General features: G+C 62.3%; 104 protein-coding genes, 1 tRNA gene, 2 pseudogenes and 1 riboswitch (1 of these 108 running past the window's edge). Of the genes and pseudogenes, 68 read left to right on the top strand and 39 right to left on the bottom strand.

From position 1 onward, the window contains the following. The 14 genes from NKI97_RS16765 to trmB all read left to right on the top strand — a co-directional run. On the top strand, window positions 1–236 hold the 3' end of the coding sequence (locus tag NKI97_RS16765; protein WP_352746903.1) for an imelysin family protein. The gene continues 838 nt to the left of window position 1, outside the view; 236 of the gene's 1074 nt are visible here — the last part of the coding sequence; its start codon lies beyond the left edge, outside the window; the stop codon is at window positions 234–236. A 2-nt stretch (window positions 237–238) separates the two neighbouring features. Further along, window positions 239–1345, top strand: a complete 1107-nt coding sequence (locus tag NKI97_RS16760) for a DUF1513 domain-containing protein (RefSeq protein ID WP_352448591.1) — start codon at window positions 239–241, stop codon at window positions 1343–1345. Window positions 1346–1505: 160 nt separating this feature from the next. Beyond that, entirely contained in the window at window positions 1506–2288 is a 783-nt protein-coding gene (tsaB, locus tag NKI97_RS16755) for a tRNA (adenosine(37)-N6)-threonylcarbamoyltransferase complex dimerization subunit type 1 TsaB (RefSeq protein WP_352448592.1), read from the top strand. After that, the gene (gene rimI / locus NKI97_RS16750) at window positions 2288–2782 is read left to right on the top strand and encodes a ribosomal protein S18-alanine N-acetyltransferase (RefSeq protein WP_352448593.1); all 495 of its coding nucleotides are present in this window, start codon (window positions 2288–2290) and stop codon (window positions 2780–2782) included. Before tsaB ends, rimI begins: the two co-directional genes overlap by 1 nt. A gap of 21 nt (window positions 2783–2803) precedes the next feature. Then, entirely contained in the window at window positions 2804–3604 is an 801-nt protein-coding gene (gene olsA / locus NKI97_RS16745; protein ID WP_352448594.1) for a lyso-ornithine lipid O-acyltransferase, read from the top strand. 63 nt (window positions 3605–3667) lie between these two features. Beyond that, complete coding sequence (gene miaB, locus NKI97_RS16740) at window positions 3668–5077, top strand: tRNA (N6-isopentenyl adenosine(37)-C2)-methylthiotransferase MiaB (protein WP_352835353.1); 1410 nt, start codon at window positions 3668–3670, stop codon at window positions 5075–5077. 26 nt (window positions 5078–5103) lie between these two features. Continuing rightward, window positions 5104–6153 (top strand): PhoH family protein, encoded by a 1050-nt coding sequence (locus tag NKI97_RS16735; protein ID WP_023676891.1) that lies wholly within the window; start codon window positions 5104–5106, stop codon window positions 6151–6153. Window positions 6154–6170: 17 nt separating this feature from the next. Continuing rightward, the gene (ybeY, locus tag NKI97_RS16730) at window positions 6171–6668 is read left to right on the top strand and encodes an rRNA maturation RNase YbeY (RefSeq protein WP_352448596.1); all 498 of its coding nucleotides are present in this window, start codon (window positions 6171–6173) and stop codon (window positions 6666–6668) included. A 28-nt stretch (window positions 6669–6696) separates the two neighbouring features. Then, window positions 6697–7770, top strand: coding sequence for a hemolysin family protein (locus NKI97_RS16725; protein ID WP_352835391.1), 1074 nt, complete (start codon window positions 6697–6699; stop codon window positions 7768–7770). Window positions 7771–7787: 17 nt separating this feature from the next. After that, entirely contained in the window at window positions 7788–8258 is a 471-nt protein-coding gene (locus NKI97_RS16720; RefSeq protein WP_352448598.1) for a VOC family protein, read from the top strand. Between the two features lie 87 nt (window positions 8259–8345). After that, the gene (lnt, locus tag NKI97_RS16715; protein ID WP_352746914.1) at window positions 8346–9932 is read left to right on the top strand and encodes an apolipoprotein N-acyltransferase; all 1587 of its coding nucleotides are present in this window, start codon (window positions 8346–8348) and stop codon (window positions 9930–9932) included. Between the two features lie 137 nt (window positions 9933–10069). Next, complete coding sequence (locus NKI97_RS16710; protein WP_023676895.1) at window positions 10070–10489, top strand: helix-turn-helix domain-containing protein; 420 nt, start codon at window positions 10070–10072, stop codon at window positions 10487–10489. Window positions 10490–10819: 330 nt separating this feature from the next. Next, a complete protein-coding gene (metK, locus tag NKI97_RS16705) occupies window positions 10820–12109 on the top strand; it encodes a methionine adenosyltransferase (RefSeq protein ID WP_023676896.1) in 1290 nt (429 codons plus the stop codon). A gap of 11 nt (window positions 12110–12120) precedes the next feature. Further along, the gene (trmB, locus tag NKI97_RS16700; protein WP_352448600.1) at window positions 12121–12822 is read left to right on the top strand and encodes a tRNA (guanine(46)-N(7))-methyltransferase TrmB; all 702 of its coding nucleotides are present in this window, start codon (window positions 12121–12123) and stop codon (window positions 12820–12822) included. 60 nt (window positions 12823–12882) lie between these two features. Here the strand turns inward: trmB and NKI97_RS16695 are convergent, their stop codons facing one another. Then, entirely contained in the window at window positions 12883–13047 is a 165-nt protein-coding gene (locus tag NKI97_RS16695; protein ID WP_352835349.1) for a hypothetical protein, read from the bottom strand. 281 nt (window positions 13048–13328) lie between these two features. Between NKI97_RS16695 and rimP the strand changes: the two genes are divergently transcribed. The 11 genes from rimP (at window position 13329) to NKI97_RS16640 (ending at window position 26280) form a co-directional block, all read left to right on the top strand. Beyond that, window positions 13329–13961, top strand: coding sequence for a ribosome maturation factor RimP (rimP, locus tag NKI97_RS16690; protein WP_023676900.1), 633 nt, complete (start codon window positions 13329–13331; stop codon window positions 13959–13961). A gap of 47 nt (window positions 13962–14008) precedes the next feature. Further along, entirely contained in the window at window positions 14009–15604 is a 1596-nt protein-coding gene (gene nusA / locus NKI97_RS16685) for a transcription termination factor NusA (RefSeq protein ID WP_023676901.1), read from the top strand. Between the two features lie 38 nt (window positions 15605–15642). Beyond that, window positions 15643–16293: an RNA-binding protein gene (locus tag NKI97_RS16680; RefSeq protein WP_352835346.1), complete on the top strand. Its 651-nt coding sequence runs from the start codon at window positions 15643–15645 to the stop codon at window positions 16291–16293. Then, window positions 16290–18857 (top strand): translation initiation factor IF-2, encoded by a 2568-nt coding sequence (gene infB, locus NKI97_RS16675; RefSeq protein ID WP_352835343.1) that lies wholly within the window; start codon window positions 16290–16292, stop codon window positions 18855–18857. Before NKI97_RS16680 ends, infB begins: the two co-directional genes overlap by 4 nt. 16 nt (window positions 18858–18873) lie before the next feature. Beyond that, on the top strand, window positions 18874–19446 hold the full coding sequence (locus NKI97_RS16670; RefSeq protein ID WP_352680484.1) for a hypothetical protein: 573 nt from the start codon (window positions 18874–18876) through the stop codon (window positions 19444–19446). 104 nt (window positions 19447–19550) lie between these two features. Next, window positions 19551–19976: a 30S ribosome-binding factor RbfA gene (rbfA, locus tag NKI97_RS16665; protein WP_352613883.1), complete on the top strand. Its 426-nt coding sequence runs from the start codon at window positions 19551–19553 to the stop codon at window positions 19974–19976. Next, on the top strand, window positions 19976–20929 hold the full coding sequence (truB, locus tag NKI97_RS16660; protein WP_352835339.1) for a tRNA pseudouridine(55) synthase TruB: 954 nt from the start codon (window positions 19976–19978) through the stop codon (window positions 20927–20929). The genes rbfA and truB overlap by 1 nt, the downstream gene beginning before the upstream one ends. 146 nt (window positions 20930–21075) lie before the next feature. Then, entirely contained in the window at window positions 21076–22170 is a 1095-nt protein-coding gene (gene corA / locus NKI97_RS16655; protein WP_352680483.1) for a magnesium/cobalt transporter CorA, read from the top strand. A 140-nt stretch (window positions 22171–22310) separates the two neighbouring features. Further along, the gene (rpsO, locus tag NKI97_RS16650; RefSeq protein WP_280940423.1) at window positions 22311–22622 is read left to right on the top strand and encodes a 30S ribosomal protein S15; all 312 of its coding nucleotides are present in this window, start codon (window positions 22311–22313) and stop codon (window positions 22620–22622) included. Between the two features lie 407 nt (window positions 22623–23029). Next, window positions 23030–25177 carry a polyribonucleotide nucleotidyltransferase gene (pnp, locus tag NKI97_RS16645; protein ID WP_292654001.1) on the top strand — a complete coding sequence of 716 codons (2148 nt, stop codon included), beginning with the start codon at window positions 23030–23032 and terminating at the stop codon, window positions 25175–25177. A gap of 89 nt (window positions 25178–25266) precedes the next feature. Further along, on the top strand, window positions 25267–26280 hold the full coding sequence (locus tag NKI97_RS16640; RefSeq protein WP_352746935.1) for a class I SAM-dependent methyltransferase: 1014 nt from the start codon (window positions 25267–25269) through the stop codon (window positions 26278–26280). A 36-nt stretch (window positions 26281–26316) separates the two neighbouring features. Here NKI97_RS16640 and fabI read toward each other — a convergent pair whose 3' ends face one another. The 3 genes from fabI to fabA form a co-directional block, all read right to left on the bottom strand. Then, a complete protein-coding gene (fabI, locus tag NKI97_RS16635) occupies window positions 26317–27129 on the bottom strand; it encodes an enoyl-ACP reductase FabI (RefSeq protein WP_023676910.1) in 813 nt (270 codons plus the stop codon). 13 nt (window positions 27130–27142) lie between these two features. Then, on the bottom strand, window positions 27143–28363 hold the full coding sequence (gene fabB / locus NKI97_RS16630) for a beta-ketoacyl-ACP synthase I (protein ID WP_352448609.1): 1221 nt from the start codon (window positions 28361–28363) through the stop codon (window positions 27143–27145). 123 nt (window positions 28364–28486) lie between these two features. Beyond that, window positions 28487–29005, bottom strand: a complete 519-nt coding sequence (fabA, locus tag NKI97_RS16625; protein WP_023676912.1) for a 3-hydroxyacyl-[acyl-carrier-protein] dehydratase FabA — start codon at window positions 29003–29005, stop codon at window positions 28487–28489. A gap of 240 nt (window positions 29006–29245) precedes the next feature. Here fabA and irrA point away from each other — a divergent pair, with 240 nt between their 5' ends. Beyond that, entirely contained in the window at window positions 29246–29677 is a 432-nt protein-coding gene (gene irrA, locus NKI97_RS16620; RefSeq protein ID WP_023676913.1) for an iron response transcriptional regulator IrrA, read from the top strand. A gap of 10 nt (window positions 29678–29687) precedes the next feature. Beyond that, window positions 29688–30046 (top strand): annotated as a pseudogene (locus NKI97_RS16615) (DUF4260 domain-containing protein). Between the two features lie 81 nt (window positions 30047–30127). Here NKI97_RS16615 and NKI97_RS16610 read toward each other — a convergent pair. Then, window positions 30128–30685, bottom strand: a complete 558-nt coding sequence (locus NKI97_RS16610) for an SH3 domain-containing protein (RefSeq protein WP_352746938.1) — start codon at window positions 30683–30685, stop codon at window positions 30128–30130. 157 nt (window positions 30686–30842) lie between these two features. Here NKI97_RS16610 and NKI97_RS16605 point away from each other — a divergent pair, with 157 nt between their 5' ends. Continuing rightward, on the top strand, window positions 30843–31844 hold the full coding sequence (locus NKI97_RS16605; protein WP_352448610.1) for a 2-hydroxyacid dehydrogenase: 1002 nt from the start codon (window positions 30843–30845) through the stop codon (window positions 31842–31844). Window positions 31845–31900: 56 nt separating this feature from the next. On the opposite strand, the gene NKI97_RS16600 is transcribed toward NKI97_RS16605, so the two are convergent. The 9 genes from NKI97_RS16600 to NKI97_RS16560 all read right to left on the bottom strand — a co-directional run bounded on the left by NKI97_RS16600 (window position 31901) and on the right by NKI97_RS16560 (window position 41454). Then, complete coding sequence (locus NKI97_RS16600) at window positions 31901–32389, bottom strand: GNAT family N-acetyltransferase (protein WP_352746941.1); 489 nt, start codon at window positions 32387–32389, stop codon at window positions 31901–31903. Next, window positions 32386–33147 carry a molybdopterin-synthase adenylyltransferase MoeB gene (locus NKI97_RS16595; RefSeq protein WP_352746944.1) on the bottom strand — a complete coding sequence of 254 codons (762 nt, stop codon included), beginning with the start codon at window positions 33145–33147 and terminating at the stop codon, window positions 32386–32388. Before NKI97_RS16595 ends, NKI97_RS16600 begins: the two co-directional genes overlap by 4 nt. 76 nt (window positions 33148–33223) lie before the next feature. After that, window positions 33224–34345, bottom strand: a complete 1122-nt coding sequence (gene recF, locus NKI97_RS16590) for a DNA replication/repair protein RecF (protein ID WP_352746994.1) — start codon at window positions 34343–34345, stop codon at window positions 33224–33226. Between the two features lie 53 nt (window positions 34346–34398). Beyond that, window positions 34399–35517: a DNA polymerase III subunit beta gene (dnaN, locus tag NKI97_RS16585; RefSeq protein ID WP_023676920.1), complete on the bottom strand. Its 1119-nt coding sequence runs from the start codon at window positions 35515–35517 to the stop codon at window positions 34399–34401. Between the two features lie 199 nt (window positions 35518–35716). Continuing rightward, window positions 35717–37189 (bottom strand): chromosomal replication initiator protein DnaA, encoded by a 1473-nt coding sequence (gene dnaA, locus NKI97_RS16580; protein WP_023676921.1) that lies wholly within the window; start codon window positions 37187–37189, stop codon window positions 35717–35719. 915 nt (window positions 37190–38104) lie between these two features. Then, on the bottom strand, window positions 38105–38371 hold the full coding sequence (rpsT, locus tag NKI97_RS16575; RefSeq protein WP_023676922.1) for a 30S ribosomal protein S20: 267 nt from the start codon (window positions 38369–38371) through the stop codon (window positions 38105–38107). Between the two features lie 160 nt (window positions 38372–38531). Continuing rightward, complete coding sequence (locus tag NKI97_RS16570; protein WP_352448613.1) at window positions 38532–39305, bottom strand: enoyl-CoA hydratase; 774 nt, start codon at window positions 39303–39305, stop codon at window positions 38532–38534. 24 nt (window positions 39306–39329) lie between these two features. Further along, window positions 39330–40220 carry a bifunctional DNA-formamidopyrimidine glycosylase/DNA-(apurinic or apyrimidinic site) lyase gene (gene mutM, locus NKI97_RS16565; RefSeq protein ID WP_352448614.1) on the bottom strand — a complete coding sequence of 297 codons (891 nt, stop codon included), beginning with the start codon at window positions 40218–40220 and terminating at the stop codon, window positions 39330–39332. Further along, on the bottom strand, window positions 40213–41454 hold the full coding sequence (locus NKI97_RS16560) for a phosphopentomutase (RefSeq protein ID WP_352744430.1): 1242 nt from the start codon (window positions 41452–41454) through the stop codon (window positions 40213–40215). Before NKI97_RS16560 ends, mutM begins: the two co-directional genes overlap by 8 nt. 159 nt (window positions 41455–41613) lie before the next feature. Here NKI97_RS16560 and NKI97_RS35490 point away from each other — a divergent pair. After that, window positions 41614–41742, top strand: a pseudogene (locus tag NKI97_RS35490) (phosphate/phosphite/phosphonate ABC transporter substrate-binding protein); the annotation flags it as partial. 102 nt (window positions 41743–41844) lie between these two features. Here the strand turns inward: NKI97_RS35490 and NKI97_RS16555 are convergent. The 3 genes from NKI97_RS16555 to NKI97_RS16545 form a co-directional block, all read right to left on the bottom strand. After that, window positions 41845–42465, bottom strand: a complete 621-nt coding sequence (locus NKI97_RS16555; protein ID WP_023676926.1) for a TadE/TadG family type IV pilus assembly protein — start codon at window positions 42463–42465, stop codon at window positions 41845–41847. Between the two features lie 30 nt (window positions 42466–42495). Beyond that, window positions 42496–43056 carry a TadE/TadG family type IV pilus assembly protein gene (locus NKI97_RS16550; RefSeq protein ID WP_023676927.1) on the bottom strand — a complete coding sequence of 187 codons (561 nt, stop codon included), beginning with the start codon at window positions 43054–43056 and terminating at the stop codon, window positions 42496–42498. A 151-nt stretch (window positions 43057–43207) separates the two neighbouring features. Then, window positions 43208–43630: a pilus assembly protein N-terminal domain-containing protein gene (locus NKI97_RS16545; RefSeq protein WP_352448617.1), complete on the bottom strand. Its 423-nt coding sequence runs from the start codon at window positions 43628–43630 to the stop codon at window positions 43208–43210. Between the two features lie 342 nt (window positions 43631–43972). Between NKI97_RS16545 and NKI97_RS16540 the strand changes: the two genes are divergently transcribed. The 9 genes from NKI97_RS16540 (at window position 43973) to NKI97_RS16500 (ending at window position 53033) form a co-directional block, all read left to right on the top strand. After that, complete coding sequence (locus tag NKI97_RS16540) at window positions 43973–44143, top strand: Flp family type IVb pilin (RefSeq protein ID WP_023676929.1); 171 nt, start codon at window positions 43973–43975, stop codon at window positions 44141–44143. 148 nt (window positions 44144–44291) lie between these two features. Beyond that, on the top strand, window positions 44292–44810 hold the full coding sequence (locus NKI97_RS16535; RefSeq protein WP_352448618.1) for an A24 family peptidase: 519 nt from the start codon (window positions 44292–44294) through the stop codon (window positions 44808–44810). 189 nt (window positions 44811–44999) lie between these two features. Then, window positions 45000–45815: a Flp pilus assembly protein CpaB gene (cpaB, locus tag NKI97_RS16530; protein ID WP_023676931.1), complete on the top strand. Its 816-nt coding sequence runs from the start codon at window positions 45000–45002 to the stop codon at window positions 45813–45815. Continuing rightward, window positions 45812–47338 carry a type II and III secretion system protein family protein gene (locus tag NKI97_RS16525; RefSeq protein WP_352448619.1) on the top strand — a complete coding sequence of 509 codons (1527 nt, stop codon included), beginning with the start codon at window positions 45812–45814 and terminating at the stop codon, window positions 47336–47338. The genes cpaB and NKI97_RS16525 overlap by 4 nt, the downstream gene beginning before the upstream one ends. A gap of 14 nt (window positions 47339–47352) precedes the next feature. Continuing rightward, on the top strand, window positions 47353–48087 hold the full coding sequence (locus tag NKI97_RS16520) for a CpaD family pilus assembly protein (RefSeq protein ID WP_352448620.1): 735 nt from the start codon (window positions 47353–47355) through the stop codon (window positions 48085–48087). Between the two features lie 55 nt (window positions 48088–48142). Next, window positions 48143–49426: a CpaE/TadZ family protein gene (locus NKI97_RS16515; RefSeq protein WP_352448621.1), complete on the top strand. Its 1284-nt coding sequence runs from the start codon at window positions 48143–48145 to the stop codon at window positions 49424–49426. Window positions 49427–49455: 29 nt separating this feature from the next. After that, window positions 49456–50964: a TadA family conjugal transfer-associated ATPase gene (locus tag NKI97_RS16510; RefSeq protein WP_352448622.1), complete on the top strand. Its 1509-nt coding sequence runs from the start codon at window positions 49456–49458 to the stop codon at window positions 50962–50964. A 29-nt stretch (window positions 50965–50993) separates the two neighbouring features. Further along, a complete protein-coding gene (locus NKI97_RS16505; RefSeq protein ID WP_023676935.1) occupies window positions 50994–52007 on the top strand; it encodes a type II secretion system F family protein in 1014 nt (337 codons plus the stop codon). 9 nt (window positions 52008–52016) lie between these two features. Continuing rightward, the gene (locus tag NKI97_RS16500) at window positions 52017–53033 is read left to right on the top strand and encodes a type II secretion system F family protein (protein WP_023676936.1); all 1017 of its coding nucleotides are present in this window, start codon (window positions 52017–52019) and stop codon (window positions 53031–53033) included. Window positions 53034–53145: 112 nt separating this feature from the next. Here the strand turns inward: NKI97_RS16500 and NKI97_RS16495 are convergent, their stop codons facing one another. After that, window positions 53146–53967: a tetratricopeptide repeat protein gene (locus tag NKI97_RS16495; RefSeq protein ID WP_352448681.1), complete on the bottom strand. Its 822-nt coding sequence runs from the start codon at window positions 53965–53967 to the stop codon at window positions 53146–53148. 123 nt (window positions 53968–54090) lie between these two features. On the opposite strand from NKI97_RS16495, the gene NKI97_RS16490 reads away from it, so the two are divergent. From NKI97_RS16490 to pdeM, 5 genes are all read left to right on the top strand, one after another. Continuing rightward, on the top strand, window positions 54091–55455 hold the full coding sequence (locus NKI97_RS16490) for a leucyl aminopeptidase family protein (protein ID WP_352448623.1): 1365 nt from the start codon (window positions 54091–54093) through the stop codon (window positions 55453–55455). Window positions 55456–55524: 69 nt separating this feature from the next. Further along, window positions 55525–55875 (top strand): MarR family winged helix-turn-helix transcriptional regulator, encoded by a 351-nt coding sequence (locus NKI97_RS16485; RefSeq protein WP_023676939.1) that lies wholly within the window; start codon window positions 55525–55527, stop codon window positions 55873–55875. 13 nt (window positions 55876–55888) lie between these two features. Further along, window positions 55889–56749 (top strand): C40 family peptidase, encoded by an 861-nt coding sequence (locus NKI97_RS16480; RefSeq protein ID WP_352448624.1) that lies wholly within the window; start codon window positions 55889–55891, stop codon window positions 56747–56749. Between the two features lie 67 nt (window positions 56750–56816). Next, window positions 56817–59339: a ligase-associated DNA damage response DEXH box helicase gene (locus NKI97_RS16475; protein ID WP_352835389.1), complete on the top strand. Its 2523-nt coding sequence runs from the start codon at window positions 56817–56819 to the stop codon at window positions 59337–59339. Then, window positions 59336–60052: a ligase-associated DNA damage response endonuclease PdeM gene (gene pdeM / locus NKI97_RS16470; RefSeq protein WP_352448625.1), complete on the top strand. Its 717-nt coding sequence runs from the start codon at window positions 59336–59338 to the stop codon at window positions 60050–60052. The genes NKI97_RS16475 and pdeM overlap by 4 nt, the downstream gene beginning before the upstream one ends. A 2-nt stretch (window positions 60053–60054) precedes the next feature. On the opposite strand, the gene NKI97_RS16465 is transcribed toward pdeM, so the two are convergent. From NKI97_RS16465 to NKI97_RS16455, 3 genes are read right to left on the bottom strand one after another with little or no spacing between them, the layout of a single operon-like run. Next, window positions 60055–60990, bottom strand: coding sequence for a dimethyl sulfoxide reductase anchor subunit family protein (locus NKI97_RS16465; protein ID WP_352835331.1), 936 nt, complete (start codon window positions 60988–60990; stop codon window positions 60055–60057). Window positions 60991–61001: 11 nt separating this feature from the next. Further along, window positions 61002–61736 (bottom strand): 4Fe-4S dicluster domain-containing protein, encoded by a 735-nt coding sequence (locus tag NKI97_RS16460; RefSeq protein ID WP_352621895.1) that lies wholly within the window; start codon window positions 61734–61736, stop codon window positions 61002–61004. Next, on the bottom strand, window positions 61733–64663 hold the full coding sequence (locus NKI97_RS16455; RefSeq protein ID WP_352746969.1) for a molybdopterin oxidoreductase family protein: 2931 nt from the start codon (window positions 64661–64663) through the stop codon (window positions 61733–61735). The genes NKI97_RS16460 and NKI97_RS16455 overlap by 4 nt, the downstream gene beginning before the upstream one ends. Before the next feature lie 278 nt (window positions 64664–64941). On the opposite strand from NKI97_RS16455, the gene NKI97_RS16450 reads away from it, so the two are divergent. Next, on the top strand, window positions 64942–65844 hold the full coding sequence (locus NKI97_RS16450; RefSeq protein ID WP_352448629.1) for a LysR substrate-binding domain-containing protein: 903 nt from the start codon (window positions 64942–64944) through the stop codon (window positions 65842–65844). A gap of 5 nt (window positions 65845–65849) precedes the next feature. On the opposite strand, the gene NKI97_RS16445 is transcribed toward NKI97_RS16450, so the two are convergent. The 4 genes from NKI97_RS16445 to NKI97_RS16430 all read right to left on the bottom strand — a co-directional run bounded on the left by NKI97_RS16445 (window position 65850) and on the right by NKI97_RS16430 (window position 72981). Then, complete coding sequence (locus NKI97_RS16445; protein WP_352448630.1) at window positions 65850–67106, bottom strand: Hsp70 family protein; 1257 nt, start codon at window positions 67104–67106, stop codon at window positions 65850–65852. A gap of 108 nt (window positions 67107–67214) precedes the next feature. Further along, window positions 67215–68006 (bottom strand): TIGR02186 family protein, encoded by a 792-nt coding sequence (locus tag NKI97_RS16440; RefSeq protein ID WP_352448631.1) that lies wholly within the window; start codon window positions 68004–68006, stop codon window positions 67215–67217. Next, entirely contained in the window at window positions 68006–68929 is a 924-nt protein-coding gene (locus NKI97_RS16435; RefSeq protein WP_023676949.1) for a sulfite exporter TauE/SafE family protein, read from the bottom strand. The genes NKI97_RS16440 and NKI97_RS16435 overlap by 1 nt, the downstream gene beginning before the upstream one ends. Window positions 68930–69120: 191 nt before the next feature. Next, on the bottom strand, window positions 69121–72981 hold the full coding sequence (locus NKI97_RS16430) for a peptidoglycan-binding protein (RefSeq protein ID WP_352835326.1): 3861 nt from the start codon (window positions 72979–72981) through the stop codon (window positions 69121–69123). Window positions 72982–73533: 552 nt separating this feature from the next. Between NKI97_RS16430 and NKI97_RS16425 the strand changes: the two genes are divergently transcribed. The 7 genes from NKI97_RS16425 to NKI97_RS16395 all read left to right on the top strand — a co-directional run bounded on the left by NKI97_RS16425 (window position 73534) and on the right by NKI97_RS16395 (window position 82488). Next, window positions 73534–73995 (top strand): MerR family transcriptional regulator, encoded by a 462-nt coding sequence (locus NKI97_RS16425; RefSeq protein ID WP_023677331.1) that lies wholly within the window; start codon window positions 73534–73536, stop codon window positions 73993–73995. 237 nt (window positions 73996–74232) lie between these two features. Continuing rightward, window positions 74233–76029: an acyl-CoA dehydrogenase gene (locus NKI97_RS16420; RefSeq protein ID WP_352448633.1), complete on the top strand. Its 1797-nt coding sequence runs from the start codon at window positions 74233–74235 to the stop codon at window positions 76027–76029. 239 nt (window positions 76030–76268) lie between these two features. After that, window positions 76269–77438, top strand: a complete 1170-nt coding sequence (locus NKI97_RS16415) for an acyl-CoA dehydrogenase family protein (RefSeq protein WP_352744459.1) — start codon at window positions 76269–76271, stop codon at window positions 77436–77438. A gap of 31 nt (window positions 77439–77469) precedes the next feature. Beyond that, on the top strand, window positions 77470–78678 hold the full coding sequence (locus tag NKI97_RS16410; RefSeq protein ID WP_352448635.1) for an acetyl-CoA C-acetyltransferase: 1209 nt from the start codon (window positions 77470–77472) through the stop codon (window positions 78676–78678). A 12-nt stretch (window positions 78679–78690) separates the two neighbouring features. Next, on the top strand, window positions 78691–80910 hold the full coding sequence (locus NKI97_RS16405) for a 3-hydroxyacyl-CoA dehydrogenase NAD-binding domain-containing protein (protein ID WP_352835386.1): 2220 nt from the start codon (window positions 78691–78693) through the stop codon (window positions 80908–80910). Between the two features lie 82 nt (window positions 80911–80992). Further along, entirely contained in the window at window positions 80993–81637 is a 645-nt protein-coding gene (locus tag NKI97_RS16400) for a S24 family peptidase (RefSeq protein ID WP_352448637.1), read from the top strand. 11 nt (window positions 81638–81648) lie between these two features. Then, the gene (locus NKI97_RS16395; RefSeq protein ID WP_352448638.1) at window positions 81649–82488 is read left to right on the top strand and encodes a thermonuclease family protein; all 840 of its coding nucleotides are present in this window, start codon (window positions 81649–81651) and stop codon (window positions 82486–82488) included. On the opposite strand, the gene NKI97_RS16390 is transcribed toward NKI97_RS16395, so the two are convergent. Continuing rightward, a complete protein-coding gene (locus NKI97_RS16390; RefSeq protein WP_352835322.1) occupies window positions 82451–84106 on the bottom strand; it encodes a lysine--tRNA ligase in 1656 nt (551 codons plus the stop codon). The genes NKI97_RS16395 and NKI97_RS16390 overlap by 38 nt on opposite strands. 246 nt (window positions 84107–84352) lie before the next feature. Here NKI97_RS16390 and NKI97_RS16385 point away from each other — a divergent pair, with 246 nt between their 5' ends. Next, entirely contained in the window at window positions 84353–84763 is a 411-nt protein-coding gene (locus NKI97_RS16385; RefSeq protein WP_352448640.1) for a tellurite resistance TerB family protein, read from the top strand. A 14-nt stretch (window positions 84764–84777) separates the two neighbouring features. On the opposite strand, the gene NKI97_RS16380 is transcribed toward NKI97_RS16385, so the two are convergent. Next, a complete protein-coding gene (locus NKI97_RS16380) occupies window positions 84778–85629 on the bottom strand; it encodes an ABC transporter substrate-binding protein (protein WP_352448641.1) in 852 nt (283 codons plus the stop codon). A gap of 269 nt (window positions 85630–85898) precedes the next feature. On the opposite strand from NKI97_RS16380, the gene NKI97_RS16375 reads away from it, so the two are divergent. The 3 genes from NKI97_RS16375 to NKI97_RS16365 all read left to right on the top strand — a co-directional run bounded on the left by NKI97_RS16375 (window position 85899) and on the right by NKI97_RS16365 (window position 88131). Then, complete coding sequence (locus NKI97_RS16375; protein WP_023677341.1) at window positions 85899–86630, top strand: helix-turn-helix transcriptional regulator; 732 nt, start codon at window positions 85899–85901, stop codon at window positions 86628–86630. Between the two features lie 97 nt (window positions 86631–86727). Next, a complete protein-coding gene (locus NKI97_RS16370; protein WP_023677342.1) occupies window positions 86728–87366 on the top strand; it encodes an acyl-homoserine-lactone synthase in 639 nt (212 codons plus the stop codon). A gap of 15 nt (window positions 87367–87381) precedes the next feature. Beyond that, window positions 87382–88131, top strand: a complete 750-nt coding sequence (locus NKI97_RS16365) for an enoyl-CoA hydratase-related protein (RefSeq protein WP_023677343.1) — start codon at window positions 87382–87384, stop codon at window positions 88129–88131. Window positions 88132–88155: 24 nt separating this feature from the next. Here the strand turns inward: NKI97_RS16365 and ppk2 are convergent, their stop codons facing one another. Next, window positions 88156–89058, bottom strand: a complete 903-nt coding sequence (gene ppk2 / locus NKI97_RS16360) for a polyphosphate kinase 2 (protein WP_352448642.1) — start codon at window positions 89056–89058, stop codon at window positions 88156–88158. A 197-nt stretch (window positions 89059–89255) separates the two neighbouring features. Here ppk2 and NKI97_RS16355 point away from each other — a divergent pair, with 197 nt between their 5' ends. The 3 genes from NKI97_RS16355 to NKI97_RS16345 all read left to right on the top strand — a co-directional run bounded on the left by NKI97_RS16355 (window position 89256) and on the right by NKI97_RS16345 (window position 92485). Beyond that, window positions 89256–90518: a sensor histidine kinase gene (locus NKI97_RS16355; protein WP_352455149.1), complete on the top strand. Its 1263-nt coding sequence runs from the start codon at window positions 89256–89258 to the stop codon at window positions 90516–90518. A 117-nt stretch (window positions 90519–90635) separates the two neighbouring features. Further along, the gene (gene phoU, locus NKI97_RS16350; RefSeq protein ID WP_023677346.1) at window positions 90636–91361 is read left to right on the top strand and encodes a phosphate signaling complex protein PhoU; all 726 of its coding nucleotides are present in this window, start codon (window positions 90636–90638) and stop codon (window positions 91359–91361) included. A gap of 116 nt (window positions 91362–91477) precedes the next feature. Further along, window positions 91478–92485, top strand: coding sequence for a magnesium and cobalt transport protein CorA (locus NKI97_RS16345; RefSeq protein ID WP_352680454.1), 1008 nt, complete (start codon window positions 91478–91480; stop codon window positions 92483–92485). 158 nt (window positions 92486–92643) lie between these two features. Here the strand turns inward: NKI97_RS16345 and NKI97_RS16340 are convergent, their stop codons facing one another. Continuing rightward, window positions 92644–93168, bottom strand: a complete 525-nt coding sequence (locus NKI97_RS16340; protein ID WP_023677348.1) for a GcrA family cell cycle regulator — start codon at window positions 93166–93168, stop codon at window positions 92644–92646. A 355-nt stretch (window positions 93169–93523) separates the two neighbouring features. Between NKI97_RS16340 and NKI97_RS16335 the strand changes: the two genes are divergently transcribed. The 3 genes from NKI97_RS16335 (at window position 93524) to NKI97_RS16325 (ending at window position 96822) form a co-directional block, all read left to right on the top strand. Further along, entirely contained in the window at window positions 93524–94723 is a 1200-nt protein-coding gene (locus tag NKI97_RS16335) for an aspartate aminotransferase family protein (protein WP_352835319.1), read from the top strand. A 14-nt stretch (window positions 94724–94737) separates the two neighbouring features. Continuing rightward, entirely contained in the window at window positions 94738–95649 is a 912-nt protein-coding gene (gene argF / locus NKI97_RS16330; RefSeq protein WP_254816329.1) for an ornithine carbamoyltransferase, read from the top strand. Between the two features lie 162 nt (window positions 95650–95811). After that, a complete protein-coding gene (locus tag NKI97_RS16325) occupies window positions 95812–96822 on the top strand; it encodes an Hsp33 family molecular chaperone (RefSeq protein WP_352457729.1) in 1011 nt (336 codons plus the stop codon). Between the two features lie 6 nt (window positions 96823–96828). Here the strand turns inward: NKI97_RS16325 and apaG are convergent, their stop codons facing one another. Further along, window positions 96829–97221, bottom strand: coding sequence for a Co2+/Mg2+ efflux facilitator ApaG/CorD (apaG, locus tag NKI97_RS16320; protein ID WP_352457752.1), 393 nt, complete (start codon window positions 97219–97221; stop codon window positions 96829–96831). 227 nt (window positions 97222–97448) lie between these two features. Between apaG and NKI97_RS16315 the strand changes: the two genes are divergently transcribed. After that, window positions 97449–98603: a glycosyltransferase gene (locus NKI97_RS16315; protein ID WP_352835315.1), complete on the top strand. Its 1155-nt coding sequence runs from the start codon at window positions 97449–97451 to the stop codon at window positions 98601–98603. Window positions 98604–98639: 36 nt separating this feature from the next. Here the strand turns inward: NKI97_RS16315 and NKI97_RS16310 are convergent, their stop codons facing one another. Further along, complete coding sequence (locus NKI97_RS16310) at window positions 98640–99830, bottom strand: O-succinylhomoserine sulfhydrylase (protein WP_352835312.1); 1191 nt, start codon at window positions 99828–99830, stop codon at window positions 98640–98642. A 70-nt stretch (window positions 99831–99900) separates the two neighbouring features. Then, a riboswitch (SAM riboswitch) is annotated at window positions 99901–99978 on the bottom strand. Window positions 99979–100113: 135 nt separating this feature from the next. Between NKI97_RS16310 and NKI97_RS16305 the strand changes: the two genes are divergently transcribed. Beyond that, window positions 100114–101208 (top strand): 2'-deoxycytidine 5'-triphosphate deaminase, encoded by a 1095-nt coding sequence (locus NKI97_RS16305; RefSeq protein WP_352457732.1) that lies wholly within the window; start codon window positions 100114–100116, stop codon window positions 101206–101208. A 30-nt stretch (window positions 101209–101238) separates the two neighbouring features. On the opposite strand, the gene araD1 is transcribed toward NKI97_RS16305, so the two are convergent. The 4 genes from araD1 to chvE all read right to left on the bottom strand — a co-directional run bounded on the left by araD1 (window position 101239) and on the right by chvE (window position 106407). Next, a complete protein-coding gene (gene araD1 / locus NKI97_RS16300; protein WP_352835309.1) occupies window positions 101239–102231 on the bottom strand; it encodes an AraD1 family protein in 993 nt (330 codons plus the stop codon). Between the two features lie 190 nt (window positions 102232–102421). Further along, window positions 102422–103714, bottom strand: a complete 1293-nt coding sequence (mmsB, locus tag NKI97_RS16295; protein WP_292659525.1) for a multiple monosaccharide ABC transporter permease — start codon at window positions 103712–103714, stop codon at window positions 102422–102424. After that, window positions 103711–105243, bottom strand: a complete 1533-nt coding sequence (gene mmsA / locus NKI97_RS16290) for a multiple monosaccharide ABC transporter ATP-binding protein (protein ID WP_352835306.1) — start codon at window positions 105241–105243, stop codon at window positions 103711–103713. The genes mmsB and mmsA overlap by 4 nt, the downstream gene beginning before the upstream one ends. Before the next feature lie 99 nt (window positions 105244–105342). Continuing rightward, the gene (gene chvE, locus NKI97_RS16285; protein WP_254816339.1) at window positions 105343–106407 is read right to left on the bottom strand and encodes a multiple monosaccharide ABC transporter substrate-binding protein; all 1065 of its coding nucleotides are present in this window, start codon (window positions 106405–106407) and stop codon (window positions 105343–105345) included. A gap of 318 nt (window positions 106408–106725) precedes the next feature. On the opposite strand from chvE, the gene NKI97_RS16280 reads away from it, so the two are divergent. Then, a complete protein-coding gene (locus NKI97_RS16280) occupies window positions 106726–107715 on the top strand; it encodes a LysR family transcriptional regulator (RefSeq protein WP_352448650.1) in 990 nt (329 codons plus the stop codon). Window positions 107716–108029: 314 nt separating this feature from the next. Here NKI97_RS16280 and NKI97_RS16275 read toward each other — a convergent pair. Further along, a tRNA-Gly gene (locus NKI97_RS16275) sits at window positions 108030–108103 on the bottom strand. 131 nt (window positions 108104–108234) lie between these two features. Here NKI97_RS16275 and NKI97_RS16270 point away from each other — a divergent pair. Continuing rightward, the gene (locus tag NKI97_RS16270; RefSeq protein WP_023677362.1) at window positions 108235–108498 is read left to right on the top strand and encodes a DUF6460 domain-containing protein; all 264 of its coding nucleotides are present in this window, start codon (window positions 108235–108237) and stop codon (window positions 108496–108498) included. Between the two features lie 4 nt (window positions 108499–108502). On the opposite strand, the gene NKI97_RS16265 is transcribed toward NKI97_RS16270, so the two are convergent. Further along, window positions 108503–109405 (bottom strand): histone deacetylase family protein, encoded by a 903-nt coding sequence (locus tag NKI97_RS16265; protein WP_352835303.1) that lies wholly within the window; start codon window positions 109403–109405, stop codon window positions 108503–108505. A 50-nt stretch (window positions 109406–109455) separates the two neighbouring features. Here NKI97_RS16265 and NKI97_RS16260 point away from each other — a divergent pair, with 50 nt between their 5' ends. Beyond that, complete coding sequence (locus NKI97_RS16260; RefSeq protein ID WP_352835383.1) at window positions 109456–110880, top strand: MATE family efflux transporter; 1425 nt, start codon at window positions 109456–109458, stop codon at window positions 110878–110880. Window positions 110881–110883: 3 nt separating this feature from the next. On the opposite strand, the gene NKI97_RS16255 is transcribed toward NKI97_RS16260, so the two are convergent. Together NKI97_RS16255 and NKI97_RS16250 are read right to left on the bottom strand one after the other, a co-directional pair. Then, a complete protein-coding gene (locus NKI97_RS16255; RefSeq protein WP_352835301.1) occupies window positions 110884–111960 on the bottom strand; it encodes a quinone-dependent dihydroorotate dehydrogenase in 1077 nt (358 codons plus the stop codon). Continuing rightward, the gene (locus NKI97_RS16250) at window positions 111957–112307 is read right to left on the bottom strand and encodes a DUF952 domain-containing protein (protein WP_352613924.1); all 351 of its coding nucleotides are present in this window, start codon (window positions 112305–112307) and stop codon (window positions 111957–111959) included. Before NKI97_RS16250 ends, NKI97_RS16255 begins: the two co-directional genes overlap by 4 nt. 126 nt (window positions 112308–112433) lie before the next feature. Between NKI97_RS16250 and NKI97_RS16245 the strand changes: the two genes are divergently transcribed. Both NKI97_RS16245 and NKI97_RS16240 read left to right on the top strand, forming a co-directional pair. Next, window positions 112434–112865: a hypothetical protein gene (locus NKI97_RS16245; protein WP_352448652.1), complete on the top strand. Its 432-nt coding sequence runs from the start codon at window positions 112434–112436 to the stop codon at window positions 112863–112865. A gap of 118 nt (window positions 112866–112983) precedes the next feature. Next, entirely contained in the window at window positions 112984–113646 is a 663-nt protein-coding gene (locus NKI97_RS16240) for a response regulator (RefSeq protein ID WP_473556440.1), read from the top strand. Window positions 113647–113738: the final 92 nt, after the last annotated feature.

The raw sequence follows: 113738 nt of genomic DNA, 5'->3' as shown, positions 1-113738 counted from the left end.
CGCTGCCGGCCGATGCGCGCTGGATGGCAGAATCGGTCCACATCCAGCTCACCAACGGGATCGAGGCGGCCAAGGCGATCAGGGGACCGATCGACAAGGCACTTGCCGATCCGGCGCTGCGCCAGAAGCTCGACTATTTCTCGCTGGTGACATCCAGCCTGACGACCCTGATCGGCACCAGGCTGACCGCCGAATTCGGCCTGACCGCCGGGTTCTCGTCATTGGATGGCGACTGATCATGAGGACGCCGCTGATCGATCGGCGCGATTTCCTGAGGGCCGCAGGCGCTGGTTTCGTAGCGGCGATGGCGCCGTCGGCCTGGGCAAAGACACTCGACGCCGACTCGGTCTTCGCCACCGCTTTCGTCAAGCGCGACGGCAGCTATGGCGCGGCCGTCCTGTCCGAGGCCGGCAAGTTGTTGCACACGATCGATCTGCCCGATCGGGGCCACGACGTTACCTTCGACCCGGTGTCCAAGCGTTCGGTGGTGTTTGCCAGGCAGCCGGGCACCTTTGCTGTCGTCTTCGACCATACCGGCCGCGATGAACCGCAGACCGTTGCCAGCGTTGCCGGCCGGCATTTCTTCGGCCACGGCGTGTTCTCGGCCGACGGTACGCTGCTCTACGCCACCGAGAACGATTTCGACAATGCCGCCGGCGTCGTCGGCGTCTATGACGCGCATGCGAAATTCAAGCGCATCGGCGAGTTCCCGACCTACGGCATAGGCCCACACGAGCTTTTGCTGCTTTCCGACGGCAGGACGATTGCTGTGGCTAATGGCGGCATCGAGACGCATCCGGATTATGGCCGCGCCGAGCTCAACATCGCAACGATGCGGCCATCCTACGTGCTGGTCGACCGTCTCACGGGCGATCTCACCGAAAAGCACGAATTGCCGCCGGCGCTGCACCAATTGTCGATCCGCCATATGGATGCCGACCGGTCCGGCACCGTCTGGTTCGGCTGCCAGTACAGGGGGCCGGGCACCGATCGTCCCCCGCTGCTCGGCCGCGCGCCGCCGGGCAAGGACTTGAAATTGCTCGACATGTCGCAGGACGTGCTCTCGGCCTTCAGGAACTATATCGGCTCGGTCGCCGCCAACCCTGCCGCCGGCACTATCGCCGTGTCTTCGCCTGAGGGCAATTCGCTCGCCGTGATCGACACGGCCAGCGGCCGCATCGTCGCCACCAAGGCGCTGGTCGAGGTTTGCGGCGTTGCAGCCGATGGGGAAAGCTTCATGGCGACGACCGGCGCCGGCGAAATCATCGAAGCCGGTGGTGCGACCCGTTCCGAGCCGGACTATGTCTGGGATAATCACGTGCTGCGTATCGAGCAGATCGGCTAGTCCTGGCACCGATTTGTGGCAGTTACGTTCGTCGAAACTTACCGTCTTGAACCTGAGCCGAAGCAAAGTCGCCTGACGATTTATCCATTATGCCCTTGCGGTGATGAGCCCTGGCGGGCAGAGGGAAGCTGTTTTCGAAACTGTCTCAACCGGCCGCTTCATGAATTTACTTGCCATCGACTGTGCCGCCAATCTCTGCGCCGCCTGCGTCTACGACGCGGCGGCTGGGAAGGAACTCGGCCGTTCGGTGATCGATCTTGGCAAGGGCCATGCGGAACATTTGATGGCCGTGATCGAGGGAGCATTGAAGGCGGCTGGAACCGATTATGCCAGCCTCGGCGCCATTGCCGTTTCCACCGGTCCGGGCTCCTTCACCGGTCTGCGCGTCGGCGTCTCGGCGGCGCGCGGCCTTGCGCTGGCGCTGAAAATCCCGGCGATCGGCGTGACGACTCTGGAGGCCCTGGCGGCGCAAGCGAGAGCGGCATTTCCCGGTCGCGCCGTGCTCGCCGCGCTCGATGCAGGGCGCGAGGAAATCCATGCGGCACTCTACGATGAAGCATCCGTTTTGATTTACGGTCCCTCGGTGACCACGCTCTCGCAAGCCGCCGCCATCGCGGTTGACAGCTCCGCGGTTCTCGCCGGTACGGCGGCAACGCAAATTGCCGCCTCGGCCGGGCGCGCCTTCGACGTCGGCGCGACAGCGGCCACCGCCGACATCGCCGTCTATGCCCGGCTGGCCGCCGCCCAACGTGCCGGTAAAAAGGGCAAGGGCGAAAAGCCGAAACCGCTCTATCTGCGCGGCGCCGACGCAAAGCCTCAGGGACTGCGCGGCGCCGACGCAAAGCCTCAGGGAGGCTTTATTCTATCGAGGCAAGACCATGATCCCAAAAAGTGGAAACCGGTTTTGGGAAAAGATCATGGTCCAAACGGAAACAAGTCCTGATGCGCATTCCCTTCCTCCAGTCGCGCCGCAGGGACTATGCGCTCGAGCCGTTGACGGTTGCCGATAGCGCGGCCATGTCGGTGCTGCATCGCGAGGATTTCGCGCGGCCGTGGACCGACGACGAATTCGCCGCGCTGCTCGAGCAGGACACGGTGTTCGGCTATGCCGCGCGCGAGACCGGACAGGGTGCCAAGCCGCCGGTCGGCTTCGTGCTGGCGCGGCTGGCGGCCGGCGAGGGGGAGATCCTGACGGTCGCGGTGGCACGCTCGCATCGGCGCCGGGGGCTCGGCTGGCAATTGATGGATGCGGTGCTGCGTGAACTGCACGCACAGCGCGCCGAGGCGCTTTTCCTGGAGGTCGACGAGACCAATGTCGCCGCGACCGCGCTCTACCGGCGGTTCGGCTTCCGCGAAGTCGGCAAGCGTGCCAACTATTACAAGTCGCCGGAGCACGGCCCGACCGGCGCGCTTGTCATGCGCCGCGATCTTCGTTAGCCAAACGCCGGGGTGGTGCGGATGATCGGAAAAATCAGGATTTTCCTGGCGCTGGGGCTGGTTGTCGTCGGCTCGCTGGTGCTTGTGCCGCTGCAGATCTTGTCGATGCGGACCGGGCTCTGGCGCGAGACCTTCATCCTGAAAATCTGGCACAGGATGATTGTCAGGACGCTGGGGCTGCGCATCCATGTCAAGGGAGCGCTGTCCGGCCAGCGCCCATTGCTGATTGCTGCCAACCACATCTCCTGGACCGACATCATGGTGCTGGGGTCGATGGTCGACGTGACGTTCATCGCCAGGGCCGATATGGCCGGCTGGCCGTTGATCGGCATGCTGTCGAAGCTGCAGCGCACGGTATTCATCGAACGTGAGCGCAAGCGTTCGTCGGGCGACCAGGCCAGCGAGATCGCCGACCGCATGGCCAAGGGCGACGCCATGGTGCTGTTCGCCGAAGGCTCGACCGGCGACGGCAACATGATCCTGCCGTTCAAGAGCACGCTGTTCGGCGCCGCCACAATGGCGATTGCGGAAGGGGCGGCCGAACAGGTCTTCATCCAGCCGGTGGCGATCGTCTATACGCGCCTGCATGGCGTGCCGCTCGGCCGCCGGCATCGGCCGGTTGCCGCCTGGATCGGCGACGAGGAGCTGATGCCGCACCTCAAGGTGCTGATGGCCGAGGGCGCCCTCGACGTCGAGGTGCATTTTGGCGAGGCGATTGCTTTCTCCAAGGGCTCAAGCCGCAAGGAGACGGCAAAGCAGATGGAACGCCAGGTGCGCGAGATGGTGCAGGCGGCGCTCGCCGAACCGCGTCCGAGCCGGTAGGCTGCGCAGGTCCCGGCCAGATTCGTCTGTTTTTTGTCGGGGAAAGGCGCTAGAAGCCGCGAAATGGAATTGAACACGATAGAACGCGACGACATCGGCGCTGCCGCCGAAAACCTGGTCGTTCCGCCTGCCGCGACCAGAAAGGTCTTCGTCAAGACCTATGGCTGCCAGATGAACGTTTACGATTCGCAGCGCATGACCGATGCGCTGGCGGCCGACGGCTATGCCGCGACAGACGCTATCGGCGAGGCCGATCTGGTGCTGCTCAACACCTGCCACATCCGCGAGAAAGCGGCGGAAAAGGTCTATTCCGAACTTGGGCGCATCCGTGAGTTGAAGGCCGAGCGTGCAAAGGCCGGGCGCGAAATGCTGGTCGGCGTCGCCGGCTGCGTGGCGCAGGCCGAGGGTGCCGAGATCATCCGCCGCTCGCCGGCCGTCGACCTGGTCATCGGCCCGCAGACCTACCACCGGCTGCCCGGTGTGCTGGCGAGGGCGCGTGGCGGCGAAAAGATCGTCGAGACCGACTATGCCGTCGAGGACAAGTTCGAGTATCTGCCGCAGCCGAAGCGCGCCGAACTGATCAGGCGCGGCGTGACGGCGTTCTTGACCGTTCAGGAAGGCTGCGACAAGTTCTGCACCTTCTGTGTCGTGCCCTATACGCGCGGCTCGGAAGTCTCGCGGCCGGTCGCACAGATCGTCGCCGAGGCCGAGCGCCTGGCAGATGCCGGCGTGCGCGAGGTGACGCTGCTCGGCCAGAACGTCAATGCCTGGCATGGAAGAGGCGAAAACGGCGAGGAATGGGGCCTTGGCCGGCTGCTGTTCAGGCTGGCCGAGATTCCAGGCCTGGCGCGGCTGCGCTACACAACCAGTCATCCGCGCGACATGGACGATGAATTGATCGCCGCCCATCGTGATTTGCCGACGCTGATGCCCTATCTACATTTACCGGTGCAGTCCGGCTCCGACCACATACTCAAGGCGATGAACCGCAGGCATATGGCCAAAGACTATCTGACGTTGATCGACCGCATCCGTGCCGCACGGAACGATATTGCACTGTCGGGCGATTTTATTGTCGGCTTTCCCGGCGAGACGGAAGACGATTTCGAGGCGACCATGCAGTTGGTCGAAGACGTCAACTATGCCTCGGCCTTTTCGTTCAAATATTCGCCGCGCCCCGGCACGCCGGGCGCCGAGATGAGCGATCACGTGCCGGAGGCCGTCAAGGACGAGCGCCTGCAGCGGCTGCAGGCGCTGCTGCTGAAACAGCAGCAGGATTTCGGCACCAGCCTGATCGGCAGGACCATCGACACGCTGATCGAAAAGCCGGGCCGCCAGGCCGGCCAGAAGGTTGGCCGCTCGCCGTGGCTGCAGCCGGTTATTGTTGATGAAAAGGCCGGCGAAATCGGTGACATTATCCAGGTACGAATCACGAAGACGGGCTACAACAGCCTGTTCGCCGAATTGGCCTGAAGGTCTCGGCAGATGAGGAGAGACGGTTGAGCGCTGCTGAAGTGAAGAACCTGCCCCAGAACCTACCCTCGGGGGCCTCGGATATCGCGCACATCGTACTGACTTTCGACAACAACAAGCTTGCCAGCGCCCTTTACGGCCAGTTCGACGAGAATCTGGCCCGACTCGAGCAGAAGCTCGGCGTCGATATTCGCTCGCGCGGCAATCAATTGACCATCAAGGGCTCTTCCTCGGCCGCCGAGCAGGCACGCCGCGCCTTGGACAATCTTTACGGCATTCTGCAGAAAGGCACCGACATCGGCCAGTCCGATGTCGACGGCGCCGTGCGCATGGCGATCGCCAGCGACGACCAGCTGACGCTGCCGACGCTGGAGCGCAAGGGCAAGGTGTCCGCCGCCCAGATATCGACGCGCAAGAAGACGATCTATGCCCGCTCGCTCAACCAAGACGCCTACATGCGCGCGCTGGAGCGGTCGGAACTCGTCTTCGGCATCGGCCCGGCCGGCACCGGAAAGACCTATCTGGCGGTGGCGCATGCGGCAATGCTGCTCGAACGCGGCATGGTCGAACGCATCGTGCTGTCGCGCCCCGCGGTCGAGGCCGGTGAACGGCTTGGCTTTCTGCCGGGTGATATGAAGGAGAAGGTCGATCCCTATCTGCGGCCGCTCTATGACGCGCTCTACGACATGATGCCGGCCGACAAGGTCGAGCGGGCGATTGCCGCTGAGGTCATCGAGATCGCGCCGCTGGCGTTCATGCGCGGCCGTACGCTGGCGCACGCTGCCGTCATACTCGACGAGGCGCAGAACACCACGCCGATGCAGATGAAGATGTTCCTGACCCGGCTCGGCGAGAACTCGCGCATGATCGTCACCGGTGATCCGACCCAGATCGATCTGCCGCCAAACACCAAGTCCGGCCTGGTCGAGGCGCTGAGAATCCTCGACGGCGTCACCGGCATGGTGACGGTCCGCTTCAACGAAGGCGACGTCGTCAGGCATCCGCTGGTCGCCGAGATCGTCAAGGCCTATGACCGCGACGGCAAGCTAGCCAGGGGCCTGGGTGTCGAAAGCTGATATGATTATGCGGCCGCATGGCTGAGGAGCAAAAGGCGGGGGGGCCGCTTCCCGTCGAGATCGATATCGCGATCGAGGCGGGCGACTGGCCCGACGAGACGACGCTGACGCGGCTGGTCGACCACGCCGTCTCGGCCGCCTTTGCCGAAACCGGTGCCGACGGGCGTTCCGAGCTCAGCATCGTCTTTTCCGACGATGCCCGTATCCGCACGCTCAATGCCGGCTGGCGCGGCAAGGACAAGCCGACCAACGTCCTGTCTTTTCCCGCTTTTCCGTTTGCCAGGGGCGGGCCTCTGCCGCCGATGCTCGGCGACATCGTGCTGGCCGCCGAGACTGTCGCGCGCGAGGCGGCACTGGAAGACAAGCCCATCGAGGACCATATCTCCCATCTCGTCATCCATGGCCTGCTGCATTTGCTGGGCTATGATCACGAAACCGATGCCGAAGCGGAACTGATGGAAGCGACAGAGCGCGCAGCACTTGCGAGGCTTGCCATTCCCGATCCCTACACGTAATTACAAAAGACCAATTGACCGGACGATGATGAACGACAAACCAGAGACTGCCGCCCGCTCCGACGCCGGCAGTGTGATCAAGCCTTCCGAAACGACGGAAGAGGGCTCGAGTCCGAGTACCACGACCGGCAGCTTCGCCAGCGAGGCATCGCCTGCCGGTCCTTCCCTGTTCGATCGCGTGCTCGGGCTTTTCAGGCACCGCAACGGCACCAGCCTGCGCGAGGAGATTGCCGGTGCGCTTGCCGAAACGGCGAGCGATGCAGAATCCTTCTCGCCCGGCGAACGCGCCATGCTTAACAACATCCTGCGCCTGCGCGAAGTGCGCGTCGAGGACGTCATGGTGCCGCGCGCCGACATCGAGGCGGTCGAGATCACCACGAAGCTGGGTGATCTTCTGGGGCTGTTCGAGCAGTCCGGCCATTCCCGCATGCCGGTCTATTCGGAGACGCTCGACGATCCGCGCGGCATGGTTCATATCCGCGACGTGCTGGCGCACATCACCAAGGTCGCCCGCGTCAGAAAGGGCAGGACGACCAGGAAAACTCCGGTCGCGACGGTTCTCGATCTCGCCCAGGTCGATCTGACGCGCACCATCGGCGATCTCAACCTGATCCGACCGGTGCTGTTCGTGCCGCCGTCGATGCTCGCCTCCGACCTGATGGGGCGGATGCAGACGACGCGGACCCAGATGGCTTTGGTCATCGACGAATATGGCGGTACTGACGGTCTCGTCTCGCTCGAGGACATCGTCGAGATGGTGGTCGGCGACATCGAGGACGAGCATGACGAGGACGAGCCGATGATCACCCAGGCCGGTGAAGGCGTCTTCATCGTCGACGGCAAGGCCGAGATCGACGATGTCGCCAAGATGATCGGCGAGGATTTCGCCGCCGGCGAGCACGGCGAATATGTCGACACGATCGGCGGCATGATCTTCAACACGCTTGGCCGGGTGCCGGCGCGCGGCGAAGTGGTGCAGGCCATACCCGGCTTCGAGTTCCATGTGCTCGACGCCGATCCGCGCCGCGTCAAGCGCGTGCGCATCGTCGAGACCCTGAAGGGCGAGCGCCGCCGCCGCGCCGTCCGCACCGAGCAGGCTTGAAGGACGCGGCTTGCCCGATGCCGGTTGAGGACCCGTTCAAGCACTCAACCTTGGGCTCGGGTGTCTTCTACCAGAATCCGCGGGCCGCATTGACATGGCTTGAAAAGGCTTTCGGCTTCGAGCCGAGCATGGTGGTCAGCGATGCTAATGGCAGGCTCGTCCATTCCGAGATGCGGTTCGGCGACGACTATATCATCGTCGATTCCGAATGGGCCGACCATATAGCCAGCCCGGCTTCAGTTGCAGGCAAGAACACGCAGTCGGTCTATGTACGCCTGAAGGACGGGATAGATGCCCACTGCGATCGTGCAAGGGCGGCGGGAGCCGAGATCGTCGAGGAGCCTGCCGACCAGCTCTACGGTGAACGGCAGTACAGGGCGCGCGATCCTGAAGGCCATGTCTGGACCTTTTCCCAGACTGTCCGCTCCGTCCCGCGCGAAGAGGCTGAGCGGCTGGGCGGGCTGAAGATACAAGGCTGGCATCGATAGCTATGAGCGGACTAGGTCGCCCGGTTTGGAGCCAAGCCCGCAGCCTGATAAATCTTGCTTCCTGATTCGCACGACTCGGAAGCATAGATGGAGCGCCAGGCCGGCCGGATAATTCTGCTTTGGGGCTGGCGGCGCGCGCTGGTGGCGTTTCTTGCCGGCGCGCTGGCGGTTCTTGCCCAGGCGCCGTACGATTTCTTCGCCGTCTGTTTCGTTTCGTTTCCCCTGCTGGTGTGGCTACTCGACGGCGCGACCGGCGAAGCCTCGGACGGTTTTCTGCGACGCTTGCTGCCGGCTTTCGCCATCGGCTGGTGGTTCGGTTTCGGCTACTTTCTTGCCGGTCTCTGGTGGGTCGGCTCGGCGCTTCTGGTCGAGGCCGACAGCTTCGCCTGGGCCTTGCCGTTCGCGGTGGTCGGCATCCCCCTCGCGCTCGCCTTCTTCTATGGCTTCGCCGCCGTGGTCGCCCGGCTGTTGTGGAGCAATGACATCGGCCGCATCGCGGCACTTGCCTTCGGCTTTGCCTTGGCGGAATGGCTGCGCGGCTTCCTGTTCACCGGCTTTCCCTGGAATGCCGTCGGCTATGCGGCGATGCCGGTGCCTTTGCTGATGCAGAGCGTATCGGTGACCGGCATGGTCGGCATGAACGCGCTTGCGGTCTTCGTCTTTGCGCTGCCGGCGCTGCTTGCGGCGCGCCGGCATCTCCGCCTCGGCGCGGCATTGCTTGTCGTTCTCGTCGCCGCCCATGCCGGCTTCGGCTATATCCGGCTCGCCGCCCCCGAAAAGCCGGCCGCCCGCAGCCTTGACGTCCGTATAGTGCAGCCTGCCGTCGACCTTACGGAAAAATGGGATACCTCGGTGCGTGACCGCATCTTCGCCACCATGATGGGGCTTTCGGCCAAGGCGCCGGAACCCGGCCATGACAGGCCGCAATTGATCCTGTGGCCGGAGACGTCCGTGCCGTTTCTATTCACCGAACGTCCGGATGCCCTGCCTGCGATCGGAGAGATGCTTGGCGATGGCCAGATGCTGGTCGCCGGCGTCGTTCGCGAGGAAGGCGGCTCGGCGGCCGGCAGCCGTTACTACAACTCTGTGGTGGCGATCGACGAAAGGGGCGAAATCGTCGATGCCGTCGACAAGGTCCACCTGGTACCCTTCGGCGAATACCTGCCTTTCGCCGATCTGCTCGGCCGCTTCGGGCTTGAGCAGCTTGTTGCCGGTCCAATGACCTTCGCGGCGGGCAATGAGCGGCATCCGATCGCGCTGCCCGGCGGTATCCGGGCGCTGCCGTTTATTTGCTATGAGGTCATCTTTCCCGATCTGGTCGCAGTTGACGCAACGTCAGCCGAGCTTATTGTGAACGTCACCAATGACGCCTGGTTCGGCGACACGCCGGGGCCGTACCAGCACTTCAGGCAGGCGCAGATCCGGGCGGTGGAGAATGGGGTGCCCCTGTTGCGCGCGGCTAATAACGGCATTTCGGCCGTTGTCGACCCGCGCGGTCGCATCGTTGACGCGCTGGCAATCGATGCACGCGGCGCGATCGATGTGCGTGTGCCGATCTCCAACACAGCCATCGTTTCCTCCGGCCAACGACGCATTAACGGAATGCTGATCATGTTTTTGCTTGCCGTTGCGGCATGCATTTTGAACGTAAGGCAAAGGCTACGGGCGAATTGACAGCCGACACATTAGAAACTCATACTGTAAGCGCCTGAAAATTTTCGAAGTCGATAAGGTCGTTCTGTTGGGGCACGGGCCGCGGCGTCGTTTGGGCAGCAAAATAGAAAAAGCCGGAAAAATTCGGCGAGGAAAAAATGACAGAAGAAAACAAGAAAAAGCCGAATCCGATCGACATCCACGTCGGAAGCCGCATCCGGCTTCGCCGCAATATGCTGGGAATGAGCCAGGAAAAACTGGGTGAAAACCTCGGCATAACGTTCCAGCAGATCCAAAAGTACGAAAAGGGCACCAATCGCGTCGGCGCCAGCCGTTTGCAGGCAATCGCCTCCATACTCGGCGTCCCCGTCGCCTTCTTTTTCGAGGATGCGCCCGGTCAGGAGCCCGTGGGCAACCGTGGATTTGCCGAGGATGCTTCGATGACCTCCGCCGTCGAATTCTGCGGCAGCCCGGAAGGCCTCCAGCTGAATCGCGCCTTCGTCAAGATCGCTGACGTGAAAGTGCGCCGCAAGATCATCGAGCTGGTGAAGTCGCTTTCCACCGACGAAGTCGATTGACTGGCCCCTGAAGAGTTCAACAAGGAAGGGGTCGTCGTAGCTGGGCATGCAATTTCTCGCGGCTGCGCGCATTGAGGGATGTTCATTCCGCAGATGCGCTAAAGCGCAGATCGATTTCGCTCGACACGCTTCCTCGAAGCCGGTTTCCTCAGTCTGTTGGTGCCAGGGCTGATCGCAGTGCGCGCTGCGGCCGTCTCGGGATGCAAAGATAATAACGTCAAAATTCATGCCGGAACGGCTGCATGGCTTGACGAGCGACGCCCGGCACCGTTAACAACTGGCGCGCCAAAATCGGCGGCCTGCCGATATTTTTTTCAAGAGGGGACACCCGTGACGCGGCACAATTACTTCTTCACCTCGGAATCCGTTGCCGAGGGCCATCCCGACAAGGTCTGCGACCGCATCTCCGACGAGATTGTCGATCTCGTCTATCGCGAAGCCAGAAAGACCGGCATGGACCCGTGGAAGGTCCGCGTTGCCTGCGAGACGCTTGCGACGACCAATCGCGTTGTCATCGCCGGCGAGGTGCGCGTCCCCGAGACGCTGCTCAAGAAGGACAAGGAGGGCAACGTCCTGAAGGATGCGGCCGGCCATCCGATTGTCAACCCGGCCAAGTTCAAGTCGGTCGCTCGCAAGGCGATCCGCGAAATCGGCTACGAGCAGGCCGGCTTCCACTGGAAGACAGCCAAGATCGAGGTCCTGCTGCACGGCCAGTCGCCGGATATCGGCCAAGGCGTCGACAACGCCTCCGACCGGCAAGGCGAGGAGGGAGCCGGCGACCAGGGGATCATGTTTGGCTATGCCTGCCGCGAAACCCCGGACCTGATGCCGGCGCCGATCTATTACAGCCACAAGATCCTCGAATTGCTGGCGGCTGCGCGCCATGAAGGCAGCGGTGATGCCGGCAGGCTCGGGCCGGATGCCAAGAGCCAGGTCACCGTCCGCTATGTCGACGGCAAAGCGGCGGAAGTGACGCAGATCGTGCTGTCGACCCAGCATCTCGATGAGACGTGGGATTCGAAGAAGGTGCGCAACGTCGTCGAGCCCTATATTCGCGAAGCACTGGGCGACCTGAAGATTGCCGACAATTGCAACTGGTACATCAATCCGACCGGCAAGTTCGTCATCGGCGGGCCTGATGGCGACGCCGGCCTGACCGGCCGCAAGATCATCGTCGACACTTATGGTGGAGCTGCGCCTCATGGCGGCGGCGCTTTTTCTGGCAAGGACACCACCAAGGTCGACCGCTCGGCGGCCTATGCGGCGCGTTATCTCGCCAAGAACGTGGTTGCCGCAAAGCTCGCCGATCGCTGCACCATCCAGCTTTCCTATGCGATCGGTGTCGCCCAGCCGCTGTCGATCTACGTCGACCTGCACGGCACCGGCAAGGTCGACGAGGCAAAACTCGAGCGTGCCCTGCGCGCCGTGATGGACCTGTCGCCGTCCGGCATCCGCCGCCACCTCGATCTCAACAAGCCGATCTATGCCAAGACGTCGTCCTACGGCCATTTTGGCCGCAAGGCCGGCCGCGACGGATCCTTCTCCTGGGAGAAGACCGATCTCGCCAAGGCGCTCAAGGACGCTCTCGCCGAACCGGTCGCCGAAGCAGTCGCCGCCTAACCGCGGCGCCTATGGATCCGAAGGACCGGCCAAGCCGTGCGACCGAGGCCTTTTTCGGTCGCCGGCGCGGCAAGGCCATTCGACCACAACAGGCAGCGGCGCTGGAGAGCGGCTTCGCCGCCTACAGGCTCGATCTGACGGTTGAACCGCCGGCCGACTTGCGGAGCCTTTTCGAAGCCGAAGTTTCGGCTGTCCAGCTCGAAATCGGTTTTGGCGGCGGCGAACATCTTCTGCACCGTGCTACGGCCAGCCAGGCGACCGGCTTTATCGGCGTCGAGCCTTTCGTCAACGGCATGGCCAAGATGATGATGGCGGTCCGAGAGCGGCCGCTTGCCAATCTGCGCGTCTACGACGACGACGCCACACGTCTGCTGGACTGGCTGCCGCAGGCTTCGCTTGACGGCATTGACCTTCTCTATCCGGATCCGTGGCCGAAGAAGAAGCACTGGAAGCGGCGCTTCGTCAGCCCGGTCAATCTCAACCGCTTCGCGCGCGTCCTGAAGCACGGCGGAAAGTTCCACTTTGCGTCCGATATCGATAGCTATGTGAACTGGACGCTCCTGCATTGCCGGGCGCACGACGCCTTCACGTGGCAGGCAAGCGAAGCAGCCGACTGGCACCGGCCCTATGATGGCTGGCCGGGGACGCGCTATGAGGCCAAGGCCATTCGCGAAGGCCGACGGCCCGCCTATCTCACCTTCGTGCGGAAATAAGCGGGAAATTAGAGCTGAGCACAAGGCGAGCGGGCCGAAGGCTCTCGGCGCTCACTTGGCTCAGAAGCGACGGATCTTGTCGAAGGCTGCCGGCTCCATGCCGAGATTGCGCAGATCATGCGCACGCGGCTTGCGACCGCTTTCCACAGCCCGCGACGCGGCTACGGCGCTGCCGAACACGCTAAAGACATCGCCTATGGCTGAAAAAAGTCCACGATTGTTCATGATGGTACCCTTTTGAGCGCAGTGAGCGCTCCAATTGTGCAATGCAACATAGATAGTCGTGCGTGGCCGGTGCTCAAAGGGGGATCACTGCATGGGCGCCATGCATTTGGCGCAGCGCTGCGGACTCGGAGCCTTGCCGTCATGCAGGACGGGCTTGAAATGAGGACCACGATCGTCTATATCAGCTTCAAATTCTTGGTCGCTATGACGAAGAGTGGGTCCACCCGGTCCCGCTCTTTTTTATTACCTGCCGACCAACAGAAATCGAGTGACAGGACCGAATGACAGTGACGGCAAGCGAAGGCGACGACCGCATCATCCGCGAAAGCGGCATCGATGCGCGCATCGCGCTGATCGTTCAGCCGGTACTGCGCGCCATTGGTTTCCGCTTGGTACGTGTGCACCTGTCGGGCCAGAACGGGCTGACGCTGCAGATCATGGCCGAGCGCGAGGACGGCACCATGACGGTCGAGGATTGTGAAGAGGTCAGCCGCGCGGTGTCGCCGGCGCTCGATGTCGATGATCCGATCGAGAAGGCTTATCATCTCGAAGTGTCGTCGCCGGGCATCGACCGGCCGCTGGTCCGCAAATCGGACTTTGCAGCCTGGACCGGCCATCTGGTGAAGATGGAAACGTCGGTTCTCGTCGCCGACCGTAAGCGCTTCAAGGGCAAGATCGCCGAAAGCGACGCGGACGGTGTGCTGATCGAGCGTGACAAGGCCGCTTACGGCGAGGAGCCGACGGTACGTGTTCCCTACGATGCGATTGCCGAAGCGCGGCTGATTCTGACCGACGACCTTATCCGCGATGCGCTGTCGAAGGACAATCGGGCGCGCAAGGAAGCCAGGAAACGCCGCGGCGAACCCGAAGACGCACCAGAGGGTGCGGAAGACGAAACCGAACAGGAAATGTGATTGGGCTGCCGGCCGTAAAGGTCGGCAACAAGCTCGGGAGAAAGAAGATGGTTGTAAGCGCCAACAGGCTTGAACTGCTGCAGATCGCCGATGCGGTCGCGCGTGAAAAGTCGATCGACAAGTCGATCGTCATCGCCGCCATGGCCGATGCGATCCAGAAGGCCGCGCGCTCGCGCTACGGCCAGGAAACCAATATCCGCGCCGACATCAATGCCAACACCGGCGAGATGAAGCTGCAGCGGCTGATGGAAGTGGTCGAGAAGGTCGATGACTACGCGACGCAGATTGCCATTTCCTCGGCGCGCGAGCGCAATCCGGACGCCCAGCTCGGCGATTTCATTGCCGAACAGCTACCGCCGATGGATTTTGGCCGCATCGCCGCCCAGTCCGCCAAGCAGGTCATCGTGCAGAAGGTGCGCGAGGCCGAGCGCGACCGGCAATATGACGAATACAAGGACCGTATCGGCGAGATCGTCAACGGTACCGTCAAGCGCGTCGAATACGGCAACGTCATCGTCGATCTCGGCCGCGGCGAAGCGATCATCCGCCGCGACGAGCTGATTCCGCGCGAAAACTACAAGTATGGCGATCGCGTCCGTGCCTATGTCTATGACGTGCGCCGCGAACAGCGCGGCCCGCAGATCTTCCTGTCGCGCACCCATCCGCAGTTCATGGCGAAGCTGTTCACCATGGAAGTGCCGGAAATCTACGACGGCATCATCGAGATCAAGTCAGTCGCCCGCGATCCGGGTTCGCGCGCCAAGATCGCTGTCATCTCGCGCGACAGCTCCATCGATCCGGTCGGTGCCTGCGTCGGTATGCGCGGCAGCCGCGTCCAGGCGGTCGTCGGTGAATTGCAGGGCGAGAAGATCGACATCATTCCATGGTCGCCTTCGGCGGCGTCCTTCATTGTCAATGCATTGCAGCCGGCGGAAGTCGCCAAGGTCGTGCTCGACGAGGATGCCGAGCGCATCGAGGTCGTCGTTCCCGACGATCAGCTGTCGCTGGCCATCGGCCGCCGCGGCCAGAACGTCCGTCTTGCCTCGCAGCTCACCGGCTGGGATATCGACATCCTGACCGAGCAGGAAGAGAGCGAACGCCGCCAGAAGGAATTCGTCGAACGGTCGTCGCTGTTCATGGAAGCCCTCGACGTCGACGAGATGGTCGGCCAGGTGCTCGCTTCCGAAGGCTTCACCAGCGTCGAGGAGGTCGCGTATGTCGACTCCGGCGAAATCGCGTCGATCGACGGCTTCGACGAGGACACGGCTTCGGAAATCCAGACCCGCGCCCGCGAATATCTGGAGAAGATCGAAGCCGAGCATGACGAGAAGCGCAAGGCGCTCGGCGTCAAGGACGAGCTGCGCGAGATTCCCGGCATCACCACCGCCATGATGGTGACGCTCGGCGAGGACGGCGTGAAGACGATCGAGGATTTCGCCGGCTACGCCGCCGACGACCTGACCGGTTGGAAGGAACGCAAGGACGGCGAGACGAAGGTATTCCCGGGTGTGCTCGCCAACCACGGCGTATCACGCGCCGATGCCGAGCAGATGGTCCTGGCCGCTCGCCTGAAGGCTGGCTGGATCACCGAAGACGAGCTTGCCGCCGAGGGCGTGCCGGCTGACGAAACCGTCGGTGCGTGAGGTGAAACCGCATCGCACCGAACCCGCCCTTGGACGAGATGAACGATCGCACCTGCATCGTCACCCGCAGGCAAGCCGAACCGGATGAACTGATCCGTTTCGTCGTCGGCCCGGATTCGGCCGTCGTTCCGGACATCAAGAGAAACCTGCCCGGCCGCGGTTGCTGGGTGACGGCCGACCGCCTACATATAGAAAAGGCAGCGGCCAAAAACCTGTTTGCCCGTGCTTTTAAGGCGCAGGTGAGCGTGCCGGCCGATTTTGGCGGCATGGTCGACGCGCTGCTTTCCAGGTCCGCTCTGGGCATGCTTGGCCTGGCCCGCAAGGCGGGCGCCATAGCGCTCGGAGCGACCAAGGTCGAGAGCGCCGTGCGCGGCGGACTTGCACTTTTCGTGCTCCACGCGACCGAGGCTTCCGACGATGGCGTCCGCAAGATAAGCCAGGCGCGACGGGCAACCGTCCACGTCGGCGGGCCTGCGATCCGCGCCTACAAACTTTTCTCCGAGGCCGAGTTGAGCTTGGCATTGGGGGGTACAAATGTGATACATGCTGCCGTTCTCGCGGGAGACGCGGGCAGGGCGGTCCAGAAGCGCATGGTTGCGCTCGACCGATATCGGGGCGGTTCCCCGGACGATCTGGCAATGCTTGCGGCCGTTGCTGACGAAGATGATGCCGCAGAGGATATGGAATGAGCGATACGAAATCGGGCGACGACAAGACGCTGAGTGTTACGCCGAAGAAGACCTTGACGCTGAAGCGCCCCGGTATGGAACAGGGCACGGTGCGCCAGAACTTCTCACACGGCCGCACCAAGTCGGTGGTCGTCGAGACCAAGAAGCGCAAGTTCTCGCTGCCCGGCGACAAGCCGGAGCCGGCGGCAGCGCCTGTGTCCGTCTTCACGCCGAAGCCGGTCGCGGCAGCGCCCGCCGTGCAGGAAGCTCCCAAGGCGCCTCCCCCTCCGCCGCCGGTCGAACGCGGCGGCATGGTGCTGAACGAGTTGTCGCGCCAGGAAATGGAAGCACGCCGCCGGGCTCTCGAGGGCTCGAAGGTCCGCGATGTCGAGGATCGCCAGCGCGCCATCGAGGAAGCCAAGCGCCGCAGCGAGGACGAAGAGCGCCGCCGCCGCGAGCGCGAGGAATCGGCTCGCCGTCAGGCCGAGGAAGAGGCACGGCTGCAAGCCGAGGCCGAATCCCGCCGCCGTGCCGAGGAAGAGGCGCGCCGCCGTGCGCCGCTCGCCGCCGAACTGGCAACAGTCGATGACGAGGAAGAGGTCAAACCGAAGCGGACCGGTGCCGGCGCACCAGTGCGGCGTCTGGTCACGCCGGAAGTGGCGCGTCCGGCCAAACCGACCAAGGGCGAGGAAGACCGCCGCCGCGGCAAGCTGACGCTGAATTCGGCGCTTTCCGACGAGGATGCGCGCGCCCGCTCGCTCTCGTCGATGCGCCGCCGTCAGGAGAAATTCAAGCGCGCGTTGCATAACGAGCCACGCGAGAAAGTCATGCGTGAAGTGATCCTGCCCGAAACCATCACCATCCAGGAGCTGGCGCAGCGCATGTCCGAGCGCGCTGTCGACGTGGTCAAGTTCTTCATGAAGCAGGGCCAGATCCTGAAGCCTGGTGACGTCATCGACGCCGACACGGCCGAACTCGTCGCCACCGAATTTGGCCACACGGTCCGCCGCGTCGCCGAGTCCGACATCGAAGAGGGCTTGTTCAACATCGCCGATCGTCCCGAGGACCTGCAGCCGCGTCCGCCGGTGGTAACGATCATGGGCCATGTCGATCACGGCAAGACCTCGTTGCTCGATGCCATCCGCAATGCCAACGTCGTCTCCGGCGAGGCCGGCGGCATTACCCAGCATATCGGCGCCTATCAGGTCGAGAAGAACGGTCACAAGGTTACCTTCATCGACACGCCCGGCCACGCCGCCTTCACGGCGATGCGTGCCCGCGGTGCCCAGGCGACCGATATCGCCATCCTCGTGGTGGCAGCTGACGACAGCGTCATGCCGCAGACGATCGAATCGATCAATCACGCCAAGGCGGCCGGCGTTCCGATCATTGTAGCGATCAACAAGATCGACAAGCATGACGCCGACCCGCAGAAGGTGCGTTCGGAACTGCTGCGCCACGAGGTGTTCGTCGAATCCATGGGCGGCGAGGTGCTGGATGTCGAGGTGTCGGCGACCAAGGGCATCAATCTCGACAAGTTGCTCGAAGCGATCCTGCTGCAGGCCGAAATCCTCGACCTGAAGGCCAATCCGGATCGCACCGCCGAAGGCGTGGTCATCGAAGCCCAGCTCGACAAGGGCCGCGGCCCAGTCGCTACCGTGCTGGTGCAGACCGGCACGTTGATGCCGGGCGACATTCTCGTCGCCGGCAACGAATGGGGCCGGGTACGCGCGATCGTCAATGATCGCGGCGAGCAGGTCAAGGAAGCGCCGCCGGCAATGCCGGTGGAAGTCCTCGGTCTGCAAGGTACGCCGCTGGCCGGCGACCGCTTCGCCGTTGTCAACAACGAAGCCCGCGCCCGCGAGATCACCGAATATCGCCAGCGTCTGGCGCGTGAGAAGGCGGTGGCCAGGCATGCCGGCCAGCGCGGCTCGCTTGAACAGATGATGTCGCAGTTGCAGACCAGCGGATTGAAGGAATTCCCGCTGGTCATCAAGGGCGACGTGCAGGGCTCGATCGAGGCGATCAACGCCGCGCTGGACAATCTCGGCACCGACGAGGTGCGCGCCCGCATCGTCCATGCGGGGGCTGGCGGCATTACCGAAAGCGACGTGTCGCTGGCGGAAACTTCGGGGGCTGCGATCATCGGCTTCAACGTTCGCGCCAATGCGCAGGCCCGCGCAGCCGCGGCTGCGGCAGGCATCGAGATCCGCTACTATTCGATCATCTACAATCTGGTCGATGATGTGAAAGCGGCGCTCTCCGGCCTGCTCTCGCCGGAGCGTCGCGAGACCTTCATCGGCAATGCCGAGATCCTCGAGATCTTCGACATCACCAAGGTCGGCAAGATCGCCGGCTGCCGTGTCACCGAAGGCAAGGTCGAGCGTGGTGCGGGCGTGCGCCTGATCCGCGACAACGTCGTCATCCACGAAGGCACGCTGAAGACCCTGAAGCGCTTCAAGGACGAGGTTTCGGAAGTTCCGGGCGGCCAGGAATGCGGCATGGCCTTCCAGAACTACGAGGACATGCGCGTCGGTGACGTCATCGAGTGCTTCCGCGTCGAGATGGTGACCAGGACACTATAAAGCGCTTGGCACCGATATGGGCCAGGACGTTCCAAATTTGGAAGGTATGTTCCCTCTATGGGAGTATACCTTCCAGACAAATGATACGCAGCTTAAACGTGCTGCGCGTTCGTTTTCCGATCTGAGGTATGGTCGATCCAGGCGTTGGATTCTTACAGGGCTTGCTTGGCTGATTTTGATAGCCGCAATTCTTTTGATTATCTGGACATCTGCGTTGGCCGTCGCTCTGCTGGAGTACCTTGCAAAGGGCGTGGTTTCCAGTGAGACAATTTACGTTCTGGCCCCAATTGCTATGGGGACAATATATATAATAATAGCTCGTAGTTTTTTGGTTCCTTTAAAAAGGAAGGCACATAATAAGAAGCTTGGCAATATCGCTGAATCGGTTAAGATTTTCGACGGGTATATTATCCAGTTTTTGGACGAGAGCTCGATAAAGAATCGAAAGATAGAACGGATGCATCTCAGCAACGATTATTTATTCTTCGTTATTGACGACGGCACCCGTTTCGTTTTTGTCCCGAGAGATGTCGTTACCGCCGATGCGCTTGCGAAAATAAAAATCTGGGTAGCTGACGCTCGGTCATAGAATGAGGACCAATTAACGCAGGTTCCCAAGGGTAGCCAAGCCAGTTCAACAGCGCTAAGTGGGCGGCTTGAGGCGGTTCGAACCCGCGCGAAGGAAGAATTTTCATGCCTAGACCATCAACGGCTGGCCCATCCCAGCGCATGCTGCGCGTCGGCGAGCAGGTGCGCCATGCGCTGTCCGAGACCTTGCAGCGCGGCGAGATCCTCGATCCGCTGATCGAGAACACGGTGGTTTCGGTCTCGGAAGTGCGCATGTCGCCCGATCTCAAGATCGCCACCGCCTTCGTTTCGCCGCTCGGCGCCAAGGATGCCGGGGCGGTGATCGAGGCGCTCAATAAGCATGCGAAGTTCGTGCGCGGCCGCGTCTCCGGCGCGCTGCGCCAGATGAAGTACATGCCGGAATTCCGCTTCCGGCTCGACACCAGCTACGACAATTTCCAGAAGATAAACGAGTTGCTGCACTCGCCCGAGGTGGCGCGCGATCTCAGCGCCGACGACAAAGACAAAGACGACCGGAAGGACAGCGAATAGTGGCGCGTCGCGGCAAGAAGAAGGGCCGGCCGATCTCGGGCTGGCTGGTACTGGACAAGCCGGTCGGCATGGGCTCGACTGAAGCCGTCTCCAAGATCAAATGGCTGTTCCAGGCGGAAAAGGCCGGCCATGCCGGCACGCTCGACCCGCTGGCGTCCGGCATGCTGCCGATCGCGCTCGGCGAAGCGACCAAGACCGTGCCATACGTCCAGGACGGCGCCAAGGTCTACCGCTTCACGGTTGCCTGGGGCGAGGAGCGTTCGACCGACGACCTCGAAGGCCCGGCGACCAAAAGCTCGGACCGCCGTCCGGCGGAAGCCGACGTACGGGCGCTGCTTTTGAAATATACCGGCGTCATCATGCAGACGCCGCCGCAATTTTCGGCGATCAAGATCGCCGGCGAGCGCGCCTACGACCTTGCCCGCGATGGCGAGACGATCGACATTCCGGCACGCGAGGTCGAGATCGGCCGGCTCGATCTGGTCGAGCACATGGCCGATCGCACCATCTTCGAGGTCGAATGCGGCAAGGGCACCTATGTCCGCTCGCTGGCGCGCGACATGGGCCGCGACCTTGGCTGCTTTGGTCACATCGCCGAGCTGCGGCGGGTCGAGGTCGAGCCGTTCACGCAGGAAGATTTCGTTACCCTGGCCGAGCTGGAAGCCGCCCGCTTCGGCGAGCAGGGCGAGCCGCAAGCAGCAGACGCCCCGATCGACTTCGGTGCCATCGATGCACTTCTGGTCGACACCGCCGCCGCGCTCGAATGCCTGCCGCAGGTCGCGATCAGCGATGATGCGGCAACCAAAATCCGCCTCGGCAATCCGGTCATCATTCGCGGCCGTGACGCGCCGGTAGAAGCGGAGGAGGCCTGCGCCACCGCGCGCGGCAAGCTGGTCGCCATCGGCGCCATCGAGCAAGGCATGTTCAAGCCAAAGCGGGTCTTTGTCGGGTAACAGCTGTCGCCCGGCGCATGATCTCCAAACCGGATTCTATTTTGGGAAAGGATCATGCGCTAAATCAACAGGCCTACGGCGTCGTTTGCCGTCCGAAAGGATGCGCTGCGCTGTAGTGCCGTTCGACGCTGCACTCGAGGGGGCACATGGCAAAGGCTGACACGGTCAACAAACGAGCGGCGCTCAAAACACGGAGGCCGCCGGTCGGGGCCTCGCCCGGCACGCTGATCGCCGACCCGGCGGCACGCCGTTCCGAGCTCAGGCTGACATTGATCTCGCCCGAAAAGTTCAAGACCATCGACAATGCCAGCATCGACGACGTCAACACCCATTGCCACAATTGGCCGGTTATCTGGCTCGATTGCACAGGCCTCGCCAACATCCAGCTGATCGAGGAGATCGGCCGGATCTTCAACCTGCATCCGTTGGCGCTGGAAGATGTCGTCAACACCGGCCAGCGGCCGAAGGTGGATTTCTTCGAGGACCATGCCTTTGTCGTCGTCAGGATGATCGACGATGTCACCGCGCATCGCTACGAACAGATCGCCGTCTTCTTCGGCAGGAACTTCGTCGTCACCTTCCAGGAGCGCGAAGGCGACCCGTTCGATCCCGTGCGCAAGCGGATCGCAAGCTCGGTGCCCAACCGCTTGCGCTCGCGCGGCGCCGACTATCTCGCCTATGCTTTGATCGACGCCATCGTCGACAGCTATTTCCCGCCGATCGAGGCTGCCGGCGAATTGGTCGACAGCATTGAGGACCAGATGCTGAACCAGGCGCACAAGCATCAGATGCGGCAGCTTCACGAATTGCGGCGCGATGCCAATGTGCTGAAGGGCGTGCTTTGGCCGATGCGCGACGCGCTGGCGACCATGATCCGCAACGACGTCTCTTATGTGAAGGCCGAAACCAAGATATTTCTGAACGACACGCTCGATCATTCGCTGCGATTGATCGAACTGGTCGAAACCCAGCGCGACATGCTGACCGGCCTGATCGAGATGCACTTGTCGCTCAGCCAGGCGCGCACCAACGACGTCATCAGCTATCTGACGATCGTCTCGGTGATCTTCATGCCGCTTACCTTTCTCGTCGGCGTATGGGGCATGAATTTCGACCCCGACACCTCGCCCTGGAACATGCCGGAGCTGAAAGCCTATTACGGCTATCCCCTGTCGCTCGTCTTCATGGCGCTTGTTGCGGTCGGGCTCTTTGCGTACTTCAAATGGAAGAAATGGCTCTGACTAGGCGGAAGTGCCCGTTTATGCAGCAAAAAGCCGGCTTGTGAATTAGGCTGGCCTTTTTGTCGGAATTGCACTATATGCGCCGCAGCCTCGCGCTTTGACGCGTTGCTTGCACCGGCCCCTGCTGGACGACATCCCGGCTGAGGGCGTCCCGTTTCCTCAAACAGACAAGGAAAAACACGATGTCGATTACTGCCGAACGCAAGAAGGAATTGATGGGCGAATTCGCTACCGCCAAAGGCGATACCGGGTCTCCGGAAGTCCAGGTGGCCATCCTTTCGGAGCGCATCAAGAACCTGACCGACCATTTCAAGGACCACAAGAAGGATAACCATTCCCGCCGTGGTCTGCTCGCTCTCGTTTCCCAGCGCCGCAGCCTGCTTGATTATCTCAAGCGCAAGGACGACGCGCGCTATCAGACGCTGATCGAGAAGCTCGGTCTGCGCCGTTGACGAATTGACCGGCGGGTTCTTTCGAGAGCCCGCCGGTCGCGCATTGGAGCATCGGGTCATCCAAGGCTCCATGAAGGAAGTAGAGCGCCGCGCATCGGTTTGGATGCGCAAAGGACGCTCTGAAGTTTAGATTTGCGCAGGATATTTTCCGAAAACCTGGTTTTCGGGTTCACGCGCAAGGCCACTCGGATCGATTGGCCAACCCGGTTTCGAAACAGCAGAGGGCCGCTCGAAACCGCCCATGGACGGTCATGGGGCAGGATTGCAGGACGCTCGTGCGGCACCGCGCCGAATAAACCGAGCCTCCCGTTGTCTTGCCCGTGGCTGCCCGAGAAAGGAAGCCAAGGGAAAGGGGCATCCGCGCACGCTGAAACGGCGCGGCCCTTTCCGCATATGAAGGACAAGACATGTTCAATTACCACAAAGTGGAAATCGAATGGGGCGGCCGTCCGCTCATTCTCGAAACCGGCAAGATCGCACGTCAGGCTGATGGCGCGGTGCTGGCCACCTACGGCGAAACCAAGGTTCTCGCCACCGTCGTCTCGATGAAAGAGCCGAAACCCGGCCTCGATTTCTTCCCGCTGACGGTCAACTACCAGGAGAAGACTTACGCGGCCGGCAAGATCCCGGGTGGCTATTTCAAGCGTGAAGGCCGTCCGAGCGAGAAGGAAACGCTGGTTTCCCGCCTGATCGACCGCCCGATCCGGCCGCTCTTCGCCGAAGGCTACAAGAACGACACCCAGATCGTCGTCACCGTCGTCCAGCACGATCTCGAAAATGACCCGGACATCCTGTCGATCGTCGCCACCTCCGCCGCCCTGACCTTGTCCGGCGTGCCGTTCATGGGTCCGGTTGGCGGCGCCCGCGTCGGCTACATCAACGGCGAATACGTGCTCAACCCGCATGTCGACGAGATGCAGGAATCGAAGCTCGACCTAGTCGTCGCCGGCACCGCCGACGCCGTGCTGATGGTCGAGTCCGAAGCCAAGGAACTCGGCGAGGACCTTATGCTCGGCGCCGTCATGTTCGGCCACAGGGGCTTCCAGCCGGTGATCGACGCGATCATCAAGCTGGCTGAAGTCGCGGCCAAGGACCCGCGCGACTTCACCGCGCCGGACTATTCCGCACTTGAAGCCGAGATGCTCAAGATCGTCGAAGGCGAGCTTCGCGACGCCTACAAGATCACCGACAAGCAGAAGCGCTATGCCGCCGTCGACGCCGTCAAGGCGAAGGTCAAGGCCGCGTTCGCGCCGGCAGAAGGCGAAGAGGCCAAATACACGTCCGAACAGATCGGCACCGTGTTCAAGGAGCTCCAGGCCAAGGTCGTGCGCTGGAACATCCTCGACACCGGCTCGCGCATCGACGGCCGCGACCTGAAGACGGTCCGCAAGATCGTCTCGGAAGTCGGCGTCCTGCCGCGCACGCACGGCTCGGCGCTGTTCACTCGCGGCGAGACCCAGGCACTGGTTGTCGCCACGCTCGGCACCGGCGAGGACGAGCAGTATGTCGATTCGTTGACCGGCATGTACAAGGAGAAGTTCCTCCTGCACTACAACTTCCCTCCCTATTCGGTCGGTGAAACCGGCCGCATGGGTTCGCCGGGCCGCCGCGAAATCGGCCATGGCAAGCTCGCCTGGCGCGCCATCCGGCCGATGCTTCCGACCGCCGACCAGTTCCCCTATACGTTGCGCGTCGTTTCGGAGATCACCGAGTCCAACGGCTCGTCGTCAATGGCTACCGTCTGCGGCACCTCGCTGGCTCTGATGGATGCCGGCGTGCCGCTTGCCAAGCCGGTCGCCGGCATTGCGATGGGCCTGATCAAGGAAGGCGAGCGCTTCGCCGTGCTCTCCGACATCCTTGGCGACGAGGACCACCTCGGCGACATGGACTTCAAGGTTGCCGGCACCGCCTACGGCATCACCTCGCTGCAGATGGACATCAAGATCGAGGGCATCACCGAGGAGATCATGAAGATCGCCCTCGACCAGGCCAAGGATGGCCGTCAGCACATTCTCGGCGAAATGGCCCACGCGCTGTCCGGCGCACGTGCCGAGCTCGGCGAGTTCGCGCCGCGCATCGAGGTCATGCACATCCCGACCGACAAGATCCGCGACGTGATCGGCTCGGGCGGCAAGGTCATCCGCGAGATCGTCGAAAAGACCGGCGCCAAGATCAACATCGAGGACGACGGCACCGTCAAGATCGCCTCGGCCAATGCCAAGGAGATCGAGGCGGCGAAGAAGTGGATACACACCATCGTCGCCGAACCGGAAGTCGGTGAAATCTACGAAGGCACGGTCGTCAAGACCGCCGACTTCGGCGCTTTCGTCAATTTCTTCGGTCCGCGTGACGGCCTCGTCCACATCTCGCAACTCGCCAATGATCGTGTCGCCAAGACCTCCGATGTGGTCAAGGAAGGCGACAAGGTCTGGGTCAAGCTGATGGGCTTCGATGAGCGCGGCAAGGTCCGCCTGTCGATGAAGGTCGTCGACCAGGCCACCGGCAAGGAAATCGTGCGCGACAAGAAGAGCGAAGGCGAAGAAAACGCCGCCTAAGCTGATCTAACTATGCAATCGAAGCGGGCGCGCCGGAAGGTCGCGCCCGTTTGCGTTTCAACAACAGCCTTGCAGTTCAAGAGTCGTGAATGTTCGCCGAGCCGCTGAAAACGCTTTTCCATCCGTTCGAGGCCGGTGCTGTTTCCCTGCCACGAAAGGATGAACGCACACTCTTTCTCGGTGCCGAGCCCGGCTTTCGCTTGCCGGAAGGGTCTGATGCCAAGCTTCATCTTGTCCAAGGCTTCAGGCCGCACTTTCGCGCCTTGCAGGCGTCCGGCTTCGCGGTCACGCCGCAGGTCGAAGGCGAGGCTTTCGACGCGGCATTTGTGCTCGCTGGCCGCCATCGCGGCCAAAACGAGTTGCGCGTTGCCGAAGCGGTCGAACGCGCAGCACCAGGCGGGTTGATCGTCGTCGCCGGCAGCAAGGACGATGGAATCGCCAGCCTGCGCAAGCATGTCGGCGCCCTTGTGCCGCTCGAAGGCCACCTGCCGAAGCATCACGGCATTGCCTTCTGGTTTCGCCGGCCGGCCGATACCGTTGCCGCGGCAACGCTTCGCGCCGCCAATCCGGACTTGGTGGTCGAGGACCGCTTCCGCACGGCCCCAGGCATGTTTTCCTTCGACAAGATCGATGCCGGATCGAAGCTGCTGGTCGAAAATCTGCCCAACGATCTGCGTGGCAGCGTTGCGGATTTCTGTGCCGGTTGGGGCTATGTCGCCGCCGAAGTCGCCGCCCGCTCACCCGGCATATCGGCGCTTGACCTTTACGAAGCGGATTTCGAGGCGCTGGAGGCGGCCAAGGCCAATGTCGGCAACACAGGCGTGGAGCCACATTTCTTCTGGATAGATCTTTTGAGCGAACCGGTCGAGCGCCGCTACGACGTGGTCGTCATGAACCCGCCCTTTCACCGCAGCCGGGCGACTGAGCCGGAAATCGGTGCCGGCATGATCCGCGCGGCAGGCAAGGCGCTGAAGCCCGGCGGCCGGCTGTTCATGGTGGCAAACCGTCAGCTTCCCTACGAACCGGTGCTGGCGGCCGCCTTCTCCAGCCATGCGGAGCTCGCCCGCGACGGCATGTTCAAGGTCTTATCGGCGCGACGCTGAAATCCTGCGGGGCAAGCCCGCGATACGTCGCTCGCGCTATTCCCGCCCGCCGTCGGTCTGCTTCAATTCGTCAAGCGTCGGCATGGAAACGATGTGATAGCCGGAATCGACATAGTGGATTTCGCCGGTGACGCCGGAGGACAGGTCGGACAGCAAATAGAGCGCGGAGCCGCCGACTTCGTCGATCGTCACTGTACGGCGTAGCGGCGAGTTGCGCTGCTGGTAGGAGAACATGTGGCGTGCGTCGGAAATCCCGGCGCCCGCAAGCGTCCGTACCGGTCCCGCCGATATGCCGTTCACCCTGATGCCGCGCGGGCCGTAGTCGTTGGCGAGATAGCGGACGCTGGCCTCCAGCCCCGCCTTAGCGACACCCATAACGTTGTAGTTCGGCATGACGCGGACCGAGCCGGCATAGGTCAGCGTGATCATCGAACCGCTATCCTTCATCAATGTGGCGGCGTGACGGGCGATCTCGGTGAAGGAGTAGCAGGAGATCACCATGGTGCGGATGAAGTTGTCGCGGCTCGTGTCGGCGTAGAGGCCTTTCAGCTCGTTCTTGTCGGAAAAGCCGATGGCATGGACGACGAAATCCAGCCCGCCCCACGCCTTCCCCAAAGTCTCGAAAGTCGCGGCGACCGACACGCTGTCCTCGACGTCGCAAGGCACCACCAGGGATGCGCCCAATTTCTCGGCGAGCGGCTTGACCCGGCGCCCGAAGGCCTCGCCCTGATAGGTGAAGGCGAGGTCCGCGCCATGTTCGGACAGTTTGCGGGCGATACCCCAGGCGATCGAATGATCGTTGGCAACACCCATGACAAGCCCGCGCTTGCCCTTCATCAATCCGTCCATGGTCGGCAAATCCTTATGCGGAATAGCGCTGGAAAATCAGCGTTGCGTTGGTGCCACCGAAACCGAACGAATTGGACAAAACGGTGTCGATCCTTGCATCGTCGATGCGCTTGCGCACGATCGGCATGCCCTCGAATTCCGGATCGAGGTTCTCAATGTGGGCGCTCTCGCCGATGAAGCCGCCTTGCATCATCAGGATCGAGTAGATCGATTCCTGCACGCCGGCGGCGCCCAGAGAATGGCCGGTTAGCGATTTGGTCGACGTGATGAAAGGCATCTTCTCGCCGAACACCTCGCGGATGGCGCCCATTTCCTTGGAGTCGCCGACCGGCGTCGAGGTGCCGTGCGTATTGATGTAGTCGACCGGCGAGGACACCGTTGCGAGCGCCTGCTTCATGCAGCGCGCCGCGCCTTCGCCCGACGGCGCCACCATGTCGTAGCCGTCCGATGTCGCGCCATAGCCGACGATCTCGGCATAGATCTTGGCGCCGCGTGCCTTGGCATGCTCAAGCTCTTCAAGAATCAGCACGCCGGCGCCGCCGGCAATGACGAAACCGTCGCGATCGACGTCGTAGGCGCGTGAGGCGACCGATGCCCTGTCGTTGAACTTGGACGACATGGCGCCCATGGCATCGAAGAGATCCGACATCGTCCAGTCGAGATCCTCATGGCCGCCGGCGAAGACGATGTCCTGCTTGCCCCACTGGATCAGCTCGTAGCCATTGCCGATGCAATGCGCAGACGTCGAGCAGGCCGATGAGATCGAATAGTTGACGCCGTGGATCTTGAACCAGGTGGCAAGCGTCGCCGACGCGGTCGACGACATCGCTTTTGGCACTGCGAACGGCCCGATCCGCTTGGGGCTGCCGTTTTTGACCGTGGTCTCGGCCGCCTCGACGATTGCACGGGTCGACGGTCCGCCGGAGCCCATCACGATACCGGTGCGCTCGTTGGTGATGTCGGCCTCGTCGAGGCCGGCGTCTGCGATCGCCTGGTCCATTGCGACATGGTTCCAGGCAGCACCCTGCGACAGGAAGCGCATGGCGCGACGGTCGATCATGCCCGATGGGTCCAGCGTCGGCGCACCCCACACCCGGCAACGGAAGCCATGCTCAGCGAAAGAGTCGGAGAAGCTGATGCCGGATCTGGCATCGTGCAGCGAGGTCTGCACCTCGTTGGCATTGTTGCCTATCGACGACACGATGCCGAGACCTGTGACTACGACCCGTCTCATTCGCAACTCCTTCCAGCGCGGACCCCGAACCTGAAATCAATTTCCGGAATGGAACCATGCGCAAAATTAAAAGTGCTACAGCGTTCATCAGACGTCCAAGACGTCGTACTGTAGGGTCTTCGTTCAGACGGCGGCCGATTGCTTGGACAGACCGACCTTCAGATCCGTTGCCGCGTATATGGGCTCGCCATCTGCCTTCAGCCAGCCATCGGCGATGCCAAGCACAAGCCGACCGCGCATCACTCGCTTGAAGTCGACGCCATACTCCACCTTCTTGACCGAAGGCGTGACCATGCCTTTGAACCTCACCTCACCGGTCGACAGCGCCATCCCCTTGCCGGGTTCACCGAGCCATCCGAGATAGAACCCCGTCAACTGCCACATGGCGTCCAGGCCTAGGCATCCTGGCATGATCGGATTACCGATGAAATGGCAGGCGAAAAACCACAAATCCGGCTTGATATCGAATTCCGCGCGGATGAAACCCTTGTCGAACGCACCGCCGGTCTCGCTGATCTCGGTGATGCGGTCGAACATCAGCATCGGCGGATAGGGCAGCTGCGCATTTCCCGGTCCGAACAGCTCGCCGCGGGCGCAGGCAAGCAATTCCTCGTAACCGTAGCTGGATTTCGAACCCGCCATCAATCTCGTCCCCGTGATCGTCCCGGGCGATAGGCGCCCTTGTCGGTGGTTTCCTAACACAATCTGTTTCAGGCCGGAAACCGGCGCTTGCGCTTAACCTGCCCGTCTGCCCGGGTCAATGCGCGCTATTGATCGCATTCGGTCGACAGAATATATGTCAGGACACGTCCGGTTTCGGCAGATGCTCAATTTCTGCCATTTTGGACCTGTCTGAGGCGGAACTGTGAGCGCGACGGATAGATGGATCTGGGTTGCCGGAAGGATAATGTCGCTGTGGACAAGCGCGTTCGCGAGGCCGGTCTGAGGCCGACACGCCAGCGCATCGCGCTGGCCGATCTGCTTTTCGCCAAGGGCGACCGCCATCTTTCGGCCGAGGAACTGCACGAGGAGGCGCTTGCCGCCGGCGTGCCGGTGTCTCTGGCCACCGTCTACAATGCTCTGCACCAGTTTACCCAGGCCGGTCTTCTCCGCATCCTTGCCGTCGAGGGATCGAAGACTTATTTCGACACCAACACCTCCGATCACCATCATTTCTATATCGAGGGCGAAAACAGGATCTTCGATATCGACAGCGGCCCGGTGACGGTTTCCAACCTGCCGGAACCGCCGGAGGGCATGGAGATCGCCAATGTCGATATCGTGGTGAGACTGCGTCCGAAACGCTGCGACTGACCGGCGCCTTATGAAATTCCTGGATTTGACGCTCCGGCTCAAATGGGTCGCCGTCGCGGTGGCGGCTATTGTCTTCTATGCAATCGCCGGTGTTTCCTGGTGGCTGTTTGCCGTGCTCATTCTGGCGCCCGACCTGTCGATGCTGGGTTACATGGCCGGGCCGCGCGTCGGGCCGTCGCCTACAACGCCTTGCACATACTGATCTTGCCCGTTCTGCTGGCGCTTGTCGGCAGCGTCTTTGACAATGCAATGGCGATAGCTGTCGCACTGATCTGGATCGCCCACATCGCCATCGACCGCGCTCTGGGCTATGGTTTGAAGCTGTCGAGCAGTTTCCAGGATACCCATCTCGGCCGCATCGGCCGCTAAACCATCCCCGAACCGAAGATCAGCGAAACAAATGCCGGATCCGGTGCTTGCAGCGCTGGCCTGACCTCCGGTTCGGAAAGGTCAGTTCTTGACCTTTTCGCCGGGATAGGCACCCCAGACGAGCGACTGTGCGAGCCAGCCGGTATGGCCGTCGAAGGTCATTTCGCACCATTGGCCATCGCAGGACTTGATTGTGCCCATCACCCCCGGTTCGAGGATCGCAATGACGCCTGCATCTTTTGCCGGGTCGTCAAGGAGGTTGACGCGAGCGTCCTTGCCGCGCTGCCAGGGGGCGACAATCGCCGTGCGACGGCCCGAAAGCAGCGACTGATTGATCCAGCCTTCCGAGCCGTCGGCATCACGCACACGGCGCCACGTATCGAACTCCTGGATGATCTCCATCGGCAGGCCTGGCTTCATATACATCCAGTCGACGGAATAATTGACGCCCGGCCCAACGCGCGAGTTGACGCGGCCGGATTTCAGGCTGACGAAGCGCGGCAGCGGCAAGCCGCTTGGTCCGAGCGTGACGCGCTGGGCGGGTGCGGCGGCACTTTGCGCCATCACCAGTGGGCTGTGGATGAGAGCGCCGAGGAATGCTGCACTGAGGGTCAGGCGGAGCGACGCGAAACCAGACACTTTCGTTCCTTTCGGCGCCCGCCCATCGGCCTTCGCGCCCATTTTTCTTTGTCTTCGGCGGAACCGCTTGTTACATGGATGACCGGTACCGCGATCGGCTCTCAGTTTCGCCGTTCTTGGTTAAAGAGGTCTCAACGAGATCGGGTTCGAGGAAACAATGACAGGCAAAAAGAAGCCCCTCGTCGTCATCACGCGCAAGTTGCCCGACGTAGTCGAGACCCGCATGCGCGAGTTGTTCGACGCCCGCTTGAATGTGGAGGACAGGCCGATGACGCAGCCGGAACTGGTGGCGGCGGTCAAGGAGGCCGACGTGCTGGTGCCGACTGTGACCGACAATATCGACGCGGCGCTGATTGCCCAGGCCGGCGACAACCTCAAGCTGATCGCCAACTTCGGTAATGGCGTCGACAAGATCGACGTTGCGGCAGCGGCCAAGAAAGGCATCACCGTCACCAACACGCCGAACGTGTTGACCGAAGATACGGCCGACATGACCATGGCGCTGATGCTGGCCGTACCGCGGCGGCTGGCTGAAGGCGCCAACGTGCTGACCGGCGATAAGAAATGGGCGGGCTGGTCGCCGACCTGGATGCTCGGCCGGCGCATCTGGGGCAAACGGCTCGGCATTGTCGGCATGGGTCGCATCGGCACCGCTGTCGCCAGGCGCGCCAAGGCGTTTGGCCTCTCGATCCACTACCACAACCGCCACCGCGTACTGCCGGCAATCGAGGACGAGTTGGAAGCCACGTATTGGGAAAGCCTTGACCAGATGCTCGCCCGCATGGACATTATCTCGGTCAATTGTCCATCGACACCGGCAACCTTCCACCTGCTTTCGGCGCGGCGGCTGGCGCTTCTGCAACCGTCAGCTTACATAGTCAATACCGCGCGCGGCGATATCATCGATGAGGAATCGCTGGTCAAGCTCATCCATGACGGCAAGATCGCCGGCGCCGGCCTCGACGTCTACGAGCACGAGCCGGCGCTGAACAGCAAGCTGCTGAAACTTGCCCACAAAGGCAAGGTCGTGCTGTTGCCGCATATGGGCTCGGCGACGCTCGAAGGCCGTATCGACATGGGCGAGAAGGTAATCATCAACATCCGCGCCTTCTTCGATGGTCATCGCCCGCCCGACCGCGTGCTGCCGCTGCGGGCGTGACCGGCCAGCGAATTCTGGTCGGGGCAGCTGCCGGCTCGCTTTTGGTTAGCGTTTGCTTACAAAAGCACCTTGCGCATGGTGATTGAGGTCGGCCGGTCGTAACCTTTGTGCGCTGTCCGTTCGGTTTCGCGAAAGCCGAGGCGGGCGAAGGCAGCGTGGTTTCCAGTCAGTTCGACCCGGGTCTGGAGCTCGATGGCGGTCCTGTTGCGGCTGCGGGCAAGATCTTCGACGGCCTGCATCAGCTGTTTTCCGACGCCTTGTCCCTGAAGCGTCGGCTCGACCGCGAGCTTTCCAATATAGAGGTCGTCTGCGCGCTTCAGGACGAAGACGCAACCGACGATCTCGTTTCCCTTCAGTGCCAGGAATGCTGTCTCCTCCAGCGCTCTAGCCCTGAGATTTTCAACGGTGAGCCGATGCGCCGAGGACGGCGGGTCAATAACCTCGTCCATAAAGGCGAAGGCGCGCATGACCAGCGCCAGCACCTCGTCCCAACGGTCGAAATCGGCCGCAAGCTGCACGATGGAAACGTCGGCAGGCAGGCTCACGGGCTGGTTCGCTTGTAGCGGATCGTGTCGAAGCGTGCCGCCAGCGCATCGTAGAGCAGCAGTCGTCCGACCAGCGGCTCGCCAATCCCGGTGATCAGCTTGATCGCTTCCATGGCTTGCAGCGTGCCGATGACCCCGGTCAACGCGCCGACAATGCCGGCCACCGCGCAGGATGGCACCAGTCCCGGCGGCGGCGCCTCGGGAAAGAGATCGCGGTAGCTTGGGTTCAACTTGCCGTCCGGGCCGGTTTCGAATGGCTTCAGTACGGTGACCGAGCCGTCGAAGCGGCCAACGGCGGCATGCACGAGCGGCCGGCTTTCCGCGGCGCAGGCGTCGGCCACCGCGTAGCGTGTCTCGAAATTGTCGGAGCCGTCAACGACGATGTCATAACGGGCAATGAGGGTAGGGGCGTTGTCCACGGTCAGCCTGAAATTGTGCTCTTCCACGACGACGTTTGGATTGATGCGGATGATCGCCGCTCTGGCGCTGTCGGTTTTCGCCACCCCGACATCGCCCGTGGCGTGGATCACTTGTCGTTGCAGGTTGGAAAGCGAAACGATGTCGTCGTCGACGACACCGAGAGTGCCAATCCCTGCGGCGGCGAGATATTCGAGCACCGGCGCTCCCAATCCGCCGGCGCCAATGACGAGCACCCGCGCCCGCTTCAGCCGCTGCTGGCCGGCGCCGCCGATCTCGGGCAGCACGATGTGGCGGGCGTAGCGTTCGAGCTCTTCATCGGTGAGGGCGGCTGTGATCATCGCCGGACCATATAGCGGAGGAAAAAGCTTGTCAGGTATCAATGCATGCCGCTCAGAAGTGCGCCATGAACCAAGTTCAAATGGTCGGCCTGACCGTGCCGTGATCGACGGTCAGGAATTGCGCGCGTCCCTTGAGGCTGTCAAACAACGCGGCATCGGTCCCGGTCATGAAGGCCTGGCAGTTTAGTTCCTCCAGGATCGAGAACAAGGCCGCCCGTCGACCGCCGTCGAGATGGGCGGCGATCTCGTCGAGCAGCAGGATCGGTGTCATGCCCGACATCTCGCCGGTTAGCCGCGCATGCGACAAGACAAGGCCGACCAGCAGCGCCTTCTGCTCGCCGGTCGAACAGAGCTCGGCCGGCATCGCCTTGGGCCGGTGGCGCACCACGAGGTCGGAACGGTGCGGGCCGTCGAGCGTGCGTCCGGCGGTGCGGTCGCGGTCGCGCCCCTGGGCAAGCGCACGACGGAACCGTTCCTCTACGTCGACGGCCGGCAAAATACCGAGTTCGCCTTCCAGTTCGCCAGAGATGCCGATGTCGGCTTGCGGAAACGGTCCGTCGCCGGGCAGCCGGTCGATCATGGCGGCGAGCAGGCGCACCAGTTCGGCACGCGCCGCGGCAATCGCCACGCCGGTCTCGGCCATTTGCATCTCGATCGCATCGAACCAGGCACCGTCGCGTGAACCGTCGGCGAGCAGTCTGTTGCGGCCGCGCATTGCCTTTTCGTAGTCAAGCGCGCGCTGGCCGTGGCCAGGATCGATCGCCAGCACCAGCCGGTCTAGGAAGCGCCGGCGGTCGGCAGCCGGCCCGGGGAACAGGCCGTCCATGGCCGGTGTCAGCCAGACCACGCGCAGCCATTCCAGCATGTCTTCGGCTGAGCGTGCCGTCGCGCCGTTGATCCGCACCCGGCGGCCGGCTTCGCCGTCGCTGCTCGATATTCCGGTACCGATCTCGACCTGGCCTTCCGGTCCGTCAAGCCGGGCATGCAGCGCAAAGCCACCGTCGCCACCTTCGCGCGCCACCTCGGAATAGGGTGCGCGGCGCAGGCCGCGGCCCGGCGTGAGCAGCGAGATCGCTTCAAGCAGATTGGTCTTGCCGGCGCCATTGTCGCCGGAGAAAACCACAGCGCCGGGATCAAGGTCGATTGCCAACGCCGCATAGTTGCGGAAATTCGTAAGTGTGAGCTTACTTATGTACATCTGCTGCGGTTTTGCAGATCTGGTCACGACAGCAAGATGGTCCCGTTCGGGCCCTACACCCGCATCGGCATCAGCACGTAGAGCGCGGTCTCGTCGGCCATGTCGTGGATCAGCGTCGGGGAACCGGCATCCGCCAGCATGAACTTCGCCTCCGTGCCGGTCAGTTGCGCGGCAACGTCGAGCAGGTATTTGGCGTTGAAGCCGATTTCGATCGGATCGGACGAATAGTCGGCCGCCAGTTCCTCGGTGGCACTGCCCGAATCCGGGTTGTTGACCGCAAGCGTGACCTGCCCTTCGGCGATCGAAAGCTTCACCGCCCGGCCGCGTTCGGACGAAATGGTCGAAACGCGATCGACGGCAGCGGCGAAACTCTGGCGATCGATAATCAGCTTCTTGTCGTTGCCGGTCGGAATGACGCGCTGGTAGTCCGGGAAAGTGCCGTCGATCAGCTTGGAGGTCAAGATAACGCTGCCGATGGTGAAACGGATCTTGGTGTCGGACAACTCGGTGGTGACTGCAACATCGGGATCGTCGACCAGCTTTTGCAGCTCGCTGACCGTCTTTCGCGGGATTATGACGCCAGGCATGCCCTCAGAGCCTGCCGGCGCATCGATCTCGGCGCGCGCCAGCCGGTGGCCGTCGGTCGCGACAGAGCGCAGCTTCAGCTTGCCGCCGGCCTCGTGCGTGTGCAGATAAATGCCGTTCAGATAATAGCGCGTCTCCTCGGTCGAGATGGCGAACTGGGTCTTTTCGATGAGGCCTTTTAGTCCGACGGAATCGAGCCGGAAAATATGCGAGAACGACCCGGCTGAAAGCTCGGGAAAGTCGGACTGCGGCAGGCATTGCAGGCGGAAGCTCGAGCGCCCCGACGTCACCGTCATGGCGTTGCCGTCTTCGTCGGTCTTCAGCGCCACCTCCGCGCCGTCGGCAAGCTTGCGCACGATGTCGTAGAGCAGATGTGCCGGGACCGTCGTCGCCCCGCCACGTTCGACCTTTGCCGGCGTTGCTTCGGTCACCTCCAGGTCGAGGTCGGTCGCCTTCATTTCAAGGCTGGCCCCCTCGGCGCTAAGCAGCACGTTCGACAGGATCGGAATGGTATTGCGCCGCTCGACCACGCGGTGAACATGGTTGAGCGACTTCAGGAGATTTGACCGTTCCAGGATAACACGCATGACGAAACAGGCTCGCTTGAATGAATGAACGGGTCTCCGGCAAGCGGCGCCCCGCGAAAGGTCTGAACAGGCTCAGAATCTGCGTAAACTGACAGGAAAAACCCGGCAAACGCAAGCCCGCGCCACCGGTTCGGACCGGCTGCACGGGCTTTCTGGGGATAAAAAGGCCGGAGTCCGCGAGCCGGCGTTTTTCGGGCCGTCAGGCCTGGTCGTTGATCAGCCTTCTCAGCAATTCGAGTTCCTGCGCCAGTGTGTTGTCGGCACCGGAAAGATCCTCGATCTTGCGCACCGCATGCAGCACGGTCGTATGGTCACGACCGCCGAACCGCCGCCCGATCTCCGGCAGCGAGCGCGGCGTCATCACCTTCGACAGATACATGGCGACCTGCCGTGGCTTGACGATGGTGCGTGTGCGCCGGTTGGACAGAAGTTCGGTCTTCGACACGTTGTAGTGGCGCGCGACGATGCGCTGGATGTCCTCGATACGCACCCGCTTGGGTTCGCCCGAACGATAGATGTGGCCAAGGATCTCGTCGATGCGGTCGATGGTGATCTGCGGTTCGAAGGATTGACGAAACAAAAGCTGGTTGAAGGCACCTTCGAGCTCGCGTCCGCTGCCGGTCACAGTGCGGGCGACGTGGTTGAGGATCTCTTCGGAAATATCGAGCGACGCATCATCGAGCTTGGCGGTGGCAAGCCTGAGCTTGAGCATACCGATACGCATGGCGAAATCCGGGGCTGACATTTCCAGCGCGACGCCGCCGTTGAGGCGCGAGCGGACGCGTGGCTCCAGCGACTCCAATTCCGACGGCGGCCGGTCGGCAGCGACCACCACTTGCTTGGCGCTGTCGAGCAGCATGTTGATCAAATGGCAGAATTCGTGCTGGATCGACTTGCCCTGCAGGAACTGCATGTCGTCGATGATGAGGAGGTCGATGTCGCGCAGCTGTTCTTTCAGCGTCAGTGCGTTGTTGTCGCGGATCGCGGTGGCGAACCGCCACATGAAATACTCAGCCGTCAGATAGACGACCCGCGATTTCGGATTCTGCTTCAGCGATTCTGCGGCGATCGCCTGCAACAGGTGCGTTTTGCCCAGCCCGACCGTCGCGTGAAGAAAGAGCGGATTGAAACGCACCGCGCTCGACTGCGATTCCGCGACCGCCTTGGCGGCGGCAAAAGCCACTCGGTTCGATGGTCCTTCGATGAAGGAGGTGAAAGTATAGCGTGGATCGAGTGGCGAACCGAGAACATTGTGCCGGAACTCGGTTTCTGCCGGCATCCCCGGGCGGGGTACCGGGACCCGTTCGACCCTGCTGGGGCTCGCCGTGCCCGCAGAGAGCGCGGTTTGCGTCTGCCTGGTCATCTTGCGCGCCGGGGCCACTTCTGGCTCGACGCTGTTGCGGCCCTGCCGTGTGGCGGTGCGAACCACGATCTCGATCTTGAGGATCTCCGGATCCTCGTGCTTCCACAACTCGGTGATGAGATCGAGATAGTGGCCGTTGATCCATGAACGCAGGAATGCGGTTGGCACTGAGATGCGGACAATGCCCTTAGAGGATTCAGCGACCTTCATGCGCCCGAACCAGCTCGAATAGACCTCGGTTCCCAGACGCGCCTTCAACTGGGCCTTGACCCGATCGAACTTCTGTTCAGCTTCATTGGAAGCCGCCATGTCGTTCCTTCCGATTAACGTTCCAGGAAATGGGAGGTCGCCTGTAAGCTCCCTTTCGATGCCGCCGCTCTGCATGATCGAGTTCCTTGTCTCTTGTACCTGTTTTCCGCCGGGGATGCGCCTCCTGCATCCATGTTTCCGGCGACCGTGTCTTCGCTGCGACACCATCGCCGCCGCCGGCTGATGAATCGCCTCGTTGTCGGTCCGGCGCCGAAGAGCCGATCCGCTTTGGTCATGTCAGGGCAACAAAATGCCGTCCGGCGAAAAACCGCCGGCGCACCGTCGACCTGCCATGTACAATTACGCCAGTCCCCTACCGTATCGAAAAGACAAACCAACCCCGTCCGCGGAGTTGAATCCGCGGTGTAAACTCTGCCAATTTGAGCTGGCCGGTTTCAGGCTGGTCAAGGGCCAAGGGCCCGTCCCTTCGATGGACAGACATTACCGAAATCGCTGTGGATAGGGCAAGGCCACCCCTAACGGATTTTTAAGGAATCTGACTAGCAAGGGACGTTTCGAACGCCATGCTGCAACAGTAGATTTTGACAAAGCCATTGTGATTCAAACCCTTTTCCGGCGAATATGAAAAAGGCCACACAACGCGAAATTTTCTGAAATAATTCACTTGACAGCCAATTGTCGCCTATCGGCCGCAGCTGATGTGAACAAGCTGTGGATCACCATCGGTAAGCTTCTGAAAAGAAAAGGTAATCTGTGACGCTCGGAAATTTTCGCATTGGCAGTTTCGAAGGCTCCGAATATCAGCGGGCATGTATATGCCGGCAAAGCATTTCGAACTTTGAAATGCACCCGGAGCGCCATTTTGCGGGCTTTCTTTTAAGTACTTGCCGGCAAACGAAAAAAACCCGGCGCGATTGGCCGGGTTTGAAGAAGCGCAGTTCAGGAAAAGGTATATTAGGCCGACAGCACCTTGACCCGTTGGGCCAACCGCGACACCTTGCGCGATGCCGTGTTCTTGTGCACCACGCCCTTGGTCGCGGCGCGCATCAATTCCGGCTCGGCCACCTTGAAGGCAGCCTGTGCGGCCGCCTTGTCGCCAGCCGCGAGCGCCTCTTCGACCTGGCGGATGTAGGTCCGGACGCGGGAGCGGCGGTTCTTGTTGATCGCTGCGCGACGGGCGATCTTGCGCGTTGCCTTTTTGGCCGAGGAGGTATTGGCCATGGTGCCTCTCTTCTGATCTGGTGGGCGCTTGCGGGATACCGCAGGGCGCAAAAAACAAACGGGCAGCCACAGGGCCGCCTCGGTTGGTGCGGCTTATAGTTCAGCTTTTCCGGCGCGTCAACGCTGCAGCGATTTCTTTTTGACCGGCGCCTTCGTCATCTCATCGGTTCGTGAAATTCGGCTTCCGCTTGCCGCTGAAGGCCGCCATGCCTTCCTTCTGGTCATCCAGCGCAAACAGCGAATGAAATAGCCGGCGCTCGAACCGCAGACCCTCGGTGAGCGTCGTCTCATAGGCGCGGTTGACGGCCTCCTTTGCCATCATCACCGACGGCAAGGAAAAACCAGCGATCTTGGACGCTGCCTTAAGCGCTTCCTCGATCAACTCGCCGGCTGGCACCACGCGCGAGACAAGGCCGGAACGCTCGGCCTCGGCTGCGTCCATCATTCGACCCGTCAGGCACATATCCATCGCCTTCGACTTGCCGACAAAGCGGGTCAGGCGCTGCGATCCGCCCATGCCGGGCATGACGCCCAGCGTGATCTCGGGTTGGCCAAACTTGGCGGTGTCGGCGGCGATGATGAAGTCGCACATCATCGCCAGTTCGCAGCCGCCCCCCAGCGCATAGCCCGCCACCGCCGCGATGATCGGCTTTCGTGCCCGCGTAAATTCTTCCCAGCCGACGAAGAAATCCTGCAGATAGGCATCCACATAGGAGATGGACTGCATTTCCTTGATATCGGCACCTGCCGCGAAAGCCTTTTCCGAACCAGTGATGACCATGGCGCCGATGTCGGCATTGGCGCCCATGCTATTCACCGACGCGACCAGTTCCGCCAGCACTTGTGAATTCAGCGCGTTGAGCGCCTGCGGCCGGTTCAGCGTAATCAGCCCGACCTTGCCGCGGGTTTCGACGATGATGGTTTCATAGCCCATGCTTTGCTCCTCCTCGCTTCTGGTTCAAGCCTGACAGGCCCGGCAGTGGAAAGTCGAACGACCGCTTTGCACGATACGCTCGATGTGGCCGCCACAACCAGGCTTGGAGCAGGCTTCCCCCTCGCGATCGTAAACCGCGAAGGAATGCTGGAAGTAGCCCAGCGATCCATCGGTCTGCATATAATCGCGCAACGACGAGCCGCCGGCGGCGATCGCATCGGCGACGACCGAGCGGATTGCTTCGGCCAGGCGTTCGCTCTGCTCTTTGGCTTTCTTGCCGGCTCTCGCGAGGGTGCCCGCTTCGCGCAGCGGCGACAGGCCGGCCCGCCAAAGCGCTTCCGAGACGTAGATATTGCCTAGCCCGGCAATCAGCCTCTGGTCCAGAAGTGCCGCTTTCAGCGGTGACTTGCGACCTTTCAGCAACGAAGCGAGCAGCGCGCCGTCCAGTGCGTTGCCTGTAGGCTCGACGCCTAATCCCGCCAGCATCGGATGCATGTCGGGCTCGCCTTCCGAAAACAGCATGAACCCGAAGCGGCGCGGGTCGTTGAAGATCACGCGAGAGCGGACGCCGGCAGGGGATGCGATGTCGAAGACGACGTGATCGTGAGCAGTGTTTTTCGAACGTTCGTGGTGGAACGCGCCGGGCGTTGCGCTCTCGTCGGCCGTTTCGATGCGAAACGAACCCGACATGCCGAGATGGCAGATCAGAACCGGGCCGTTGTCCATGTGCATTGTCAGATATTTGGCACGGCGGCCGAGCGCCGCAATCGTCTTGCCGGTCAGCCGCTCCGAAAATCTCTCGGGGAACGGAAACCGCAAATCCGGCCGGCGTGCCTCGACACCGACAATGCGGGCACCTTCAAGGGCCGGCTGCAGACCGCGCCTGACTGTCTCTACCTCCGGCAGCTCAGGCATGGCCACCTATCGTGGCATGGAAGGAGGTGCCGTAACGGCCGCGCGCCAGCCCGAGATGTTCGGCCACGGTTTCGCCGATGTCGGCAAATGTTGTCCTCAGTCCGATGTCTGCGCCTTTGAAACCCGGCCGTGTCCCGATAATCGGAATACGCTCGCGCGTGTGGTCGGTGCCGCGCCACGTCGGATCGTTGCCGTGATCGGCGGTCAAAATGAGCAGATCGCCTGGCCTCAGCCGTGCGAATGCCTCGGGCAGGCGCCGGTCGAAAGCTTCGAGTGCGGCGGCATATCCCGCAACGTCGCGCCGATGCCCGAACTCGGTGTCGAAGTCGACAAAGTTCGCGAAGACGAGGTCGCTGTCGCGGGCGTCTTCCATGGCACCAAGCGTTTTGTCGAACATCGCCATGTTGCCGGCAGCCTTGCGGACTTCCGAGATCCCCCGATGGGCGAAAATGTCGCCGATCTTGCCGATCGCGATAACCCGGCTGCCGCGCGCCGTCAGCCGATCGAGCAGCGTCGGTTCCGGCGGCGGTACGGCATAGTCGCGACGATTATGCGTTCGCTCGAACGTGGCGGCGGTTTCACCGATAAACGGCCTCGCGATGACGCGGCCGATATTCAGCGGATCGACGAGCCTGCGCACCACTTTGCAGAACTCGTAAAGCCGTTGCAGGCCGAAATGAACCTCATGCGCGGCGATCTGCAGGACGGAGTCGATCGAGGTGTAGCAGATCGGCTTGCCGGTGCGGATGTGGTCTTCGCCGAACCGTTCGATAATCTCGGTGCCCGGAGCATGGCAATTGCCGAGGATGCCAGGCACCTTCCCTTCACGCACCATTGCTTCGGTCAACTCGGCCGGAAAGGCGGGAATCTTGTCTGGGAAGTAACCCCAGTCGAAACGGACCGGCAGGCCGGCTATTTCCCAATGGCCCGATGGCGTGTCCTTGCCGCTCGAAACCTCTTGGGCCGCGCCGTGAAAGGCGGCGGCAAGCGGCGCACTGCCGGCATTCTCGAACCTGAAACCCGTCGCCGTTGCCGCGGCCTGGCCGAGGCCGAGCGCGAGCATGTTTGGTACAAGAAGGGGTCCGGCACGCAGGCCTTCGCGATCGGCGCGGCCTTCTGCGCAGGCCCGCGCGATGTGTGCGAACGTATTGGAGCCGGTGTCGCCATAACGTTCGGCATCGGCCGCGCCGCCGATGCCGAAGGAGTCGAGGACAAAAAGGAAGGCGCGTGCCATCGAAAGGTTCATCATTGCCTGTGCGTTGGCTCAGACATAGGGTTCCGCGCCGCCATTGGCAATTCGGAAACCCAACGGCACGGCTTGGCGTGCTGGTCCCGGAGAGACGAATCGCGGCATGGTCGATCCGCGGATGGAAATGCGCGGCGCGGAGCTCGCATGAGGCTTGCCCTGACAGCATTCGCCGCCGTACTGGCTTTGCTGCTGGATGCGTCTTGCACAAACCTGGCGCGAGCCGATTGGCGCGATGTTATCGGAACGTTCCGTATCGGTATCGTCGCCGAACCGTTGCCGGTCCGAGGGACTATGTGCTGGCTGCAGCCATCGTGCGTCTAGTCTCGGCCCGTGGTCGCAAGCAATAGCAACAGACCGGTTAGCGGGCTTCAGGCGTCAGCAATCGCTGCACGGAATGGTCGGGCTCCTGCGCGGCCGCAGATAATAAGTCTCCGCCATCGATATCGAATTGAAGACCGAGCTCAACCCGAACCGGCTTTGGCCGTCCGCCGACCAGGTGATGATTGGCTTGTAGGCGAGATCGCTTTCGACCCGAATGAGGAACGTGCCTTTGATCTTGAGCGCGCTCGGGACCGTTGTGGTGGAATCCTTGACCGCGTCGACGCTAGAGACGCCATCGACCAGTTTGCGCGACCACACGACCAGGACTTTCGGCGTCGTCTCGTTCGTCACCTGTATCGCCGTGATAATGATCTTCGGTTTCGAGCGGTTGTAGGGCTGGAGCGTGGAACTGCCGATCGCCATGATGGCATCGACATCGGCCGCCTTGACGGTCTGCTGCTGCGTGACGAGGTCCGCTACCATGCTGCCGATGCGGCTGACCTTCTTGCTGGTCTCGATGGCTTGCGAGGCCTCCATTGTCATAAAGTACATGATCAACAGGACAGGCACGATGAGGGCAAACTCGACAGCCGCAATACCGCGGCGGTCCGAGCAAAGCCGGACTGCTCTTGTACAAATCCCTGCGATGCCCAGCTGTGCCCCCGCACGAATCATGGCTTTGCCCTTTTCAAGCGACTACGTGGTTCAGTTGTCGAACGGCTCGTTCTGCCAAGTGATCGAAGCAAAATGCAGCGTTTTGCCGTCCTTCAGGTTGGCCATCGATTTGGCCATGAAGTCGGTCATCACCGGCCATTTGTAAAAAACACGCAGCATGTTTCTCGACTCCGCCAGGCCAGGTGCGACGGTGAAGGTCTGTGTGCTCGTGCCCTTGGTCAGCACGACGTCGCCATCCTGGATCTTGAAACCGGCCAGCGCCGCATCGGCGAAGGTCGGATATTCGCGCAAGTCCACCAGCAATCCGGGACAGGTCTTGGCGACCATGATCTCCAATTTGGTGCAGATCATATCCCGCAGCTTGGTCCCGGACACATCGGCCGGTCTTAGTTGGCCGGTACGCAGCTGGCGCGCGATGTCGTCGGTTGCGTTTGCCATCACTTCCTGTGCGGCAAAAGAAATGCAGCTCTCCAGGATGGCGAAGACAAGAAGCGCGAAAGGAATTGCAAGCATGGCGAATTCGATCGCCGTGCTTCCGCGGCGGTCGCCCAAAAACCGTCTTGGAGAACCTGCTCGTCCTGCCTTGCTCATGTCCTCTGCCCGCCGATGCCGCTTCTGTATCGGTCCCACCCTTAGTCGGAACCGATTGAAGTCCGGTTGGAATGACCGTTAAATTCAACGGGAAGGCCTTAACCCGGCGATAACCGAAGCACGTACTCGCCAAAGACGGAGACGTCGGCTACTAATGCGCGGCGCTCATTTCGGCTTCAGAGGCCTTCTCGGCATCGCTCTTATACGAGCTTTCGCAATATGGCGCGCAGGACATGGTCTGTACTTCGGAACGCCGATAGATGCGCACCGACGACGCTGCCTGGCGCACGACGGTTATTTGCTCATCGACGATCGGGTTGCCCTCCTGGTCGAGGACGACGAGATTGGTGACGCCAAATCCCTTGCCGGTCAGTACGATCGTCGATGCGTCCTGCACGGAGGCGTCGGCGATCGCCGGATTGCCGACGACAATCGTATCGGCGGCGCGCGACAATTTGATGATCTTTGCCTGGTTCATCGTCACCTCGATGCCGGCGCCGGCCTTGGCTGGAAAGGCGAAAGCCGCTGCGGCAAAAAGCACGGCAACTGGAAATGATGATCTCGGCCCGGCCATTGAGGCGCCCCCTGGCAAACTGTTCAACAGAACATGAACGAGATTGGTGAACCAACCGTTAAGCGGCTGGAGTTCAGGATCAAACCGGAACCGGCATTGGGCCTAGCCGGCACGGCTGGAACGTCTTTGCCGAATTGCGCCTTTTGCGCCTTTGTCAGCCCGGTGGCCTGGCGGCGGGTATTTTAGTTCTGGGTTAACCACGCAATGTCGTCGAAGCGGGAAAGGAATCGGTAAGCCTGTTTATTAAGCCGATTGAAACAGCTTCTCCTTAGATTCGCAGTATCCGATCAGCCACCAAGAGAAGTTGACGGAAGTGCTGTAACAATTGGAGTAGGAGCTCGAATGTCTAACCTCATCGCACGTTTTGTGAAGGACGAATCCGGCGCGACCGCTATCGAATACGGTCTGATCGCCGCTCTTATCGCACTCGCCATCATGGTCGGCGCCGGCCAGCTCGGCAACTCGCTGAACGCCAAGTTCACCGCCATCTCCACCAAGGTGAACGGTAGCTGACCGTAACGGGTTCGGTTGTTCTGAAATAAGGGCCGCCGCTCTGGCGGCCCTTATTTAGTCCTGGTATGATTTGAAACTTAGGCCTCATCAGTCGTTAATCGAATAGGATTAGGTTGGGGCCAGATGCAATTGGGTCATAGGCGCGCCGATGCTTGAAGCCTTGATCTTCGTCGTGTTTCCGTTTTGCATGCTTTTTGCCGCGATCTCCGACATGCTTTCGATGACGATCGCCAATCGCGTGCCGGTGTTGCTTGTGGTTGTCTTCGCCTTGGTTGCGCCTTTGACCGGTATGGACTGGGCCACCTATGGCTGGCATTTCGCCGCCGCCGGCCTGGTTCTCGCGGTGACGTTCGGCCTGTTCGCGCTGGGCGGCATGGGCGGCGGCGACGCCAAGCTTCTGGCTGCCACTGCCATGTGGATGGGACTGAACATCCATCTCATCGAATACCTCGTCGCCTCGACATTCATCGGCGGCCTGCTGACGCTAGCCATCCTCGCCTATCGAAAATCGCCGCTTGCCGCCGTCACAAGCCACAATCCGTTCCTGCGCCATTTCGCCGATGAGGCGACCGGCGTTCCGTACGGCATCGCGCTTGGCATTGGCGGTCTGCTCACCTATTCCGACTCGCCATTGATGGCCTGGGCACTTACCAGGCTGGCGGGCTGAATTTCGCTTTACGCCTTTGGCGCCGAGCAGGCGAGTTGACCACGTTTTCCTTCGGGCCGGGCTTGTCGGTCCAATTTATATAAACGTTAAATTAATCACGATCGTAAGTATAACATTAACCTTGTTTTGACGATTGCCGCTGCAAAGTCCCGCTTGGCTACGTGGTTTGCCAAGGCGAGGTTCGGACAGATGCCAGCATCCCGATTGATTATTCTGAGCGTGGCGATAGCCGCGGCCGGTGGTGCAGGCTATGTCGCGAAGAACATGGTCGTGGCTCCGCCGCCTCCGGTTGTCGATTCCGGTCCTCAGGCGCCGGCGATCGCGCTGCAGGATGTGCTTGTCCTTTCCGGCGACGTTCCGATGGGCAGTCCGCTTGAAAACAACATTTCCTGGGAGTCATGGCCGTCCGCCGGCATCAACGCAAATTTCATCACCCGCGCCGCCGAGCCTGAAGCGCTGGACAAGCTGAAGGGCGCCGTCGCTCGCGTGGCGCTCTACGCCGGCGAGCCGCTGCGGCGCTCGAAGCTGATCGGTGAAGGGCAAAGCTTCATGTCGTCGATCCTGCCCTCCGGCATGCGGGCCGTTGCCACAAGCATCTCGGCCGACACCTCGGCCGGTGGCTTTATTCTTCCCAACGATTTCGTCGACGTCATCATGACCCGCAGAGCCGATCCCGCCAATGGCGGTGGTCCGGGCTTCACGACCGAAACTATCCTGAAGAACATTCGCGTCCTGGCGATCGACCAGACCATTCAGGAGGACGAGGAAGGTAAGAAGACCAGGGTTGGCCAGACCGCCACCCTGGAACTGACGCCGCAGCAGTCCGAGATCATCACCGTCGCACAGCAGATGGCGGATCGCCTGACATTGGCGCTGCGCTCGATCAAGGACAGTCAGGACAAGAATGTGGGCGAAGCCGATTACCTGGTTTCCGGCAATGGCCGGCGCGGAACCGTGCGGCTGATCAAGTCGGGCGAAGTTTCCGAAGTGGGGGCAAGGAAATGAGGCTAAAAACCAAACTGCCGCTCATCCTGGCTGCGGCGATCGGCCTGTTTCTCCTTGGAACGAATGCATATGGCATTGTCGATGCCAGTGCGGCGGGCAATGCCAGGGTGACGGCTTCGACCGCCACCCAGCGGGTCAAGCTCGGACTGAACAAGTCGGTGGTCATCGACCTCCCGAGCGATGCCTACGACATTCTCGTCGCCAACCCCGCTGTAGCCGACGCGGTGACCCGCACTGCTAGGCGCATCTATCTGTTTGGAAAGGCGGTCGGCGAGACAAATATCTTCGTCTTTGGCCCGAATGGCGAGCAGATCGTCAGCCTTGACCTAGCGGTCGAACGTGACGTTGCCGGGCTGGAGGATTATATCAAACGCTTCATCCCGTCATCGGAGGTTAAGGTCGAGTTGCTGAACGACAACGTCGTTCTGACCGGAACCGTGGACACTCCTCTGGACGCCAAGCGCGCGGCCGATCTGGCAACCATTTTCGTGTCCGGCGGCGAGGCAACCACGGGTCAATATTCGCAGACCGCTGCCGGCGGTTCGGCTGAAGCCGGCGTCGCGATCGATAACCCGGATGCCGAGCGCCGCGTCAGCAAGATCGTCAACTTGCTGCAGATCATCGGCGACGACCAGGTGACGCTGAAGGTGACGGTCGCGGAAGTCAGCCGCTCGGTGATGAAGCAGCTCGGCGTCAACATGGTGGGCAACGGCAGCAGCAACGGCATCAGCTGGGGCGCGGTAAGCGACAATTTCACTGGTTTGGGCAAGTCGCTGTCGAACTCGGGCCTCTCTATCGGCAGCTCGACGCTGCAGGCCTACATCAATGCCATGGAACAGTCCGGTGTCATGAAAACCCTCGCCGAACCAACATTGACGGCCGTATCCGGCGAGAAAGCGACCTTCAAGGTTGGCGGCGAATACAATATGGTGACCAGCGTTTCCCAAGCCGTATCAAATGATAACCAGACCGGTCTGAAGACGTATTCTGTCGAGAAGATCGAATACGGCATTGGCCTGGAATTTCAGCCGGTGGTGCTGTCTCCCGGCCGTATCAGCCTGAAAGTCAGAACCTCGGTTTCCGAGCCGACAACGGAGGGGTCTGTGTCTTTGTCCGAAGGTGTAACGAGCCCGGGCATGAATGCCCTGTCTCTCCGCAAGCGCTTGGCCGACACAACGGTGGAACTGCCTTCGGGCGGCTCGATGATGATTGCCGGCCTTGTCCGCGATGATCTCAGGCAAGCTGTTAACGGCTTGCCCGGTCTGACAAAGATTCCAGTGCTTGGCGCGCTGTTCCGCAGCAGGGATTTCGTTCGCAACGAGACCGAGCTCGTCATCATCATTACGCCCTATCTGGTGAAGCCGGTGGCGCGCAATGATCTTGCCAAGCCGGATGACAATTTCAACGCCGCCAGCGATGGCGCCGGCATTTTCCTTGGCCGCGTCAACCGTGTCTACGGCACCATGCAGACCGACAAGCCCAACGGCCGTTACCACGGCGTTGTCGGCTTTATCTACAAGTAAGCGGGGAAGCGGTCATGTCTAAGGCAACATCGAAGGCACGGGCGATCACCGCGACGCGGTCAGTCCATTCGCGAATCTGGCGGCCGGCCGTTCCCATTATGGCGATCGCGGTGGCGGCATTGCTGGCCGGCTGCGCCAATCGCGACAGCGTCACGGTGGGTGCCATACCGGACGATTATCGCACCACCCATCCGATCGTCATAGCCGAGAAGATACAGAAGATCGACCTTCCGGTCGGCGCCGGCGACCGTGGCATGACCAGATCCCAGCGTGACACGCTCCTGGGCTTTCTGGACGGATACGACAGGAGCGCGGCTCCGGTGCTGACGATCGAGATTCCGAGCGGCTCAGCCAACGAAATCGCAGCGGCCGCGGCCGGCCGCGATTTCGCCAGGCTGGCCATAGCCAGCGGCATCAGCCGGAAGCGGATCGACATGCGGTCCTACCAGTCTGTTTCGGCCGAAGCGTCGGCACCGGTCCGTGTTGCCTACGTCTCGGTGAAGGCTCAGACGGATAAATGCGGTCGCTGGCCCGAAGACCTGCTGCAGACTTCGGAAAACAAGCACTATGCCGATTTCGGCTGTTCGTATCAGAACAACCTGGCTGCCCAGATGGCCAATCCGTCCGATCTGATCGGGCCACGCAAGCCGACGCCGATCGACGCGGAAAATCGCGGTGCTGTGATCGACGTCTATCGTGACAGAGGTATTTCGGACGAATTCCTCGGCAATTCGGAAGTCGAATATTAACGAGTGTTGAGGCTCAACAAACCCTAAGCCGCGCAAGTCACGGAAAGTGATGACAATGAGCAATCTTGCCTATGACACAGAGGTACCGGGCGGCGAAACCTCGGAGCAGGATCTTGCCGCGATGCAGGCGTTGCGGCCGATCCCGCGCATTTCGATCCAGGCATTTTGCGAGACCGAAGGCGTAGCCAATCCGGTCGAGCGCGCCGGCGAGGATCGCCGCATGGCCAAGGCCCATTTGAAGGTGCATATGGGGGGCATCCCCACCGCTATCGAATTCTATCAGTCGGCGCCGACGCCGAACCTGATCCTGCTTGAATCGCGCAGCGAGCCGAAGCTGTTGCTGGAACAACTCGCCCAGCTCTCCGAGCATTGCGACCCGACCTCCAAGGTGGTGGTTGTCGGCCACTACAACGACGTCGGCCTGTACCGCGAACTCATCCGTTCGGGCATTTCCGAGTATGTCATCGCGCCCGTATCGATGGCCGACATCGTCAGCGTGGTGTCTTCGATCTTCGTTGATCCGGAAGCTGAGCCGATCGGCCGCTCGATTGCCTTCATCGGCGCCAAAGGCGGCGTCGGCTCGTCGACCATAGCCCATAATGTGGCCTGGGCCATGTCGTCCCTTTTCAAATCCGAAGTGGTTGTCGCCGATCTCGACCTCGCCTTCGGAACGGCCAATATCAATTTCGACCAGGATCCGGCGCAAGGCATTGCCGAGGCAGTCTTCTCGCCGGAACGCGTCGACGAGGTCTATCTCGACCGGCTGCTCGCCCAATGCGCCGAGCACCTGTCGCTGCTTGCGGCCCCTTCGACCCTGGAGCGGGTCTACGATTTCGATCCCGACGCCTTCACCCAGCTTATCGACATAGCCCAGCGTAGCGCGCCGCTCCTCGTGCTCGATGTTCCCCACGTGTGGGCCGGCTGGACCAAGAACACGCTGGTCAAGGCCGACGAGATCGTCATCACGGCGACGCCCGAACTGGCCAATCTGCGCAACACGAAGAACCTGGTCGACATGCTGAAGCGGCTTCGTCCGAACGACCCCGCGCCAAAGCTTGTGATCAACCAGGCCGGTGTGCCGAAACGTCCTGAGATTACGCCGTCCGACTTCTCCGAATCGCTCGGCCTTTCGCCGATGTCGGTCGTCCCGTTCGAGCCGCTTTTGTTCGGAAATGCTGCGAACAACGGACGTATGCTCGGTGAGATGGATGCCAAGAGTCCGGTTGTCGCCACGATCAACGAGATCGCCCATGTGCTGACAGGGCGCAGCGAAATCAAGGTGAAGAAAAAGGCTGGCCTCGGCAATCTGATCGGCAAGCTTTCGCGCAACAAGAAGTGATGCCTCAGCGGTGGAATTGGTAAGCGATCATGTTTGGTAAAAGAGGCAGCGACGACGGCAACCGGACCATTCCGGAATTCCGTCAGCCAGCACCCGCACCTGCTGCGCCGGCGGCCGCGAACCCTGTGGAAGCGGCTGTAACTGCCAGGCCGGCGGCGCTGCCGCCATCCGGCGCGCCTGCCGCGCCGGCGGTTCGCCGTGCGGTCGAGCCGCCGCCATTGGCCCCGGAGCCGAAAAGTATCCAGCGCCAAAAGAGCGAAACCTACTACGACACCAAAAGCCAGGTCTTCGCCGCACTCATCGATACGATAGATCTGTCGCAGCTCGCCAAACTCGATCCCGAAAGCGCGCGCGAGGAAATCCGCGACATTGTCAACGACATCATCGCGATCAAGAATTTCGCGATGTCCATCGCCGAGCAGGAAGAGCTTCTCGAGGATATCTGCAACGACGTTTTGGGCTACGGGCCGCTGGAGCCACTGCTTGCCCGCGACGATATTGCCGACATCATGGTCAATGGCTCCAAGAACGTCTACATCGAAGTCAACGGCAAGGTCGAGCAGACCGGCATCCGTTTCCGCGACAACCAGCAGCTCCTCAACATCTGCCAGCGTATCGTCAGCCAGGTTGGCCGCCGCGTCGATGAATCAAGCCCGATCTGCGATGCGCGTCTTCCTGATGGCTCCCGTGTCAACGTCATCGCACCGCCCCTGGCTATCGACGGCACCGCACTTACCATCCGCAAGTTCAAGAAGGACAAGCTGACGCTCGACCAGCTGGTCAAGTTCGGCTCGATTTCTCCGCAAGGAGCCGAGATTCTCAAGATCATCGGGCGTGTCCGCTGCAACATTGTCATCTCGGGCGGTACCGGCTCAGGCAAGACGACGCTGCTCAATTGCCTGACCAACTATATTGACCGCGAAGAACGCGTCATCACCTGCGAGGACTCAGCTGAGCTGCAATTGCAGCAGCCGCATGTGGTGCGTCTCGAAACCCGTCCGCCCAACCTCGAAGGCGAGGGCGAAGTGACCATGCGCGACCTGGTCAAGAACTGTCTGCGCATGCGCCCCGAACGTATTATCGTCGGCGAAGTGCGCGGACCCGAAGTGTTCGACCTGCTGCAGGCGATGAACACCGGCCATGACGGCTCGATGGGAACGATCCACTCGAACAGCCCGCGCGAATGCCTCAACCGCATAGAGTCGATGATCGCCATGGGCGGCTACACGCTGCCGCAAAAAACCGTGCGCGAAATCGTCGTCGGCTCCGTCGACGTGATCATACAGGCTGCACGCCTGCGCGACGGATCGCGGCGTATCACCCACATCACCGAGGTGATCGGCATGGAAGGCGACGTCATCATCACCCAGGACATCGTTCTCTATAACATCAAGGGCGAGGACGCGAACGGCCGGCTGCTGGGCGAGCACGTGTCGACTGGCATCGGCCGTCCGCATTTCTGGGAGCGCGCCCGCTACTACGGTGAGGAGCAGCGCCTCGCGGTTGCGCTCGAGGCGATGGAGAAACGCGCTGATTGATCCGTCTGGAAGCGTGGGGGCCAGGGTCGATGTTCGGAATTGACGGCACCGTATTGGCATTCGTCGTGCTCGCCGGCTTCAGCGCCGGCGCGGTGGCCTATGCTTTCCTGTTCAACCGGATCAGCACCGAGAAGCAGGTCGGCAAGCGGCTTGAATCGATCAAGACCGCCGAGACGGATCGTTCCGTCGTCAAGGCGTCGCGCGATCGCGTGGCGGAAGCGGCCAAGCGTCGCAAGTCCGTCCAGGATTCGCTGAAGGATCTCGATCAAAAGCAAAAGTCCAATCAGAGCCTGGTCAAGAAACCACCGCTGAAGATCCAAATCCGTCAGGCCGGCATGAAGATCTCGCTTGAGCGCTTCTATGTCTACTCGGCGGTCTGCGGCGTCGTCTTGACGGCTCTTGTCTATTTCATCGGCGCACCGTTGCTGGTCTTGCCGGCTGCGCTGCTGGTCGGCGTCTTGGGTCTGCCCCGCTGGTTCGTCTCGTTTCGCCGCGCGCACCGCGTCAAGGCGTTCCTCAACGAATTTCCGAACGCGCTCGACATCATCGTGCGTGCGGTAAAATCCGGCCTGCCGCTGAACGACGCCGTGCGTCTGATCGCCAACGAATCCCCCGAGCCGGTCAAGACCGAGTTCCGCCGCATAGTCGATTCGCAGCAAATGGGTTTGTCGATCCCTGACGCGGCCATGCGCATGCCAGAAACGATGCCGTGCACCGAGGCGAGCTTCTTCGGCATCGTCATCCAGATCCAGTCTCAGGCCGGCGGCAATCTTTCCGAAGCGCTGGGCAATCTTTCGCGCGTGCTTCGCGACCGCAAGAAAATGAAAGCCAAGGTCCAGGCATTGTCCATGGAAGCCAAGGCATCCGCCGTGATCATCGGCGCGTTGCCTTTCGTCGTCGCCTTTCTCGTCTATTTGACGAGCCCGAACTACATCATGCCCCTCTTCATCACCAGCACCGGCCATCTGATCCTCGGTTGTTCCGGCATCTGGATGTCGATGGGCGTCCTGGTAATGCGCAAGATGATGAATTTCGAAGTCTAGGACTCGCGTATGACCGATCACGTCATCAGAACTCTCACCGACCCGTCCCTGCTGATCGCACTGCTGGTCGGCATCGCGGTGTTTGCGACCGTCTTCACGCTGCTGCCCGCTTTTGGCGGGAACCAGCTCAAGGCGCGCATGAAATCCGTAGCGCTGGAGCGCGATGAGCTGCGCGCCAAGCAGCGCGCGCGGCTGGCAGTCGAAGCCGACCGCCGCCGCAAGGGCCTGCGCGAAGAACAGTCGGTCGGCATGCGCAATATTGTCGATCGCCTGGATCTCAGGCGTGCGCTGGCGGATGAAGGTACCTTGCAGAAATTGAAAGTGGCGGGTTTTCGCGGGCAAAATCCGCTGACGCGCTTCCTTTTCTTCCGTCTCGTCCTGCCCTTCATCGGCTTTGCATTGGCGGCGATGTATCTGTTCGTGCTCGGCGGATTGCCCGAGCAGCCGCTTTTCGTGAAGCTGTTCGTGTGCATCGTGGTAGCCTATGCGGGATTCTACGCGCCGGTGCTCTACGTCAACAACCGCGCTACCAAGCGCAAGCAATCGATTCAGATGGCGTGGCCGGACGCGCTCGACCTGTTGCTGATATGCGTCGAGTCCGGCATGTCGGTGGAAGCGGCGCTTCGCAAGGTCGCCGATGAGATCGGCGCGCAATCGGTGGCATTGGCGGAAGAATTCATCCTGACAAACGCCGAGCTTTCCTATCTGCAGGAGCGCAAGCAGGCCTACGAGAACCTTGCAAGCCGAACTGGCCTGGAATCCGTCAGGTCGGTGTCCCAGGCGTTGGTTCAGGCCGAGCGCTACGGCACGCCCGTGGCGCATGCGTTGCGGGTGCTTGCCAGTGAGAGCCGCGACATGCGCATGAATGCCGCCGAGAAGAAGGCGGCCGCGCTGCCGCCGAAGCTCACCGTGCCGATGATCCTGTTCTTCCTGCCGGTGCTGTTCGCCATCATTCTGGGTCCCGCCGGCATCCAGGTGAGCCAGCGCGGCATCTTTGGCGACCAGCCGAAATCCAGCAGCGAGTAGCGCCAGCGGCGTTGCCAGAAACGCTGATACGATTCAGGGCCACGCTGCCGGTGCAGCGCGGCTCTGCTAGACATGTTGCGGAATTCGCGCGCCGGTTCGGCGCTCGAAGCGGTCAGTTGGTGGCGGGCTTTGCCTTGTCCTGGTCCTTGAGCTGGCTCCAGGCATTCTGCTGCGCCAGCATCTGGCGAAGGTAAGCGACGTTAGCCTGCGCCTGATCCGGCGACAGCTCTTGCGAGGCGATCTTCTCGGCCTCGTCGAAACGGCCTTGCAGACCGACGACCAGCGCAAGGTTCTGGCGGACGCGGCTATCTGCATTCGGCTGCTGGGCGGCTGAGCGCATATAGGTTTCGGCCGTGCGCAAATCACCTTCCAGCACGTACGACATGCCGAGATTGGAAAGGATCGACGGTTCGTTCGGCCTGAGATCCAACGCCTTGCGATAGCCTTGGCGCGCCTCGTCCTTTTGGCCGAGCTGGTCGAGAATGGCAGCTTCCGCCGACACCAGTTTCCAATCAGGATATTCAGGGGTCTGCGCGCGGCGCACGGCATCGAGAGCCGGTTCGAACTGTCCGTTGGCGGCAAGCGCCTTGCCATAGGCGGCGAGCACGTCGCGGTCCTTCGGCAGGGCGATCGCCAGCTTGCGCATCACCGCAAGCGATTGGTCTGCGTCGCCGTCCATCTGCAGCGCCGCGGCATAATTTGTCGCGATCCGCTTGTCGCTGGGGTTTTTCGAATAGGACTGGCCGAGCGCCATCGTAGCGTTGTGCAGTTCGCCCGCCGACATTGTTTCCAGCGGCTTGCCGCTTGGACGAGAAATCGAGCCAGTCGTCAATTTGCTGGTTCCGCAGCCAGCGACGCCTGCGGCAAGCGCCATCATCAACGCCGTGCTGATCAGCCTATTTGCGCTGGCGTTCATCCTGCGGTTGGTCGGCATCGGCACCAGGGCTCCGTTCATGCGCGTGACCATTTGCGAGGTCATCTTTCCTCCCGCAGAAATATTCTGTTAACCCTAACGGAGAGTTAAGAAACGCCGACTCGGAAGCCGGAGGCCAGCGAAATGCCTGTCGAACTCGTCGAGAAAGAATTGAGCAATGCGCTGCCGGTCCATCTGGTGGCGAAGGATGCTCTGGCGGCGGCGGGCCTTGCGCCATCGTCGGTCGCCTGGGCCAAGGCCAACGGCTTTTCCGGCGAGGCCGGCCGGACGCTGATCGTGCCTGGCGACAACGGCGCGATTGCCGGAGCCCTGTTCGGCACCGGTGATGGCGAGGGCGCACTGGCCATCGGCGCACTAGCGAGAGCCTTGCCCGCAGGCGAGTGGCATTTTGCGTCCGCACCGGCCAAGCCGGAGCTTACGGCACTCGCCGTGGCGCTCGGCGGCTATGTCTTCACCCGCTACGGCAAGAAGCCAGGCAAGACGCTTCGCCTCGCGCTGCCGGCAGGCACCGACGCCGCCCGCATCCGCCGCCTCGCCGATGGCATTTTCCTGGCGCGCGATCTGGTTAACACGCCGACCAGCGATATGGGCCCCGGGCAGTTGGAGAAGGCCGCCCGGACCTTGGCCGCGACGCACAAGGCCGAAATATCGGTGACCAAAGGCGACGATCTTCTTACCGCCAACTTTCCGATGATCCACGCCGTCGGTCGGGCTTCTGCCGACGCGCCACGCCTGATCGACATGATTTGGGGGCCGAACAATGCCCCCAAGATAACGCTGGTCGGCAAGGGCGTCTGCTTCGATACAGGCGGTCTCGACATCAAGCCGTCCTCGGGCATGCTTTTGATGAAGAAGGACATGGGTGGCGCTGCCAACGTGCTGGGTCTCGCTTCCATGATTATGGCCACCGGGTTGAAGGTTCGGCTGCGCGTGCTCATCCCGGCTGTCGAGAATTCGATAGCCGGCAACGCCTTCCGGCCAGGCGACGTGCTGGTGAGCCGCAAGGGCATTACCGTCGAAATCGGCAACACCGACGCCGAAGGACGGCTGGTGCTCGCCGATGCCCTGGCCTTGGCCGATGACGAAGAGCCGCAGATGCTGGTCGATATGGCAACGCTGACAGGCGCTGCCCGTGTTGCGCTCGGTCCTGACTTGCCGCCGTTCTATACCGGTGACGAGACGCTTGCATCCGAGCTGGCGGACGCGTCCGTTGCGGTCGAGGATCCGCTATGGCGGATGCCGCTGTGGAAGCCCTATGACGCCAAGCTGGCGTCGAAGGTGGCCGACGTCAACAACGTCACGCCGGACGGTTTTGCCGGCTCGATCACCGCGGCGCTTTTCCTGAAGCGCTTCGTGGAAAAGACCGCCGGCTGGGCGCATGTCGACATCTTCGCCTGGAACCCGTTCGACCGCCCGCACGGCCTTGCCGGTGGCGAAGCGCAAGGCATCCGGGCGCTGGAGCAGGTCATTTCGAACCGCTACGGCTGATTCTCGGGCATAGCCGACGAAGGTATTGACTGAAACGGAACCGAAACAATTTTCCGTCATGCTGGACGGATGTCGATTATCATGCGTCCAAGCCAGGCCTTGCGACTATGGCAACAGGTGGTGTTATCCGAGGTGCGTGACGACGCGCCCGATCTCACTATGCGCCAGACGGCGATCCTGTTCACCATCTATCTCGATCCGCCGCCACATACGGTGCGGGGGTTAGCCGCCCGCCTCAACGTCACCAAGCCGGTGATCACCCGTGCGCTCGATACGATGGGGGCGCTGAAACTGGTGTCGCGCCACCGCGACGAGCTCGACAAGCGCAACGTGCTGGTCAGGCGTACAGTCGAAGGCGCGCTCTTTGTCGAGCGCTTTGGCGATGTTATCATTGCCAGAGCCCAAGAGTTGCCCATTTGAACGAGTTGCCGATTTGACCGCCAGGGATGCCCGCCTCCATGCCTTCCGCTCCGATCTCGCCGACGCCAGGCTGAAAGGCGAGGTTTCCGCCGACCGTTTCGTCGCCGGCCGGCCGGCTCGCATATCAGCCTCCGTCGCCGATGTCCGCAAGGCTCCGCGCCCGGATGCCGGCGTCGATACCCAGCTTCTGTTCGGCGAAGACGTCCTCGTCTTCGAGGACGTTGAGGGCTGGGCCTGGATACAGGCCGAGCGCGACGGCTATGTCGGCTATGTCGCCGACACTGTGCTGGGCGGTCGGGACCATGCGCCCACGCATGTTGTCTCGGTGCCGCGCACTTTCCTCTATCCGGGACCGGATTTGCGGTTCCCGATCAGCGGGCAACTCTCGATGGGATCGGCGGTAACAGTGAAAGGCGCGACTGAAACACGCCGCACGTACTATGCTCTGCTGCCATCCGGCGAGGCGGTCATATCTGACCATCTCAGGCCTGTCGCCGAGGTTGCCCCCGACTACGTCGCGGTCGCCGAGGCGTTTCTCGGCACGCCCTATCTGTGGGGCGGCGTCTCCGGATTCGGCATCGATTGTTCCGGTCTCGTGCAACTTGCAATGCACATGGCTGGCAGGCAAGTGCTGCGCGACACCGACATGCAGGCGGCGACCGTCGGTGAACCGCTCGACCTCGGGCCGGATTTTGCCGGGTTGCGGCGCGGCGACCTGGTCTTCTGGAAAGGCCACGTCGCGATCATGACGGACCCGGAGACCATGATCCACGCCAACGGCCACACCATGCTGGTGTCGCGTGAAGGACTGGGGGAGGCGATCGCCCGTATCGGTTATCTCTATGGCGGCCCGACCGGGTTTCGCCGGCCGTAACGCGAATCGATCACCTTTTGTTCTGATTCTGCTTGGCGATTGCGCGTTGCCGCGCTACCTCTGGCGCGTGACAGAGCAGCCGCGCCTTGCCCAACAGAATGCCGCCGTCGTCCTGCCCCAGCCATTCGTCAAATGGTTTGCGGAAAAGGGCTGGTCGCCGCGCGCCCACCAGATCGATTTGCTGGCCAAAGCCCAGGGTGGGCAGTCGGTATTGCTGATCGCCCCGACCGGCGCCGGCAAGACGCTGGCCGGGTTCTTGCCATCGCTGACCGAACTGGCCGGCCGGCCGAGGAGAAGGCCGGGGCAGGCGCATCGAGGCATCCACACACTCTACATCTCGCCGCTGAAGGCGCTGGCCGTCGACATCGAGCGCAATCTCGGCAAACCCGTCGAAGAAATCGGGCTGCCGGTCACCGTCGAGACGCGCACCGGCGACACGCCCGCACACAAGCGCCAGCGGCAGAAGCTGGCGCCGCCCGACATTCTCCTGACCACGCCCGAGCAATTGGCGCTGCTGATTGCTGCGCCCGATGCCAAGCGCTTCTTCGAGGACCTGCGCTATGTCGTGCTCGACGAATTGCATTCGCTGGTGACCTCGAAGCGCGGGCATCTCCTGTCGCTCGGGCTGGCCCGGCTGCGCTCGTTTGTGCCCGCCCTGCAGACGATAGGCCTGTCGGCGACGGTCGCCGAGCCTGACGAATTGCGGCGCTGGCTGGTCAGCCAGAATCCACCGGGGCCGATGGCCGAACTGATCGTCGTCACCGGCGGCGCCAAGCCCGACATCTCCATTCTCGATTCGGAGGAGCGCGTGCCGTGGGCGGGACATTCGGCCCGCTACGCAACGCCGGAAATCTACAACGAGATCAAGCGCCACAAGACAACCCTGCTGTTCGTCAACACGCGCAGCCAGGCGGAGTTGCTGTTCCAGGAGTTGTGGCGGGTCAACGAGGAGACCTTGCCGATCGCGCTGCATCACGGCTCGCTCGACGTCGCGCAGCGCCGGCGTGTCGAAAAGGCAATGGGCGAGAACACCCTGCGCGCCATCGTCGCCACGTCGACGCTCGACCTCGGCATCGACTGGGGCGATGTCGACCTGGTCGTCCATGTCGGCGCGCCGAAAGGTGCCAGCCGGTTGGCGCAGCGCATCGGCCGCGCCAACCACCGTATGGACGAGCCGTCCAAGGCGATCCTGATACCGGCCAACCGCTTCGAGGTGCTGGAATGCAGGGCGGCGCTCGACGCCAATTATCTCGGTGCCCAGGATACGCCGCCGCTGGTCGATGGCGGGCTCGACGTCCTGGCGCAGCACGTGCTGGGCTGTGCCTGCGGTGCGCCGTTCCATGCTGATGCGCTGTTCGAGGAGGTGCGGACGGCAGCACCCTATGCCGATCTCGATCGCCCGACATTCGATCGCGTCATCGATTTCGTCGCCACTGGCGGCTATGCGCTAAAGAACTACGAGCGCTATGCCCGCATCCGGTTGAACAAGGACGGACTGTGGCGGGTCTCAAATCCTCGCGTCGCCCAGCAATACCGGCTCAACGTCGGCACCATCATCGAAGTGCCGGCGCTCAACGTCCGCTACGTCCAGGCCGGCAGCAGAGGCGCGGCTTCGCGTGGCGGCCGGGTTCTGGGCAAGATCGAGGAGGCGTTCCTCGAAACGCTGACGCATGGCGACACCTTCATGTTCGCCGGCAAGGTGCTGCGCTTCGAAGGTATCCGCGAGAATGAGTGCTTTGTCTCGAATGCACCCGGCAGCGACGCCAAGGTGCCGTATTACGGTGGTGGCAAATTCCCGCTTTCGACGTACCTGGCCGAACAGGTCCGCGCCATGCTGGACGATCCGCAGCGCTGGAAGAAGCTGCCGGAGCAGGTCGCCAACTGGCTACGCTTCCAGGCCGACAAGTCGGTGCTGCCGAAACGCGACGATCTGCTGATCGAGACCTTTCCGCGCGGCAACCGCTACTATCTGGTGGCCTATCCGTTCGACGGCAGGCTGGCGCACCAGACGCTCGGCATGCTGCTCACCCGCCGCCTCGACAGGGCGGGAGCCAAGCCGCTCGGCTTCGTCGCCACCGACTATGCGCTTGCCATATGGTCGCTGGCCGATATGGGCCATATGTTCAGGGCGAAGAAACCGTCGCTGGCTGCGCTATTCGATCAGGACATGCTGGGCGACGACCTCGAAGCCTGGCTCGCCGGCAGTTGGTTGTTGAAGCGCACCTTTCGCAATTGCGCGCTGATCTCGGGATTGATCGAGAAACGCCACCCGGGGCAGGAGAAGAGCGGCCGCCAGGTAACCGTGTCGACGGATCTCATCTACGACGTGCTGCGCAGCCACGAGCCCGACCATATCCTTTTGCAGGCGACGCGTGCCGATGCCGCGACCGGTCTCTTGGATGTCAGCAGACTTGCCGAGATGCTCTCGCGCGTCCAAGGTCGAATCATGCATAAGAACCTCGAGCAGATATCGCCGCTCGCCGTGCCGATCATGCTCGAGATCGGCAAAATGCCGGTGCATGGCGAGGCCGATGACACGCTGCTGATGGATGCAGCCACGCTGGTCGAGGAGGCCATGGGGACGAAATGACTGTCGCGCTCGCCATGGCTGCGCCTCTGGCGGATGCGGGCGCTGTCCGTATCGCCGGCGAACGCGCGATCTGCGACCGTCGCGGCGTGCTCTATTTTCCCGAATTCCGGCTTCTGACCGTATCCGACCTGCATCTGGAAAAAGGCTCATCACTGGCCAGGCGCGGCACGCTGGTCCCACCTTACGACACCGGTGCGACGTTGCTCCGGCTGCAGGCGGTGATCGCCGATTATCAGCCTGCGATCGTTATCAGCCTGGGCGACAGTTTTCACGATGGCGGCGCCGCCGCACGTATGCACGCGAGCTTTCGCCAAAGGCTGGAAGGGCTGATGGTCGGGCGCGACTGGTTCTGGGTCGCCGGCAATCATGATCCTGAAGCGCCGGCCGACTTGCCAGGCGAGACCGTGCACGAGCTGGCCATAGGCTCGCTACTCTTCCGGCACGAGCCTTCGGCGGTGAGAGTGGAAGGCGAGATATCAGGCCACCTGCATCCTTGCGCCCGCATCGTGCAGCAAGGCCGTTCGGTGCGGCGTCGTTGCTTTGCCGGCGATGGCGGCCGCATGATCATGCCGGCTTTCGGCGCCTATACCGGCTCGCTCAACGTGCTCGATCGCGCCTATGCCGGGCTGTTCCGCCGCGAAACGCTGATGGCCTATATGCTTGGCACAGAGCGCATTTTCGCGATTTCCCACACGATGCTCAGGCCGGGCTAAACCTACCTGCCGTAGTACAAAGCGACCGTGTGCTTGGCCTCGGCGAAGAACAGCCAGCGCTCGACCAGCATTCCGGCGAGTTGGGCGATTGCGGCGAGTATCGACAGTGCTGCCGCATAGGGCCACGGCAAGGCGAACGCCGCGACCAGCAGCAACGCGGGCAAAGCAAAGGCCAGCACCTGCGTGATCTGGCGGAGTTTAGCGCTGTGCTTGCGCGCAATGCGAAAACCCATCTCCTTGAGCAGATAGTTTTCCTCGGTATGCGGCCATTCCAGCGACCGCACCGTGCCGCCGGAAAGCCCGGTTGCGGTGTTGGCGTTGGTCGGGATCTCCAGCCTGTCATTGTATCGCCAGGTCGCCAGCTTCAAACCCCAGCCGAGCGCGGTCAGCAACAGGGCACCCGCCAGAAGCATATTCGAGCCTGCGGCAAATCCCTGCAGCAGGGCGTTGAGCAGTACGCTGCCGGTCATCGCCGAAAAGACCAGGTAGGCGGGCAGGGTGAAGCGGCTGTGCCACTGGGCAATCGGCTTCAACGACGCGTAGATCATGCCGGTGGTGCAGACGGTTGCGACCGCGCCGATGGCAGCGAGCAGCCCGGCGACAGCCGCCCAGCCGCTCGTACGGCCGAGGACCACCCAGCCAATAGCGAACAACCCCGCCGGCACGAAGGTGGCGACCGAGGCAACACCTTCGCGCGACAGCCATGAGCTACGCCATTGCGAGAAGGCACGCCAGGCGCGTTCGGGCCGGCCGAGATGGCCGGCCGACGACAGCAGGCCTGTCGAGATCAGGCCAAGCGCCAGCCCCATGCCGGTGAGGCCAAGCCAGAAATCGGGCGGGATAAAGCCCTGTCCGGCGAGCACGCCAAGCAGCGCGAGCAGGCCGTAACCGGCGCCCGTGGCCGTGGTGAAAAAGACGACGGAGAAGGCTGGATGCATGAAGGCACGGGTCAGTTCGAAAGCATGCGGTCGACCCAGCCGAGGAAGCCGCCTTCAGCCTGCACCGCTTCAAGCGCTGGCGCCGGCACCGATGCGGCGCGGGTGGTGTGGGCACGTGGCGGCAGATATTTGTTGGTCGGCTTATAGCCCATTTCCGGCATCAGATCGACACCGCCGCGCTCGGCCACCAGTTGCGAGATAGCGGATGCCGGATCGCCCAGATCGCCAAAATGCCGCGCGCTGGTCGGGCAAGCAGCGACGCAGGCGGGCACGCGATCTTCCTCCGCCAGATTGTCGTTGTAGATGCGGTCGACGCACAACGTGCATTTCTTCATCACGCCGACATCGGTGTCGAATTCGCGTGCGCCATAGGGACAGGCCCAACTGCATAATTTACAGCCGATGCATTTGTCCTCGTCGACCAGCACGATGCCGTCCGACGCCCGCTTGTAGGAGGCGCCGGTCGGGCAGACGGTGACGCAGGCCGGTGTCTCGCAATGCAGGCAGGAGCGTGGGAAATTGACCGTGCGCCCACCCATCTCCGTGATGTGCTCATAACTGTGCACCCGATTGAACCAGACGCCGTCGACATTGCCGCCATAGGGGTCGATGTCGGTCAGCGGCGCCATGTGGCCGCCGGTGTTCCATTCCTTGCAGGCGGTAACGCAGGCCTGGCAGCCGACGCAGGTGTCGAGGTCAATGACCAGGCCGAGCTTTTTGTCGGTGTGGGTGGGAAGGCAAGTCATTTGGCAGCTTCTCTTTCCCGACGGAATTCGGCGCCGAAACTAAGCTTATCGGGCGGGGGCTCAAAATGCGGTGGCTGTCGGAACCGCTCGAACTGCGGTTCGGTGAAGCCTGCTTCCTCGTCTGCGCATTTGACGATGCGCACGCGCAGGTCGAACCATGCCGCCTGGCCGGTGACAGGATCGGAATTCGAATAGTGTTTGCCATTCGCATCGGCAGAGGTCTGGTCGCCGATGATGTGGTTGAGCAGGAAGCCGCGATTGGATTCGGCCGCATCATCCTTCAGCCCCCAGCTGCCGCGACGCTTGCCGATCGCATTCCAGGTCCACACCGTATTGGCGTTGACGCCGTCGACCAGCTTGATCTGTCCTTTGACCTTGCCGTTGATGCTCTCGATCCACACCCAGTCGTCATCGGCAAGCCCGAGGCTGGCGGCGGTCCGATTGTGCACGAACAGCCGGTTCTGGCTGGTGATCTGCCTTAGCCACGCATTCTGCCCGCCCCAGGAATGGTACATGTGCATCGGCCGCTGCGTCAGCGCGTGCAGCGGATAGGCTTGGCTGTCGACCGCAGCCTCTTCGAAGGGCGCGTACCAGAACGGCAGCGGATCCATATAGGTCTCGATACGGCTGCGCTCCGCCTCCGGCGGCAGCACCCCGCCATGGCCGCGCGCCGCAAGGCGAAAGCGCTGCATCGGCTCCGAATAGAGTTGGAAGACGATCGGCTCGGCCTTCGGCATGAAGCCCATGCTCTCAGCGAATTCGAGATACGAGCGGTTGGCCATCTTGTAGTAGCGCTGATCGGCGGCGAAGTCCTGGTGCCAGAAGCCGCCATTATCTATGTAGCGTTGCAACTGGTCGGGATTGACCTCGCCCTTGCCGACCGAGGCCCCGTCCTTGCCGCGCCAGCCGGCGAGCGGACCGACACCTGGCGTGCGCTCGTGATTGACGATGTAGTCGGCATAGTCGCGGTATTTGGCGGAGCCGTCGTCGTCAACGAAGCCGGGCAGGCTGAGCCGCGCGCCGAGTTCGATCAGCACCGTCTGGAACGGCCTGACGTCGCGGTCCGGCTCGACGACGGGATGGCGGATCGCGTCGCCCGGCCCGTCGGCATGGCTGATCGGCCGGTCGAGCAGACTGATACAGTCATGACGCTCGAGATAGGTCGTGTCCGGCAGCACCAGATCGGCAAAAGGTACGGTCTCGGAATAATAAGCGTCGGAATAGATGATGAACGGAATCTTGTACTCGCCCGACGCATCGATATCGGTCAGCATCGCCATCGTCTCGACCGTATTCATCGACGAGTTCCAGGCCATGTTGGACATGTACATGAACAGAGTGTCGATCTTGTAGGGATCGCCCGCCCAGGCGTTACGAATGACCGTGTGCATGAGCCCATGGGCGGCCAGCGGCGCGTCCCAGGAGTATGCCTTGTCGATACGAACAGGCTTGCCGCCTTCATCGATCAGCAGGTCCTCCGGTCCGCAGACGAAGCCGAGCGGCATGCCTTCGAGCGGTGTCATCGGCTTCACATTCTTGCCGGCGGGCTTTGGAGCCGGCGGCGCGGGCCGCGGATAAGGCGGTTTGAAGCGGAAGCCGCCCGGCGCGTCCACCGTGCCGAGAAGCACCTGAAGCAGATGAATGGCGCGGCAAGTGTGAAATCCGTTCGAATGGGCCGAGATGCCGCGCATCGCATGCATCGACACCGGCCGACCCTTGATCGTCTCGTGCCGGCGGCCGGCCCAGTCCGTCCAGGCCACCGGCAATTCGATTTGCTGTTCGAAGGCGACATGGGCGAGTTCTGCGGCAATGCGTCGGATGGTGTCGGCGGAGATGCCGCACCGGTCAGCGACGGCGTCCGGTGAATAGCTCTCGTCCAGATAACGGTCGGCGACGAGTTGGAAGACTGGCACGCAGCGGCGGCCGTCGACGAGAACGCTGCCGGTCAATGCGGGCTTCGCGTCGGCATCGCTGGCATTGACAGGCATCTTCGCCACCCTGTCCCAAGCCAGCGGATTGCCGTCGCCATTGCGCATGAACAGCCCGTCATCGACAGCTCCAGGCTCCTGAACGACCAGGATGTGGGCATTGGTGTAGCGCAAGAGGTACTCGAGATCGATGCGGCCAGCCTTCAGCAATTCGTGGATGAGGGCGAACACGAACAGGCCGTCGGTGCCGGGCCGGATGCCGATCCAGTCGTCGGCAATCGCGTTGTAGCCGGTGCGGCAGGGATTGATTGAAACCACCTTGGCGCCGCGCGCTTTGAGCTTGCCGAGGCCGATCTTGATCGGATTGGAATCATGGTCTTCGGCAACCCCGAACAGCATGAAATACTTGGTGTTGTCCCAGTCGGGCTCGCCGAACTCCCAGAACGAGCCGCCAATCGTGTAGAGGCCGCCGGCTGCCATGTTCACCGAGCAGAAACCGCCATGGGCCGCGAAGTTCGGCGTGCCGAACTGGCTCGCCCACCAACCGGTCAGCGATTGCGACTGGTCGCGGCCGGTGAAGAAGGCGAGTTTCTTCGGATCGGTCTGGCGGATGTTGGAAAGCCGTTCTGTCGCGATCGACAAAGCTTCCTCCCACTCGATCTCGCGGAACTCGCCCGAGCCGCGCAGTCCGGTGCGCAGCAATGGTTTCGTCAGCCGCGCCGGGCTGTAATGCTGCATGATGCCGGCGCTGCCTTTGCCGCACAGCACGCCGCGATTGACCGGATGATCCTTGTTGCCGTTGATATACCGAACCTTGCCGTTTTTGATATGGACGTCGATGCCGCAGCGGCAGGCGCACATATAGCAGGTGGTCTTGGCGATGCTGTCGGAGACATCAGGCGAAGTATCGACGCCGTCGCGTTCAGCGGGCGCGCGCGTATCGGCAAGCGGCCGTTGTGATGGTGCCGAATTGGCTCCGCGCAGCAGGTTGTTGGTCATGATCCGGTGATGCTCTTGCGCTCCGCGACCTTGGCTCTCGTCTTCGGGCCGGGGCCGCGCATGTAATGCTCTTCCGGCCGATAGCGTTCACCCAAGAGCCGCCGCCGCAGGCTGCGGGTCCAGTGCGCAAACACGGATTTGAACCGCCCCACCAATTCTACCCTCGACTGCTAGGCGCGACTTTTTTCCAATTTCGGGTCAAAATTTAGAACAAAGCGACCGATCCGTCTAACAACTTGCTCTTGTAATTCCAATCGGATTTGCTTCTTAGTGCCGGAATGACCCTGGACCAGTTGCGGATCTTCGTCGCCGTCGCCGAACGGGCGCACATGACCAAAGCGGCCGAGTTGCTGGGCATCTCACAGTCGGCCGCGTCGGCCGCCATCCGCTCGCTCGAACAGCAGCACGGCGTCCAGTTGTTCAACCGAGTGGGCCGCAATATCGAGCTCGCCGAGACCGGACGCCGATTCTTGCCCGAGGCCAAGGCGGTCCTCGAGCGGACTGCGGCCGCCCACAATGTGCTGGAGCATGTCGCGCAGACGATATCAGGCAGTCTCTCGATCGCTGCCAGCCAGACCATCGCCAGTTATTGGCTGCCGCGCCGGCTCGCCTCTTTCCACGAAGCCTATCCTGCCGTCAGGCTGAGCGTGAGCATTGGCAACACCAGGCAGGTCGAGACCAATGTACTTGATGGCGCAGCCGATTTTGGCCTGGTCGAGGGGCGCACCGAATCCGACATTTTGCGCCGTGCCAAGGTCGATATCGATCGCATGATGCTGGTCGTGGCGCGCTCGCACCCTGAGATCGCAGAAGTTTCGCCTGGACATCCCGACCTTGGCGGGCTTCGCTGGATCATTCGCGAAGGCGGGTCGGGCACGCGCGAGGCGCTGGAGGACCTTGCCCGACGCGACGGGATTTCGTTCGCGGACCTGCAGATATTCCTGGTATTGCCGAGCAATGAGGCTATTCGCCAGGCGGTCGAGGCCGGCGCCGGCGCCAGCATCATTTCGGAACTCGTCGTCGCGCGCGCGGTCGCCGAAGGCAGTCTGCGTTCCGTGCCGATCGATCTGCCGAAGCGCGAATTTGCCATGATCACGCATCGCGACCGGCAGCCAAGCCTGGCCCAGATGGCGCTCAAGGCGCATCTTGGCGGCAAAGCTGAGAGATCCGCGCCGCTTTAAGCCGATCAGCCGAACTTCCGCTGCGCGTCGAGCGCCAGCCCAAGCCCGACCGAGCCGAACACATCGCCTTCGATTACCGACGCCTGCGGCACCAGCGCCAGGATCTGCTGCCTGGCCAGCGGGATCGCGGTCGATCCGCCGGTCAAGAACACCGCGGTGATATCCGAGGCCTTCACCTGTGCGTCGCGGATGGTCTGCTCGACCGTAGCCGCAACACGCTCAATGTCCCTGGCTATGGTGGCTTCGAGACTCTTGCGCGTGATTTCTGCCGTGAACCTCACCTCCGGCAGCGCGACCTCGACATCGGCCGACGATCGGTCCGTCAGCTCAATCTTGGCCTTTTCGACCAGTGCCGCCAGCGCGTGGCCGTAACGATGCTCGACGATGTGGATGAACCGGTCGACCAGGTCTGCGCGTTCCGCCTCATAGCGGATCTGGCGCAGATGCGTCATCGCCCTTGCGGTATAGACCAGGTTTATGCGCTGCCACGTCGCCAGGTCGATGAAGTAGCTCGCCGGCAGATTACGTTTGCCATCCTTGGTCGGTGAGAGATGGCCGAGCTGCGGCATCACATGGGCGATGCTCAACAGCCGGTCGAAGTCGGTGCCGCCGATGTGGATGCCGCGGCTGGCCAGGATGTCGCCCTTGCGGTCAAGCGAGCGGGCGCGCTCGGGCGAGACCCGCACGATTGAGAAGTCGGACGTGCCGCCGCCCATGTCGACGATCAGCGCCAGTTCCTCGCGCGTCACCTTTTGTTCGTAGTCGAGTGCCGCGGCAATCGGTTCGAACTGGAAAGCGATGTGCTTGAAGCCGTGGGCACGAGCGGCATTTTCGAGTTCGTGCTCCGCCTTGGCGTCGGCCTCGGCATCGTCGTCGACGAACTGCACGGGCCGTCCCAGCACGACGCTGTCGACCGCGTCATGGGCTTCTTCTTCCAGCTTCTTTTTCAGATAGCCGACGAACAGGCCGACAATCTCCATGAAGCCGATCGAGCGCGCCTTGATGCGCGTCTTTTCGTGGGCGAGCGAGCTGCCGAGCACACTCTTCAACGAGCGCATCAGGCGGCCTTCGATACTGTCCGTATAGTTGGCAAGGGCGCGTCGCCCGAAATAGGTGCGGTTGTCCTCGAAATTGAAGAATACCGCACTGGGCAGCGTGACCTGGCCGTCTTCCAACGCCACCAGCCGCGGCTGCCCGTTCCTGACCACGCTCACGGTGGAATTCGAAGTGCCGAAGTCAATACCGGCAAATGCTGGTCGCATCGTGCGTTCCTGTAGTTCTGATTTGGGGAGCAGCAGCTCGTATCCGGTCGGGCCGGGGGTCGCGGTCTAACCCATACCCTCGGAAAGGGAAACCACTTTTACGAGAGTTCAGTCTTTCCTGAACACCAGTCTTCCGAGCCAGCCGGTCAGCATGGCCAGCGATACGGCAAAGACACCGTAGAGGAAGGAATAGTCGTGCGCGACGCGGAAGATCGACTGTTCGAAACCGGACTTGCGGATTTCGAGCTGGGCGGAGCTTTCCTTGATGAACAGGCCGCTCTTGAACAGGAACGCGCGGGCCTTATGGGTGCCGACCGGAACGTTTGGGGCGAGCCTGACGGTGGCGCGGAACAGGTTCTGCGACAGGAACTGCACACCGCCGACATTCTCGCTGTAGAGGCCGGTCGCCGCCTTGCGTTCGCGCAGCGCGGCGGTGAACTCCTCGATTGTCGCCGGGCTGTCCTCCGCGTCGGCCGGCTGCAAATAGAGGTTGGAGGCGCCAAGCGACAGCTGCTTGTAGCTGTTCGGATCGGTGACGTCCTGCAGCGGCCGCGTCGTCGCCACCGAATAGGAGACAGGTACGTTTTTGAAGGTCTCCGACTCCAGATTGACCCAGACGCCGAGCACCCGGTCCTTGCGGCGCACGACGACCGGCCGAGCCGGGCCTTCCAGCACGACGATCACGTCGTAGCGCCCTTGCCGCGCGACAAGCGGATCGGCATTTTCCAGTGAGCCGAAAATGGTCAGGTCGGCGCCGGAAAAGCCGGCGGTAATCGAGACATTGTCGGTGGAAAGGCCGATCTGGATGTTTTCGGTTAGTGGCGCCTGCGCCTTCGCCGGTGGCGCAGCAGCCAGCAGCGACAGCAAGACGGCGGCCGCGAGCGTCCTTAGGCCGGCCATCAGCTCAGGCCCACGCCGGACAGAGAATAGAGATTGGGCGGCGTGACGAAAAGATCGATGGCAAGCCGGATGGCTACCGCCAGCACGAGCAGCGCCAGCAGCGCCCTGAGTTGCTCGCCCCGCAGCCTCTGACCAGCCTTGGCGCCATATTGCGCGCCGGCGACGCCGCCTGCCATCAACAGGAAGGCGAGCATGACGTCGACCGTCTGGTTGGTGGTGGCGTGGACCAGCGTGGTGTAAGCCGAGGTGAAGATGATCTGGAACAGCGAGGTGCCTATGACGACGTTGGTCGGCACTTTCAAAAGGTAGATCAGGGCCGGCACCATGATGAAGCCGCCGCCGACGCCCATGATCGAGGACAGGAAGCCAATCGCCGCGCCCAGCCCAAGCACCGGAATGACGCTGACGAAGAGCTTCGAGGCCCTGAACCGCATCTTCAGCGGCAGGCGGTGGATCCAATTATGCTGGCCGGATTTCTTCAACACCGGTGCGGCGCCGCTGCGAGTGGCGCGCAGCGCATTGACGCTCTCGACCAGCATCAGTCCGCCGACGGTGCCGAGCAGCACGACGTAGAGCAGCGAGATGAACAGGTCGAGCTGGCCGAGCCGGCGCAGGAGCGCAAAGACATAGATGCCACCGGTCGAGCCGACGATGCCGCCGGCTAAAAGCACGCCGCCGAGCTTGAAGTCGAGCGTGCCGCGCTTCATGTGCGACAGGGCGCCGGAGAAGGAGGAAGCGATGACCTGGTTGGCGCCGGTGGCGACCGCAATTGCCGGCGGTATGTTGTAGAAGATCAGCAGCGGCGTAATGAGAAAGCCGCCGCCCACGCCGAACATGCCCGACAGGAAACCCACCGCCGCACCCATGGCCAGCAGCACGAAGATGTTGACGGAAATTTCCGCGATCGGGAGATAGATGCCCACCCGTCAGTCTCGATCAGTTTGCCTCCTGGCGAATGCAACCGTTGCGGGCATTTTGCGTCAGAAGGCTATCTCGTTCTTGCGCCGGCCGGGCCGTGAAGTCAAACTTCGCCGCACCGCCGAAACAAAAAACAACTCAATCAGTTAACAGGCAAATCTGTGGCAAGGGCGTCGCGGAAACGACGCATCCGCCGTTATTTACGCGCAAGCAGCGCCTTGACCAGCTTTTCGTCGATCGCGCCGGTTGCCTTCATATCGTTGTCGGCCTGGAAGGCCATGATCGCGTTCTTGGTTTTCTGGCCCATCATGCCGTCGGGATTGCCGGCCTCGTAGCCGTTCTTGTTGAGAATGCGCTGGATGTTCTGGACCGCTTTCTTCGTGTCGATGCCGGCGGTCGTCTGCGGTGTGCCGTCCTGCCACGATTCAGGAACGTCGGCCGAATTGGCGGCTGGATCGAGCGGCTTGGCCTTCCACAGTTCAGCCGCGGCCCGCGCACGCTCCAGCTGCTCGGGCCTCAGCGCCTTGGCGATCTCGTCGCGCTTGGCCGCCGCATCCTTGTCGCCGGTCTTGGCGACGAGTGCGAACCATTTGTAGCTCTCCTCGAGGTTCTGCTTCATGCCGACGCCCTTCGCCGCGAGGATGCCGAGATTGAACTGGCTATCCTTGACACCGAGATCCGCCGCCGCCTGGAACCAGCGCGCTGCCGATTCATTGTCGGTCACGCCATCCGCCGCCATCGCAAACAGCACGGCAAGATTGTGCATCGCGCTGGCATTGCCCTGCGCTGCGGCAAGCTGGTACCAGGTTTTCGCTTTCTTGATGTCGCGTGCGACGCCGATGCCCTTCTCGTAAAAATTGCCGATGCGGTATTCTGCCGGTGCGAAACCGAGTTCGGCAGCTTTCTCATACCATTTGGCCGCCGCCGCCATGTCTTCTTTGACGCCGCGAGACTCGGCGTAGCGCGAGCCGATCTCGAACAGCGCCTTGGCGTCGCCGCCGGCCGCTGCATCGCGCAGGGCGGCCGGACCGGCATCGGCCGGAACGTCGATCTTGGCAACGCCTGCCGCGGCAGCATCCGCCGGCGGCACCGTGCCGGTCGTGTCCTGCATCGCAGCGGTGGCTATAGCAGGCGCGGCAGCCATTGGCTCGGCGTCGCTGGCCGTCGCCGCTGCCGGCGCGGGCACTGCGGCCGCGGTGTCTTGCGCCGCCAGGTCAGCGGGCGCCGCGGAAGCCGAGGGCGCCGTCGATGTCTCGGCTGCCGGTGTAGCGGGGCCGGTTTGCGCCGCCGTGTCGTCCTTGGTCATCGATGCGGATGGCTCTGCCTGCCTGACGGTGGGCGACGGCGCTCTCTCCTGTGTTGTCGTCTGCGCGTCCGCCTTCGGCTCGCTGGCAACGCTGGCCAAAGCGGTTTCCACCGGCTGTACGGCCACGGCCGGTGCCGCCTCATTGTTGGTGACTTCGACCGGGTCGGAGAAGAAGGCTTTGCCCAGTTGCAGGCCGGCAAGCGCCAGCATGATGGCGATTGCCCCCATCAGGATCGGCTTGCGCCGCGCCTTGAGCAGGTCGCCGATCCTGAGTGCCTTGACCGGGCCTTTCATCGTCGACTGGCGCTTGAGGGCGTCCGCCTCGGCGGCCGCCGCCTGCGCAGCCCGTCTGGCTGCCGCGATGAAGTCCGATTTCGCCGCCTCAGCGCCGCCTTCCCGGGTCGGCTGCCCGCGCTCGTCGCGCACGCGCTTCATGATGGCGCTGAGGTCGGGTGCGCCGGAGCCGGGTTCCAGTGGTCGGTTGGCGAGCTTGGGGTCGAGGGGCTCGTCGAGATCGACGCTGGGTATCTCGGCGCTCTGCGCCGAGCCTGCAAGCGGCGGCATCTCGGCGTCCTTCTTGCCCTTCAAGGCGCGCGCCAGCCCGCCTAACATCGATTTCCTGCCGCCGCCTTGCTCGGTTTTTTCACGCGTCGTGTCTGAACCGAGAGCCGCCAGGGCTGCTGCGGCGGCGGCCTCGGCTGGCGTACGCGGACCTGGCTCGTCGCGCACGAGCGCCGCGGCGCGGCCGTCGAGATCGGCCATGCTGCCCGTCAACGGCAGCGGCTGGTCGAGGTCCATCGACGGTGCGTCCTGCACCGAGATCTTGGATGGCCGGCCGAAACGCTTGCTCAACTCCGCGCTTGCCGGTTCACCCGTCTCCAATGAACCAAGCCTGTCAACGATCTTGAGCAGCGTATCGTGGATAGCCTCGAACGTTCTCGAATTGCGCTCGTCCGAACGGCGCGTCAGTGCCTCGAGCGTCTTCAGGTCCTGGGCGAGGCCGGTAACGGCCGCCGTGTTGGCGCTTGATCCGGCCAGTGAGCGGACGGCGCTCTCAGCCGCCTCGCGCGCCGCGCCGAGGACGGAATCGCGGGTTCCGGCCAGCGACTTCTCGATTTCGTTGAGACGCGGGCTGATGTCGTCGAATTCCGGCAGCGGCGTGCCGGGCTTGGAAAGATGCGCCGTCAGGCCGGCGACCTGCGCCTCAAGGCTGCGGATCAACGCCGGGTCGATGCTGGCGACCTGTGCCGCGGACGAATCCAGCCGGCTTGAGATGTCTTCGAGCCGGCTCTCCAGGCCACGGATCGCCGCCTCGTTGGCGGGATCTGGAACGCGCGTCTCAATCCGCTTGGCCAGCGCGGTGAAGCGGGCGTCGATGGCATCCATGATGCCAGCGCTATCGACCTGCGGCATGCGCTGGTCCAGCCTGTCGGCGACCTCGTCCAACCGGCGCTCAAGGTCGCGAAACAGCATGTTGCCTTGTTCGATTGCGTCGCCCTGGCGACGTTCCATCATGCTGGACAGCACGTCGAAGCGCTGCTCGAGCCCCTGGAAGATGTAGTCGGCGTCGGGCATGGCAGGTGCGTGGTCGATCTTGTCGGCAATAAGCGCGACTTGCCTGGCAAGGCGCTCCATCGCCTGTTCCGGCAGATTGGCTCGGCCGGCCAGTTCATCCACGCGGCTCGACAATGTGTTGAGACGGTCAATGACCTCCCGACCCGGACGATCCTGCGACACTTCTTCGATTTGCTGGGCCAGTGAATCGATCCGCTTCTCGATGCGTTCGAAGGGCTCGGGGTCGAACGAATTGGCTTGCGCGGCAACCGTCGAGGCGACGATCGCGCGGGAAATCTCGTCGAGCCGCTCGTCGATCTGACTGAATGTGTCGCCGCCGCGATTGTCCTGCTGGCGGGCGAAATGGTCGACCGCTCCGGCAAGCGTGCGGACCTTTTCCTCGAGCGAGCGCAGCGACAGCGATTCCGGCAGATTGCTGACGGCATTGCTGATCTGTTCGAGCCGCTCCGTCAGCGCCGACAGGCCGGGTGCATCGGAACGCTTGCGCTGATCGGCCTCGACGCGATCCTCGAAAGCGTTCCAGCGGCGGTCGAAATCGTCCCAGCGGCGTCCGACCGCCTGCACGCTCTCCTCGCGCGCCAGCGTATCGAGCGCGGCTTTGACCTGCTCAAGCTCGAGCCGCAGCATATTGACGCTTCTGTCGTCGCTTTTTTCGGCCAGTGTCTGGATGGCGCCGGAAAGCCGCTCGAATTCGACGCTGAGTTCGGCGCTGCCTTTGCCGCCGCCATTTGACTGGAAGGCTCGCCCAATATTCTTGCGCAGTACCTCGAACTCGCGTTGCAGGCCGGAGGTCATCTGCTGGCGCAAGTCTTCGCGCAGGCCGCGCAATTCCCCGGCGATCTTGCCGGCTAGGGCGACGCTGTCCTCCTGGCCGCGCACCCGGTCGATATCGCGGGCGATCGCCTGGTAATTCTGGTCGAAAGCCGCTGCTGGACCTTTCGGCCGCTGCGCGCGTGGATCCTCATACCGGCGCTGCTGGCCATAGGGTTGGGCGCTGGGATAGCGTGGTTCTGCCGCTGGTCGGCGCGGATCGGGGTGGCTTGCCGTCTCCTCGCGCGTCCGCTCCAGCCGCTGCTCCAGAGTTTCCAGGGAGCGGTTGAGCTCTTCAAGCGTCGTGTGCGGCCGGCGTTGCCTGCCGGCGTTGAGTGTATCGAGGTAGGACCGCTTGCTGTTCATCAATGCGCCCGTTTCAGAATTGCTGGCTTTCACCAGGTTCCCAAAGTCCTGCCGGGACGAACGCGACTGCCTGGCTTGTTGCAGTGGAAGACGAGCTTCCCGGGTCTCATCCGCGCTCCGAAAAACCGTGAAAAATTCAGTACAGGATAGACACGGGTAACCGACATGCGCACATTTCGCCCCAACGTGGTAAACAACGCGTTAACCAAGCTTAAGAAGTTGCAACTTTGTCGGCTGGCTGCCGACGGCGCCGGGTGTCTTTTTTGGACGCGCAAAAGACGTTGTAGAATTTTGATCAGCCGCATGATCGCTCCCGAAATCGGCAACGACCTTTTAGGTTGTCCGCTGGTGCTGCGGCATAAAGTTGCAAGACCAGAACGCTCTTGCGTGGTGAGGCGGCTATCGATATAGAATTGACGTAAACGTAAATGAGCGGATTACGCCGTTTGCGATTTGTTTGTTGAAACCACGAGTGGAAGCACGCCCCCGCTTTCACTCAGGCGACGCAAGGTCCGCGACCGCGACGCCACCAGACGGGGAAAGCCAGTGACCATGAAACTTATTTCGCCCGGCCAAGCCGCGGCCAACACCAACGATATGTCGAGCGAAGCCGGTGAAGAGCTTGTCCGCATCGGCGAAATGGCCAAGAAATATGGAGTGACGCTGCGTACGCTGCGTTTCTATGAGGACAAGGGTCTGCTCAACCCGCAGCGCGACGGCTCGACCCGTCTCTATACACGCCGCGACAGGGCCCGGCTGAAGCTGATCCTGCTTGGCCGCAAGGTCGGGTTCTCGCTGCGTGACGTCAAGCAGATGATGGACCTCTACGATCCGAACGGCTCCAACACCAAGCAATTGCGGCTGGCGCTCGACAAGTCGGAGAAGCAGCTTGCCCGTCTGCAGAAGCAGCGGGCGCTGATCGACGACGCCATCAGCGAACTGAGTGCTTCGATGTCGACCGTCCGGCAAATGCTGATCGAGCGCTCGACGCCGCAGGCCAGCGTAGCGAGCTAAACTAAGCTTTCGATTTGTGACGAATAAGAGCCGCGTGGCTTTCGCTGCGCGGTTCTTCGTCGTTTGCCGTGCTTTGTCGTTTGTCGTCCTGGCGCGCGGGAGAAAATTTACCGCAGCGCAGAATTGACGTTTACGCAAACGTCAATATTTGTTATCTCGACCACAACGTTGGTCCGTCTGCCATCCTCATATGCTGGGGCTGATTTCGGGGCCAAGACCGCATGGTGGAGGAAACGCATGCCGATCTACAGAGCGCCGGTCCGGGACACGCTGTTCGTGCTGAACGAAGTGCTGGGATATCAGCGTTATTCCAATCTTCCCGGATTTTCCGACGCGACGCCGGATGTGCTCGAGGCCATCCTTGCCGAGGGCGCGAAGCTCGCCGAAAACGTGATGCAGCCGCTGAACCGCGTTGGCGACGTGGAAGGCTGCATGCGCCATGACGACGGTTCGGTAACGACGCCGAAAGGCTTCAAGGAAGCTTTCGACCAGTATCGCGAAGGCGGCTGGATGGGGCTCGCGGCACCTGTCGAGTTTGGCGGGCAAGGGTTGCCCTACGCGGTGCACACTGCGGTTGCCGAATACATGGTGTCGGCCAATATGTCGCTGATGATGTATGCCGGCCTGACGCAAGGCGCGATCGCTGCGATCATCACCCATGGCACCAAAGAGCAGAAGGCAACATGGTTGCCGAAGCTAGTCGAGGGCGCCTGGACCGGCACCATGAACCTGACCGAGCCACACTGCGGAACCGATCTTGGCTTGCTGCGCACCAAGGCCGTCCCCAATGGCGACGGCACCTACAGGATCTCCGGTCAGAAGATCTTCATCTCGGCCGGCGAGCATGACATGTCGGACAATATCGTCCACCTGGTGCTGGCCCGTATCGAGGGCGCGCCGGATGGCGTGAAGGGCATCTCGCTGTTCATCGTGCCGAAGCTCAAGCTCGATGCCTCAGGCAATCCGGGCGAGAAGAACACCGTCTCCTGTGGCTCGATCGAGGAGAAGATGGGTATCCATGGCAACTCGACCTGCGTCATGAATTACGACGACGCTGAAGGCACGCTGCTCGGCGAGGCCAATGGCGGGCTGAAAGCAATGTTCACCATGATGAATGAGGCGCGGCTTGGCGTCGCCCTGCAGGGACTTTCGCTATCTGAGGTTGCCTACCAGAATGCGGTTTCCTACGCCAAGGATCGTCTGCAGGGCCGCTCGCTGTCAGGGCCGAAGGCGCCGGACAGGAAGGCCGATCCGATCATCGTCCATCCGGACATCCGCCGCAGCCTGATGACCATGAAGGCTTTCAACGAGGCCGGCCGCGCGCTGGCGCTGTGGACGGCGATCAAGTCCGACATCGCTCACCGCTCCGGTGACGACAAAGATCGCCAGGTCGCAGACGACTACACCGGCCTGATGACGCCGGTGGTCAAAGGCGTGCTCACCGACAAGGGGTTCGATCATGCGGTAATGGCGCAGCAGGTCTTCGGCGGCCACGGCTATATAGAAGAGCACGGCATGAGCCAGTTCGTCCGCGATGCGCGCATCGCCATGATCTATGAGGGTGCCAACGGCATCCAGGCGCTCGACCTCGTCGGCCGCAAGCTGGCCTTGAATGGCGGCCGCGCGGTCCAGGCTTTCTTTAAGGAAGTCGGAGAGTTCTGCGAGGAAAACCGCACCGACGAGACGATGGCGCCCTTCACCAAGGCGCTGAAGAAGGGCCTCAACGATCTGCAGACGGCGACGATGTGGCTGGTGCAGAACGGCATGGCCAAGCCCGATAACGCCGGTGCCGCCTCGACCGATTACATGCATCTCTTCGGCCTGGTGGCGCTGGGCTATATGTGGGCGCAGATGGCCAGGGTGGCCGCAGCGAAATTGGCGAATGGCGCCGACGGCGCTTCGTCTTTCTACGACCACAAGCTGGTGACGGCGCGCTTCTTCATAGAGCGGATCATGCCGGAGACGTCGGCGCATCTTGCCCGCATCTCCAGCGGTGCCGACACATTGATGACACTGCCGGCGGAAGCGTTCTAGCTTCGGCGTTCCCCTCCCCCTCGAGGGGAGGGTGGCCCGAAGGGCCGGGAGGGGGTCCTGCGTGCAGTGCGCCGACCTCCATTCTGGTGCATGCCTTGGAGGAAAATGATCGCAATGCCGTGGCACATGGCGCAGGTTGTAATAGATAAGGTCAAGCAAGTCATCGGCGACCCCACCCGGCCGCTTCGCGGCCACCCTCCCCTCGAGGGGGAGGGGAACGTCGGCGCGAGGGAGAAACCATGACCCACCCCGCCGAAATCCTTGGCCTTCCCAAGCCCGCCTGGGCGGCGGACGAGGTCGGCATGCTTTACGACATGGCGCACCGCTTCATGTCGGAAGAGATCGCGCCGCGTTACGACGAGTTCGAGAAGAACGAAATGGTCGACCGCGAGAGCTGGCTGAAGGCGGGTGCTGCCGGCCTGCTCTGCGCCTCTATGCCGGAGGAATATGGCGGATCGGGCGGCACCTTCGCGCATGAGAGCGCCATCATCGAGGCGATCGGCCATGTCGGCGTCGACGGGTTCGGCATTGGCCTGCACAATTCGATCGTTGCCCCCTACATCCTCCATTACGGCTCGGACGAGCAGAAGAAGAAATGGCTGCCGAGGCTGGCGACCGGCGAGCTGATCGGCGCCATCGCCATGACCGAGCCCGGTGCGGGCTCCGACCTTCAGAGCGTCAAGACGCGCGCCGAAAAGGACGGCAACCAGTACAAGCTCAACGGCTCGAAGACCTTTATCACCAACGGCCAGCTCGCCAATTTCATCATCGTCGTTGCCAAGACCGATCCTGAGAAGGGCGCCAAGGGCATCTCGCTGATCGTCGTCGAGACTGACGAGGTGGAAGGTTTCGAGCGCGGCCGCAACCTCGACAAGATCGGCCTCAAGGCCAACGACACGTCGGAACTGTTCTTCAACGACGTGCGTGTGCCGACCTCGAACCTGCTCGGCAACGAGGAAGGCCAGGGCTTTGTCCAGTTGATGCAGCAATTACCGCAGGAGCGGCTGCAGATCGGCACCACTGCTATTGCCATGGTCGAGCGGGCGCTGGCGCTTACCATCGACTACGTCAAGGAGCGCAAGGCCTTCGGCAAGGCCATCATCGAATTCCAGAACACCCAGTTCAAACTTGCCGAATTGAAGACCGAGGCGACCATCGGCCGCGTCTTCTATAATGACTGCGTTGCCCGCCACATCAACGGCGGCCTCGACCCGGTGACCGCGTCTATGGCCAAATACTGGCTGTCGGACCTGCAAGGAAAAGTCGTCGACGAATGCCTTCAATTGCATGGCGGCTATGGCTACATGAATGAATATCCGATTGCGCGCATGTTCCGCGACGCCCGCGTCCAGCGCATCTACGGCGGCACCAACGAGATCATGAAATTGCTGATCGGGCGCTCGCTCTGAGCGAGTTTCAGCAAACCCAAGGAGCAGGAAAATGGCCGAAGCTTATGTCTATGATGCCGTGCGCACGCCGCGCGGCAGGGGCAAGAAGGATGGCTCGCTGCACGAAGTGCCGGCGGTGCGGCTCGGCGCCAAGGTGCTCGAGGCCATCCGCGACCGCAACGGGCTGGACACCGGCACCGTCGACGACATCATCTTCGGTTGTGTCGATCCGGTTGGCGAGGCGGGTGCGGTCATTCCACGTGCCGCCGCTTTCGAGGCCGGCTACGACACCAAGGCGCCTGGCATGCAGATATCGCGCTTCTGCGCCTCGGGCCTCGACGCCATCAATTTCGGCGCCGCCAAGATCGCACAGGGCGCCGACGAGATCGTCATTGCCGGTGGCATCGAATCGATGTCGCGCGTCGGCATGGGCGCCTCCGGCGGCGCCTGGTTCATGGACCCATCGGTCGGCCTGCCCGGCTGGTTCGTGCCGCAAGGAATCTCGGCCGACCTGATCGCCACCAAATACGGCTTTTCGCGCGACGACGTCGATGCCTACGCGGTCGAAAGCCAGAAGCGTGCCGCCAAGGCGTGGGGCGAGGGCCGCTTCAAGAATTCGGTGATCTCGGTCAAGGACCAGAACGGCCTGACCATCCTCGACCATGACGAACATATGCGGCCCTCGACCGACATGCAGTCGCTGGCCGCGCTCAACCCGTCCTTCGTCATGCCCGGCGAAATGGGCGGCTTCGACGCCGTCGCCGTGCAGAAGCATCCCGAGGTGGAACAGGTCAACCACGTCCACCATGCCGGCAATTCCTCCGGCATCGTCGATGGCGCGGCGGCCGTGCTGCTCGGCTCGAAAAAGGCGGGAAAGACGCTCGGCCTCAAGCCGCGCGCACGCATCCGTGCGTTCGCCAACATCGGCTCCGAACCGGTGCTGATGCTGACCGGCCCCGTCGACGTCACCGAGAAGCTGTTGAAGCGGGCGAAGATGAAGCTGTCGGACATCGACCTGTTCGAGCTCAACGAGGCCTTCGCTTCGGTGGTGCTGCGCTACATGCAGGCTTTCGACATTCCGCATGACCGGATCAACGTCAATGGTGGGGCCATCGCCATGGGCCATCCGCTCGGCGCCACCGGTGCGATGATCTTCGGTACGGTGCTGGACGAATTGGAACGCCGCGACCTCAACACCGCGCTGGTGACGCTTTGCATCGGCGCCGGCATGGGCACTGCAACGATCATCGAACGCGTCTGACGGAGAGAGATGATGAGCTACACCAATTTCACCCTCGACATCGGCGCCGACGGCATTGCGCTGGTCACCTGGGACATGCCGGACCGTTCGATGAACGTCTTCACCGAGGAGGTGATGCTCGAACTGAATACCATCGTCGACAAAGTGGCGAGCGATGCAGCGATAAAGGGCGCGGTGATCACCTCCGGCAAGGATACGTTCTCGGGCGGCGCCGACATCACCATGCTGCAGAAGATGCTGGCGACCTTCGCCGCCGACAAGGCGAAGGACCCGGAGAAGGCGACCAAGGCGCTGTTCGACAATGCGGGCACCATGAACGGCCTGTTCCGTAAGCTGGAAACTTCGGGAAAGCCATGGGTTTCGGCGATCAACGGCACATGCATGGGTGGCGCGTTCGAATTGTCGCTCGCCTGCCATGGCCGTGTCGCGGCCGATTCAGACAAAGTGAGGATGGCGCTTCCCGAAGTGAAGATCGGCATTTTTCCGGGCGCCGGCGGCACCCAGCGCGTGCCACGGCTGACCGACCAGCAGCAGGCGCTGCAAATGCTGACGTCCGGCCAGACGCTGTCGCCTCAGAAGGCCAAGTCGATGGGCCTGATCCATGAGATTGCCGAGCCGGACAAGCTGGTCGAAACCGCCAAGGCGATGATCAGGAACGGCTTGAAGCCGGTGGCGCCATGGGATGAAAAGGGCTTCAAGCTGCCCGGCGCCCCGATCTATTCGGTGGCCGGTGCCAATCTGTGGCCCCCGGCCATCGCCATTCTGCGCCGAGAGACCTATGGCAATTATCCCGCCGCTGCCGCCATCCTGAAATGCGTCTATGAGGGCCTGTTGGTGCCGTTCGACACCGCCTTGCGGATCGAGCAACGCTATTTCACCGAGATCATGCAGACAAGGGAAGCGGCAGCGATGATCCGTTCGTTGTTCGTGTCGCTGCAGGAACTGAACAAGGGCGCGCGCCGCCCGGCCGATGTGCCGGAAACGAAGTTCAAGAAGATCGGCGTACTCGGCGCCGGCTTCATGGGCGCCGGCATCGCCTATGTGACGGCCAGGGCCGGCATCCCGGTGGTGCTGCTCGACCGCGACATGGAGTCCGCCGCCAAGGGCAAAGCGCATTCCGAGACCCTTATCTCGGATCAGGTGAAGAAGGGCCGTGCCAAGCCGCAGGACAAGGATCGGTTGCTGTCGCTGATCACGCCGACGGCCGATTACGCCGATCTTGCCGGCTGTGATCTTGTGGTCGAGGCGGTGTTCGAGGATTCGGCCGTCAAGAAGGATGCCACCGAACAGGCCGAGGCTGTGCTCAAGCCGTCGGCGATCTTCGCGTCGAACACGTCGACCATCCCAATCACATCGCTGGCTAGGAATTCGGCGCGCCCGAAGAATTTCATCGGCATTCATTTCTTCTCGCCGGTCGACAAGATGATGCTGGTCGAGATCATCCTCGGCAAGAAGACCGGCGACAAGGCGCTGGCCACCGCGATCGACTTCGTCCGCGCCATCAAGAAGACGCCGATCGTCGTCAACGATACGCGCGGCTTCTATGTCAATCGCTGCGTGCTGCGCTACATGTCGGAAGCCTACAAGATGCTGATCGAAGGTGTTCCGGCGCCGATGATCGAAAACGCGGCCAAGGCCGCCGGCATGCCGGTCGGTCCTCTGGCGTTGACCGACGAGACTGCGATCGACCTTGCCCAGAAGATCATGAAGCAGACCATGCGCGACCTCGGCGACAAGGCGGTCGACCCGAAGCAGATGGCGCTGATCAACACGATGGTCGACACGCATGGTCGCTTGGGCCGCAAGAACGGCAAGGGCTTCTATGACTATCCGGCAAAACCGGCCAAGAAGAAGCTGTGGCCAGGCCTCAGGGACCTCTACCCGCAGCTGTCGCCGGAGCAGGTCGATTATGAGGAACTGAAGCAGCGGCTGCTGGTCACCATCGCGCTTGAGGCGGTACGGGTGATGGAAGAGGGCATCGTTACCGACCCACGCGAGGCCGATGTCGGCTCGATCCTGGCCTTCGGCTTCGCGCCCTATACCGGTGGTGCACTGTCCTACATAGACGGCATCGGCGCGAAAAAATTCGCTAAGATCGCCAAAGGCCTGCAGAAGAAATACGGTGCCGAGTTCAAGGCGCCGAAGCTGTTGCTCGACATGGCCGAGAAGGGCGAGACCTTCTACGAGCGCTTCGATCCTTATACCAGAAACGAGGCCAAGGAGGCGGCGTGACGCCGTCTTCGACGGTGGACAAGATGGCGGCCAAGGGATAGAACAGGGAAGGTATTTTTTCCTGTTTCGAAGGAAGAGCAAGGTGCTCTCGCACGACCGCGTTTGGGCCGCCATCGACGCTCTTGCCGAGCGTTATTCGCTTTCGGCCTCTGGACTGGCCAGGCGCGCTGGCCTCGACTCGACCGCCTTCAACAAATCGAAGCGGCTGTCCTCAGATGGACGGCCGCGCTGGCCGTCGACCGAATCGCTGGCCAAGATCATCGAGGCGACCGGCGCCTCGCTGGATGAATTTGCGGGGCTGGTCGAGGGTCGGGGTAATTCCGACGCACTACCCGTGCAGAGATCGTCGGTGCCGCTGCTCGGCTTCGCCCAGGCGGGCGCCGGTGGCTTCTTCGACGACGCCGGGTTTCCAGCGGGGCAGGGATGGGACCTGATCGAGCTTCCGGCACGGGCAACCGAAACCTCCTATGCCTTGAAGGTCCAGGGCGATTCCATGCTGCCGCTCTATCGCAATGGCGATGTCCTGATCGTCGAGCCAGGGGCTACCATACGAAAGGGTGATCGCGTCGTCGTCAAGACCAATGCCGGCGAGGTGATGGCCAAGGTGCTCGACCGCCAGACACCGAGGTCGATCGCGCTGGTCTCCCTCAATCCCGATCACCCGGACCGCGACATCCCCATGCGCGATGTCGAATGGGTGGCGCGGATTGTCTGGGCAAGCCAGTAGGCGCGGGGCCGGTGCGTCTGCCTCACCTTGCCTTGGCTGTTCTGGCGATCCCGGCGATGGCCACGGCAATTGTCGCCGGCGGCCGCGCCGTCCAGAGCGAAAGCGGCGGCCCCTGGGAGCAAATCCAGGTCGGCGCTGAACCGCAGCCCGCCGCGCCGGCTACGTCGGCCATCCCGAAATCAGTGCCGGCCAAGCAGGCGGCGCATTCGAGGGCAATCGATCCAGAAATCGTGGTGCCGCCGCAGCTCGGTTCCAACGAGCTTGAACGGATAGAGCCGCGCGCCCCGTTGAGCGATCTGGCATTGGCCGGACCGCCCAAGCCGCCAAAAACGAAAATGCCCGACGACTGGAAAGGCACGAAACTATTCCAGCCCGTCGCGTCGGCCGCCGGGGTCATCGAAGCAAAGGGCTATTCGATTGCGGTTTCCGGTATCGACATCGTCAAGCAGGAGGAGACTTGCACCGACGGCGGCGAGTCCTGGAATTGCGGCATTCGGGCGCGAACGGCCTTCCGCGCCTTTCTCCGCAGTCGTGCGGTGGTCTGTGCCGTGCCGCCCGAAGGCGGTCGTGATCTGATCGCCGCCGAGTGCCGGATCGGCAATCAGGATATCGGCCAATGGCTGGTCGAAAATGGCTGGGCGCGCGCCGCCAAGGGCGGCCCTTACGTAGAAGCCGGCGAGAAGGCGCGTGCAGCAAAAAAAGGCGTCTTCGGGCCGGCGCCGAGCGTTTCAGGCCTGCCGCCGCTCCCGGCTGCTGCGTCGCGATCCGCGCCTGTAGCGCCTAGCTCGATCCTGGAGGAGCAAGACGGCGTCCTCATGCCGCCAGCTGACCAGCCAGCGCCCGCTGAATGAGCTCGCGCGTTTCGGCGATGCCGTAGAGCGCGGCGAAGGAGCCGAAGCGCGGCCCGCGTTCCTGACCTATCAGCACCTGATAGATCATCTGGAAGAAGGCGACGGAGACACCGGGTCCGCCCTCCGGGCTCTGCTTGGAATGATCCTGGTAGCGCTCGATCTTGCGCGCAACATTGAGGGCAGCGTTCTGGATTGCCTCGCTGTCGGCATCAGCCGGCAGCTCGGCGAGCGCTTCCGAAAGCTTGGTCAGCGCCTCGCGCTCGACCGCGTCGGCAGCACGGTACACTTTCGCCAGCTTCACGAAATCGTCGAAATAGCGGATGGCATATTCGGCCAGCCGGTCGAGCTCGGGATGGGTTGTCGGCGTCACACCCGGCGCGTGGCGCGAAATGAAACCCCACAGCACGTCCCTGTTCTGCGCATTCGAGGCGCTGACCAGGTTGAGCAGCAGCGAGAACGGAACCGGCAGGTCGACTGCCGGGGGATTGCCGTCATGCATGTGCCAGACCGGATTGCCCAGCCGCTCCTTCCAGTCCTGCCTCTGATAGGCAGAGAGGAACGTGTAGTATTCGTCTACCGCCTTCGGGATGACGTCGAAATAAAGCTTCTTCGCGGTTCGCGGGCGCTGGAACATATAAAGGCTAAGGCTCTCGGTCGGCGCGTAAGTCAGCCACTCGTCGATGGTCAGCCCATTGCCCTTCGACTTCGATATCTTCTGGCCGTTCTCATCGAGGAACAGCTCATAATTGAAGCCCTCCGGTGCCGGAGCATCGAGCGCGCGGCAAATCTGCCCGGCGAGCTTGACGGAATCGATCAGATCCTTGCCGGACATCTCGTAATCGACGCCGAGTGCTGCCCAGCGCATCGCCCAATCTGGCTTCCATTGCAGCTTGGCATGACCGCCGGTCACCCGCGTCTCGAAGCGCTCGCCGGTGTCCGGGTCGCGCCACACGATGGTGCCGGCGTCGAGCTTGCGCTCGTCGATCGCGACTTGCATGACGATGCCGGTCTTGGGATGGATCGGCAGGAAGGGCGAATAGCTCAGCGCCCGCTCCTCGCGCAGTGACGGCAGCATAATTGCCATCACCCTATCGAAGCGCTCGAGCATCTTGAGCAGCGTCGCGTCGAAGCGGCCGGAAGTATAATAGTCGGTCGAGGAAGCGAATTCGTAATCGAAGCCGAAACGGTCGAGGAAAGCGCGCAGCCGTGCGTTATTGGCGGCGCCGAAGGACGGATACTCATTGGAGAACGGGTCCGGTATCCTGGTCAGCGGCTTGCCGAGATAGGCGCGCAGCATGTCCTTGTTAGGCACATTGTCCGGCACCTTGCGCAATCCGTCCATGTCGTCGGAGAAGCACAGCAGCCGCGTCTTGACCTTGTCTTCAGTCAGCACGCGGAAGGCGTGGCGCACCATAGATGTGCGCGCCACCTCGCCGAACGTGCCGATGTGCGGCAGGCCGGACGGGCCGTAGCCAGTCTCGAACAGCACCGTTTCCGGGTAGCCGCTGCTCGCATAGCGGGCGACGATCTTTTTCGCTTCCTCGAATGGCCACGCCTTGCTTTCGGCGGCGGCGGCGAGGACTTCCGGGCTGAGATCGATCGGCTGTTGTTCGGCCATGATGCTATTCCTGCAACTTTGCCAGCATCCATGCCGGCAGCCGCATGCTCTAGACCATGATCCCGAAAAGTGGAACCCGGTTTTCGGGCAGGACCGTGATCAGGCAAGAAGATTAAGAGCCCCCGTCCCGATAGTCAGGATGGATCAAGTTCCAAGGCGTGATCGGAGCGCCAACGATCGCGGCTGTTTTTCCTTGCGGCGCCGGTCCCTCGTTCCTAACTTCGGGACCATCTCAAGGAGTTGTAAATGCCATTGTCGCCACACGAAGCCATGATCTACCTGATGGTCATCACCTCGGCGTCAGACCGCGACATGACCGACGTCGAACTGGCGCGGATCGGCGACGTCGTTCGATCCTGGCCGGTGTTTGAGGATTTCAACCAGGAGCGGCTGGTCGAGGTCGCCCAGGCCTGCCAGAAAATGCTGCATGAAAAGGATGGGCTGGAGGGCGTCCTGGCGCGCGTCGCCGAGGCGCTGCCCGAACGCCTGCGTGACACCGCCTATGCCGCCGCCTTCGAGGTCGCAGCTGTCGATCTCGAAATGCGCCTGGAGGAGGTGCGCGTCCTGCAGCTCGTCCGCCGGGAACTCGACCTCGATGCGCTGGCGGTCGCCGCCATTGCGCGAGCCGCCAAGGCCCGCCTTCGCACGCTGACCTGAGCCGGCGGCCAAGCTCAGAAAAAACTGACGGGAAAATAGCGCAGATAGAACTCGGCGAACGTGCCTTTCACCGAGATTTCCTGCAGCGCGTAGTCGAAAGCGGCGGCCAGTGCCGGATCGTCGGCCCTGGTGGCGATTGCCATGCCTGAGCCGAGATATTCGGGCGCCAGATAGGGGCCGCCGGCAAAGCGGCAGCAGCCCGCTGCATCCGAACCGCCGAGCCAGAAGGCGAAACGCATGCCGTCGCCGAAGGCGGCGTCGATCTTGCCGGCTTTCAGCTCGCCATAAAGCTCCTCCGGCTTTGCGAACGGGACGATTTGGACGTCGCCGAAATAATCGCGCAGCATCCGCTCGTGCGCGGAGCTGGCGATCACGCCGACACGCTTGCTGCGCAACTTGTCGAACATTGGTTCGGTCAGCGCCTGTGTCTTCAGCATGATGAAGCGTGCCGGAAATTGCAGGTAGGAGCGTGAAAATGCGTATTTCGACCGCGACTCCGGCGTCGCGGCGATGCCGGCAATGATCGCTTCGCCCTCGCCTTTCTCGAGCGCACCTTCGAGCTCGGCCCAGGGCAGCGCCTGGATCTGGCATTTTTCGGCAATGCCGAGCTCGGCGCAGATGGCGCGCGCCAGGTCGACATGGAAGCCCGACAGCCGGCCTGCCCCATCGAGGAAATTGAACGGCGGGAAATCCGTGGTGGTCAGGAATCGCAGCCGCGGCAGCATCGAAAGGTCCGGCTTTGGCAGCCGCTCCTTGGCGTCCCAGAACACCGGCACCTGCGGCTCCGCGGCGAGCGCAGCAACCGCAAGCGATTGCGCTCCGATCAATATCGAGATCAATGAAATGGATATGCGCCGAAACGCCACGCGACGACTCCGTCCGGTCTTGCCCCGGCTTTCGTACGAAATAACAGGTTTTTGTACGAAAAAAACACAGGTACGACGGTTTTTGGTTTCATCATTGCAATTTAGGGATATTGTTTAGTGAGTTTGCAAGTGACTGCGTGATGCCGGCTGAAGAGGAGCAGTAGGACGCACAGGGGAGGCAGCTTTGCAGTCCGGGGTTGATGGCGTGGTGCGGGTTGATCACTGCCATTGGCGTCAAGAGCGGAAGGCAACATGGGGTAGATGTTGCGATGGGTCATTTCGATCGTACGCTGGAGTTGATAGATCAGTTGCAGCACGCCGGCACAGCCGCCGCCGTCTGCGAAAAGCTGCTGGGGGTAACAAGCGGGTTCGGGCTGACGGCGCTGATGGCCGGGACGGTTCCGCAACCTGGCACGCCGAGAAACCAGCAAAAGGACCATGTGCTGCTCTGCGACTGGCCGGCTGAATGGCTTGAGCGCTACGTCGCGCGCAACTACGTCGATCACGACCCCGTCGTCAGCCACATGAAGCAGCTTCAAGCGCCATTCCAGTGGCGGGAAGCATCTCAGGGCATCCGCATCGGCAAGAGCGGCGGCGAGGTGATGGGCGATGCCGGCGAATTCAAGCTGCGCGACGGGTTGGCCTTCCCGCTAATCACGCTCGATGGCCAGATCGTCATGGTGTCGCTAGGCGGCGAGGCTGTCGAATTGTCGAGTGCCGAGTTCGGGTTGGTGTCGCTGGTCTCGACTTATGCGATTGGCCGCGCAATGCAGCTCCACACCATGGCGGGCAAAACCATCGATCATGTCGAATTAACGCCGCGTGAGCGCGAATGCCTGCAATGGGCTGCTGTCGGCAAGTCCGAATGGGAGATTTCACAAATTCTCGGCATTTCGGAACACACGTCAGAGAAACACCTTCTTAACGCCAAAAGCAAACTCGGTGCCGTCAACCGGGTCCAGGCCGTCGCGGAAGCGATAAGGCGCGGCTATATTAACTAGGTCGGCCGCGCCGGCCTAGAAATTCTTGCTTGCGTGATCGCGTAATTTTTTTGGGAAAGCACGGCCGTATCTTCCTATTGAAACTAGGAGACGGCAAATGCTTTTTTCCCTCACGACCCAGGAATTGATGGAACGGCCCGACCTCTGGGAGGCAGTTCATCGTTTGCGTTACAGAGTTTTCGTCGAAGAGATGGGATGGACCGATCTGCAGCGCCCTGATGGCCTCGAGATCGATCAATTCGACCACGACGAGGCAGTGCACCAGATCGTCATCCGCAATGGCGAGCTCGCCGGTTATCAGCGGATGTTGCCGACGACCCGGGCACATCTTCTAACCGATGTGCTGGCGGACCTTTATGAGGGAACCCCACCGTCGGGCCCGAATGTCTATGAACTGACCCGCTATGCGGTTGCGCCGGGATTCCGCGACGGTCGGCGCGGCGTGTCGACGGTCGGCACCGAGCTGATCGCCGGCTTCGTCGAGTGGGGTCTGAAGCGCAACGTCAACCAGGTGATCATCGAATTCGAGCCGATGTGGGTGCTTCGCGCGCTGCAGCTGCATTTCCTGGCAACGCCGCTCGGTTACCAGCGTACCTATGGCAACCAGCAGGTGGTTGCCACACTGCTCACCTTCAACGAGCACACGCTCGACGTGGTGCGTTCGCGCCGCAACCACTTTGCGCCGGTGCTGGCCAGAGGGTACCCGGACATGCTCGGACAGAGACGCGCCTCGTGAGATTGGAGAGAGGCCATGAACGTTCACTCAAAAGCAGAATTCCGCAATCACACGCTGATCGTCACGGTATCGTCGGGTGACGGCCGTCCGGTGCTGGACAGGCGGGCCTATGAAAGCCTGGCCAGAACATTCCACGAAGCCGCTGTCGACGACGACGTCCGCGTCGTGGTCCTGCGCGGCTTGGCCGGGTGCTTCTGCCTCGGTGCCGATTTCTCCGAATTTCTCGACGCCACCAAACATCGGCGACTGATCGCCGCCGTCACCGATATGTTCCGCACGCTGGCGACGTTCCCGAAACCGGTCCTTGCCTGTGTCGACGGCGACGCCGTCGGCGTCGGTTGCACCATCCTGTTCCACTGCGACATGGTGATCGCCTCGAGCAAGAGCACGTTTCGGGTGCCGTTCGTCGATTTCGGCCTGGTGCCGGACGCGGCGACCAGCATTCTGGCGCCGCAGAAGCTCGGCTATGCCGGGGCGTTCCGCTTCTTCTGCCTGGGCGACACGCTCGCCGCCGAAGATGCCAGGGCACTGGGCCTTGTCGGCGAGATCGTGACGGACGGCAGCGTCGAGGAAGCCACGTTGGCAAGAGCCAGGCAACTCGCCAAGAAGCCTGTCGCGGCGCTGCTACAGACGCGCGACCTGCTTAGGGGCGACACCGGCGCGCTCTGCGACCGCATCGACCAGGAGATCTCGCTTTTCCAGCAGGCGCTGCAGGACGACACCACGCTGAAGCGACTGCAGCGGATTGCCCGGCTGGCGGCATGAGAGCCGCGTATCGATGAGGTGAGCTTATTTTTCGAGGAAAGTCGGCCCTTCGCCGATGATCTTCTTGTCCTCCTTGCCGATGACGTCGAGGTCGCGGCCGTCATAGGGAAGCGAAAGGAGAATGCGCTGCATGACGGCCAGCCGCGCGCGCCGTTTGTCGTTCGCCCGCACAATGATCCAGGGCGCGAACTCCTTGTGCGTGCGCTCGACCATCAGGTCGCGCGCTTTGGTGTATTCGTCCCATTTGGTGATGCCGGCGATGTCGATTGGCGAAAACTTCCAGCTCTTCAGCGGGCTCCAGCGGCGGTCGTGGAATCGTTCGAGCTGCGTTTCCCGGCCGATGTTCAGCCAGAATTTGAAGAAATGTATGCCCTCGTTGCGGATCATCCGCTCGAAATGCGGAACCTCGTCCAGAAATTGCTCGTGCTGCTCGGGCGTGCAGAATCCCATCACCGGTTCAACGCCGGCGCGGTTATACCAGGAGCGGTCGAAGGTGACGAATTCGCCCGACGTCGGGAAGTGGTCGACGTAGCGCTGGAAGTACCATTGTCCAAGCTCGGTGGGCGTTGGCTTGGTCAGCGCCACGTTGCGCGCCGTGCGAGGGTTCAGATACTGGCGCAAAACGAAGATCGTGCCGCCCTTGCCGGCAGCGTCGCGCCCCTCGAACAGAGACATTACCCGCTTGCCCGTCGACTGCAGCCACGCCTGCGCCTTGACCAGCTCGATCTGCAGCTTCTCTAGCCTCTCGTCATACTCCTCGCTCTTCATCTTCTTGTCGTAAGGGTAACCGCCGGCGGTGAGCTTGCGGTCCCCGACCCAGTCGGGAAGCGCGGGGGCCTCGATGTCGAACGCCCTCTCCTTGCCGTCGATCATGATCTTCAGCGGCCCCGATGAGGGTGCGGCGGGGCTTTCCTTAGCGTTTTTCATCGAGGCGAACCTTTCCAGCTTCCGGACTCGTGCTATTGGGAGCCTTACTGCATCGGCCCAAAAATCGGAATCGATTTTCGGAAAGAACGATGCAGCAGATAAAGTGGTAGAGCGTCCTTTGTGCGTCCAATTGGACGCACTGCGCTCTAGCGCCGGTCCAGCAAGAAGTTCTTGAAGTGGCCGCAGACGGAGCGCAAATGGCCGACATCGGCACAGAGCGGAGAGGCAGGGCGCAAGCCGTCGCCATGCGGCTGTGGAACAGCCGCTGGCTGCTGGCGGCCGGCCTCGTTGCGGTTCTGATGGTCTATGGTTTTGCCGGCATGTCTGGCTATGTGGTGCTGCTGGCTGGCGCCGTGCTGGTTGCCGCTGCGATGCTGCCGGCCGGCATCGCCCGCCAATCGACCGAAAATGCCGCGGCCATCGAGTCGAGCGTGCAACAACTTTCCGGCGAATATCTCGCGGCGGCGGTTGCCGATCCGCTGATCATTTTCGATCGCTCCGCCGCCATCGTCCACGCCAACGCTGCTGCCTTTGCCGCCTTCGGCGGGATTGCGCCCGGCATGTCGCTGTCGCTGAAATTCCGCGCGCCGGAAATGCAGGCCTTGCTGGATAGTATCTTGGCGGGCAACGTCGCTTCGGACAGCGTCGACTACATAGAAAAGCTGCCGGTCGAACGAGCCTATCGGGTGAGCGCGTCTTCAGTCGGCCATGCCACGGATCTCTACGTGCTGGTGTTCAAGGACCAGAGTGAGGCGCGCCGGATCGACAGAATGCGTGCCGACTTCATTGCCAATGCCAGCCACGAGCTGCGCACGCCTCTCGCCTCGATCGCCGGCTTCATCGAGACGCTGCGCGGGCCGGCCCGCAACGACCCCGCGGCGCGCGAGCAGTTCCTGCAGATCATGCAGAACCAGACCAGCCGCATGGCGCGCCTCATCGACGACCTTCTGTCGCTGTCGCGCCTGGAGATGAAGCCCTATCTCAAGCCGGGAACCGAGGTCGACCTGCGCCAGGCCATCGACAGCGTCATCGATTCGCTTGGGCCGCTCGCAAAGGAAAACGGCGTCGTCATCGAGCGTGATTTCGCGGAAGGGCCGCTCGACGTGCCCGGCGATCGGGACGAGCTTTTCCAGGTCTTCGAAAACCTGCTGGAAAACGCCTGCAAATATGGTCAGTCGGGCGGACGCGTCGTGGTGTCGATCATACGCAGCGACAGCGATCCCGAACCGGGCATCGACGTCACCATCAGGGATTTCGGCCCCGGCATCCCCGAAGAGCACATCCCGCGCATCACCGAGCGCTTCTACCGCGTCGACGTCGAGAACAGCCGAACCCAGAAGGGCACCGGCCTTGGCCTGTCCATCGTCAAGCATATCCTGACCCGCCACAACGCCAGGCTCTCCATCAGGTCGGAGGTCGGCAAGGGTGCGGCGTTCACGGTCCATTTGCCGGCTCGCTAACGTAGTACTATCTCTAGCACATAATGGGCCGTTTCTTTTTTCTGTCATCCGGCTAGCGTATCAGCGGGGATTCGAGGGAACGACTCAACCACGAGATCCCGGGAAGGCATTTCGTCCATGCAGTCCGTGCATATCGTCAGCGCCTATGACGAGGAGCTGAAATATCTGTCGAAGCGCATCGCGGCGATGGGCGGGCATGCCGAGCGCATGGTCGAGCAGGCGGTCGCGGCGCTGGTCAATGCGGATCCGGGGCTTGCCCAGAAAGTCATTCGGGACGACCTGGTTCTGGATGAGGGACAGCGCGAGATCGACGACAAGGCGATCATCATCATCGCCAAACGCCAGCCGATGGCGACGGATCTGCGCGAGATCGTCGGCGCGATCCGCATCTCGGCTGACCTCGAACGGGTAGGCGACCTCGGCAAGAACGTCGCCAAGCGGGTGGTTGCCGTCGCAGACGGGCGCCAGCCGAACAGCCTGTTCCGCGGCCTCGAGGCTTTGGCCAATCTGGCACTGACCCAGCTCAAGGAAGTACTCGACGTCTATGCGTCGCGGTCGGTGGAGAAAATCGGTTTCGTGCGCGACCGCGACGACCAGATCGACGCCATGTACACCTCTCTGTTTCGCGAATTGCTGACCTACATGATGGAAGACCCACGCAACATCACGCCCTGCACACATCTCCTGTTTTGCGCCAAGAACATCGAGCGCATCGGCGACCACGCTACCAACATCGCCGAGACGATCTACTATATCGTCACCGGCGATCAGATGCCGGCCGATCGTCCGAAGGGCGACAAGACGGACAAGATTATTCTTCCCGCAACCCAACCAGCGAAGTGAGTTCTCTCAGCACTGATGCGAATTTCGGATTCGCCACCTGACAGAAAATTGCGCTAAGCTTTCGACGCGCCGACTTCTCAGTTCCGCGATGAAGGCCCCGCCTTCAGGAGGCTGCGATGGAATACGTCCGCGAGTTTGCTCCTGCGCCGCCGATGTCGGGTATAATCGCTTGCGGCGTCTATACGGCTGGGCGGCGCATCGCCGACATTCCGATCGAGGAAGCCGGCGAATGGGCCGGGAAGCCGGGCCACGTGGTCTGGATCGGACTGCTGGAGCCCGACCGCAATTTGTTGCTGCGCGTCCAGGCGCAATTTCATCTGCATGAGCTGGCGATCGAGGACGCCGAGCATCCGCACCAGCGACCGAAGATCGAGCAATATGGTGATGCCCTGTTCATCGTTGCCCGCACGGCGCAGCTGATCGACAGCCGCGTCACCTTCGGCGAGACGCATCTGTTCGTCGGCGCGGGCTACATTGTCAGCGTCAGGCATGGCCCGTCGACCTCCTACGCCGCCGTTCGCCAGCATTGGGAAAGCTGCCCACATTCCCTTGCCAAGGGCGAGGATTTCGTCCTCTACGCCATTCTCGACTTCATCGTCGACAACTATATGCCGGTGCTTGAGCAGATCGAAAACGAGGTCGAGGCGATCGAGGACAAGGTTCTGCTGAAACCGATGACCGGCTCCGATATCGAACGGCTTTATATGCTGCGCCGCGATCTCTTGCGCCTGCGTAATGCGGCCCTGCCGCTGGTGGAGGTCTGCCGGCGGCTCACCAGCGCCGATCTGCCGCAAATCCACACAGCCATGCACCCGCTGTTTCGCGACGTCACCGACCACATCCGCACTGTCCAGGAAAAGATCGACAGCCTGCGTGAGGTTCTCGCCTTCGCCTTCGAGGCGAGCCTTCTGGTCGGTCAAAGCCAGGAGACGGCGATCTCCAAGAAGCTTGCCTCATGGGCCGCAATCTTGGCCGTGCCGACGGCATTCGCCGGCATTTACGGCATGAATTTCAGCGACATGCCGGAACTGAGGATGGAATATGGCTACCCGGCCGTCCTGGCGACAATTGCCCTGATCTGCACGTTTCTTTACTGGCGGTTTCGCAAGAATGGGTGGCTTTGAAGCGAGGGCAGTAGGGCAGTAGGGCAGTAGGGCAGTAGGGCAGTAGGGCAGTAGGGCAGTAGGGCAGTAGGGCAGTAGGGCAGTAGGCTATCGCTTCGGGAGCGCGCTTCTCTACAATTCACCTACTGCCGTACTGCCTTACTCCCCTATTCCCCTAACTATCTGCTCCGCCGCCGCTCCGATGCCGGCTGGAACGCCACGCGGGCGTGGTACTTGCAGTAGGGGCCGGTTTCGGCGGCGTCGTTGCCGCAGAAATGGAAGTCTTCCGAAAGCGGATCGCCGTTCGGCCATTTGCAAGTGCGCTCGTTGAGTTCGACAAGTTGCAGATGCCGCGAGATCGGCACGACGACGTTCTCGACCGGGCGGATATAGTGGCGCGCCACCGGTTCGGCATCGAACTGCGCCTTGAGCGCGGTCGCACCGATCGACATCGAGGTGGTGGCATGGCGCGTGGCGCTTGCTGCCCGGGACACCGATTTCTGGATCGTCGATCCCTGCACCGTCTTCTTCTGGCGTGCCGGTGAGGCGGTCGTGCGTCCGCGACCGGACAGTTTCAGCCGGTGCACTTTGCCGATGACCGCATTGCGGCTGACCCCGCCAAGCTGTGCGGCGATCTGGCTGGCGCTGAGGCCCTCCGACCACAATTTTCTGAGAAGTTCGACTCGCTCGTCAGTCCAGTTCATGAGACCGCGCTCCTGCTGAAACGTGCGGCAATCGGAATCCATTCCCGACCCGGCTTCTGCCGGGCAGACACCACATATATCGGGTGATTAGGTCCGCCGCACGAAATCTAGTTATTTCTCTACTACAATTACCTTATGCGCTGACTCGGTGACAAGAGTCCCAAGGCAAACACGAATCGGTTTTTTCGGTTTTCCCCAACTTGCCCGGTCGCTTATGAGCCGGCGTTATGCTGGGGGGCTTGCCGCGCGACCTTGCGCGACCTTTTCGTTGACTTCACGGCCGAAAAACACGATAAGCCACAAGGGCCGCCGCTTTGGCGGCTTTTTGATTTTTCCGGTTCCGGAGACGCATATAATGAGCGGTTCGGCGCTTTTCGAGACCTTTGTTCGCGCACCCCTGGCTTTCGACCACGGTGAAGGCACCTGGCTGGTCACCGACAAGGGCGAGCGATATCTCGATTTCGCCGGCGGCATCGCCGTGAATTCGTTGGGCTACAGCCATCCGCATCTGGTCGCGGCCCTCACCGAGCAGGCCGCCAAGCTCTGGCACGTCTCCAATCTGTACGAGATTCCGGGACAGAGCCGGCTCGGTGAGCGGCTGGCCGACGCAAGCTTCGCCGACAAGGTGTTCTTCACCAATTCCGGCGCAGAGGCGCTCGAATGCGCCATCAAGACGGCGCGGCGCTATCACTTCGTCAAGGGCCATCCCGAGCGCTACCGCACAATCACCTTCGAAGGCGCCTTCCACGGCCGCACCCTGGCGACCATCGCCGCCGGCGGCCAGTACAAGTATCTGGAAGGTTTCGGCCCCAAGGTCGACGGCTTCGACCAGGTCGGTTTCGACGATATGGATGCCGCCGAGAAGGCGATCACGCCTGAAACCGCGGCGATCCTGATCGAGCCGGTGCAAGGCGAGGGCGGCATCAGGCAAGTGCCGACGCAATCGCTGAAGCGGCTCAGGCAGCTCTGCGATCAGCACGGACCGCTCCTGATTTTCGACGAGGTCCAATGCGGCGTCGGCCGCACCGGAAAGCTGTTCGCGCATGAGTGGGCGGGTGTCACACCCGACCTCATGGCGGTGGCCAAAGGCATCGGCGGCGGCTTCCCGATGGGTGCCTGCCTCGCCACCGACGAGGCAGCGGTCGGCATGACCGCCGGCGTGCACGGCACCACCTTCGGCGGCAATCCGCTGGCAATGGCGGTCGGCAACGCCGTGCTCGACGTGGTGCTGGAAGACGGCTTTCTCGAAGACGTCCGGCGCAAGGCACTGCTGTTGAAGCAGGGGCTCGCTGGCGTCGCCGACGAATTTCCGGATGTTATCGAAAGCATCAGGGGTAACGGCCTGATGCTCGGGCTTAAATGCGCGATGCCCAATACCAAGGTCACGGTGGCACTGCGTGACCAGCATCTCTTGACGGTTCCGGCAGGCGACAACGTTATCCGCCTGCTACCGCCTCTCACCGTCACCGACGCCGAGATCCACGAAGCGCTCGAGCGCATTCGTGCCGGCGCCAAGAGCCTGGCAGATGCCATCGTCGCTGCCGCTGCGAAGTAATCCTGGAATTTCTGATGTCCCTTCGCCATTTCACCGATCTTTCCGCCGTTTCCGAAGGCGATCTGCGCTTCATGCTCGACGACGCAGCGGTGCGAAAGGCAAGGCTCAAGGCCGGCGAACGCAGCAAGCCGCTCGAAGGCAAGGTGCTGGCGATGATCTTCGACAAGCCGTCGACGCGCACGCGCGTGTCGTTCGACGTCGGTATGCGGCAGTTGGGTGGCGAGACGATCATGCTGACCGGCACCGAGATGCAGCTTGGCCGTTCGGAGACCATTGCCGACACGGCCAAGGTGCTGTCGCGCTATGTCGATGCCATCATGATCCGCACCACCTCGCATGACCGGCTGCTGGAACTGACGGAAAACGCTACGGTCCCCGTCATCAACGGGCTGACCGACGAGACCCATCCCTGTCAGCTGATGGCCGACATCATGACCTTCGAAGAGCACCGCGGTCCGGTGGCCGGCAAGACGATCGCCTGGACCGGCGACGGCAACAACGTGCTGCATTCGCTGCTGGAGGCATCTGCGCGGTTCCATTTCAAGCTGAACGTCGCCGTGCCCGAGGGCAGCGAACCGGCCCAGAAGCATGTCGACTGGTCGAAAGCCAATGGCGGCAAGCTGAAATTCACCCGTTCGCCCGAGGAGGCCGTTCACGAGGCCGACTGCATCGTCACCGACTGCTGGGTGTCGATGGGCCAGGAGCACCGAGCCCGCGGCCACAATGTCTTCCTGCCCTATCAGGTCAATGCGGCACTGATGGCGAAAGCCAAGCCGGACGCGCTGTTCATGCACTGTCTACCGGCGCATCGCGGTGAGGAGGTTACCGACGAGGTCATCGACGGACCGCATTCGGTGGTGTTCGATGAGGCCGAGAACCGGCTCCATGCCCAGAAGGCGGTCCTGGCCTGGTGCCTGGGCGCTTGATACGAGCCGCGGTGATCCGGGCCGGCCTGATCTGCGCCGCCTTGATCTGGGCCGCCTTGATCCGGGAGTTGGTGGTGCCTATCTCAGGCGCATCACGCAAATCGAGCGCGTCTCGTCGCATGCGCCCCGGAGGGCGGCATCGCCGCGCCCCGGAGCTTTGTCATGTTGGAAACTCATCAATTGGCTGAACATAAACCCAAGCTCGGCGAATTCGGCTACGCCGGCGACGACCATGTCGTGCCGTTCGAGGTCGGCCCGCTCGACGTGCGCGGTCGCACCGTCCAGCTCGGGCCGATGCTCGATGCTATTCTCAGCCGCCACGACTATCCCGAGCCGGTCGCCCGGCTCCTGGCTGAAGCCTGTGTGTTGACGGTATTGCTCGGAACTTCGCTGAAGTTCGAGGGCAAGTTCATTCTGCAGACCCGCACCGACGGGCCGGTCGACATGCTGGTCGCGGATTTCTCCACGCCGCAAGCGCTGCGCGCTTATGCCCGCTTCGATGCCGACCGGCTGCAGGCTTTGACTTCTGCCGGCGAGACGTCACCGCAGACGCTGCTCGGCAGCGGCGTCCTGGCGCTGACCATCGACCAGGGCGCTCACACACAACGCTACCAGGGCATCGTCCAGCTCGACGGCGTCACACTGGAAGATGCCGCACGCACTTATTTCCGCCAGTCGGAGCAGATTCCGACCGACCTCCGGCTTTCGGTTGCCAAGCTTCTGACGCCCGGCGTCGGCGGTGCCCGCGAGCAATGGCGGGCCGGTGGCCTGCTGGCACAATTCCTGCCGCAGTCGGCGGAGCGCATGCGCGTACCCGACCTTCCCGGTGGCGACGGCGATCCGCGTGAGGAAATCCACGACCCGACCGACAATTCCTGGCAGGAGCTGCTGGCGCTGGTTGGTACTATTGAACCGACCGAGCTGATCGATCCGACGATCGGCGCCGAACGGCTGCTTTACCGGCTTTTCCACGAGCATGGCGTCCGCGTGTTCGGCGGGGTGCCGGTCGCCGACCAGTGCTCATGCTCGAGGGAGAAGATCCACGGCATCCTCGAAGGCTTTTCCGCCGAGGAGATCAGGGACAGCACCGAGGATGGCAGCATTCACGTCGCCTGCGAATTCTGCTCGAAGCAATATGACTTCGACCCGGCGGAGTTTGCAGCGGCCGGATGACGGCCGTCAATTGACGGTGCGCCGCATTCCCGGCAAGTCGAGCGAGAAGGCGGGGATGGCGACGTCGAACGTCTCGCCCCGCTTGTTGCGCATGGTGTAGTGCCCGACCATGATGCCGGACGGCGTCGAGAGCGGGCATCCAGACGTATACTGATAGCTGTCGCCGGGGTTGAGTCCGGGTTGCTCGCCGACGACCCCGGGGCCGCGCACTTCCTCGACCTTGCCGGTGCCGTCGGTAATGTGCCAGTAGCGCGACAGAAGCTGCACGAACTCATCCGACTGATTGTCGATGGTCACCTGATATCCCCAGACATAGCGGTTTTGCGACGGGTCGGAGTGATCCTCCAGATAGAACGGCCTGACCTGCACTTCGATGTTGCGGGTGACGGCGCTGTACATAAACTGCTCCAAAGCAATGTAGATGGAACTTTCGACGCTCAGCGCAGTTTGATCAACGATGCGCGTCATCTCCTTGCCCGACTCGAGCGCAGGTGCCGAAAAACAATGTCATTTGAGTGACACATGACAATGATGGTGTGCAGGCTTGTGCCGGGCGACTCAGCGTTCTGTCGAATTGTTGAAAACGGCCATCATGCGGCCGGCACTTCTGGAGTGACCAGATCTCGATGGAACCGACATTCGCAGCCGCCCTCCTTTCCATAGCCCTCCTTCTTTCAAATCTCGCCAGCATCCTGTTAGCTTCGCTGAAGCTGAAGCGACCAGCCAGGATCGCACCGCCCGCGGCCAACGCGCCGCCGGTATCGATCGTCATCCCGGCGCGCGGCGTCGAGCCGTTTGCCGAAGAGACGCTGGAGCGCGCCTTCTCACTCGACTGGCCGCGCTACGAACTCATCTTCTGCGTTGCCCATGCCGACGACCCGGTGGTCAAGCCGATCACCGCCGCAATGGCGCGCTTTCCAGCTATTCGCGCCCGCCTTCTAGTCGGTGACGACCGCATCAGCGGCAATCCAAAACTCAACAATTGCGTGAAGGGTTGGGAAGCGGCGCATTATAGCTGGGTCATCCTTGCCGATTCCAACGTGCTTATGCCGAGCGACTACGTCCAGCACCTGATGGCGGCGTGGCGGCACGACACCGGCCTGGTCTGCTCGACGCCGATCGGCTCGCGGCCGGACGGCTTCTGGGGGGAGGTCGAATGCGCCTTTCTCAACACGCTGCAGGCACGCTGGCAGTACGCCGGAGAGGCGCTCGGCCTCGGCTTCGCGCAGGGCAAGAGCATGTTGTGGAATAAGCCGATGCTCGACGCCAATGGCGGCATCTGCGCGCTTGCTGCCGAGATCGCCGAAGACGCCGCCGCGACCAAGCTGGTCAACGGGTTCGGACTGCGGGTCAATCTTGTCGCCTCGCCCTTCGAACAGCCGCTCGGCCGGCGCACGTTTGGCGAGATCTGGTCGCGGCAGACGCGCTGGGCGCGGCTGCGCCGCGTCACCTTCGCGCTGTTCTTCGCCCCCGAGATCCTGATCGGCGCAGCGCCGCCGCTGGTGCTTGCGCTGATCGCGGCGGCTGACGCCGGCGTCAGCCTGCCGGCAACCGCCATCGCCGTGCTGGTCGCGGCCTACCTGCCGGAATGCGCCTTGGCCTCGGCCAAGGGATGGCACCTGTCGCTGCGCACCATCCTGGCGATGATGGCGCGAGACCTGATGCTTCCCGCCATTTGGGCGCGCGGATGGCTGAGCGGCGCCGTCGACTGGCGCGGCAATGTGATGACTATCCAGACCAAGGCCGTCGCGGAGCTGGAAGAGACCCCGTCCGGCGCCTGATCGGCGCGTCCCCGCTCGCCTCTATTCGGCCAGCCCTTATCCGGCAACTCTCAGTGCCTGCTCGATGTCTTCGAGCAGGTCGTCGGCGTCCTCAAGGCCAACTGACAGCCTGAGCGTTCCCGGTCCGATGCCGAGCTCGGCGCGGGCCTCATCGGTCAAGTTCTTGTGCGTCGTCGTCGCCGGATGGGTGATCAGGCTCTTGGCGTCGCCGAGATTGTTGGAAATCAGCACGACGTCGAGTGCGTTCTGGAAGGCAAAGGCCGCCTGCTTGCCGCCCTTCACATCGAGGCAAATCAGCGTCGAGCCGCCCGACATCTGCTTCTGGACCACGGCCGCTTGCGGGTGGTCGGCGCGGCCGGGATAGATGACGCGGGCGATTTGCGGGCGCTCGGCGAGGAAATCCGCGATGCGGCCGGCACTTTCCGTCTGCTGGCGTACGCGCAGCGGCAGCGTCTCCAGGCCTTTCAGCAGCGTCCAGGCATTGAAGGGCGAGAGGCTTGGGCCGGTGTGGCGGAAATAGTCATGCAGGTTCTCGTCGATCCATTTCTTGTCCGACAGAACGATGCCGCCAAGACAGCGCCCCTGGCCGTCAATATGCTTCGTGGCCGAATAGACGACGATGTGGGCGCGGAGCTGCAGGGGTTTCTGCTGCAAGGGCGTGGCGAAGACATTGTCGACGATCAACCTGGCGCCGATCGAATTGGCAAGTGCCGCGACGGCAGCAATGTCGACTACCTCCAGCGTCGGATTGGTCGGGCTTTCCAGGAAAAACAGTTTGGTGTTGGGCTTGACCGCCTTTTCCCAATTGGCGATGTCGGTGCCGTCGACCAGCGTTGCCTCAATGCCGTATTTCGGCGCCAGCGTCTCGACCACCCAGCGGCAGGAGCCGAACAGCGCGCGCGCCGCCACGATATGGTCGCCCGCCTTGGCGCTGCACAGCAGTGCTGCCGTCACCGCCGCCATGCCGGATGCCGTGGCGCGCGCGTCCTCGGCTCCTTCCAGCGCGCACATGCGTTTCTCAAACATGTCGACCGTCGGATTGGCATAGCGCGAATAGATGAAGCCCGGCTCCTCGCCCTTGAAGCGCGCTTCCGCCGCTTGCGCCGTCTCGTAGACATAGCCTTGGGTGAGATACATCGCCTCGGAGGTCTCGCCGAAGCCGGAACGCAGCGTTCCGGCATGCACGAGTGCGGTCTGAGGCTTCCAGTCGCGCTTCTTGGTCATCATTCTATCCAAACACCAAAATTGGTCCAAACAACAAAAAACCGGTCGCGAAAGTCGCAACCGGTCCATATGGCCTTGCGGCCCGACGGTCCTTTAGCGACTTGTTTAACGTGGCTGCAAGCCGACCGGCCAAATCACCACGGGATAACGAGCTTTAGACCCGCGCCACGCTTGCGTCAATTGCCGGCATGATTAAGAGGATTGTACCAAGCAGGTGCCAAAGGCGTCCACGGTCGGACCTGCGACAGAACAAGACCTCGCCCGGCGTTCGAACGGAGCCAGACCCTTGCGGCAGACAGGCATTCTTCCCGATCAGGATATTTCCGCGCTGTTCCAGACGGGCGCGCTGAAATCGCCGCGCACGCTCGATGCCGATCAGATCCAGCCGGCCAGCCTTGACCTCAGGCTGGGCGACAAGGCCTGGCGGGTGCGCGCTTCCTTCTTGCCCGGCCCGGACCACAGGGTTGTCGATAAGCTCGACCGGCTGAAGCTGCACGAGATCAACCTCGCCGAAGGTGCCGTGCTGGAAACCGGCTGCGTCTACATCGTGCCGCTGCTCGAAAGCCTGGCGCTGCCCGCCCATATTTCCGCCTCCGCCAACCCGAAAAGCTCGACCGGACGGCTCGATATCTTCACCCGGGTAATGACCGACCGTGGCCACGAGTTCGACAAGATCGCCGCCGGCTATGAAGGCCCGCTCTATCTGGAGGTCAGCCCGCGCACTTTCCCGATCGTCGTGCGGACCGGCTCGCGGCTGTCGCAGATCAGGTTCCGCACCGGCAATGCGCTCTTGTCGGAAAGCGAGCTGCACGACCTGCACCGCGCCGAGATGCTGGTCGCCACCGAACCGCCCAACATCTCAGGCGGCGGCATCGCGCTGTCGATCGATCTCGACGGCGACAAGGACGGGCTGGTCGGCTATCGCGGCAAGCACCACACCGGCCTGGTCGACGTCGACAAGCGCGCCGCGCAGGATGTCGTCGATTTCTGGGAGCCGCTCTACAAGAGCGGTGCCGGCGAGCTGGTGCTCGATCCGGACGAATTCTATATTCTGGTGTCGCGCGAGGCGGTGCATGTGCCGCCGCTCTACGCGGCCGAAATGACGCCTTTCGACCCGCTGGTCGGCGAGTTCCGCGTCCATTATGCCGGTTTCTTCGACCCGGGTTTCGGCCATTCGGCGTCGGGCGGCACCGGCAGCCGGGCGGTGCTCGAGGTGCGCAGCCATGAAGTGCCGTTCATCCTCGACCACGGCCAGATCGTCGGACGGTTGGTCTACGAGCACATGCTGAAACGGCCGCGGGCGCTCTACGGCACAGATCTAGGCTCGAACTATCAGGCGCAGGGCCTGAAACTGTCCAAGCATTTCCGCGCTGCGCGCTGAGCTTCCTCTCACTTGCGGGCTACGCCCGGCTCAAAGCGCCTTCACCGCCACCTTCACCGGCTGCTCGATTTCAAGCGGGTTGCGCAGCGGCAGGCCGAAATCCTGCGCCTCGATTTCGAATACGTCACCGGCCTCGGTCCTGATGCCGTCGGCGAAGGACAGCGTCGCCGTGCCGAACATGTGCACATGCACGTCACCCGGCTGGCGGAAGGCCGAGTATTTGAAGTGATGATGCTCGAGATTGCCAATGGTGTGCGACATGTTCGCCTCGCCCGACAGGAACGGCTTTTCCCAAAGCAGCTTGCCGTCGCGCAGGATGCGTGAAGCGCCGCGGATATCGGACGGCAGGTCGCCGATCAGGATCTCCGGCCCGAACGAAGCGTTGCGCAGCTTGGAATGGGCAAGGAAGAGATAGTTCACACGCTCGGTGACATGGTCGGAAAACTCGTTAGACAGCGTGAAGCCGACGCGGAACGGGGCGCCGTCGTCGCCGATCACATAGATACCGGCGATTTCCGGCTCCTCGCCGGCATCCTGGGCGAAGGCCGGCGACATAAGCGCCGCACCGGGCGCCACCGCCATGGTGCCGTTGCCCTTGTAGAACCATTCCGGCTGCACGCCGATCTGGCCCTTCGCCGGCTTGCCGCCCTCAAGCCCCATGCGGAACATCTTCATGGAATCGGTCAGCTGTTCCTCGCCGTCCGTGCTGAGCTTCTTGTGCATGGAATCGCGGGTCGCGGCGGAGCCGAGATGCGTCAGCCCGGTGCCGGTGAGATGGAGATGCGCCGGATCGGGATGGTTGATCGGCGACAGCAGCCGGCCCTTCTTGTAGGCTGCGTCGAGATCGACGGTTTCGCCGAAGCCCTTGCGCTCGATCAGGGCAACAAGCCCGCTGCCGGTACGCGCGGCTTCCATCGCCAGCGAATAGACGCTGCGGGCGCCGTTGATGACGCGGGTCTTGCCGCCGTTGCGGGCAACGACCCGGATCGTATCGGCGTCGTCGAGGATTTGTGAGATCAGCATGGTAACCCTCTCTGAATTGCGGGCTTGGCGTGCCTTTCTTGGCAAACCCTGCCCAGCGCGGCTCGGACCCTTGTCCGCGCCTCGGTTGAAATTCTTCGTCCGGATTGCGCTCGCGGATCAGGTCCCTCGGGGACTTTTTTGCGCCGCCCGGCAGCGCCGCGATGTGACCCGTATGCCTCCTGGTTGCCTCTCAAGCCTTGTTCTTGTTGTAGACGTCGAAGACGACGGCGCCGAGCAGCACCAGGCCTTTGACCACCTGCTGCCAATCGACATTGACGCCCATGATCGACATGCCGTTGTTCATGACGCCCATGATGAAGCCGCCGACCACCGCGCCGATCACCTGGCCGACGCCGCCCATCGCCGAAGCGCCACCGATGAACACCGCGGCGATGACGTCGAGCTCGCTGCCGAGGCCGGCCGCCGGCACAGCCTGCCCCAGGCGCGCCGCGATAATCAGGCCGCCGAGTGCCGACAGCACGCCCATATTGATGAACACCATCAACGTCAGCCGTTCGGTCTTGATGCCCGATAGCTGGGCTGCCTTGGCATTGCCGCCCATCGCATAGATGCGACGGCCGATCGTCATGCGTTTGGTAACGAAGACGAACAACGCGATCAGCACGCCCATCACCATGAGAACGATCGGGAGGCCCCTATAGGTGGCGAATTGGTAGACGAGAAACAGCGCCAGCGCGCTGATCACCAGGGTCTTGACGACGAACAGCGAGAAGGGCTCGGCTTCGTAGCCATGCTTTTCGCGGGTGCGCCGTGCCCTGAGCCCGAAATAGGCATAGGCGAGCACGGCGACGAGGCCGATCACGATCGTCGTCAGGTGCAGCGTCAGGCCGCTGCCGACAATGGTTTTGCCGGCGGCGTTCACGGTTGGCGGTATCAGCGTCAATGGGCCGATCAGGTCCGGAATGAAGCCGGAACTGAGCGCCTTGAAGCCGACGGGAAGCGGCCCTACGGAAGACCCGCCACCCAGCAGCGCCTGGCAGATGCCGCGGAAGATCAGCATGCCCGCCAGCGTGACGATAAAGCTCGGTATTCGGTGATAGGCAATCCAGTAGCCTTGTGCCGCGCCGATCGCACCACCGACGATCAGGCAGATGATCGACACCACCAGCGGATTGCTCAATGGGCCAAGCGGCCAGATGACCATCATCATCGCCGCCAGTGCGCCGATGAAGCCGGCGACGGAGCCGACGCTGAGATCGATGTGACCCGAAACGATCACCAGAAGCATGCCCAGCGCCATCACGATGATGAAGCTGTTCTGCTGCACGAGATTGCTGAGGTTCACCGGCTTGAACAGCGTTCCGGACGTGGTGAACTGGAAGAACACCATGATTGCGATCAACGCCAGCACCAACCCGTATTCGCGCAGGTTGGTGACCAGCGCCGAGACGGCAATGCGAGGTCCCTGTTGTAGATCCTGGGCAACGCCGGTCTGCGGCCCGGGAGCGCTTTCGGTGCTCATGATGCTTTTCCTTCTCCGCGGACGATGGCGCGCATTATCTTTTCCTGGCTGGCGTCGCTTGCCGCCATTTCGCCGACGATGCGTCCTTCGTTCATGACGTAGATGCGGTCGGTGATGCCGAGCAGTTCGGGCATTTCCGACGAGATGACGATGATTGCCTTACCCTCGGAGGCGAGACGCGCGATGATCGTATAGATTTCATACTTGGCGCCGACGTCGATACCGCGTGTCGGCTCGTCGAGGATCAGCACTTCCGGATTGGCGAACAGCCATTTCGATAGCACCACCTTCTGCTGATTGCCGCCAGAAAGGTTGCCGGTCATCTGGTAGACGCTCGAGGCGCGGATATTGGTCCTGCCGCGATAATCATTGGCGACCGAAAGCTCGCGCAAATCGTCGATCACGCCGTGGCGCGACACGCTGGGCAGGTTGGCGAGTGTGATGTTGTGCTTGATATGATCGATCAGGTTGAGCCCGTAGGTCTTGCGGTCCTCGGTAACGTAGGCGATGCCGTGTTCCACCGCCTTGCTCACCGAGGAGACATCGATCGGCTTGCCGTCAAGGAACACCTCGCCGGTGATGCGGCGGCCATAGGACCGGCCGAACAGGCTCATGGCAAACTCGGTCCGGCCGGCGCCCATCAGCCCGGCAATGCCGACCACCTCGCCCTTGCGGGCGTTGAGGTTGATACCCTTGATGACCTGCCGCTCGGCATGGATGGGGTGGTAGACCGACCAGTTTTTCACTTCGAGAACGGTCTCGCCGATCTTCGGCTCGCGCGGCGGATAGCGGTCGTCGAGCGAACGGCCGACCATCGAGGTAATGATGCGGTCCTCCGAGATGTCCTTCTTGGCCAGCGTCTCGATGGTCCGCCCGTCACGGATGATGGTGACCTTGTCGGCGACCCGGTTCACCTCGTTGAGCTTGTGCGAGATCAGGATCGAAGTGATGCCTTGCCGCTTGAATTCGAGCAGCAGATCGAGCAGCGCCTGGCTGTCCTTTTCGGACAGGCTCGCGGTCGGCTCGTCGAGAATGAGCAACTTCACTTCCTTGCTGAGCGCCTTGGCGATCTCGACCAGCTGCTGCTTGCCGACGCCGATATTGGTGATCAGCGTGTTGGGGTCTTCCTTGAGGCCGACCTTCTTGAGCAGGGCGCTGGTGCGCGCCTCATTGGCATTCCAGTCGATGACGCCGTAGCTGGCGTGCTCGTTGCCGAGAAAGATGTTTTCGGCGATCGACAGCATCGGCACCAGCGCAAGCTCCTGGTGGATGATGACGATGCCCTTGCGCTCGCTGTCATGGATGCCTTTGAAATGGCACTCATCGCCGCGATAGATGATCTGGCCGTCATAGGTGCCGGACGGATACACACCCGACAGCACCTTCATCAGCGTCGACTTGCCGGCGCCGTTCTCGCCGACCACGGCATGGATATCGCCTTCCTCGACCATGAGCTTAACGTTCGACAGCGCCTTGACGCCGGGAAACGTCTTGGTGATGTCGCGCATCTCCAAAATCGTCGATGCCATTGAGAATACCACTCCTGCGAGGTCCGCAAACAATACCGGGCTGGCTCGCCAACGAAAAGGGGCCCTGCCTGCGCAGGACCCCAGGCTTTGTAACCGCGATTACTTCAGCTCTTCGGCCTTGATGTAGCCGGAGTCGACCACCAGGGCCTGATAGTTCGACTTGTCGACGTCGTGCGGTGTCAACAGGATCGAGGGAACGACCTTGACGTCGTTGTTGTAGGTCGTGGTGTCGAGGCCTTCCGGCTTGCCGCCCGAGAGCACCTTGTCGACGAGTTCGACCGTCGCCTTGGCGAGTTCGCGGGTGTCCTTGAACACCGTCGAATACTGTTCGCCGGCGATGATCGCCTTGACCGAAGCGGTCTCGGCGTCCTGTCCGGTGACGATCGGCCATGGCTGATCGGCGGTGCCGTAGCCTACGGCGCGCAGCGAAGCGATGATGCCGCGCGACAGGCCGTCATAGGGCGAGAGCACGCCATCGACGCGGCTGCCGTCCGAGTAGTTGGCGGAGAGCAGATTGTCCATGCGGGCCTGGGCGGTTGCCGCCAGCCAGCGCAGCGTGCCGACCTTGTCCATGCCCATCTGGCCGGACTTCACGACGAGGGTCTTGTCGTCGATCAGCGGCTGAAGAACCGACATGGCGCCGTTATAGAAGAAGAACGCATTGTTGTCGTCCGGCGAACCGCCGAACAGCTCGATGTTGAACGGGCCCTTCTTCTCGGGATAACCGAGACCCTTGAGAAGCGATTTGGCCTGGATGACGCCGACGCCGAAATTGTCGAAGGTGGTGTAGTAGTCGACATTTGGCGTCTTCTTGATCAGGCGGTCGTAAGCGACGACGACAACGCCGGCGTCATTCGCCTTCTGCAACGCATCGCCCATCGTGGTGCCGTCGATCGAAGCGATGATCAGCGCCTTCGGGCCCTTGGTGATTTCGTTTTCCAGCTGGCTGAGCTGGTTCGGAATGTCGTCCTGCGCGTACTGCAGGTCGACAGTGTAGCCCAGAGCCTCGAGCTGGGACTTGACGGCGTCACCGTCGTTGATCCAGCGCTGCGAGGTCTTGGTGGGCATCAGCACGCCGATCAGGCCTTCGCCCGCCTGCGCCGGCAGCGTCATGGCCGCGATGCCTAGGGCCGCGACGGCGGCCAGTGTCTTGATAATCTTCACATTAACTCTCCCTGGTTGATGGACGCGTACCCTTGGGTTTCGTGGGCCGCGCAATCGTGCAGGAGCGCCAAACGCGCCGCTGCCGTCAATCGATCTCCGGTATCCTCCCAATCGGCCCCAAGACTCTGGTTTCAATCGATACGAGTTTCCCCCTCGTCACCGACCGTCAAGCCTCAGGACGCGCGAAGGGTGTGTCGCTTTGCCATAACTGTCAAATGCGATCTTTGATGGTTGCTATATCGAGACTGATATGGCTTAGGCTAGTGACGACGCTGCCGGATCCAGCCAGGGCGCCGGGCGTAAGAGTAGGGAAGAATCATGGCGGCGCTGCGAAATCCTGACGGAATATCAGCCAGTTACGATGAAATCCCGGGTGATGGCGGAACCTTGCTGCGCAGCGGCTTGAGCCTGCGTCACATGCGCATGATCGCAGCCCTCGACGAGCACGGCCGGGTGAGTGCCGCGGCCCAGGTCATGAACATCTCGCAGCCGGCCGCTTCGCGCATGATCGCCGAGATGGAGGCCGTGCTCGACGTCAAGCTCTGCGAAAGGCTGCCGCGCGGCATCACGCTGACGCCCTATGGCAAGGCATTGGCACGGCGCGCGCGATCGATCCTGCTCGAGATGCGCGAGGTCGACCGCGAGATATTCGAGCTCAAGGCGGGCAAAGGCGGCTCGGTGTTCCTGGGCGCAGTCACGGCGCCGGCGATCGAGCTGGCGGTGCCGGCGATCCGCGAGATCCGGCGCCTCTATCCGCGCATCGAAATCACCATGCAGGTCGAGACCTCGAACGTGCTGGCGCGCGAGCTGATCGCCTCGCGCCACGATTTCATCATCGCCCGCATCCCCGACGACCTCAATCCGCGGCTGTTCGAAGCGCGCGTCATCGGCGTCGAGAAAGCCTGCCTGATCGTGCGCCGCGGCCACCCGCTGACCAAGGGCAAGGCGGTGCGGCTGGAAGACACCGCCGCCTATGATTGGGTTTTCCAGTCGGGCGGCTCGCCGCTGCGCCAGGCGATGGAGAGTAACTTCCTGAACCGAAACATCGCGCTGCCGGACCGCATCCTCAACACCAGCTCGCTGCTATTGACTCTGGTCATGGTCGCGCAATCCGACGCCATCGCGCCGGTGTCGATCCAGGTCGCGAAGTTCATCCAGAACCCCGAAGGCCTGGCCGGCGCTATCGATGTCGTCCAGACTGAATTCGACATCGAGGTCAGGCCCTACAGCCTGATCACGGTGAAGAACCGCGCGCTGTCACCGGCAGCCAAGATGCTGCACGATTTTATTTTGCGAGAGGTGGGCTGAGGGTTGGAGCGGGTAGCGGGCGCATCCCGTGGCCGGCCAGACGACCAGACAGGCCCGCCAGCAGCGGCGCCGATGCACGTCGGCCACTACTGCCTGATGCTCAAAAAAGGCCCGCCAGCAGAAGCCAGCGGACCAAGGGTAGACTTTCCGGTTGGGGTCATTCGAGGCCCCGCCGACCCTCAATGTGAGATATTCCACGAACTGGCACATCGGCCAAACAGATGAAAGACGGCCAGCCCTGGCCGTAAAACTGCCTATAAATCCGCTGGTTTTCAGCTTGGCCAGAACAAGTGCAATGCACCGGGGGCAAAAGCTGGAGCGGGTAGCGGGAATCGAACCCGCGCGTTCAGCTTGGGAAGCTGACAAGCTACCATTACATCATACCCGCGCTGGTTCCTCCGATATCATGGCCCGGCGCCGATGCGCAATCCGGTTTGAGGGCTCGGCTTGATGCAGGGCTATCAACTGCGTATTTCTAGGCATGTGCCCGAATCGCGGCACCCGACTGTGGAGACAGGCTTGTCCGCACTGAACCGCTTTCTCGGCGATACGCCGCTCCGGGTGATCCTGAAGCTGCTTGTGGTGTCGTTCCTCGTCGGGCTGGTCATGAATGCCTTCGGCTGGTCGCCGATGGATGTGCTTTATGGCATTCGCAAATTCTTCATCGACCTGTGGAATTTGGGCTTCCACGCCATCGACCGCTTTCTCGGCTACATCCTGCTCGGTGCCGCGATCGTCGTGCCGGCCTTCATCCTGCTCAGGATCGCTAACTACCGGAAATGAATTTTCAGGCGTAGCCCGCCGCCACCTCGAACAGGATGGCGTGCCGTGCAGCAAGTGCTGCGACATCCGTCGAATAGCCTCCGCCGATAACTCCGCATATCGGTATGCCAAGCATGCGGAAATGGCGGATCACCATATCGTCGCGGGCGCGCAGCCCGTCATCCGTGAGCGACAACCTGCCGAGCCGGTCCTCGACATGGACATCGACGCCGGCATTGTAGAAGGCGAGGTCCCAGCGCCTTCGCGCCGACAGCTCCGGCAGGATGGCGTCCAGCCGCTCCAGATAGGCTGCATCGCCGGCACCGTCGGGCAGGGCGACATCGAGATTGGAGGCGATCTTGCGTGCGGGGTAGTTGCGGTCGCCATGCATGGAGAAGGTAAACACGCGCGGCTCGTCGTTCAGGATATCCGCCGTGCCGTCGCCCTGATGCACGTCGAGGTCGACGACCAGGATGTTTTGGACAGCAGCTTCGGCGAGCAGCACCAGCGCGGCAACGGCTACGTCGTTGAAGGTGCAGAAGCCGGCGCCTTGCGCGCGCCGTGCATGATGGCTGCCGCCGGCGGTGTTGCAGGCGATGCCGTTCAGCAACGCCAGCCGCGCTGCCAGCACCGTGCCGGCCGTTGCGAGCTGCGCCCTCAGCGAAACCCGCGGTCCCACGGGAAAGCCGATCTCGCGCTCGATCGCCACCGGCACTTCGCAGGCAAGCACCTGGTCGACATAGTCGACCGCGTGGGCAAGCTTCAGCCATGATGGCCGCGCCGCCTCCGGCATGTTGAGCGCTTCGGGACGTGCCAGGCCGCGTGCCCGCAAGGCGTCCATCAGCAGCGGATATTTGCTCATCGGGAAGCGGTGGTTGACGGCGAAGCCGGCGTCGTAGTCGGGATGATGAACGATCTGCAAGGGCATGGGGCGGCCGGTGCGCCAGAGGCGGGTTTCGGTTGACCGTAACGGGGTGGATGGTTGCGCGAGGTCCGCAAACTGGGGCACATCGGCTGGCCGATCAAGCCGCAACGGAAAGCAACACGCGTTTGGAGCAGGCTTTGCCCACCGAAGTCCACGCCACCGAAGCCAGGGCCTTTGTCGTCACCAACCGCTCGGTGCTCGCCATCGCCGTGCCGATGACGCTTGCCTATCTGACGACACCGTTGCTCGGAATTGTCGACACGGCGGTGGTTGGGCAGTTCGGCGACGCCGCCCTTCTCGGCGGCCTGGCGGCCGGCGCCCTGATCTTCGACGTCGTTTTCACGACCTTCAACTTCCTGCGCTCCGGCACCACCGGCCTCGTCGCCCAGGCCTTCGGGCGCGGCGATGCGCTGGAGGAGCAGGCGGTGTTCTGGCGCGCCGTGCTGATCGCGGTCGTCGCCGGCGTCGTGCTTGCCGCGCTTGCGCCGCTGGTCTCCACCGCCGGGCAATGGTTCATAGGCGCCGAACCGCGCGTCAGCGCGGCGATGGACGTCTATATCCGCATCAGGATGCTCGCAGCACCGTTCTCGCTGATCAATTACGCCATCCTCGGTTACGTGCTTGGGCGCGGCGAGGGCGGGCTCGGGCTGTTGCTGCAGTTGATACTGAACGGCATCAACATCGCCCTCTGCTTCCTGCTTGGCCTGGAGCTCGGCTGGGGCGTTGCCGGCGTTGCCTGGGCAACGGTCACCGGCGAATTCGTCGCCATGCTGCTTGGTCTCGCCATTGTCGGCCGGCGCTTTTGGGCGGCGCCCAGGCTGCCGCGCCACCGCGTCCTTGATCTGCCGGCATTCCTGCGCATGATGTCGCTCAATCGCGATATCATGATCCGCTCCTTTTCGCTGCTCGCCGCCTTCGCGCTGTTCACGCGCCAGGGCGCACAATTCGGCACTCTGACGCTGGCCGCCAACGCCGTGCTGATGAACCTCTTCCTGGTTGCCGGCTATTTCCTCGATGGTTTCGCCACCGCTGCCGAACAGCTCGCCGGGCGCGCCATCGGCGCCCGTGCCGCCACGGCGTTTGATCAGGCGGTGCGGCTGACGCTGCTTTGGGGGCTCGGGCTGGCGGGCGCGGCGACGCTCTTCTTCCTGATGGAGGGCACCGATCTCGTCGCCCTGATCACGACCGCGACGGACGTCCGCGCCATTGCCGACATCTACCTGCCCTGGGCGGCGTTCACCGCGCTCAGCGGCGCGCTGGCTTTCGAGATGGACGGGATTTTCATCGGCGCAACATGGTCGCGCGACATGCGCAACATGATGCTGGTGTCGTTCCTGTCGTTCAGCGCCGCGCTGCTGATTCTGGCGCCGGCATTCGGCAATCACGGCTTGTGGGCGGCGTTGCATGTCTTCCTGCTGGTACGCGGCTTCAGCCTGCTCGCCATATTGCGGCTGCGGGTGCGCACAGCCTTTAACTGATCGCTAAAGCGGTTTCGCCGCCCAGTGATCGAGGCGGCTGTCGCGAAGCTCGCGCAGCGACTTCAGCCGTTGACTGTCCATGAAACGGGCCATGCCGGAAAGAATGCGCCCCGGCAGCGCGGGCCCAGCATAGATCATGCCGGTATAGAGCTGGACGAGATCGGCGCCGGCACGGATCTTTTCCAGCGCCGTCTCGGCGGAATCGACGCCGCCGACGCCGATGATAGTGGGATCCGGGCCAAGCAGTTTTCGCATCCTTGCCAGCACGATAGTCGAGCGTTCGAACAAGGGTTTCCCCGAAAGCCCGCCGGTCTCGCCGGCAAGGCCGGCGCTGCTCAGGCCGGCTCGCGCGATCGTTGTGTTGGAGACGATGACGCCGTCCATTTGCTTGTCGCTGATCTCGGCGGCGATGTCCTCAAGCTCGGCCTCGACCAGATCCGGCGCGATTTTGAGGAACACGGGCGGTTTTGCCGGTGCCGCCGCACGCGCGGCCATGACCCGCGACAGGAGCTCGCCAAGCTGGTCGCGCGCCTGCATGTTGCGCAGGCCCGGCGTGTTCGGCGAGGAGATATTGATCGTCAGATAGCTGGCATATCGCGCGAACCGGATCACGCCGCGCTCATAATCACTGACGCGGTCGGCGCTGTCCTTGTTGGCGCCGATGTTGATGCCGACGATGCCGGGGCGGCCTTTTCGGGCGGCAAGACGCTTCTCTGCGGCGGCGTGGCCTTCATTGTTGAAGCCCAGCCGGTTGATCACTGCCCCGTCCGAAGGCAGCCGGAAGATGCGCGGCTTCGGATTGCCCGTCTGCGGCAGCGGCGTGATCGTGCCGACCTCGGCGAAGCCGAAGCCGAGGCCGAGCAGCGCGTCCGGCACTTCGGCATTCTTGTCGTAACCCGCGGCCATGCCGAGCGGGTTCGGGAAATCGAGCCCGCAACGGCTGACCTTTAACCTGTTGTCCTGCGGCGGACGACCGGCGACCGGCAGCCCGCATCTCAGCGCGGCAATCGACAGCCCATGCGCGGTTTCCGGATCGAGCGTGAACAGCAGTTTCTGGCCGATCCGGTCGAACGCGCTCATTCGGCCTCCAGCGCCGGGAATTCATGCCGGCCGTCAGCGCCGAGCGGCAATGCCTGCACCGAAACGACCGCATCGAGGCCGAGCCCGCCATAGAGATGCGGGAACAGGGCGCCGCCGCGCGAGACCTCATATTTCAGCGCATCGCCGAGGCGCGCGCTATCGACGGCGACCAGCAGCAACCGGCTTTGGCCGGCGAAATGTTTGGCCGCCGTTTCCCGAACCTGCCCGGCGGTGGAAAAATGGATGAAGCCGTCGGCGACGTCGATAGGCGCGCCGGTGAAGCGGCCTTCTCTTTCAGCCTCGCGCCACAGCACCTCGGGAACTATCTTGTAGATGATCTCGGACATGGTTGCGCTATAGTCCGAACCGACCATGCGGGGAAGGGCAGGCCCGTGTTCTTCCCCATTTCAGGTTCATCCCCATTTCAGGCGCAAACTGTGATAGATTGCGCTGACTGGCTCATGGAGGAAAACATGCGTCTGAAACACGTCTTGATCCCCGCAGCACTGGTGTCGCTTGTCGCGGCGTCGGCCTTTTCCGAGGAAGCCGATCGCTACCGGTTGGAGAAATCGGCCAATGGCTATGTCCGCATGGATACGCAAACCGGCGCCATGTCGCTCTGCGAGGAACGCTCCGGCCAGCTCGTCTGCAAGACGGCGGCCGACGAACGTGCCGCCCTACAAGATGAGGTCGACCGGCTGCAAAATTCGGTGAAGGCGCTCGACGAACGCGTCGCCAAGCTCGAAAATTCGCTTGCCGCGCGTTTCGAATCGACTTTGCCCAGCGAGGAGGATTTCAACAAGACGATGGGCTACATGGAGCGCTTCCTGCGCAGCTTCATGGACATCGTCAAGGACATGGACAAGGACGAAGACAGCGCCAAGCCCAATTCGCAAAAGACCTAGGCAATTCGCAAAAAGACCTGGGGCGGGAATAGCAAGCCGCCCACCCGAACAGCAGGCGTAGCATTACAATCGTTCAGATCCTGCAAGGCGGAAAATCGCCAACGGGATTCGGGGAGGGATATCACCGTTGGGCTACACATTCGTCATTGCCGATGATCACCCGCTCTTTCGCGGTGCATTGAGGGAGGCACTCGCGGGCATCGGAGATGTTGCCGCCATTCACGAGGCTGGCGATTTCGAAAGCGCCAAGGCGCTGGTCCTGGCCAATGAGGATGTCGATCTGGTGCTGCTCGATCTCTCGATGCCGGGGGCAAGCGGTCTTTCCGGCTTGATTTCGTTGCGCGGCATCCATCCGGCGGTGCCGATGATGGTGGTCTCGGCGCATGACGATCCGGTGACGATCCGGCGCGCGCTCGATCTCGGCGCCTCCGGCTTCATCTCCAAATCGGCCAGCATGGAGGAGATCCGCAATGCGGTGCAGTCGGTGCTCGCAGGTGATATCGCGGCACCCGCCGGGGTCGATCTCGGCGTCGAGCGCGATCCCGAGATTTCCGACCTGATCAAGCGGCTGCAGGCGCTGACCCCACAGCAGACGCGCGTGCTCGGCATGCTGGCTGAGGGACTGCTCAACAAGCAGATCGCCTATGAGCTCGGGGTCTCCGAAGCGACGATCAAAGCGCATGTCTCGGCTATCCTGCAGAAGCTCGGCGTCGACAGCCGCACCCAGGCGGTGATCCTTTTGTCCAAAATCGGCAGCGACCCGCTGCAGACGGCCGGCTGATTCCTAAAGCCTTTCACGTTTTGATGGAAGCGTAGCCGGCGTTTGCGAAGTAGTTGTTGCATTCGGTTGCCTCGATCGTTTCAACGAGGTGG

It is taken from the genome of Mesorhizobium sp. M0296 (genome assembly GCF_040321675.1).
In the GTDB taxonomy this organism is placed as follows: domain Bacteria; phylum Pseudomonadota; class Alphaproteobacteria; order Rhizobiales; family Rhizobiaceae; genus Mesorhizobium.
This window is presented reverse-complemented; position numbering and strand designations above follow the sequence as displayed.

What these genes read in the sequence shown, in the direction of transcription:
- trmB (WP_352448600.1), top strand. Translation starts at nt 12,121, where the DNA reads ATGGATCCGAAGGACCGGCCAAGCCGTGCGACCGAGGCCTTTTTCGGT.
- ybeY (WP_352448596.1), top strand. Translation starts at nt 6,171, where the DNA reads ATGGCTGAGGAGCAAAAGGCGGGGGGGCCGCTTCCCGTCGAGATCGAT.
- NKI97_RS16325 (WP_352457729.1), top strand. Translation starts at nt 95,812, where the DNA reads ATGTTGGAAACTCATCAATTGGCTGAACATAAACCCAAGCTCGGCGAA.
- NKI97_RS16340 (WP_023677348.1), bottom strand. Translation starts at nt 93,168, where the DNA reads ATGAACTGGACTGACGAGCGAGTCGAACTTCTCAGAAAATTGTGGTCG.
- NKI97_RS16390 (WP_352835322.1), bottom strand. Translation starts at nt 84,106, where the DNA reads ATGGCCGAACAACAGCCGATCGATCTCAGCCCGGAAGTCCTCGCCGCC.
- fabB (WP_352448609.1), bottom strand. Translation starts at nt 28,363, where the DNA reads ATGAGACGGGTCGTAGTCACAGGTCTCGGCATCGTGTCGTCGATAGGC.
- NKI97_RS16505 (WP_023676935.1), top strand. Translation starts at nt 50,994, where the DNA reads ATGTTCGGAATTGACGGCACCGTATTGGCATTCGTCGTGCTCGCCGGC.
- pnp (WP_292654001.1), top strand. Translation starts at nt 23,030, where the DNA reads ATGTTCAATTACCACAAAGTGGAAATCGAATGGGGCGGCCGTCCGCTC.
- nusA (WP_023676901.1), top strand. Translation starts at nt 14,009, where the DNA reads ATGGTTGTAAGCGCCAACAGGCTTGAACTGCTGCAGATCGCCGATGCG.
- NKI97_RS16370 (WP_023677342.1), top strand. Translation starts at nt 86,728, where the DNA reads ATGCTTTTTTCCCTCACGACCCAGGAATTGATGGAACGGCCCGACCTC.
- apaG (WP_352457752.1), bottom strand. Translation starts at nt 97,221, where the DNA reads ATGTACAGCGCCGTCACCCGCAACATCGAAGTGCAGGTCAGGCCGTTC.
- NKI97_RS16315 (WP_352835315.1), top strand. Translation starts at nt 97,449, where the DNA reads ATGGAACCGACATTCGCAGCCGCCCTCCTTTCCATAGCCCTCCTTCTT.
- NKI97_RS16725 (WP_352835391.1), top strand. Translation starts at nt 6,697, where the DNA reads ATGAACGACAAACCAGAGACTGCCGCCCGCTCCGACGCCGGCAGTGTG.
- rbfA (WP_352613883.1), top strand. Translation starts at nt 19,551, where the DNA reads ATGCCTAGACCATCAACGGCTGGCCCATCCCAGCGCATGCTGCGCGTC.
- dnaN (WP_023676920.1), bottom strand. Translation starts at nt 35,517, where the DNA reads ATGCGTGTTATCCTGGAACGGTCAAATCTCCTGAAGTCGCTCAACCAT.
- irrA (WP_023676913.1), top strand. Translation starts at nt 29,246, where the DNA reads ATGGATCTGGGTTGCCGGAAGGATAATGTCGCTGTGGACAAGCGCGTT.
- NKI97_RS16385 (WP_352448640.1), top strand. Translation starts at nt 84,353, where the DNA reads ATGCCATTGTCGCCACACGAAGCCATGATCTACCTGATGGTCATCACC.
- NKI97_RS16450 (WP_352448629.1), top strand. Translation starts at nt 64,942, where the DNA reads ATGACCCTGGACCAGTTGCGGATCTTCGTCGCCGTCGCCGAACGGGCG.
- rpsT (WP_023676922.1), bottom strand. Translation starts at nt 38,371, where the DNA reads ATGGCCAATACCTCCTCGGCCAAAAAGGCAACGCGCAAGATCGCCCGT.
- NKI97_RS16515 (WP_352448621.1), top strand. Translation starts at nt 48,143, where the DNA reads ATGAGCAATCTTGCCTATGACACAGAGGTACCGGGCGGCGAAACCTCG.
- NKI97_RS16670 (WP_352680484.1), top strand. Translation starts at nt 18,874, where the DNA reads ATGGGCCAGGACGTTCCAAATTTGGAAGGTATGTTCCCTCTATGGGAG.
- NKI97_RS16430 (WP_352835326.1), bottom strand. Translation starts at nt 72,981, where the DNA reads ATGAACAGCAAGCGGTCCTACCTCGATACACTCAACGCCGGCAGGCAA.
- NKI97_RS16495 (WP_352448681.1), bottom strand. Translation starts at nt 53,967, where the DNA reads ATGCCGACCAACCGCAGGATGAACGCCAGCGCAAATAGGCTGATCAGC.
- NKI97_RS16540 (WP_023676929.1), top strand. Translation starts at nt 43,973, where the DNA reads ATGTCTAACCTCATCGCACGTTTTGTGAAGGACGAATCCGGCGCGACC.
- NKI97_RS16255 (WP_352835301.1), bottom strand. Translation starts at nt 111,960, where the DNA reads ATGAGCGCGTTCGACCGGATCGGCCAGAAACTGCTGTTCACGCTCGAT.
- mmsB (WP_292659525.1), bottom strand. Translation starts at nt 103,714, where the DNA reads ATGAGCACCGAAAGCGCTCCCGGGCCGCAGACCGGCGTTGCCCAGGAT.
- NKI97_RS16445 (WP_352448630.1), bottom strand. Translation starts at nt 67,106, where the DNA reads ATGCGACCAGCATTTGCCGGTATTGACTTCGGCACTTCGAATTCCACC.
- NKI97_RS16410 (WP_352448635.1), top strand. Translation starts at nt 77,470, where the DNA reads ATGGCCGAAGCTTATGTCTATGATGCCGTGCGCACGCCGCGCGGCAGG.
- NKI97_RS16355 (WP_352455149.1), top strand. Translation starts at nt 89,256, where the DNA reads ATGGCCGACATCGGCACAGAGCGGAGAGGCAGGGCGCAAGCCGTCGCC.
- mmsA (WP_352835306.1), bottom strand. Translation starts at nt 105,243, where the DNA reads ATGGCATCGACGATTTTGGAGATGCGCGACATCACCAAGACGTTTCCC.
- phoU (WP_023677346.1), top strand. Translation starts at nt 90,636, where the DNA reads ATGCAGTCCGTGCATATCGTCAGCGCCTATGACGAGGAGCTGAAATAT.
- NKI97_RS16710 (WP_023676895.1), top strand. Translation starts at nt 10,070, where the DNA reads ATGACAGAAGAAAACAAGAAAAAGCCGAATCCGATCGACATCCACGTC.
- fabI (WP_023676910.1), bottom strand. Translation starts at nt 27,129, where the DNA reads ATGGACGGATTGATGAAGGGCAAGCGCGGGCTTGTCATGGGTGTTGCC.
- cpaB (WP_023676931.1), top strand. Translation starts at nt 45,000, where the DNA reads ATGCCAGCATCCCGATTGATTATTCTGAGCGTGGCGATAGCCGCGGCC.
- NKI97_RS16265 (WP_352835303.1), bottom strand. Translation starts at nt 109,405, where the DNA reads ATGCCCTTGCAGATCGTTCATCATCCCGACTACGACGCCGGCTTCGCC.
- NKI97_RS16490 (WP_352448623.1), top strand. Translation starts at nt 54,091, where the DNA reads ATGCCTGTCGAACTCGTCGAGAAAGAATTGAGCAATGCGCTGCCGGTC.
- NKI97_RS16545 (WP_352448617.1), bottom strand. Translation starts at nt 43,630, where the DNA reads ATGGCCGGGCCGAGATCATCATTTCCAGTTGCCGTGCTTTTTGCCGCA.
- NKI97_RS16605 (WP_352448610.1), top strand. Translation starts at nt 30,843, where the DNA reads ATGACAGGCAAAAAGAAGCCCCTCGTCGTCATCACGCGCAAGTTGCCC.
- NKI97_RS16245 (WP_352448652.1), top strand. Translation starts at nt 112,434, where the DNA reads ATGCGTCTGAAACACGTCTTGATCCCCGCAGCACTGGTGTCGCTTGTC.
- NKI97_RS16455 (WP_352746969.1), bottom strand. Translation starts at nt 64,663, where the DNA reads ATGACCAACAACCTGCTGCGCGGAGCCAATTCGGCACCATCACAACGG.
- NKI97_RS16550 (WP_023676927.1), bottom strand. Translation starts at nt 43,056, where the DNA reads ATGAGCAAGGCAGGACGAGCAGGTTCTCCAAGACGGTTTTTGGGCGAC.
- NKI97_RS16420 (WP_352448633.1), top strand. Translation starts at nt 74,233, where the DNA reads ATGCCGATCTACAGAGCGCCGGTCCGGGACACGCTGTTCGTGCTGAAC.
- NKI97_RS16535 (WP_352448618.1), top strand. Translation starts at nt 44,292, where the DNA reads ATGCTTGAAGCCTTGATCTTCGTCGTGTTTCCGTTTTGCATGCTTTTT.
- NKI97_RS16720 (WP_352448598.1), top strand. Translation starts at nt 7,788, where the DNA reads ATGCCGGTTGAGGACCCGTTCAAGCACTCAACCTTGGGCTCGGGTGTC.
- NKI97_RS16680 (WP_352835346.1), top strand. Translation starts at nt 15,643, where the DNA reads ATGAACGATCGCACCTGCATCGTCACCCGCAGGCAAGCCGAACCGGAT.
- NKI97_RS16405 (WP_352835386.1), top strand. Translation starts at nt 78,691, where the DNA reads ATGAGCTACACCAATTTCACCCTCGACATCGGCGCCGACGGCATTGCG.
- recF (WP_352746994.1), bottom strand. Translation starts at nt 34,345, where the DNA reads ATGTACATAAGTAAGCTCACACTTACGAATTTCCGCAACTATGCGGCG.
- NKI97_RS16695 (WP_352835349.1), bottom strand. Translation starts at nt 13,047, where the DNA reads ATGAACAATCGTGGACTTTTTTCAGCCATAGGCGATGTCTTTAGCGTG.
- rimI (WP_352448593.1), top strand. Translation starts at nt 2,288, where the DNA reads ATGCGCATTCCCTTCCTCCAGTCGCGCCGCAGGGACTATGCGCTCGAG.
- lnt (WP_352746914.1), top strand. Translation starts at nt 8,346, where the DNA reads ATGGAGCGCCAGGCCGGCCGGATAATTCTGCTTTGGGGCTGGCGGCGC.
- pdeM (WP_352448625.1), top strand. Translation starts at nt 59,336, where the DNA reads ATGACTGTCGCGCTCGCCATGGCTGCGCCTCTGGCGGATGCGGGCGCT.
- NKI97_RS16570 (WP_352448613.1), bottom strand. Translation starts at nt 39,305, where the DNA reads ATGGGCTATGAAACCATCATCGTCGAAACCCGCGGCAAGGTCGGGCTG.
- tsaB (WP_352448592.1), top strand. Translation starts at nt 1,506, where the DNA reads ATGAATTTACTTGCCATCGACTGTGCCGCCAATCTCTGCGCCGCCTGC.
- NKI97_RS16500 (WP_023676936.1), top strand. Translation starts at nt 52,017, where the DNA reads ATGACCGATCACGTCATCAGAACTCTCACCGACCCGTCCCTGCTGATC.
- NKI97_RS16465 (WP_352835331.1), bottom strand. Translation starts at nt 60,990, where the DNA reads ATGCATCCAGCCTTCTCCGTCGTCTTTTTCACCACGGCCACGGGCGCC.
- corA (WP_352680483.1), top strand. Translation starts at nt 21,076, where the DNA reads ATGGCAAAGGCTGACACGGTCAACAAACGAGCGGCGCTCAAAACACGG.
- argF (WP_254816329.1), top strand. Translation starts at nt 94,738, where the DNA reads ATGTCCCTTCGCCATTTCACCGATCTTTCCGCCGTTTCCGAAGGCGAT.
- miaB (WP_352835353.1), top strand. Translation starts at nt 3,668, where the DNA reads ATGGAATTGAACACGATAGAACGCGACGACATCGGCGCTGCCGCCGAA.
- fabA (WP_023676912.1), bottom strand. Translation starts at nt 29,005, where the DNA reads ATGGCGGGTTCGAAATCCAGCTACGGTTACGAGGAATTGCTTGCCTGC.
- NKI97_RS16310 (WP_352835312.1), bottom strand. Translation starts at nt 99,830, where the DNA reads ATGATGACCAAGAAGCGCGACTGGAAGCCTCAGACCGCACTCGTGCAT.
- NKI97_RS16365 (WP_023677343.1), top strand. Translation starts at nt 87,382, where the DNA reads ATGAACGTTCACTCAAAAGCAGAATTCCGCAATCACACGCTGATCGTC.
- NKI97_RS16425 (WP_023677331.1), top strand. Translation starts at nt 73,534, where the DNA reads ATGAAACTTATTTCGCCCGGCCAAGCCGCGGCCAACACCAACGATATG.
- NKI97_RS16510 (WP_352448622.1), top strand. Translation starts at nt 49,456, where the DNA reads ATGTTTGGTAAAAGAGGCAGCGACGACGGCAACCGGACCATTCCGGAA.
- NKI97_RS16260 (WP_352835383.1), top strand. Translation starts at nt 109,456, where the DNA reads ATGGTTGCGCGAGGTCCGCAAACTGGGGCACATCGGCTGGCCGATCAA.
- NKI97_RS16595 (WP_352746944.1), bottom strand. Translation starts at nt 33,147, where the DNA reads ATGATCACAGCCGCCCTCACCGATGAAGAGCTCGAACGCTACGCCCGC.
- ppk2 (WP_352448642.1), bottom strand. Translation starts at nt 89,058, where the DNA reads ATGAAAAACGCTAAGGAAAGCCCCGCCGCACCCTCATCGGGGCCGCTG.
- NKI97_RS16560 (WP_352744430.1), bottom strand. Translation starts at nt 41,454, where the DNA reads ATGGCACGCGCCTTCCTTTTTGTCCTCGACTCCTTCGGCATCGGCGGC.
- NKI97_RS16760 (WP_352448591.1), top strand. Translation starts at nt 239, where the DNA reads ATGAGGACGCCGCTGATCGATCGGCGCGATTTCCTGAGGGCCGCAGGC.
- NKI97_RS16440 (WP_352448631.1), bottom strand. Translation starts at nt 68,006, where the DNA reads ATGGCCGGCCTAAGGACGCTCGCGGCCGCCGTCTTGCTGTCGCTGCTG.
- NKI97_RS16555 (WP_023676926.1), bottom strand. Translation starts at nt 42,465, where the DNA reads ATGATTCGTGCGGGGGCACAGCTGGGCATCGCAGGGATTTGTACAAGA.
- NKI97_RS16525 (WP_352448619.1), top strand. Translation starts at nt 45,812, where the DNA reads ATGAGGCTAAAAACCAAACTGCCGCTCATCCTGGCTGCGGCGATCGGC.
- NKI97_RS16375 (WP_023677341.1), top strand. Translation starts at nt 85,899, where the DNA reads ATGGGTCATTTCGATCGTACGCTGGAGTTGATAGATCAGTTGCAGCAC.
- NKI97_RS16640 (WP_352746935.1), top strand. Translation starts at nt 25,267, where the DNA reads ATGTTCGCCGAGCCGCTGAAAACGCTTTTCCATCCGTTCGAGGCCGGT.
- olsA (WP_352448594.1), top strand. Translation starts at nt 2,804, where the DNA reads ATGATCGGAAAAATCAGGATTTTCCTGGCGCTGGGGCTGGTTGTCGTC.
- NKI97_RS16415 (WP_352744459.1), top strand. Translation starts at nt 76,269, where the DNA reads ATGACCCACCCCGCCGAAATCCTTGGCCTTCCCAAGCCCGCCTGGGCG.
- dnaA (WP_023676921.1), bottom strand. Translation starts at nt 37,189, where the DNA reads ATGGCGGCTTCCAATGAAGCTGAACAGAAGTTCGATCGGGTCAAGGCC.
- mutM (WP_352448614.1), bottom strand. Translation starts at nt 40,220, where the DNA reads ATGCCTGAGCTGCCGGAGGTAGAGACAGTCAGGCGCGGTCTGCAGCCG.
- NKI97_RS16280 (WP_352448650.1), top strand. Translation starts at nt 106,726, where the DNA reads ATGGCGGCGCTGCGAAATCCTGACGGAATATCAGCCAGTTACGATGAA.
- NKI97_RS16520 (WP_352448620.1), top strand. Translation starts at nt 47,353, where the DNA reads ATGTCTAAGGCAACATCGAAGGCACGGGCGATCACCGCGACGCGGTCA.
- araD1 (WP_352835309.1), bottom strand. Translation starts at nt 102,231, where the DNA reads ATGCTGATCTCACAAATCCTCGACGACGCCGATACGATCCGGGTCGTT.
- rimP (WP_023676900.1), top strand. Translation starts at nt 13,329, where the DNA reads ATGACAGTGACGGCAAGCGAAGGCGACGACCGCATCATCCGCGAAAGC.
- NKI97_RS16485 (WP_023676939.1), top strand. Translation starts at nt 55,525, where the DNA reads ATGTCGATTATCATGCGTCCAAGCCAGGCCTTGCGACTATGGCAACAG.
- NKI97_RS16250 (WP_352613924.1), bottom strand. Translation starts at nt 112,307, where the DNA reads ATGTCCGAGATCATCTACAAGATAGTTCCCGAGGTGCTGTGGCGCGAG.
- NKI97_RS16335 (WP_352835319.1), top strand. Translation starts at nt 93,524, where the DNA reads ATGAGCGGTTCGGCGCTTTTCGAGACCTTTGTTCGCGCACCCCTGGCT.
- NKI97_RS16460 (WP_352621895.1), bottom strand. Translation starts at nt 61,736, where the DNA reads ATGACTTGCCTTCCCACCCACACCGACAAAAAGCTCGGCCTGGTCATT.
- infB (WP_352835343.1), top strand. Translation starts at nt 16,290, where the DNA reads ATGAGCGATACGAAATCGGGCGACGACAAGACGCTGAGTGTTACGCCG.
- NKI97_RS16345 (WP_352680454.1), top strand. Translation starts at nt 91,478, where the DNA reads ATGGAATACGTCCGCGAGTTTGCTCCTGCGCCGCCGATGTCGGGTATA.